The organism is Sediminibacillus halophilus, assembly GCF_900103695.1.
Lineage (GTDB): Bacteria > Bacillota > Bacilli > Bacillales > Amphibacillaceae > Sediminibacillus > Sediminibacillus halophilus.
On record NZ_FNHF01000002.1, the window covers coordinates 575711 to 691053 of the forward strand.

Annotated in this window: 100 protein-coding genes, 2 tRNA genes and 4 riboswitches (2 of these 106 running past the window's edge); of the genes, 35 read left to right on the plus strand and 67 right to left on the minus strand. The window is 44.0% G+C overall.

The features are described 5' to 3' along the window. Both BLR82_RS09750 and BLR82_RS09755 read right to left on the minus strand, forming a co-directional pair. A protein-coding gene (locus tag BLR82_RS09750; RefSeq protein WP_074598790.1) for a carbohydrate ABC transporter permease crosses the window boundary here: on the minus strand, positions 1 to 298 show its beginning. The gene continues 581 nt to the left of window position 1, outside the view; only the first 298 of its 879 coding nucleotides appear in the window; the start codon lies at positions 296 to 298; the stop codon falls past the left edge of the window. A gap of 84 nt (positions 299 to 382) precedes the next feature. Further along, a complete protein-coding gene (locus tag BLR82_RS09755) occupies positions 383 to 1615 on the minus strand; it encodes a sugar ABC transporter substrate-binding protein (protein ID WP_074598791.1) in 1233 nt (410 codons plus the stop codon). Positions 1616 to 1910: 295 nt separating this feature from the next. On the opposite strand from BLR82_RS09755, the gene BLR82_RS09760 reads away from it, so the two are divergent. The 3 genes from BLR82_RS09760 to BLR82_RS09770 all read left to right on the plus strand — a co-directional run bounded on the left by BLR82_RS09760 (position 1911) and on the right by BLR82_RS09770 (position 7731). After that, entirely contained in the window at positions 1911 to 4076 is a 2166-nt protein-coding gene (locus BLR82_RS09760; RefSeq protein WP_074598792.1) for a glycoside hydrolase family 3 N-terminal domain-containing protein, read from the plus strand. An 18-nt stretch (positions 4077 to 4094) separates the two neighbouring features. After that, a complete protein-coding gene (locus BLR82_RS09765) occupies positions 4095 to 7430 on the plus strand; it encodes a GH36-type glycosyl hydrolase domain-containing protein (protein ID WP_074598793.1) in 3336 nt (1111 codons plus the stop codon). Between the two features lie 115 nt (positions 7431 to 7545). Beyond that, positions 7546 to 7731 carry a hypothetical protein gene (locus BLR82_RS09770; RefSeq protein WP_074598794.1) on the plus strand — a complete coding sequence of 62 codons (186 nt, stop codon included), beginning with the start codon at positions 7546 to 7548 and terminating at the stop codon, positions 7729 to 7731. An 802-nt stretch (positions 7732 to 8533) separates the two neighbouring features. Here BLR82_RS09770 and BLR82_RS09780 read toward each other — a convergent pair. The 5 genes from BLR82_RS09780 to BLR82_RS09800 all read right to left on the minus strand — a co-directional run bounded on the left by BLR82_RS09780 (position 8534) and on the right by BLR82_RS09800 (position 14134). Next, positions 8534 to 10258 (minus strand): methyl-accepting chemotaxis protein, encoded by a 1725-nt coding sequence (locus BLR82_RS09780; RefSeq protein ID WP_074598795.1) that lies wholly within the window; start codon positions 10256 to 10258, stop codon positions 8534 to 8536. A 78-nt stretch (positions 10259 to 10336) separates the two neighbouring features. Next, positions 10337 to 10972: a response regulator transcription factor gene (locus BLR82_RS09785; protein WP_074599111.1), complete on the minus strand. Its 636-nt coding sequence runs from the start codon at positions 10970 to 10972 to the stop codon at positions 10337 to 10339. 187 nt (positions 10973 to 11159) lie between these two features. Beyond that, a riboswitch (cyclic di-GMP riboswitch) is annotated at positions 11160 to 11267 on the minus strand. Positions 11268 to 11443: 176 nt separating this feature from the next. Then, positions 11444 to 12283: a DUF1206 domain-containing protein gene (locus tag BLR82_RS09790; RefSeq protein WP_074598796.1), complete on the minus strand. Its 840-nt coding sequence runs from the start codon at positions 12281 to 12283 to the stop codon at positions 11444 to 11446. Positions 12284 to 12366: 83 nt separating this feature from the next. Further along, entirely contained in the window at positions 12367 to 13527 is a 1161-nt protein-coding gene (locus tag BLR82_RS09795) for a GNAT family N-acetyltransferase (RefSeq protein ID WP_083334793.1), read from the minus strand. 22 nt (positions 13528 to 13549) lie between these two features. Beyond that, the gene (locus BLR82_RS09800) at positions 13550 to 14134 is read right to left on the minus strand and encodes a TetR/AcrR family transcriptional regulator (protein WP_074598798.1); all 585 of its coding nucleotides are present in this window, start codon (positions 14132 to 14134) and stop codon (positions 13550 to 13552) included. A 150-nt stretch (positions 14135 to 14284) separates the two neighbouring features. On the opposite strand from BLR82_RS09800, the gene BLR82_RS09805 reads away from it, so the two are divergent. Continuing rightward, entirely contained in the window at positions 14285 to 14824 is a 540-nt protein-coding gene (locus BLR82_RS09805; RefSeq protein WP_074598799.1) for a hypothetical protein, read from the plus strand. Between the two features lie 222 nt (positions 14825 to 15046). On the opposite strand, the gene BLR82_RS09810 is transcribed toward BLR82_RS09805, so the two are convergent. Beyond that, a complete protein-coding gene (locus tag BLR82_RS09810) occupies positions 15047 to 15313 on the minus strand; it encodes a hypothetical protein (protein ID WP_074598800.1) in 267 nt (88 codons plus the stop codon). Between the two features lie 224 nt (positions 15314 to 15537). Here BLR82_RS09810 and BLR82_RS09815 point away from each other — a divergent pair, with 224 nt between their 5' ends. The 6 genes from BLR82_RS09815 (at position 15538) to BLR82_RS09840 (ending at position 22418) form a co-directional block, all read left to right on the plus strand. Further along, entirely contained in the window at positions 15538 to 16662 is a 1125-nt protein-coding gene (locus BLR82_RS09815) for a CdaR family transcriptional regulator (RefSeq protein WP_074598801.1), read from the plus strand. A 99-nt stretch (positions 16663 to 16761) separates the two neighbouring features. Further along, complete coding sequence (gene glcD, locus BLR82_RS09820) at positions 16762 to 18174, plus strand: glycolate oxidase subunit GlcD (RefSeq protein WP_074598802.1); 1413 nt, start codon at positions 16762 to 16764, stop codon at positions 18172 to 18174. A 44-nt stretch (positions 18175 to 18218) separates the two neighbouring features. Continuing rightward, positions 18219 to 19532, plus strand: a complete 1314-nt coding sequence (locus BLR82_RS09825; RefSeq protein ID WP_074599113.1) for a (Fe-S)-binding protein — start codon at positions 18219 to 18221, stop codon at positions 19530 to 19532. Positions 19533 to 19661: 129 nt separating this feature from the next. Continuing rightward, positions 19662 to 20384, plus strand: a complete 723-nt coding sequence (locus tag BLR82_RS09830) for a metallophosphoesterase family protein (RefSeq protein WP_074598803.1) — start codon at positions 19662 to 19664, stop codon at positions 20382 to 20384. A gap of 349 nt (positions 20385 to 20733) precedes the next feature. Further along, positions 20734 to 21213, plus strand: coding sequence for an NUDIX domain-containing protein (locus tag BLR82_RS09835; protein ID WP_074598804.1), 480 nt, complete (start codon positions 20734 to 20736; stop codon positions 21211 to 21213). Positions 21214 to 21491: 278 nt separating this feature from the next. Continuing rightward, positions 21492 to 22418: a ribose-phosphate diphosphokinase gene (locus BLR82_RS09840; RefSeq protein WP_139186947.1), complete on the plus strand. Its 927-nt coding sequence runs from the start codon at positions 21492 to 21494 to the stop codon at positions 22416 to 22418. Between the two features lie 205 nt (positions 22419 to 22623). Here BLR82_RS09840 and BLR82_RS09845 read toward each other — a convergent pair whose 3' ends face one another. The 7 genes from BLR82_RS09845 to BLR82_RS09875 form a co-directional block, all read right to left on the minus strand. Further along, entirely contained in the window at positions 22624 to 23382 is a 759-nt protein-coding gene (locus tag BLR82_RS09845) for a DUF2087 domain-containing protein (protein WP_074598806.1), read from the minus strand. A 164-nt stretch (positions 23383 to 23546) separates the two neighbouring features. Further along, on the minus strand, positions 23547 to 23903 hold the full coding sequence (locus BLR82_RS09850; protein WP_281242179.1) for a response regulator: 357 nt from the start codon (positions 23901 to 23903) through the stop codon (positions 23547 to 23549). A gap of 22 nt (positions 23904 to 23925) precedes the next feature. Further along, on the minus strand, positions 23926 to 24387 hold the full coding sequence (locus BLR82_RS09855) for a chemotaxis protein CheW (protein ID WP_074598808.1): 462 nt from the start codon (positions 24385 to 24387) through the stop codon (positions 23926 to 23928). Positions 24388 to 24591: 204 nt separating this feature from the next. Beyond that, a complete protein-coding gene (locus BLR82_RS09860) occupies positions 24592 to 25665 on the minus strand; it encodes an acyltransferase (protein ID WP_074598809.1) in 1074 nt (357 codons plus the stop codon). Positions 25666 to 25783: 118 nt separating this feature from the next. Next, entirely contained in the window at positions 25784 to 26659 is an 876-nt protein-coding gene (locus BLR82_RS09865) for a 6-phosphofructokinase (protein ID WP_074598810.1), read from the minus strand. A 163-nt stretch (positions 26660 to 26822) separates the two neighbouring features. Next, positions 26823 to 26915 (minus strand) — tRNA-Ser (locus tag BLR82_RS09870). Between the two features lie 9 nt (positions 26916 to 26924). Next, positions 26925 to 26997 (minus strand) — tRNA-Thr (locus BLR82_RS09875). Between the two features lie 296 nt (positions 26998 to 27293). Between BLR82_RS09875 and BLR82_RS09880 the strand changes: the two genes are divergently transcribed. The 4 genes from BLR82_RS09880 to BLR82_RS09895 all read left to right on the plus strand — a co-directional run bounded on the left by BLR82_RS09880 (position 27294) and on the right by BLR82_RS09895 (position 30661). Then, on the plus strand, positions 27294 to 28064 hold the full coding sequence (locus BLR82_RS09880) for a transporter substrate-binding domain-containing protein (protein ID WP_074598811.1): 771 nt from the start codon (positions 27294 to 27296) through the stop codon (positions 28062 to 28064). 282 nt (positions 28065 to 28346) lie between these two features. Further along, a complete protein-coding gene (locus tag BLR82_RS09885) occupies positions 28347 to 29006 on the plus strand; it encodes an amino acid ABC transporter permease (protein WP_245693764.1) in 660 nt (219 codons plus the stop codon). Then, a complete protein-coding gene (locus BLR82_RS09890; protein WP_074598813.1) occupies positions 29007 to 29729 on the plus strand; it encodes an amino acid ABC transporter ATP-binding protein in 723 nt (240 codons plus the stop codon). Positions 29730 to 30067: 338 nt separating this feature from the next. Beyond that, positions 30068 to 30661, plus strand: a complete 594-nt coding sequence (locus BLR82_RS09895; RefSeq protein ID WP_074598814.1) for a nitroreductase family protein — start codon at positions 30068 to 30070, stop codon at positions 30659 to 30661. A 60-nt stretch (positions 30662 to 30721) separates the two neighbouring features. Here the strand turns inward: BLR82_RS09895 and BLR82_RS09900 are convergent, their stop codons facing one another. Beyond that, a complete protein-coding gene (locus BLR82_RS09900; protein ID WP_074598815.1) occupies positions 30722 to 31174 on the minus strand; it encodes a hypothetical protein in 453 nt (150 codons plus the stop codon). A gap of 562 nt (positions 31175 to 31736) precedes the next feature. Beyond that, positions 31737 to 31991 carry a hypothetical protein gene (locus tag BLR82_RS09905; protein WP_245693751.1) on the minus strand — a complete coding sequence of 85 codons (255 nt, stop codon included), beginning with the start codon at positions 31989 to 31991 and terminating at the stop codon, positions 31737 to 31739. 511 nt (positions 31992 to 32502) lie between these two features. On the opposite strand from BLR82_RS09905, the gene BLR82_RS09910 reads away from it, so the two are divergent. After that, on the plus strand, positions 32503 to 33846 hold the full coding sequence (locus tag BLR82_RS09910) for an NTTRR-F1 domain (RefSeq protein ID WP_074598817.1): 1344 nt from the start codon (positions 32503 to 32505) through the stop codon (positions 33844 to 33846). A 199-nt stretch (positions 33847 to 34045) separates the two neighbouring features. On the opposite strand, the gene BLR82_RS09915 is transcribed toward BLR82_RS09910, so the two are convergent. The 10 genes from BLR82_RS09915 to BLR82_RS09960 all read right to left on the minus strand — a co-directional run bounded on the left by BLR82_RS09915 (position 34046) and on the right by BLR82_RS09960 (position 43014). Beyond that, complete coding sequence (locus BLR82_RS09915; protein WP_074598818.1) at positions 34046 to 34312, minus strand: hypothetical protein; 267 nt, start codon at positions 34310 to 34312, stop codon at positions 34046 to 34048. A gap of 186 nt (positions 34313 to 34498) precedes the next feature. Beyond that, a complete protein-coding gene (locus tag BLR82_RS09920; RefSeq protein WP_074598819.1) occupies positions 34499 to 34867 on the minus strand; it encodes a DUF3899 domain-containing protein in 369 nt (122 codons plus the stop codon). A gap of 68 nt (positions 34868 to 34935) precedes the next feature. Then, positions 34936 to 36552 (minus strand): peptide ABC transporter substrate-binding protein, encoded by a 1617-nt coding sequence (locus BLR82_RS09925; RefSeq protein WP_074598820.1) that lies wholly within the window; start codon positions 36550 to 36552, stop codon positions 34936 to 34938. Between the two features lie 13 nt (positions 36553 to 36565). Further along, entirely contained in the window at positions 36566 to 37522 is a 957-nt protein-coding gene (locus BLR82_RS09930; protein ID WP_074598821.1) for an ABC transporter ATP-binding protein, read from the minus strand. Next, on the minus strand, positions 37519 to 38538 hold the full coding sequence (locus BLR82_RS09935; RefSeq protein ID WP_074598822.1) for an ABC transporter ATP-binding protein: 1020 nt from the start codon (positions 38536 to 38538) through the stop codon (positions 37519 to 37521). The genes BLR82_RS09930 and BLR82_RS09935 overlap by 4 nt, the downstream gene beginning before the upstream one ends. Positions 38539 to 38549: 11 nt before the next feature. Then, entirely contained in the window at positions 38550 to 39494 is a 945-nt protein-coding gene (locus tag BLR82_RS09940) for an ABC transporter permease (protein WP_074598823.1), read from the minus strand. A 1-nt stretch (position 39495) separates the two neighbouring features. Continuing rightward, positions 39496 to 40422 carry an ABC transporter permease gene (locus tag BLR82_RS09945; protein WP_074598824.1) on the minus strand — a complete coding sequence of 309 codons (927 nt, stop codon included), beginning with the start codon at positions 40420 to 40422 and terminating at the stop codon, positions 39496 to 39498. Between the two features lie 43 nt (positions 40423 to 40465). Further along, entirely contained in the window at positions 40466 to 41314 is an 849-nt protein-coding gene (locus BLR82_RS09950) for a M55 family metallopeptidase (RefSeq protein ID WP_074598825.1), read from the minus strand. A gap of 180 nt (positions 41315 to 41494) precedes the next feature. Further along, positions 41495 to 42559 (minus strand): M42 family metallopeptidase, encoded by a 1065-nt coding sequence (locus tag BLR82_RS09955; protein ID WP_083334796.1) that lies wholly within the window; start codon positions 42557 to 42559, stop codon positions 41495 to 41497. A gap of 8 nt (positions 42560 to 42567) precedes the next feature. After that, entirely contained in the window at positions 42568 to 43014 is a 447-nt protein-coding gene (locus BLR82_RS09960) for an Lrp/AsnC family transcriptional regulator (RefSeq protein ID WP_074599116.1), read from the minus strand. Between the two features lie 187 nt (positions 43015 to 43201). Here BLR82_RS09960 and BLR82_RS09965 point away from each other — a divergent pair, with 187 nt between their 5' ends. From BLR82_RS09965 to BLR82_RS09985, 5 genes are all read left to right on the plus strand, one after another. Then, on the plus strand, positions 43202 to 44332 hold the full coding sequence (locus tag BLR82_RS09965; RefSeq protein WP_074598826.1) for an amidohydrolase: 1131 nt from the start codon (positions 43202 to 43204) through the stop codon (positions 44330 to 44332). 173 nt (positions 44333 to 44505) lie between these two features. Next, positions 44506 to 46482 carry a S9 family peptidase gene (locus BLR82_RS09970; protein ID WP_074598827.1) on the plus strand — a complete coding sequence of 659 codons (1977 nt, stop codon included), beginning with the start codon at positions 44506 to 44508 and terminating at the stop codon, positions 46480 to 46482. Between the two features lie 20 nt (positions 46483 to 46502). Then, positions 46503 to 47126 (plus strand): pyroglutamyl-peptidase I, encoded by a 624-nt coding sequence (locus BLR82_RS09975; protein ID WP_074598828.1) that lies wholly within the window; start codon positions 46503 to 46505, stop codon positions 47124 to 47126. Positions 47127 to 47378: 252 nt separating this feature from the next. Further along, positions 47379 to 47531, plus strand: a riboswitch (SAM riboswitch). A 187-nt stretch (positions 47532 to 47718) separates the two neighbouring features. Next, complete coding sequence (locus BLR82_RS09980) at positions 47719 to 49218, plus strand: sodium:solute symporter family protein (RefSeq protein WP_074598829.1); 1500 nt, start codon at positions 47719 to 47721, stop codon at positions 49216 to 49218. Between the two features lie 39 nt (positions 49219 to 49257). After that, positions 49258 to 50643: an LLM class flavin-dependent oxidoreductase gene (locus BLR82_RS09985; RefSeq protein ID WP_074598830.1), complete on the plus strand. Its 1386-nt coding sequence runs from the start codon at positions 49258 to 49260 to the stop codon at positions 50641 to 50643. Between the two features lie 35 nt (positions 50644 to 50678). Here the strand turns inward: BLR82_RS09985 and BLR82_RS09990 are convergent, their stop codons facing one another. Continuing rightward, positions 50679 to 51080, minus strand: a complete 402-nt coding sequence (locus BLR82_RS09990) for a hypothetical protein (RefSeq protein WP_074598831.1) — start codon at positions 51078 to 51080, stop codon at positions 50679 to 50681. Positions 51081 to 51411: 331 nt separating this feature from the next. On the opposite strand from BLR82_RS09990, the gene BLR82_RS09995 reads away from it, so the two are divergent. From BLR82_RS09995 to lacZ, 3 genes are all read left to right on the plus strand, one after another. Beyond that, positions 51412 to 53286 (plus strand): glycoside hydrolase family 3 protein, encoded by a 1875-nt coding sequence (locus BLR82_RS09995; RefSeq protein WP_139186932.1) that lies wholly within the window; start codon positions 51412 to 51414, stop codon positions 53284 to 53286. Between the two features lie 142 nt (positions 53287 to 53428). Then, positions 53429 to 53980 (plus strand): DJ-1/PfpI family protein, encoded by a 552-nt coding sequence (locus BLR82_RS10000; RefSeq protein WP_074598832.1) that lies wholly within the window; start codon positions 53429 to 53431, stop codon positions 53978 to 53980. Positions 53981 to 54278: 298 nt separating this feature from the next. Next, positions 54279 to 58469: a beta-galactosidase, LacZ type gene (gene lacZ, locus BLR82_RS10005; RefSeq protein ID WP_074598833.1), complete on the plus strand. Its 4191-nt coding sequence runs from the start codon at positions 54279 to 54281 to the stop codon at positions 58467 to 58469. A 49-nt stretch (positions 58470 to 58518) separates the two neighbouring features. Here the strand turns inward: lacZ and BLR82_RS10010 are convergent, their stop codons facing one another. The 3 genes from BLR82_RS10010 to BLR82_RS10020 form a co-directional block, all read right to left on the minus strand. Then, positions 58519 to 60144: a catalase gene (locus BLR82_RS10010; protein ID WP_074598834.1), complete on the minus strand. Its 1626-nt coding sequence runs from the start codon at positions 60142 to 60144 to the stop codon at positions 58519 to 58521. Positions 60145 to 60315: 171 nt separating this feature from the next. Then, entirely contained in the window at positions 60316 to 61629 is a 1314-nt protein-coding gene (locus BLR82_RS10015; RefSeq protein WP_074598835.1) for a nucleobase:cation symporter-2 family protein, read from the minus strand. Positions 61630 to 61650: 21 nt separating this feature from the next. Next, entirely contained in the window at positions 61651 to 62244 is a 594-nt protein-coding gene (locus BLR82_RS10020; RefSeq protein WP_074598836.1) for a xanthine phosphoribosyltransferase, read from the minus strand. A 122-nt stretch (positions 62245 to 62366) separates the two neighbouring features. Further along, a riboswitch (purine riboswitch) is annotated at positions 62367 to 62468 on the minus strand. A 113-nt stretch (positions 62469 to 62581) separates the two neighbouring features. Between BLR82_RS10020 and BLR82_RS10025 the strand changes: the two genes are divergently transcribed. Further along, positions 62582 to 62764 (plus strand): hypothetical protein, encoded by a 183-nt coding sequence (locus tag BLR82_RS10025; protein ID WP_139186933.1) that lies wholly within the window; start codon positions 62582 to 62584, stop codon positions 62762 to 62764. Positions 62765 to 62828: 64 nt separating this feature from the next. Here the strand turns inward: BLR82_RS10025 and BLR82_RS10030 are convergent, their stop codons facing one another. Next, on the minus strand, positions 62829 to 63878 hold the full coding sequence (locus BLR82_RS10030; RefSeq protein WP_217629886.1) for a zinc-dependent alcohol dehydrogenase family protein: 1050 nt from the start codon (positions 63876 to 63878) through the stop codon (positions 62829 to 62831). A gap of 166 nt (positions 63879 to 64044) precedes the next feature. Then, positions 64045 to 70089 carry a lamin tail domain-containing protein gene (locus tag BLR82_RS10035; protein WP_074598837.1) on the minus strand — a complete coding sequence of 2015 codons (6045 nt, stop codon included), beginning with the start codon at positions 70087 to 70089 and terminating at the stop codon, positions 64045 to 64047. Positions 70090 to 70400: 311 nt separating this feature from the next. On the opposite strand from BLR82_RS10035, the gene BLR82_RS10040 reads away from it, so the two are divergent. The 5 genes from BLR82_RS10040 (at position 70401) to lipA (ending at position 74244) form a co-directional block, all read left to right on the plus strand. After that, entirely contained in the window at positions 70401 to 71189 is a 789-nt protein-coding gene (locus tag BLR82_RS10040; protein ID WP_074598838.1) for a hypothetical protein, read from the plus strand. A gap of 4 nt (positions 71190 to 71193) precedes the next feature. Beyond that, positions 71194 to 71574 carry a GntR family transcriptional regulator gene (locus BLR82_RS10045; RefSeq protein ID WP_074598839.1) on the plus strand — a complete coding sequence of 127 codons (381 nt, stop codon included), beginning with the start codon at positions 71194 to 71196 and terminating at the stop codon, positions 71572 to 71574. After that, positions 71571 to 72272, plus strand: a complete 702-nt coding sequence (locus BLR82_RS10050) for an ABC transporter ATP-binding protein (protein ID WP_074598840.1) — start codon at positions 71571 to 71573, stop codon at positions 72270 to 72272. The genes BLR82_RS10045 and BLR82_RS10050 overlap by 4 nt, the downstream gene beginning before the upstream one ends. Positions 72273 to 72522: 250 nt before the next feature. After that, entirely contained in the window at positions 72523 to 73284 is a 762-nt protein-coding gene (locus tag BLR82_RS10055) for a lipoate--protein ligase family protein (RefSeq protein WP_074599121.1), read from the plus strand. Between the two features lie 15 nt (positions 73285 to 73299). Next, positions 73300 to 74244 (plus strand): lipoyl synthase, encoded by a 945-nt coding sequence (lipA, locus tag BLR82_RS10060; protein ID WP_074598841.1) that lies wholly within the window; start codon positions 73300 to 73302, stop codon positions 74242 to 74244. 69 nt (positions 74245 to 74313) lie between these two features. Here lipA and BLR82_RS10065 read toward each other — a convergent pair whose 3' ends face one another. From BLR82_RS10065 to BLR82_RS10075, 3 genes are all read right to left on the minus strand, one after another. Beyond that, on the minus strand, positions 74314 to 74547 hold the full coding sequence (locus BLR82_RS10065; RefSeq protein ID WP_074598842.1) for a VOC family protein: 234 nt from the start codon (positions 74545 to 74547) through the stop codon (positions 74314 to 74316). Positions 74548 to 74654: 107 nt separating this feature from the next. Then, on the minus strand, positions 74655 to 74957 hold the full coding sequence (locus tag BLR82_RS10070) for a putative quinol monooxygenase (RefSeq protein WP_074598843.1): 303 nt from the start codon (positions 74955 to 74957) through the stop codon (positions 74655 to 74657). A 603-nt stretch (positions 74958 to 75560) separates the two neighbouring features. Further along, the gene (locus BLR82_RS10075) at positions 75561 to 76145 is read right to left on the minus strand and encodes a cupin domain-containing protein (RefSeq protein ID WP_074598844.1); all 585 of its coding nucleotides are present in this window, start codon (positions 76143 to 76145) and stop codon (positions 75561 to 75563) included. 342 nt (positions 76146 to 76487) lie between these two features. On the opposite strand from BLR82_RS10075, the gene BLR82_RS10080 reads away from it, so the two are divergent. Next, entirely contained in the window at positions 76488 to 77339 is an 852-nt protein-coding gene (locus BLR82_RS10080; RefSeq protein WP_083334798.1) for an endonuclease/exonuclease/phosphatase family protein, read from the plus strand. 21 nt (positions 77340 to 77360) lie between these two features. After that, positions 77361 to 79145, plus strand: a complete 1785-nt coding sequence (locus BLR82_RS10085; RefSeq protein ID WP_074598845.1) for a glycoside hydrolase family 3 protein — start codon at positions 77361 to 77363, stop codon at positions 79143 to 79145. Between the two features lie 160 nt (positions 79146 to 79305). Here the strand turns inward: BLR82_RS10085 and BLR82_RS10090 are convergent, their stop codons facing one another. From BLR82_RS10090 to BLR82_RS10120, 7 genes are all read right to left on the minus strand, one after another. Beyond that, positions 79306 to 80691, minus strand: coding sequence for an SLC13 family permease (locus tag BLR82_RS10090; protein WP_074598846.1), 1386 nt, complete (start codon positions 80689 to 80691; stop codon positions 79306 to 79308). A gap of 227 nt (positions 80692 to 80918) precedes the next feature. Beyond that, complete coding sequence (gene tcuA / locus BLR82_RS10095) at positions 80919 to 82409, minus strand: FAD-dependent tricarballylate dehydrogenase TcuA (RefSeq protein WP_074598847.1); 1491 nt, start codon at positions 82407 to 82409, stop codon at positions 80919 to 80921. Between the two features lie 32 nt (positions 82410 to 82441). Continuing rightward, positions 82442 to 83941 (minus strand): tripartite tricarboxylate transporter permease, encoded by a 1500-nt coding sequence (locus BLR82_RS10100; RefSeq protein ID WP_074599126.1) that lies wholly within the window; start codon positions 83939 to 83941, stop codon positions 82442 to 82444. 32 nt (positions 83942 to 83973) lie between these two features. Then, positions 83974 to 84426 (minus strand): tripartite tricarboxylate transporter TctB family protein, encoded by a 453-nt coding sequence (locus tag BLR82_RS10105; protein WP_245693754.1) that lies wholly within the window; start codon positions 84424 to 84426, stop codon positions 83974 to 83976. A gap of 81 nt (positions 84427 to 84507) precedes the next feature. Beyond that, positions 84508 to 85491 carry a tripartite tricarboxylate transporter substrate binding protein gene (locus tag BLR82_RS10110; protein ID WP_074598848.1) on the minus strand — a complete coding sequence of 328 codons (984 nt, stop codon included), beginning with the start codon at positions 85489 to 85491 and terminating at the stop codon, positions 84508 to 84510. Between the two features lie 155 nt (positions 85492 to 85646). Further along, on the minus strand, positions 85647 to 86321 hold the full coding sequence (locus tag BLR82_RS10115) for a response regulator (RefSeq protein WP_074598849.1): 675 nt from the start codon (positions 86319 to 86321) through the stop codon (positions 85647 to 85649). Between the two features lie 3 nt (positions 86322 to 86324). Beyond that, on the minus strand, positions 86325 to 87959 hold the full coding sequence (locus BLR82_RS10120; protein ID WP_074598850.1) for a sensor histidine kinase: 1635 nt from the start codon (positions 87957 to 87959) through the stop codon (positions 86325 to 86327). A gap of 228 nt (positions 87960 to 88187) precedes the next feature. Here BLR82_RS10120 and BLR82_RS10125 point away from each other — a divergent pair, with 228 nt between their 5' ends. From BLR82_RS10125 to BLR82_RS10135, 3 genes are all read left to right on the plus strand, one after another. Continuing rightward, on the plus strand, positions 88188 to 89471 hold the full coding sequence (locus BLR82_RS10125) for an ABC transporter substrate-binding protein (protein ID WP_074598851.1): 1284 nt from the start codon (positions 88188 to 88190) through the stop codon (positions 89469 to 89471). Positions 89472 to 89697: 226 nt separating this feature from the next. Beyond that, positions 89698 to 90600 carry a carbohydrate ABC transporter permease gene (locus BLR82_RS10130; protein WP_139186948.1) on the plus strand — a complete coding sequence of 301 codons (903 nt, stop codon included), beginning with the start codon at positions 89698 to 89700 and terminating at the stop codon, positions 90598 to 90600. After that, positions 90597 to 91451, plus strand: a complete 855-nt coding sequence (locus BLR82_RS10135; protein WP_245693756.1) for a carbohydrate ABC transporter permease — start codon at positions 90597 to 90599, stop codon at positions 91449 to 91451. The genes BLR82_RS10130 and BLR82_RS10135 overlap by 4 nt, the downstream gene beginning before the upstream one ends. Positions 91452 to 91932: 481 nt before the next feature. On the opposite strand, the gene BLR82_RS10140 is transcribed toward BLR82_RS10135, so the two are convergent. The 12 genes from BLR82_RS10140 to BLR82_RS10195 all read right to left on the minus strand — a co-directional run bounded on the left by BLR82_RS10140 (position 91933) and on the right by BLR82_RS10195 (position 103039). Further along, complete coding sequence (locus BLR82_RS10140; protein WP_074598852.1) at positions 91933 to 92733, minus strand: energy-coupling factor transporter transmembrane component T family protein; 801 nt, start codon at positions 92731 to 92733, stop codon at positions 91933 to 91935. 13 nt (positions 92734 to 92746) lie between these two features. Beyond that, a complete protein-coding gene (locus tag BLR82_RS10145) occupies positions 92747 to 94213 on the minus strand; it encodes an ABC transporter ATP-binding protein (RefSeq protein WP_074598853.1) in 1467 nt (488 codons plus the stop codon). A gap of 14 nt (positions 94214 to 94227) precedes the next feature. After that, positions 94228 to 94806 (minus strand): ECF transporter S component, encoded by a 579-nt coding sequence (locus BLR82_RS10150; protein ID WP_074598854.1) that lies wholly within the window; start codon positions 94804 to 94806, stop codon positions 94228 to 94230. A 112-nt stretch (positions 94807 to 94918) separates the two neighbouring features. Continuing rightward, positions 94919 to 95049: riboswitch (TPP riboswitch) on the minus strand. 83 nt (positions 95050 to 95132) lie between these two features. Then, positions 95133 to 95315: a hypothetical protein gene (locus tag BLR82_RS10155; RefSeq protein WP_074598855.1), complete on the minus strand. Its 183-nt coding sequence runs from the start codon at positions 95313 to 95315 to the stop codon at positions 95133 to 95135. A gap of 97 nt (positions 95316 to 95412) precedes the next feature. Next, positions 95413 to 96141, minus strand: a complete 729-nt coding sequence (locus BLR82_RS10160) for an SIS domain-containing protein (RefSeq protein WP_074598856.1) — start codon at positions 96139 to 96141, stop codon at positions 95413 to 95415. Between the two features lie 13 nt (positions 96142 to 96154). Continuing rightward, positions 96155 to 96892 carry a creatininase family protein gene (locus BLR82_RS10165; protein ID WP_074598857.1) on the minus strand — a complete coding sequence of 246 codons (738 nt, stop codon included), beginning with the start codon at positions 96890 to 96892 and terminating at the stop codon, positions 96155 to 96157. A gap of 15 nt (positions 96893 to 96907) precedes the next feature. Next, positions 96908 to 97900, minus strand: coding sequence for a phosphotriesterase family protein (locus BLR82_RS10170; protein ID WP_074598858.1), 993 nt, complete (start codon positions 97898 to 97900; stop codon positions 96908 to 96910). A gap of 66 nt (positions 97901 to 97966) precedes the next feature. Continuing rightward, positions 97967 to 99262 (minus strand): PTS ascorbate transporter subunit IIC, encoded by a 1296-nt coding sequence (locus tag BLR82_RS10175; protein WP_074598859.1) that lies wholly within the window; start codon positions 99260 to 99262, stop codon positions 97967 to 97969. A 46-nt stretch (positions 99263 to 99308) separates the two neighbouring features. Next, on the minus strand, positions 99309 to 99581 hold the full coding sequence (locus BLR82_RS10180; RefSeq protein ID WP_074599133.1) for a PTS sugar transporter subunit IIB: 273 nt from the start codon (positions 99579 to 99581) through the stop codon (positions 99309 to 99311). Further along, complete coding sequence (locus tag BLR82_RS10185) at positions 99581 to 100027, minus strand: PTS sugar transporter subunit IIA (protein WP_074598860.1); 447 nt, start codon at positions 100025 to 100027, stop codon at positions 99581 to 99583. The genes BLR82_RS10180 and BLR82_RS10185 overlap by 1 nt, the downstream gene beginning before the upstream one ends. Positions 100028 to 100038: 11 nt before the next feature. Further along, positions 100039 to 102141, minus strand: coding sequence for a BglG family transcription antiterminator (locus tag BLR82_RS10190; RefSeq protein WP_074598861.1), 2103 nt, complete (start codon positions 102139 to 102141; stop codon positions 100039 to 100041). Positions 102142 to 102562: 421 nt separating this feature from the next. Further along, complete coding sequence (locus BLR82_RS10195) at positions 102563 to 103039, minus strand: CarD family transcriptional regulator (protein ID WP_074598862.1); 477 nt, start codon at positions 103037 to 103039, stop codon at positions 102563 to 102565. Between the two features lie 310 nt (positions 103040 to 103349). Between BLR82_RS10195 and BLR82_RS10200 the strand changes: the two genes are divergently transcribed. Then, on the plus strand, positions 103350 to 103616 hold the full coding sequence (locus BLR82_RS10200; RefSeq protein ID WP_074599135.1) for a DUF1292 domain-containing protein: 267 nt from the start codon (positions 103350 to 103352) through the stop codon (positions 103614 to 103616). A 115-nt stretch (positions 103617 to 103731) separates the two neighbouring features. On the opposite strand, the gene BLR82_RS10205 is transcribed toward BLR82_RS10200, so the two are convergent. The 12 genes from BLR82_RS10205 to BLR82_RS10260 form a co-directional block, all read right to left on the minus strand. Continuing rightward, positions 103732 to 104163 carry a GNAT family N-acetyltransferase gene (locus BLR82_RS10205; protein WP_074598863.1) on the minus strand — a complete coding sequence of 144 codons (432 nt, stop codon included), beginning with the start codon at positions 104161 to 104163 and terminating at the stop codon, positions 103732 to 103734. A 158-nt stretch (positions 104164 to 104321) separates the two neighbouring features. Continuing rightward, positions 104322 to 105965, minus strand: coding sequence for a hypothetical protein (locus BLR82_RS10210; protein WP_074598864.1), 1644 nt, complete (start codon positions 105963 to 105965; stop codon positions 104322 to 104324). Continuing rightward, complete coding sequence (locus BLR82_RS10215) at positions 105965 to 106714, minus strand: ABC transporter ATP-binding protein (protein WP_074599137.1); 750 nt, start codon at positions 106712 to 106714, stop codon at positions 105965 to 105967. The genes BLR82_RS10210 and BLR82_RS10215 overlap by 1 nt, the downstream gene beginning before the upstream one ends. Positions 106715 to 107104: 390 nt before the next feature. Further along, entirely contained in the window at positions 107105 to 107926 is an 822-nt protein-coding gene (locus BLR82_RS10220; RefSeq protein ID WP_074598865.1) for a sugar phosphate isomerase/epimerase family protein, read from the minus strand. After that, complete coding sequence (locus BLR82_RS10225; RefSeq protein WP_074598866.1) at positions 107923 to 109104, minus strand: dihydrodipicolinate synthase family protein; 1182 nt, start codon at positions 109102 to 109104, stop codon at positions 107923 to 107925. Before BLR82_RS10225 ends, BLR82_RS10220 begins: the two co-directional genes overlap by 4 nt. Positions 109105 to 109116: 12 nt before the next feature. After that, the gene (locus BLR82_RS10230; protein ID WP_074598868.1) at positions 109117 to 110265 is read right to left on the minus strand and encodes a Gfo/Idh/MocA family protein; all 1149 of its coding nucleotides are present in this window, start codon (positions 110263 to 110265) and stop codon (positions 109117 to 109119) included. A gap of 112 nt (positions 110266 to 110377) precedes the next feature. Then, the gene (locus BLR82_RS10235; RefSeq protein WP_245693757.1) at positions 110378 to 111211 is read right to left on the minus strand and encodes an AraC family transcriptional regulator; all 834 of its coding nucleotides are present in this window, start codon (positions 111209 to 111211) and stop codon (positions 110378 to 110380) included. Between the two features lie 75 nt (positions 111212 to 111286). Then, positions 111287 to 111880: a hypothetical protein gene (locus tag BLR82_RS10240; protein WP_139186935.1), complete on the minus strand. Its 594-nt coding sequence runs from the start codon at positions 111878 to 111880 to the stop codon at positions 111287 to 111289. Positions 111881 to 112013: 133 nt separating this feature from the next. Further along, on the minus strand, positions 112014 to 112346 hold the full coding sequence (locus tag BLR82_RS10245) for a hypothetical protein (protein ID WP_074598874.1): 333 nt from the start codon (positions 112344 to 112346) through the stop codon (positions 112014 to 112016). Positions 112347 to 112443: 97 nt separating this feature from the next. Further along, positions 112444 to 112722, minus strand: a complete 279-nt coding sequence (locus BLR82_RS10250; protein WP_074598876.1) for a hypothetical protein — start codon at positions 112720 to 112722, stop codon at positions 112444 to 112446. 70 nt (positions 112723 to 112792) lie between these two features. Then, a complete protein-coding gene (locus BLR82_RS10255; protein ID WP_074598878.1) occupies positions 112793 to 113002 on the minus strand; it encodes a hypothetical protein in 210 nt (69 codons plus the stop codon). 340 nt (positions 113003 to 113342) lie between these two features. Next, positions 113343 to 115343: the end of a GH92 family glycosyl hydrolase gene (locus BLR82_RS10260; protein ID WP_074598880.1), read on the minus strand. It continues 3123 nt past the right edge of the window; 2001 of the gene's 5124 nt are visible here — the last part of the coding sequence; its start codon lies beyond the right edge, outside the window; its stop codon occupies positions 113343 to 113345.

Here is a 115343-nt window from a genome sequence, read left to right on the forward strand (position 1 = left end):
AGAAATTCAGCAAAACGGCAATCAACAGGGAGCTGGCGACCGCCAACGGCACCCCGATAATCACATAAAAAAAGGTATTGCCCATGGCTTGGAGAAATTTCTCATCCTGGAACAATTGGATAAAGTTATCCAAACCGACAAAGTTTATTTGCGACCAGTTCGCCAGGCCGCTTAAGTTCATGTCCGTAAAACTGATACCAAGCGAGACTAAAATCGGCGCAAAAGAAAACACAAATAATAATAAGACAGCGGGCCCAATAAAAAGAAACGGCGTTATATTGAATTTACTTTTGTTCATCCTGGTCCTCCCTTCAAGCATTCGCATGGAAGCAAGGTGCAAGCATTGATGAGGCTCGCACCTTGCATACAATATGTTCCTACATTATTTAGATAGAATGCTTGAGACTTGATTACGGTACTCTTCCAGAGCTTCATCAATATCGGCATCATTCCGATTTATTTGCTCCAGCGTATCGATCAGTTCCTGTGCCATTGTCTCGAACTCGGGAATTACCGGAACCGCCTGTGTCGATTCTAGCTGCTCACCAAACGTGCTGATTTTCTCATCCTCAGCAAGCTTAGGATCCTCCCATGCTTCCATGTTTGCAGGCAGTTCTGTAACCGTGTCATACCAGGCAACCTGTGTTTCCGGATCGGCCATCCAGTTGATGAAATCAAGGGCTTGGTCAACTTTATCCGTATTGTTAAATACAGTCCAGTGCGCCCCTCCGATCATGGAATTGTTGTTCTCCGCTTCCGGCATTACATGTACATCCCACTGTCCTTCCAGCTCCGGAATTTGTTCATTGATGGAGTTGATTTCCCAAGGACCACTGAAGAACATTGGTTTCGAGCCATCACTGAAGGCCTGGTAAAGCTGTTTCCCTTCAGTCAGCTGAGCCATCCCTTCTTCAAAGAACGTATGGTGTAGTTCGACTCCTTCTTTAAAGCCTGGCTTTTCAAAGTTGGCTGCCCCTTCTCCTTCTTCATATTGCCAGCCTTGCTCCCATGCCAGCATGAACGGGAAGTTTTGGTCCACTTGTGGAATCTCGATTCCATATTGATCGTCTCCGCGTGCAGCCAATTGCGTTGCCGCGTCTTTTACATCATCCCATGTTTCAGGTCCTTCCGGATAACCGACTTCTTCTAATAGGTCCGTGCGATAATACAAGACACGCGTATCTACATACCAGGGAATCCCGATGGTTTGGCCATCGTATTTTGTTGTTTCCACAGCGCTCTCATAAAAATTATCCGGATTAAAGTTTGGATATTCATCGATGTAGTCGGACAAATCCAAAAACGTTCCTGCCTCTGCAAACTCAGCTACCCAAGTAGTCCCGATTTGCAGAACATCCGGACCTTTTCCAGATGCCACAGCAGTCAGCAGTTTATCATGCGCATTGTCCCAAGGAATTGCCTGCACTTCCACTTTAACTCCGCTTTCATCCTCATATTCTTTTACAAAGTCCTCTAATTCGGGTGTCATGGTCCACACCGTAATCGTATCTTCATCAGCCGATCCTCCTGATGACCCGCCGGAAGAACAAGCTCCCAACACCAGCATGGCCCCAAGCATCACGACGAGCAAAAACCCAAGTCTCTTTTGTTTCATAGCCTCTCCACTCCTTTTATTTTGAATCATTGAAACGTTTCGATAACCGTATTATAAATCTATCTGAAATCGGTTTCAACTATTATTTTATATTTTTTATATTTTTCATAAATAGTCCTCTTTAAATAAGATATTTAATAATTGATAAGATTATTCTCCTTGTATATTATTTTTTGTTTTTCTATTGAAACGTTTCTATAAATAGCATATAGTAGTCAGTGAAATCGATTCCAACTTACGCAATGGAATAGAACGTACTAGTACGAGATTACGTATTGATACAGGAGGTAACCATATGTCAGAACAATCACTCGATCATCTATTAAATGAAATGACGATTGATGAGAAAATCGCTCAACTCATGCAATTGGCCACCCCATTTTTCAAAGGAAGTTCAGATAATGGAGAAATCACCGGTCCAATGGAGGAAATGGGGATTGATGAATCTATCATAAAAAATACCGGTTCTGTTTTAGGTGCTTCAGGCGCTAAAGAAATCAAAGTAATCCAGAAGCAGCATTTGCAGACCAATCGCCTGGGTATACCGTTGTTGTTCATGTCTGATATTATTCACGGCTATAAGACAATTTTTCCTGTACCTTTGGCAATTGGCTGTTCATGGGATTTGCACCTTGCGGAAAAAAGTGCGGAAATTGCTGCCAAAGAAGCAGCTGTCTCCGGCGTTCACGTTACCTTTGCACCAATGGTCGATTTGGTACGCGATCCCAGATGGGGACGGGTAATGGAATCAACAGGAGAAGACCCTTATTTGAATAGCGAATTCGCAAAAGCTCAAGTCCGTGGTTTTCAAGGGGAAGATCTCACCCAGGACATGAACCGGGTCGCCGCATGTGTAAAACATTTCGCAGCCTATGGCGCACCGGAAGGCGGCCGTGATTACAATACGGTAAATATGTCGGAACGGGAACTGCGGGAAACTTACTTACCAGCTTACAAGGCAGCCCTAGAGGCGGGCAGCGAAATGGTAATGACGGCTTTTAATACCGTCGACGGCATTCCTGCTACCGGCAATAAAAGATTAATGCGCGATCTGTTGCGCGACGAATGGAATTTCGATGGCGTTCTGATTTCCGACTGGGGAGCAGTCAAAGAGATGGTACCACACGGAGTTGCCGAAGACGGCAAGGAAGCAGCATTAAAAGCTATCAAAGCTGGTTTGGATATCGAAATGATGACCACCTGTTATGTTGACCATCTACGCGATTTAATTGAAGCTGGTACGGTTGATGAAGCGTTGCTTGATGAAGCAGTCATGCGTATCCTGCAGTTAAAGCAAAAGCTTGGTTTGTTTGAAAATCCTTATCGCGGGGCAGATGAAGCCAAAGAACAAAGCCTCATTATGTCGGACGAACATCGGCAAATTGCCCGGGAACTCGCCGCTAAATCGGCGGTGCTGCTAAAAAATGATCAAGTCCTTCCACTACAAAAACAGCAAGAAATCGCTCTGATTGGCCCAATGGCCGAAAGTGGGGATATTCTTGGTCAATGGTCTTGGAGAGGCTCCCGTGAAGAAGCCGTTAGCTTAAGGGAAGGAATAAAAACGAAAATTGGAGCAACCAATTTGCGAACGGCCCAGGGATGTGACATCGAGTCGTCTACAGAGGCTCAGCTGGCAGAAGCCATTGAAACGGCCAAGACGGCAGATATCATTGTTCTGGCATTGGGAGAGCGTTCGGAAATGAGTGGAGAAGCTGGATCACGGTCCAATATAAAACTGCCTCAGGCCCAACTTGATCTGATCAAGGCTGTTAAACAGCTGAACAAGCCGACAGTGGCTATCTTGTTCAATGGGCGCCCGCTGGACTTGCACGGGGTTGCAGACCAGGCCGACGCAGTCCTCGAAGCATGGCAGCCAGGAACAGAGGGCGGGAATGCCATTGCCGATCTGTTGTACGGCGACGTGAATCCATCAGGAAAGTTGACCATGTCTTTCCCGCATTCAGTAGGACAGGTGCCAGTTTACTACAATCATTTTAATACTGGACGCCCGAAGGATGCACCGGACGCACAGGAACGCTATGTATCCCAATACCTTGACAGTCCGAATGATCCAATGTATCCGTTCGGCTTCGGCTTAAGCTATACCAGCTTCACCTATAATGATTTGACACTTAGCACGGACTCACTAACACTTGGACAGCCGCTGACCGTTACGGTGACTGTCACCAATTCCGGCCAAACATCCGGGGAAGAAATTGTTCAATTTTACACACGAGATCATGTCGGCGAGGTAGTAAGGCCTTTAAAAGAGTTGAAAGGATTTAGGCGTATTAAACTGGAGCCAGGAGAGACCCGTGAGGTGCACTTCACTTTAACAGAGGAACAGCTTCGCTACCACCATGCCGACCTGGAATTCACGAGTGACCCTGGTACATTCACAGTTTATGTCGGGCCGAACAGCAAAGAATGCCTTGCAAAGTCATTCCATTTATCTCATTAATGCAGGAGGAGAAATTTCATGCCTAACACACCCTACCATTTCCAAGCAGGAGAAGTTAGCTTCTCCTTTATGGAGAGTGGAGATATTTTTCAAGTCACGCACAACCAGACCCTGATCAATCAGTGGCTGGCCAATCCGATTGATGGAGCATTGAATAACATCTATTTACGGGTTCATCAAGCAGACGGTAAGATTGTTTCCGTTCCCATGATCGGGGTGCAATCCAATAGTAAAATGGAAGTTGGAGAAAAGGAGGTCGTCTGGATAGGCTCTTTTCAGGATATCGACTATCAGGTCCGTTTTCTTCCGGCCAAGAGTGGCAGTTGGTTTTGGGATATTACCATTCATGGTAATGACAAAAAGGCAGATGTTATCTACGGTCAGGATCTTGGACTTGCCGACAAAGGCGCAGTCCGGGCAAATGAAGCGTATATGTCCCAGTATATGGATCACACTGTGTTTGAGGACGCAAAGCATGGTTACGTGGTATGCACCAGACAAAACCAGCCGCAAAGCGACGGATTTCCTTACCTGCAGCAAGGTTGTCTGCAAGGGGCATCTGGTTATTCTACAGACGGTTTCCAGTTCTTCGGCCTTTCTTACAAGACAACCAATCAACCGGAGGCATTGAAGAAGCCGCAGTTGCAAAACGACAATTATCAATACGAATTCGCCTATACTGCCTTGCAATCCAAGCAAATAACGTTAAACGGTAGTCACCGCTTCGTTTTTTACGGATTATTCAAACCGGACCATCCGGAAGCCATTACAACCCTGGAATTCCAGGAAGAGATTGAGCAAGCTTGGAAAGAAGCAGAAGAGCGAAACGGATTGGAAAGAAAATCTGTCGACCGGATTACTCGGTCCACTTCATTGGGAGAGCCACTACAAACGCAGGAGATGACAGAACAGGAAATCAAACGATATTTTCCCGAGCGCCAGTTGGAAGAGAAAGACCAAGACGGCTTGCTTTCTTTTTTCACCAAAACCTATGAGCACGTTGTCCTCAAGCGGAAGGAAATCATGGTCGAACGACCGCATGGCCACATCTTAATGAGTGGTGAGAACCATATCGTGCGAGACGATAATTTGTCGACCACTTCCTATATGTATGGCATATTTAATTCGCAATTGGCAATCGGAAATGTCAACATGAACAAGATGATGACCAATGCCCGGAATCCATTAAATGTGGCGAAAATCCCGGGACAGCGCATTTATATAGAGCTTGAAGGCAGTTATCGTCTCCTGGCGATGCCTTCCTTATTCGAAGTCGGGTTCAACTACGCCCGCTGGTATTACAAATTGCAAAACGACGTTATTATCATTACGAATTTTACCACGGTAGACAGTAAGCAGGTTCAACTCGATGTTGCATCGCAAAGCGGGAAATCCTATCGTTACTTGGTAACCAATCAATTGACCATGCAAAACAACGAATACGAAGTTCCGTTCCATTATGAGGTGGACAATCAAACCGTGACGTTTAAGGCGGACAAAGCAGCTGATAGTTCCTCAGTCTACCCAGAATTATATTACCAGTTACACGTTACTGGGACAGAAGCAGAATTCAGTGGTGAGCAAAAATTAGCTGATTCGATCAAAGCCAGCGACGCTTCTCTTGTTGTCCTGACACTTTCTCCGGCATCCGAATGGACAATCATGATAACTGCAGGACTCCGCACAGAAAGGCCCTTGGCGGTAAAACGTTCTGTAACACATGAATCGGAACGCTATCGGAAATATTTCCATGGATTGCTTAATGGTTTTCACTTAAGCACTGGTTCCGGTTCTAATGAAGCGTTAGATAAAGTCAACGCACTTGCCTGGTGGTACACTCATAATATGCTTGTCCATTTTTCCACACCGCACGGACTTGAGCAATACGGTGGCGCAGCCTGGGGTACCCGCGATGTCTGTCAGGGACCGACGGAGTATTTCATGGCTACACAAAACGAGCAAACAGTAAAAGAAATAATCAAGATGGTCTATTCTCATCAGTATCAAGAGACCGGCAACTGGCCCCAGTGGTTCATGTTTGATCTGTACAACACCGTTCAACAGGCAGATAGTCATGGTGATATTGTCGTCTGGCCGCTTAAAGTGATCAGCGATTATGTGGAAGCTACAAACGACTACACCATCCTTCAAACGAAGGTTCCCTATACGGACGGTACTACCTTTGCCTTTACCGAAGAAACAGCGACCATTTTGGAGCACGTAAAAAAACAAATTGCTTATATACAGGAGCACTTTTTACATGACACCCACTTGTCCGCTTATGATGACGGGGATTGGGATGACACCCTGCAGCCTGCCAACCAGCAGTTGAAGCAATATATGGTCAGCAGCTGGACAGTTGCCCTGACCTACCAGGCACTACGGAAAATGACCAATGTACTAAAAACGGCTGGAGATCCGCAGGTTGATAAGATGGAAAACCTTTTGGCAGGTATCAAAAAAGATTTTCAAACGTATGTCCTGCAGTCGGATGTGATACCAGGTTTTTTATACATGGAGGACCCGGAGCATCCAGAAATGATGCTGCATCCTTCTGATACCGAAACAGGTATCGATTATCGCCTGCTCCCCATGCAGCGGGGGATTATCAGTGAACTGCTGACTTCTGACCAAGCTGAACGGCATTATCAGTTAATTAAACAACAGTTGTCTTTCCCGGATGGCGTCCGGTTGATGAATCGACCGGCTAATTATGCAGGCGGTGTCAGCACCCACTTTAAACGGGCAGAACAGGCAGTCAACTTTGGCAGAGAAATAGGTTTACAGTATGTCCATGCCCACATTCGTTTTGTCGAGGCAATGGCCAAATTAGGAAAAGCGGACGAGGCATGGAGTGGCTTGGATATTATTAATCCGATCCAAATCCAGCAAGCCGTGCCGAATGCTGAATTGCGTCAGAGCAATGCTTACTTCAGCAGCTCTGACGGCAAGTTCAAAACTCGATATGAGGCACAGGATAACTTTGGAAAACTCCGTGAAGGGGAAGTTAAAGTGAAGGGCGGCTGGCGGATATATTCCAGCGGGCCAGGAATCTATATGAATCAATTAATTACCAATGTACTAGGTGTACGGCAGCAGGCAGGTGATCTCATCATTGATCCGGTTCTCCCGGATTCCATGAACAATCTCGTATTTGACTTCCGTATCCTGAACAAGCCGGTCACCTTTGTTTACCGCCTTGGCCAAAAAGACAGACAAGTGCTTGTCAATGGTGTAAAAATAATTATAGAAGAAGCGTCCAATCCTTACCGGCAAGGTGGGATTATTGTGAAGAAGGCAGAATTGGAGAGAAGATTGCAGACAGCTAATAATAACGTGGAAATCTATTTATAAAAGAAAATCTCCGGCAAGTGACTATCTCTTTTAGTTATGTTGCCGGTATTTTATTCTCTTTGTTAGTTAATTTCTGGTAAAATAGAAATAGAACCTATACTAGGGGGATTATTTTATGGAAAATTTACTGTGGGGAGATGTGCTCGTACAGTTTGTTTATTTACTCATCTTGGTTTTGATTGTGATGTTGTTCGTCTCGGTGTTCCGTTCTCAGGCGAAACGACAAAAACAATTAGACCGAATCGAGAAAAAAATAGACCAGCTAAACAGCAGACAAAATAATGATGGCGGACTCTACTGACTAAAATAAAAATAATATAGGAGGAACACTATTTTTGTGCACCGTGGGTTCTAGTATGTCTCGAACCCATTTAAAAGGGAATTCCTCACTAAGATGAAAATGTCTGACCATAAGGAGGAAAGGCAAGCAATTCCCACAGAGCGAAGTACCTTGCGGAGTAACGTATTTATAGGGTTTAGAATGCTTTATTTCCCAAGTTAATTGGTCATTCTGTCAATGTGATGGGGTGATTTTTCACTCCACCCTCTCTTTATCGAAAGGCTCATTCCAAAGAATAGCTTTTTTCCTGAGGCCGCAGAGGAACTAAACTCGCTTTCCGCGGACGAACGGCTTCGTTGGACAAAATCGGACCTTGGATGGCTTGATTTCTATACCCATGTACCCGTTTTGTTTTCTCCTTACAAAACGGACACTTTTATTGTCTTTGTCTTGTGTAAAGCTCTACTCTTAAACCACTACCTTCTTCCTCCACCTTTCATACATCTACTTGCTTATCTTTAATCCCTAGCAGTTCAATGATAAAATGACGTTGCACTCATATCCCTCTCTTTTTTCCTTTGGTGTCAGCAACTTTAGGGTAATAAGGAGAGGGAATGAGTGTATTTTTTGCACCCCGTACGAACCAGGATCACGACAGGGGACACCACCACCTTCAGTATAGAGCCAGTTAATTAAAGGCTAAACAAAATTCTTAAAAGAAAAAACGAACGAGTTCGAATGTATTTCGAATCATCGTTCGTTTTTCATTTAGTCACTATGCTGTTTTTACCCAGGCATTTTGTTCGCGTTTCAAGCTACAGCTTTATAATCGAAACTGTCTTACTAACCCATTCAACTCTTCTGCCAAACTGGAAAGTTGTTCGGAACTGTTGGCGACTTCCTCCATAGAGCTGCTGGTCTGCTGGGAAGACGCAGAGGTTTGCTCTACCCCTGCCGCCGCCTCTTCAGAGATGGAAGCTATTTCTTCAATCGAAGCATTCATCTCCTGGCTCTTCGCGGCGATGGCTGCCAGGTTGCCCGAAACCATTTGAACACTGTCCACCATTTCAGAAACAGAATGATTGATACTAGCAAAAGTTTTTCCTGTTTTTTCAATTTGACTAGTCCCTTGTTCAACCTCTTTATAGCCACCTTGTAGCGACTCTGTTACATTACTGGACTCGGTCTGGATATTGCTAACAATATTTGTAATATCCGTTACAGAGACCCCAACCTGCTCAGCAAGTTTTCTTACTTCATCGGCTACAACTGCAAACCCTTTTCCATGTTCACCGGCACGAGCTGCTTCAATCGCAGCGTTCAACGCAAGCAAGTTGGTTTGTTCAGCGATATCTTTTATCACCGATACAAGCTTGGAGATTTCCTGTGACTGGGAATCCAATCCTTGCACCTTTTTCACTGCATCTTGCACAATTGCATCGATCTTTTGCATTTGTTCAATCGATGACTCCATCAAGCCACTTCCATCTTTCGTCATCCCAAGCACACGGCCGGATGTTTCGTCGATATGGGCGCCCCTTTCATTTGCCTCCTGTACTTTTTGGGAGAAGTCTCCCATAACAGAGGCTAATTCAGAAGCGCTGTTCGCCTGCGACTCTGAACCTGAAGCCAATTCCTGCATGGTGGTGGCCACCTGTTGGGAACCTGCCTTTACTTCGTTGGCCGACTGCGTCAATTCTTCACTTTGACCACTTACTGTTTCGGAAATTCCGGCGATTTTCTCCACCATCTCCTTCAGACTGTAGCCCATCGCGTTAATCGAAGCAGCTAGACGGCCGATTTCATCCTTGCCATTATAATCAACTGAATCAACCGCCAGATTTCCATCGGCAATCTGATCACTGACATAAATGACCTTATTCAAATTACGGATAACAGACCGGCTGATCAGAAAGACGAGCAAACCTCCAAGAACCACCGACGCCGCCATTGCGATAAGTAATACATTTCTGGCTACAGCGGAACTATTTGATGCATCATTAATAGCTGCTCGGCGGTCAGCTGTTACCGTTTCACGCAAACTATCCAACAACTGTACAGTCTCCGAACGAAGCTGGTCGGATTCCACTTTCAAGTTGGCAAGCAAAGAGGCTTCATCCTGCTCCACGGCTGGGACGATTACCTCTAAAAACAAATCGTTCATCCGCTTATCGTTCTCCTGTATTTTGGAAAATAGCTCCTTTTGTTCAGCGGTATCCATTTTTTTCTTCAATTCATTTTCTAATGCATTGAATTGATCCATACGCTCGTTATATTCATCTATGTAACGAGAATCATCATTATTCAGATAGCTGGCGATTCGTACCGATTTGGATCTAGTCAGGGAACCCATTTCCGTCACCTTTATCGCACGGTCCCCTCTCCGGTCCACTTCATCAATATTATTGCCGATACCGTTAATTAGTGTGGTAACAATACCTGCCGAAATACCGAACAAAATAAAAACAACTGCTAGACTAATCCCATACTTCCAGCCAATGCTCACATTTGAAAACTTCAGGCTGGGTAACTTTAACTTTCTCCCCATATTTCTCTACCCCTTGTTGCAGCATGCAGCAGTATCCTCTGGCAGCTGTATTTTATGTGACTTCCCTGTTGAATTTCTTTATAGATAAAACCAGCGTTGCCGTAGTGCATACAAAACAGCATTCGTCCGGTCTGGAACGTTTAGTTTTCTAAAGATAGAACTTACGTGATTTTTCACTGTTTTTTCTGTGATAAATAAGAATTTGGCAATTTTGTCATTACTAAAGCCTTTGGTAAGCAACTCGAGTACATTCCATTCCCGCTCTGTCAAAATTCCGACCGGTTGCTCTACCACCTTGTTAGAAATCTTCAGGTAATCCTTGAACAAAACCGTTGAGAGCTTAGGATGCACATACACATGACCTTCTAAGACACAATCAATCCCATTCGACAATTCCTCTGGCTGCATGCCATTGAAAAAATAGCCGTCCAATCCTTGTTGAAACCAGTCGTTCAGCCTGGAAATGTCAGGATTCGCGGTCCATACAATTACCTTTTCTTCTTTTTGCTTCTGCCATTCAATCAATTCCATAATCGAACGACTATCTGTGTCAATATCGACAATCAATAGATCTATAGATTCCCCAACCTGCATAAGCGTCTGACACTCACTATAAGAAACCGCTTTGACTGAATGAGACGGGTACTTATTCATCAACGCATTGATGATTCCATCTCTTAATAGGCAGCGATCTTTCACTACAATTATGTTCAATTCCAACTCACACCAATCTTTCCTTCGTATTCCCCAGAAATTTCTGTCTTCATCCCCCAATAAACCAAAACCATCATAGTTATCCAGACAGTAACACATCACCTCGTTTTTTTACTAAAAATTCCAAAAAAATAGCTCTTCCTATTCAGGAACAGCCAGACATAGCTTGATTTCTATTAAATCAAGTGTTGGCAGCCAGGCGATCATAATTATGAATGAGCAATAAGTCTCACAGCATAACCTTAGACCCTGGGCTTTGCGTCCTAACCTTTCGATTAGTTTGCCTTTATCAGAAGTTATTCACATGCGTTTGTAGTTCTTTAGTAAGTATACTGTGTCATTTTTCACTTTTCAACATAAATTTACAAATAATGCAGATATTTTTTTATTTCTAAAAGTTTATCGCTTGCATATTTCAGAAAATTATGTCTTAATGATTTAAATAAAAACAACCAGAATACCTGGTTGTTTTTAACTTCCAAAATCCATTCTTTGATAGCGTCCCCGGAAAACTTGGTATAAGCCGAATAATATAAATCCAAGTGATACAATACCGAGCAACCATCTTCCATACGGCTGCTGAGCGAGTTCCGATAATGATTCATCCAACCCTTTTGCCTTATCAGGATCAGTCGTGACAGCTGTTTGCACAAAGAAATAGCCGACAAGCCCGAATACTATTCCCCGGGAAATCATCCCGATTTTTCCGGTGATTCTTGCAACCTTTTCTTCCTTTTCTTCCATTTCACCTTGCTTGAATTTTTTCATATAACTGCCTTTTATGCCGATTCCAGCTTCATATACGGCAAAACAAAAAACGACAAATCCAAATAGACCAAGCAACCACGGACCAAACGGCTGGGATAAAAGCTTTGCTGACATTGTTTGTTCGGAATTTCCACCACTGCGGCCGGCATGTACAGCGATTTTCAACGCCTTAACTGAGATTCCGCCATAAATCAGTGCGCTAATGAAGAAGCCGGTACGTATCGTCAATCCTCGAATTCCCTTACCATAGCCATCCGGGTCTTTAAATGCTCTGATCAACTGCCAGACAATATAACCGAACAGGCCAAATCCAATGATCCAAATCAATATTTCACCGAGCGGAAGGGCGGCAAGAGACTGAAACATACCACTCGTACCAGCGGTCTTCCCGCCAAATCCTGCAGCAGCCAGCAAAGCAAGAAATCCGATTAAGGCAAATACAATTCCTTGTGCCATGTATCCTATTCTGCCAAAACGACGGATCCAAAGTTTTGCATGTGTTTGCTGTCGTTGTATTTCTGCCTTCGTAGATGGAATATCCATATTTCCCCCTTCTTTCGCAAGGATTGAAGTATCAATAATGTATTCCCTCACGGAAAAAAGCGAAACTGGCAGCTTACAACCGACTAGAAAAAATCTGTAAGATATGTCTGCCGGACAGGCAGGATTTCCTCCAGCCGCTCCACAGCCCTGCGACTGCCGTTGATCAGACCAGCGGCATACAATGCTAATGGACGCCTTGTACCTAAAAACATCACCGTAAGCTGCTGGATCGTGCAAAAAATGCTTTCTTCGTCAGGATTTGGCTTTTCAGTGCGAACAATCTCTCCGCCATCAATACGATACCCCCCTGCATTGTCAGGAAAAAAATCATCCTCCACATGGAGATAAACAGGCAGCTTACCTTTTTCGAACCGAAAAGGATAAGCCTTCAGAAATTCCGGCACATCGACTATCCGTGCCATAAAATAAGGCTTGACTTCCTGTGGGAACCTTGGTTCATCGATCGTCAAAGGCAACAAGTCATTTTCCGGGACTACCATTTCCACCTTTTCCACCATGGAATCATGATTGGCGATGAATTGCATGAATAAACGCCAGGCATTCAACGATAAATAAACAAACTCTTCCACTATAAGGACGTCATTCTTAACGTGATAAATAAGATATCCTCCGGCTTCCCCCTGCTCATTATAGGAAACAGCGATTTGATCATTTCCAGTCAACACCCTCTGCTGCCACCATCGTTCATCCCTTACCAGCATGCCATTGTAGTTCTTTGCGAAACGGCTATAAAGGGAGTCCAGCAAAGCGATATCTTTTTTTGACCTGCGGACGTATCCGTTTCCATTCCAGCTTTTCTTCAACTGGTTGATCGGCAATGAATAGTGTTTATTCGTAAAGGTAAGCTCCCACCCATACTTCCGGTAAAAAGGAAAGGAGAAAGGGTGCAGGAAAGACAACGTCTGTCCATTTTCTTTCATGTCCAGTAGCGCATGGTGCAGCAGTTGCTTTACGATACCCCGGCGTCGGTACTCCGGCCAGGTTGCTACGTTGCCAATACCGCCCATTGCAAACTTTTCGCCATTCAGAAAACATGATAACGAATGGAGGTGCAGTTTACCGGCAAGCGTCCCCTGTTCCATCCAGCCCCAAATTTTGTGATGCTTTGTTTCCTCTATTTTTTTCTGCCTATCCTCCGCAGACAATTCATATTGAAAGGCAAATTGAGACAAAGCAAAAACCTCCGGAAAATCCTTTTCGGTTAAACGTTGTATTTCAGCCATCATTTTCTCCCCCTTCAAGTTGTTACTCAAAAATAACATCCAATTGACTGGCAATGACCTTTTCTACCTGATTTTCAGTTAAGCGTTCCGGTTCCAGCATGACATGAAGCGCCAAACCATCTACCATGGCATACAGTTTCTCGATCTCAAGCTGTCTATCGATACCTGGCCGCAGCAACCCATTCGACTCCATATACTCAAACATTAGTTGAAGGGCTGCTAAAATGCCATCTCCTTCCTCCTTCAATAAGTGAGGATGATGACGTGCATAGCTGACAAATGTAAACCACACCTCCATTTCTGCTCTCGTCTGCCTATTCGTTGGCACGATTTCCAGTAAAACTTCGAGCATCTTCTGTTTGGGCGGGACGTCGCGGTGGATGATTTGCTCGATTCTTTCTGCTGCTCTGTCTTTGACTAATCGCATTGCATAAAGAATCAACTCTTCCTGGTTGGAAAAATAATAACGCAGGGCGCCAAGTGATAACCCTGCCTTTTCTGCTATCTTACGGACTGACGCCCCTTCCATTCCATTTTCCAAAATGACACGCCAGGCTGCTTCCGCTATTTTATTTCTACGTTGTTCATGATTCACTTTTTTTGGCATACGCTTACGATAGCAATTTTAAGAGGAATATTCAATTTTTTAATACAATTGTATTAAAAAAATAGGTGTGCTATGCTGTTTTTATCTAATACATCTGTATTAAAAAACTGAATGCGCCGATAAAAAACTCGGACTTAAGGGGGAAAAGTGTTGAATGGTATTACCTGGATGATCATCGCCTGCGAGATAGGATTTTGGATTGCCATCGTTGCGGGATTGGTCACCCGTTACCTGTTTAAAAAAGAAAAAGTCGGGCTTTTTTTACTTGCGATGACACCGGTTATTGATCTGATTTTATTGCTTCTAACAGGATTGGATTTATATCGGGGAGCAGAGGCCACAACTGCCCACGGTGTAGCTGCTATTTATATCGGAAGCTCAATTGCTTTCGGAAAAAGTATGATAGAATGGGCCGACCACCGCTTCCAATATTACATCCTGAAGCAAGGGGCAAAACCACCAAAACGGTATAGCTATGAATATGCCAGACATTATGCCAAAGGATGGCTGCGGCACATACTGGCTTTTGTCATCGGCACCGGACTGCTTGCTGCCACGATATTCGTCATTGACGACGCTGAGCGAACGGCAGCTTTAACAGGGATAATCAAAGTGTGGGCTCTAGCCTTGGGAATTGATACGCTTGTCGCCATCAGTTACTTCATTTGGCCCAGGCCGGAAAAAACGTAGAAAGTGCGTAAGGGCATTTAGCCAATCGTGATCAGAAAAAACATCAAGTGTGATTGGCTGGAAAGATCGAATTGTAAAGGCAAGTTGATTTGCTTTTATCTTTCGAATGATGATCTTTTACCGTTTCCCGACCTTCATCTTGTTTCAGTGACCGGATGAAGGTCTTTTTACTGATTGCCTTTCGAACTACGGCGTCGTTGTTACGCCCTGCTTATTCTCTGATTAGCCAATCTGCTTCCGGGATTCTTTCAAGCTTTTTTCCTGTCTTTCAAGCAGCACTAGCATCTTTTCAAAGGTCGTACCTCGTTTTTCCTGGACATCCTCCTGAAGTCTGGCTTTCAATACAGCTTTGGTTTGGTCATCCATCTTTACAATAAGCGCCTTCCACATATCGATAAAGGTCATTCCAGGCTCCATATGGATTTCATAGGCAAAACACGTCTTCAGCACTTGATAATACAATTCCTTCAGTGCGATTTCATCCCTCATCTACTACAGACCTCCGTTCCGGTTTAGTAGTTTCTAACAGTAGTATGGACAGCAGGTATCTGAAATAAACGAACTTACCGAAAAAAAGCTCGTAAATACAACGTTGTATACGATTGCAGGTTTGTTTGCTAAAATCTTACCAAGGAGTGTACTCACCCAACGAAACAAAATACTGCTGGACTTTATCTAGCATTCTTTCAAACTAAACAAAGGGGATGCCACCCATGTATTTGACCCCTGCATTAGGCAGAAAAATCGTATCAGAAGTAAAGCCGCTACTCGATGAACACCTGATCATTGTCGACCCTGAAGGAACTATCATTGCCAGCACTGATAAAGACCGGATCGACAATTATCATGAAGGTGCCGTAATAGCTTGCCAAAGAAAAACTGATTTGATTCTTTCGGAAGCGGATGAAGCAAACATGATCGGGGTAAAAGCTGGAATCAACTTGCCCATCTATTTCGAAGGAGTGCCTATCGGTGTTATTGGAATTACTGGCAGCCCGGAAACGGTTGCGCCTTTTGGATCGCTGGTAAAAAAGATGACAGAGCTGCTGATTCGGGAAAATATCTACTTCCAGCAGGCAGAGTGGAAAACACGGCGGCTGGAGGCATATCTGTTCGATTGGGTGCAGCAGGAAGAACCAGATGAAGTATTCCTTAACAACGGACGGCTATTAGGGATTGATATGTCCTCATGGAAGCGCTGTACCCTTATCCACTTTTCTGCCTCAAACAACAAAAACGCCTCCGAACTTTATCGAAACACCCGGGATTGGCTGGGAAAAAGAACAAATGACCTAGTACTTAGCTGGGGAAATGATTGCTGCCTGCTTATACATGATGAAAGGAGATCACTGGAAACTAAGGTATCTGACGATTATTCCTGTTTACTGAACCGGTTTCAGCGGGACTTCAAAAAACGATTTGGCTTTTTGCCGGAAATAGCAGTAGGGCCGCCCGGTCCTCCTGAGAGAATGAGCCACCTGTTTCAGAAGACGGAAAAAACCCTAGCCATCGCAATAAAAAGGGCTTCCCTTGTTCTATATGAAGATTTGCTGTTGGAACTGTGCATCGAAGACCTGACACCAGCAACCAAAACCGCCTTTATCGAACGCTGCTTAGGGGAGCTTCCGAAGTATTCAAACCTATTGGCCACCTTGAATGTATTTTTGGCAAATAACTTGCAAATAGCAGAAACTGCCCGCCAGCTAAACGTTCATATCAATACGATCCATTACCGCTTGAGTAAGATTGAAACGATTACCGGCCATGACCCTAAACAGCTTCCTTCTCAGGTTTCTTTTTATTTGGCTTTGTTGCTATTGGAGGATCCTACAAAATAATAAATAAATTAGGTGGATTTTTTGTTTGTTTCTCCATACAATTGCTCGCTAATTGCGATTAAACTAAAGAAAATAAGATAGCAGATAAGGAGAATGTCGATGCTTGCAAAAAATGAATTGGAAGTACTGGCCGCTATTGTCGGGAAAGAAAATGTAGAAACCTCCCAGGCCAGTAAGCTGGTTTATTCCTTTGACGCCACTCCCCAGTTTCAGGCAATGCCCGATGCAATTGTGTCTCCCCGGACACCTGCCGAAGTATCGCAAGTTGTAAAATGGTGTAATGAACAGGAGATTCCTATTGTCCCGAGAGGATCCGGTACCAACTTAAGCGCCGGAACGACACCGCTTCAAGGCGGCGTAGTCCTACTGATGAAACATTTGGACAAAATCTTGGAAATTGATGAAGAAAACTTAACTGTAACCACACAACCAGGCGTAAATACGCTGGAATTGATGGAGGCTGTCGAGGCAAAAGGATTGTTTTACCCTCCTGACCCAAGCTCGATGAAGATCTCGCAAATCGGCGGGAACATTAACGAAAACTCCGGCGGTCTGCGCGGACTGAAATATGGGGTGACCCGTGATTATGTAATGGGGCTGGAGATCGTCCTTCCAAATGGAGAAACCATCCGCACCGGCGGTAAGTTGGCAAAAGACGTAGCTGGATATGATCTGACAAGACTGTTTGTCGGCTCTGAAGGAACCCTGGGGATTATCACAGAAGCTACGTTGAAACTAATTCCCATGCCGGAAACAAAAAAGACGGTCCTTGCTCTTTATGAAGACATGGATGCCGCTGCCCGCACCGTTTCGAAAATCATTGCCAGCAAAATCATCCCGGCTACACTTGAGTTTCTTGATCAGCCTACCATCAAGGTGGTCGAAGACTTTTCCAATATCGGTCTGCCGACCCACGCAAAAGCCGTCTTGTTGATCGAACAGGATGGCGACGCCGCAGTTGTCGAAAAAGACATCGCCAAAATTGTCTCGATTTGCGAAGACAACCAGGCCATCGAGGTTAGCATGGCCGCTTCCGAAATAGAAGCAGAAGCACTGCGCTCGGCGAGGAGATCCGCTTTATCGGCACTGGCACGGTTAAAGCCGACCACTATACTCGAGGACGCAACAGTCCCCCGTTCGGAGATTGCCAACATGGTTGAAGCTATCAATCGGATTGCTGAAAAACATCAAGTGGAAATTTGCACATTCGGACATGCTGGTGACGGCAATCTGCACCCTACCTGTTTGACAGACGCCCGGGACAAAGAGGAAATGGAGCGAGTCGAACAGGCCTTTGAAGAAATTTTCACGACCGCCGTAGCACTTGGCGGAACAATAACCGGCGAGCATGGTGTCGGTGCCATGAAGGCTCCTTATTTGCATCTAAAGCTTGGAGATGCCGGAGTAGGAGCAATGCAGTCCATCAAGCAAGCATTCGATCCGAAAAATATCATGAATCCGGGAAAGATGTTTGCTAATGAAAATCGTAAACGGGTGGTGGTGAAACAGTGAAAACAGCAGAGAAGCAACGGATCCAACAACAATTCCAGGAAAAAATGGATTATGATGAATTACTGAACTGCATGCGCTGCGGCTTTTGCCTGCCCAGCTGTCCAACCTATATGGAATCCGGTAAGGATGAAGCCCACTCCCCGCGTGGGAGAATCGCACTCATGAAAGCGGTCGTAGACGGGGATATAGAACCAGATGAAGATGTCAAGCGCTCACTGGATATGTGCCTCGGCTGCCGGGCGTGCGAACCAGTCTGTCCATCGGGCGTCAATTATGGACATTTGCTGGAACAAGCTCGGGATATCATCTATCAAAATCAACAACAGTCGATACCAGTCAAAGTCGTCCGTAAGGCGGCATTTCAGGGTTTATTCCCCCACCAACAGCGCATGATCGGACTCACCGGCCTGATCGGCTTTTATCAACGTTCGGGCCTGCGGACTGTGGCCAGAAAATCCGGAGCGATGAAACTACTCCCGGAATCAATGCAGTTGATGGAAAAAGTATTGCCGGATGTTCCGACTAGCAAATCCATGAAACAAAGGCAACGGCATTTCCAACCGACAGTTCCTTTAAAAAAACGTGTCGCATTTTTTGCTGGCTGTTTAATGGACACTGTCTTTCTCCCGACCAATGATGCAACGACGAAGCTTCTCCAGTATGCAGGCTGTGAAATTGTCGTTCCAGAAGCCCAGGCATGCTGTGGTGCTCTGCATGGTCATAGCGGGGAAAAACAGCAGGCAAAGAAGATGGCAAAACGAAATATCGAGGCATTTGAAGAAGCCGAAATTGATTACATTATTACCAATGCTGGCGGCTGTGGCGCCTTTTTAGTCGATTACGGTCATCTATTGAAGGATGAGCCGGAGTGGAAGGCCCGTGCTGAAGCTTTTTCCAGCAAGATAAAAGATATATCCAGCGTTTTAGTCGAGCTGGGGTTTGAAAAACTCCCTTTGTCACTTCAAGATGAAATCATCACTTACCAGGATTCCTGCCATTTGAAGAATGTGCAAAAAACATTCATGGAGCCAAGGAAACTGTTATCTTCCATCGATGGAGCACAATATGTAGAAATGAAAGATGCTGGCCGCTGCTGTGGTTCGGCAGGCATCTATAACCTTGTCGAAACAGAGATGTCCATGCAGATTCTTGACTACAAAATGGAACAGACAAAAGCGACCAAGGCGAAAACAATCGTTACGGCCAACCCAGGCTGCCTGCTGCAAATGAAATTGGGCATTGAAAAAGAAGGGCTGTCCGATCAGATAAGGGCTGTCCATATCGTTGACTTGCTTCTAGAAGCTTATGAAAACGCCAATTCAACATACTCCAATCAATCGAATTCATCTTCAATATGAAACCACCCATGCGGTGGTTTTCCTTTTGAACACACCCGGGAACAAGATGGATGGCAGCACTATTTTTTTATGGGCAAAGAAAATCTGCTACGATAAACGAAGCACTTATTGCAAAGGAGAGAGATGAGCATGAAGGTTGCATATATCTCAGATATCCACGGTAATGCCGATGCACTCGATGCAGTACTTCAGGATATCGAAACGCAGCAGGCAGATAAAATCATCGTTCTGGGCGACATTGCTTTTCGCGGACCTGAGCCAAAACGTTCAGTCGGACTTATCCGCAATCTGGATACCGATGTAATTAAAGGAAATGCAGACGAATGGGTCGTCCGGGGAATCAAGGAAGGAGAAGTGCCGGATAAAGCACTGGAACTTATGAAAAAGGAGCGGGACTGGACGGTTTCACAGCTTGAGAAGGATGATGTTGACTATTTAGCCGGACTTCCACACCATAAGAAATTGGAGATAGACGGCATATTCATCCATGCCTTTCACGCCACACCTGACAGTTTATTCAAGGTAGTTTCGTCAGAAGCTGATGACACCACAATCGGAACCAATTTGCTGAAAGAACCGGCAGACCTCTATTTGTATGGCCATATTCATAAATCCTACGTTCGGACAATCAAAGGAAAAACGATTGTCAATCTTGGAAGTGTCGGACTTCCATTCGATGGAATTGCTAAAGCGTCATACGCCATTGTCGATATCAAGGACGGATCGGTTAGCACTACGATCAGAAAAGTTGATTATGATGTGGAGAAGACCATAGAAAAATATCGCCGGAACAATTATCCCAATACTGACATGATGGAAAAAGTCATCCGCCAGGCTGTCGTCCAATCATAAGAACGGAATTCTGAAACAGTCTATCAGAATGTTTTTTGATAGGCTGTTTTTTTGTGGTCCCCTCTTCCCGCTTGGTAAATAATGCTAATATAGTAGATAGAGAGAATGTTTCTCCCTTTTAACAAGTCGAAATGGATACACTGCAACAGCCCCATTTAATAAGGTCAAAAGCCTAGGGGAACATTTTACGTATTTTTGCCGAGTCTGCTGCCTGCACTAGTAAAGCTGCAAAGAAGGCCTTCTTTTTCCACAGTCTAGATAGTAGAAATATGGTTTAAAGTTCAAGCCTGAAAAAACAAAAGCCTAGAAAGCCACCATTTTTAAATAAATAGCAAAAGGAGATTACCTAATGTCACAAACTATTTTTGAAGTTCCAATCAGTTGCCGAGGAATTGCGGCCGTTCTGTTAAAAGAAATCGACGGCCAATACCATGTACTATTGGTTAAACGGGCAAGCAACATCCTGGATGGTGCCTGGTGTTACATTGGGGGCGGCATCGAACAGGGAGAAAAAGCATGGGAAGCTGCCCGCCGGGAGATTGAAGAAGAAACTGGCATAAATGACGTTAGCTTGTATTCTTCCAACAAATTCGATCAATTTTACTCACCGCATGAGGAATACATCTATATGGCACCCGTTTTTGTCGGTTATGTCGGCAGTTGGCAACATGTACGGCTCAATCATGAGCATAGTGAGTACAAATGGCTGCCGGTTGAAGAGGCAATTGAAACTGTAACCCTTCCAGGAAACGATGAAGTCCTCGCCTTTATCGATAAACACTTTGTTCAGAGAACGCCTTCTCCTTTCCTTCGTGTAGGAAAAGCTTAACATGTAAATCTATTTTTCTATCACAGATGATGATTGGAATTCGGGTAACTTTAAGCCGAATGGATGGGGAGCCATCTATTTGCAAACAAGACTTCCTTTCTAGGTAGACGTCTAGTAATCGACACACTGCTTACAGCTTGTTTCCCCCAGTTGTTTTTGAGATAATAAAACCCATACATGAACAAGATGTTAACTGACAAATCAATGGTACATAAAAGCAGCATAGCTCTGTAAACAAGGAGGAATCAAGTGTGTCAAGAGACTTCCAGGAATCGAAAATGAAGGTTTTTTCATTGAGCTCCAACTTGCCGCTGGCTGAAGAAATAGCCGACAATATGGGAGTAGAGCTTGGAAAAAGTACGGTGACAACCTTTAGTGACGGTGAAGTAAGAATTAGTATTGAAGAAAGTGTCCGTGGATACGACGTTTTTGTCATCCAATCTACTAGTGAACCCGTAAACCAACATATTTTAGAATTATTGATCATGATTGATACATTAAAACGAGCTTCGGCTAAAACGATCAATATTTTCATCCCATATTATGGATATGCCAGACAAGACCGCAAAGCTCGGCCGAGGGAACCGATCACTGCAAAGCTGGTCGCAGACTTGATTCAGGAAGCCGGTGCTTCACGGGTCATATCGTTGGACCTGCACGCGCCACAAATTCAAGGATTTTTCAACATTCCGGTCGATCAATTAGCCGGCATTCCGATTTTGGCAAGTTATTTGCAGGAAAAACAGCTTGAGGACGTTGTCGTCGTATCGCCGGACCATGGGAGTGTATCACGTGCACGGCAGCTTGCTGATCATTTGAAAGCACCTATAGCGATTATTGATAAACGTGGTCCCCGTGAAACAGAAGTCGGGGAATCGAACATCGTCGGAAATATCGCGGGGAAAACAGCTGTCCTGGTCGATGACATCGTTGATACCGGGACACGCATGACCAGTGGAACGAAAGCATTGATGGCAAAAGGCGCCAAAGAAGTTTACGCCTGTTGCACGCATCCAGTCCTATCCGGTATCGCCATTGATAAAATCAACAATTCCGATTTGAAAGAATTAATTGTCACCAACAGTATCCCGATTCCGGAAGAAAAACACCTCGAACGGATTACCCAGTTGTCAGTTGCTCCATTAATGAGTGATGCAATTACCAGAGTGTTTGAGGACCGTTCAGTTAGCCCGTTGTTTGACTGATTTGATAAACCAGAGCTTTCAGGCTCTGGTTTTTACATTAATTTCCTCCCTATTTCATATCTCAACCTTGATTATACTTCTCAGACTATATTGACTTCTGGCACCTATTCCGAGAAAGAAATTCGAAATAGTTTATCGTTCTAGAAAAAGCCTGTTCGTTAATCACCTCTTAAAAATGCAAAAATGATGGCATGCCATCTTTACCTTAATTCTTTATCCAATACTCCGTACAATCTTTACTGCGCCCCATGAACCCATACTCGATAAGATATCTTCTAATGGTCGCAAAATCACTGTAAATTGTTTTTAATATCTCATTGATTTCTTTTTCTGTGTAAATTTTATTACGCTCGAAATGATTTACTATATTTTGTAATACAATCAGCTTTCTTTTTTCCTTGCTTGGAAACGTATCTAATTTTCCGTCAATCCCTTGTTTAAAATAAGTAGATAAAACCTTTTGTTTCTCTTTTTCTGTGGTTGCATAGCGTTCGTCCACCATCTTCGCCTCCTTATGAAAATGAACAAAATGATCCTTCGTTTGACCTGCCTCTTTATTCAATAATTTCATGATCGCCAGAAAAACCTTAGCCTGTTTTTCTTTCTCTTTTAGTTTAAATCGATGATTTCTAATCGTCGACGGACTACCTCCATCTAGCTCCTTAACGATTTCTTTGTCACTTAATCCCTTACTAAAAAAATGTAGTAACTCTTTTTGATGGTCTGATAACCCAGTGTATTTTTTGTCCATTTTAAGTAAATAATCGAACACGGACGAATGGTCTTCCTTTATATGCTCAGCAACTGCCTTTTTCGCTTCGTACAATATCCCACCCATTGGATAAATAATCCCATCTACAAACCTTTCGCCACATAAGAGACATACATAGTCATCATCTGATTGGATGTACCCATTTGAAAGTTCATCGACCGTAGCATCCCAAAAGCTATTTTCACTAACCAAATATAAACACAACCTAACTTTGTTTGTTTTTATATAAACATTGTATATTTTTGTTTATTATTAATCAAGTGAGAAAGGAATAAAGTGTCACAAAGTAAATAAAAAAGCAGACCTTATGGAATAAGGTCTGCTTTTGCATGCTATTCTATATGTATAGGTCATTTTCATAGAAATTTTTGCAAGGCCGCTTCAATTCTTTCCGCCGTAAACGGTTTGACAATAAAATCCTTGGCGCCAGCTTTGATTGCTTCCACTACCATTGCCTGTTGGCCCATGGCCGAGCACATGACGACGTTCGCGTCCTCATCCAACTGTTTGATCGCCTGTAATGCCTCCACCCCGTTCATTTCCGGCATGGTTATGTCCATAGTCACCAAATCCGGCTGCAGTTCTTTATATTTTTCAACTGCCTCCTGGCCGTTTGTTGCTTCTCCAATTACTTCCAGCCCAATTTTACCTAAAATATCTTTGAGCTGCAATCGCATAAAGGCTGCGTCATCGGTTACGAGTACGCTCTTCATAATATCCCCCGCTCTGTTGTAATTAGTCCTCGTTTATCTCTTTTACTTCCTCCATCTCTCTTGTATCAAAGATGCTTGCAAAATCAAGCATGATCAGCAATCGATCCTCCAATTTTGCCACACCTCTTAAAAATTCGGAATGAACTCCTCCAGCCATACTTGGCGTTGGGTCGATAATTTCCGGATCAATGTCAATCACGTCTTTTGCCTCATCTACTATCAATCCTGCCGTAACCCCTTCAATCTCGATAATCAGGACTCTCGTTTCCTCACTATAATCCTGATTTCCCAAATTCAAACGCTCTTTCAAATCGATAATCGGAATCACTTGGCCACGCAAATTGATAATACCTTTGATAAAATCAGAAGTGTTCGGTACCTCCGTCACATCATCTAATCGCTCAATGGAGCGCACTTGCTGAATATCTACACCATACTGCTGCTGCTTCAGTTGAAAGATGATCGTTTTGATTGCTGTCTGCATAGCGATTCCCCCTGTTTTCTATCCATCTGTCATCCCTATCCCCGATACCAAGTTCAATTTCCGGATGCGAATGTTAACAATGGACAGACGTTATTATCTAGTAATATTAGACTATTAAACCTGATTTTTCAATAAGATTTTCCCAATCCCCGTAATTTTTCATCTATCTAAAATCCTAGTTCTTACATTAATATCGGCCAATAATCAACTTTTCTTTAGAGACTGTTTTTCTTCCCAATGAATCGTTTTTCCCGATTGCAACCATTGATATAAAAAGTAAGAGCTGAAGTAAACAAAAGGAACAAATAATATTCCATAAAGGAGATGCTGCTTCCACCATTGGAGTCCGAGTGCCTTCAAAGCGAGATGCGACAAACTGATGACTAGCGGATGGATGACAAAAATCCCGATTGTATTCTTGCCAATTTTGTTGTAAAAGGTCCCTTTCCCTAAATTCCGGTACTTAAGCAAAGCGGCAAATATGGTTAAGCTTAGCGGAATCGTAAAAAAAAAGTACTCCTCATTGCTTCCGTCCAATTGTTCCATCGTCCAGTTTCGCTCCACTAACTGCATGAAAAACAGGGCCGGGATTACCACTGCGTAAATAGGACCGCTGATTCGTGAGGCCAATTCCTCAGATTTCTGATAGTTCATACCAATAAAACTTCCGAGAGACACATAATACAAGCCGAAAAAGAAAGGGTCTCTTGTATTGAAGTGAATTTCATACAGTTGGGAGTACCCCTGACCGGTCAAGCCGAGTAAATGCAGAAAAAAACTGGCTGTCAGCAGCACCCCGGCCGCCTGCAAACGTTGGAAACAGAAGACGATGGCCGTTGCCCAAATTAACGCCGGTAAAAACCAGAGATGATACTGAGTATGACTGACACCGTAAACAAAGACCTCACTGGTTAGCAGACTGCTGATGTATTCATGGGTTTGTTGATTTATCAATCCCCCGCTCTGCCAGACAATCTTCCCATAATCGTATAATGCGTAAATCAAAAACCAGGAAATATACAAGAGGACGATTTTTTTTATGTAGGAAAGAAAATAGTGATACGGGCGCTTCCCACTATTTGTTTTCATTGAAAACAGAAAACCGGAAGCCATAAAGAACAAAGGCACACTGAACCTGGCGAACACTTTTAGGACAGTATCCAGTTGGCTGCCGTCCACCTCACCGACCTGGACTGCTTCAAATGCCCGGGCATGAATAAACACTATTCCCAGCATGGCAAAAAATTTGCCTAAATCAATAGAATGAAATCTTTTCAAAAGGGTACCTCCTTCCCCGAACACCTTACTAGGAGGATACCCGATTCCAATACCATTTAGGCTCTGAAAATAATATAAAAATCGGCAGCGCTTCTCGATACGCTGCCGATTGATGGTCCTAATACAATTCAACTTTTGCTTTTCTTGATTTAACAAGCAACTTTCCACTGGACTGGCTGTTGCGTAACCAGTCCACGATCCCTCCAGCCATTTTCATTGCCAGAATGCGGTCCGCAGCAGTCGGTTCTGGTCCCATGCATAGGGATTCATCGATTTTATGTGTTTTCCAATCGATTGCGATATCTGTCAATAACTCGCCGGGAATGCGTTTAGCGTCAATACGTTCGTCAAACAGCAAAAAAGCATATGTCTGTCCAGAAGCAAACTCTTTTCGCAATGCTTTCTTCAGTCCATCGACTTCTTGCTCATCAAAGTCATGGTTCAGGACATGTCCACCGATCGCAACCGCCATTTCATCCAGCGCCTGGTGAGGCACATTGCCTTCCATCTGTACTCCCAACAAACGCGGATTGGGATATTTCAGTGAATCAATCGTATCCCTTATCCTTAGGATACTGTCAATCACATAATTAATCGCCGTGTCATAACCCAAAGACTGATCCGTTTCCACTACATTACGGTAAATAGATACAGGGATAAATAAGCAGTTTGTTCGATCCAGCCTCTCGTTTAACGCTCTAACAAAGGCTTCTGCCTGCTGTGGGCCAATCACCAGGATAGCGTCAAAATCTGCCAACGTATCGAATACAGTGATATCTTCTGTCAGAGGGGAAAGCTGCAGTAAGTTCCTAAAGTCTACAAACGTACCAGCGACATTTTCCTCCTCATAATCTTTATAAGTAAGCAAACCTGTTTGGGCATCAAGACGAATCCCAGTGACTGTATGGGCTTGCAAAAGTTCAGAAATCACTTTATGTAATAGTTGATTTACACCTGCTGGTGCCATTTCAAAATTGATGATCCCTATGTTCATTTGTAACGCCTCGCTTCTGATGTAGTCTACAGCTTATTAAAAAATCCCACCTGAAGGACAGACTGGAATTATTACGGATTAATTAGAAAATTCGACTAAAAGTAAATGGATTCGAATGAATGAGGAAGGCAGCAATAAAATGCGAAGAATAGATGAAATAAAGTGGCGGAGAAGGTGGGATTCGAACCCACGCGGCGGTAACCCGCCCTAATGCATTTCGAGTGCATCCCCTTCAGCCGGACTTGGGTACTTCTCCATATACGAGTGCTGGTGAGAGGACTCGAACCTCCGACCCCTTCATTACGAGTGAAGTGCACTACCAGCTGTGCTACACCAGCAAGTCTTTTAAAAGCACATAGAAAATAATAATACATTTTCGGTTTTTCTTCAACCAACTTGCTGCATTTACAGCAAAATTTTTCACACGGCTCTTAGAACATTGCCCGTGAACCATTGTAAACGATTTAAAGAAAAACAAACGAATACATAGCTATTCTGCCTTTTTTCCATTCTATATCGGCCTAACGCTCAAAAATCATATTTAAATCGCTCATATAGATTATTTTAAAAATTTATCATTTTCTAAATTTTTGGGATAATGAAAGAGTGTTAAAAATAGGGGGGATAGAAAAGCATGAAAAAAACGTATTTAGGGATTTTTGCACTGATTCTATTTTTATTATTGTTGACAGCATGCGGATCAGGCGAAACTTCTGGAGAAACGACAGACGGAGAAACATACACGGTTGCCACAGATGCCAATTTCCAGCCTTTTGAATACAAAAATCCAGAGACCGGGGAAATGGAAGGCTTCGATATTGATTTAATCAAGGCCATTGCCGATGAGGCAGGTTTTAATGTGGAATTTGAAACAATGGAATTCGATGGTCTGATTGCCTCTATGCAATCAGGGAAATTTCCGATTGGCATCGCCGGAATATCCATTACCGACGAACGGAAGGAAACCATTTCCTTCTCCGACTCTTACTATGACTCGGGCTTGATTCTTGCCGTTCCGGAGGAATCAACTATCGAATCCATCGATGATGTCGACGGGTTGAAAGTCGGAGCCCGACAAGGATCGACAAGCGAATCTTATTTGAATGCTAATACAGATGCGGAAGTTGTCGCGTATCCCGAAATCGTAACTGCTTATATGAATCTGGAAAAAGATCGGCTAGATGCTGTGCTTTACGACTTACCGAACGTCCAATATTACATTAAAGAGAATGCAGAAGGAAAGCTGAAAACAGTTGGCGACGTATTAGAGGGACAGCCTTATGGAATTGCTTTTCCCAAAGACTCCGAGCTAGTTGACTCGGTGAATGATGCGCTTGCTACCTTAAAAGAAGATGGTACTTACAATGAAATCTATAAAAAGTGGTTCGGCACAGAACCTGAATAAGCCATGCCGACCCTCCAAGAGGAACGTTTAGATACTTATCAGGCGTAACAAGCAAAAGCTTGTTGCGCTATTTTTTAGAAAGTTTCTATTTTAAAAAGCTCTTGTTTTATATCAACATTCAAATTACACCATACGTATGCTAGAGATTAATCAACCTAATATGGTATCGCAATTTATATCTATTGCTCAAACAAGTAACTTTCATTCCAAAATAAAGCGCGTCTGGCGGATCGACACTTTGGTTTCCGGATGCCTAGTCAATCAAGGGGAGATTCACACGTGATCGAAGCTATATTGGAGTCACCTTATATAAACTCATTGCCAACCCTTTTCGAAGGGCTGAAAATGACACTTTTAATTACAATTGCCGGTCTATTCCTGGGCTTTATACTTGGAGGACTTGTCGGGCTTGGCAAGCTTTCTAAAAACAAATTGATCCAGGGAATTTGTACCGTTTATGTAGAAGTCGTACGGGGCACGCCGATTTTGGCTCAAGTACTATTCATTTATTATGGCCTTACCGAGGATTTAATCGGGCTAAGCATTAATGCACTGACAGCGGCGATTATCGCCATTACGATCAATGCAGCTGCTTACATAGCTGAAATCGTACGGGGTGCTGTCTATTCAATAGAAAAAGGACAGCGTGAGGCAGGCCGTTCGCTGGGCCTTACTGAAAAACAGACAATGCGCTACATTATTTGGCCCCAGGCTTTTAAACGAATGATTCCGCCACTCGGAAATCAATTTGTCATCAGCCTGAAGGATACTTCTTTGTTTTCGGTCATTGCAGTCCATGAAGTTCTATACATGGGAAAACAATATTACAATGTGACCTATGAGATTTTTGAAACACTCGTTATGGTGTGTATTCTTTACTTAATAATTACGATTCCGACCTCCATCATTTTAAGACGTTTAGAAAGGAAGCTGGATGTATAAATGATAGAAATCAAAAACTTGCATAAATCGTTCGGTGACGTTGAAGTACTTTCTGGAATCAACGCCACTATTAAACAAAAAGAAGTAGTGTGTGTGATTGGCCCCTCAGGATCTGGAAAGAGTACGCTGCTACGTTGCTTAAACCTTCTGGAAGAGATCACATCCGGCCAGGTACTCATCGACGGTACAGATTTGACTGACCCGGCAACCGATATTAACAAACTGCGGACCGATGTCGGCATGGTATTTCAGCATTTTAATCTTTTCCCACATAAAACCGTGTTGGAAAATATTACGCTTGCCCCAATTAAAGTAAAAAGAATGTCCGACAGGGAAGCAAAGGATGTGGCTATTCCTTTGCTTGAAAAAGTTGGTTTGTCCGATAAAGCCGATGCGTATCCAGACAGTCTATCCGGCGGACAAAAACAAAGAGTGGCCATCGCACGTGCCCTCGCAATGAACCCGAAATATATGTTGTTCGATGAGCCTACTTCGGCACTTGACCCCGAATTGGTCGGAGAAGTTCTACAGGTAATGAAAGACCTTGCTGATGAGGGCATGACTATGGTGGTCGTTACCCATGAAATGGGGTTTGCACGAGAAGTGGGAGACCGTGTTATTTTCATGGATGAAGGGATTATTCAAGAAGAAGGCAACCCAGAGCAGGTTTTTGTCGATCCTCAAAATGAACGAACACAAGGCTTTTTAAGTAAAATTTTATAAGCATGGTATCTATTATGAAAACCGTCCGGTATGGGCGGTTTTCCCTACATTTATTATTTTCAAAAAACCTGCCCCAACCACCAACTGCGATGCACGCGCTTCATGATTTTGTTTTTCGGCATATCCTCTTTCTGTCAATCTTATTGAGTTATATGCAGTTTAGGAAACATTAGGCTAATTTCGGTACACTTCCGTCCGTCAGATGAATAATATACCCTCTTAAAGGCTCTGGCATTATTTTATTCCGAGTGAATTGGTAAGCAATTATCTTGATGTCAAATGGTATTTTTTCTATACTGATTCTTACATCAGAAATTAGTTAAAGGAGGATATAAAGAATGAGCTCCACAAAAGTTCTTCCCGAAATTGAAAAATACCGGAAAGCCGGTTATGATATTGACCCGCTCTTCGTCAACCGATGGTCTCCTCGATCTTTCACAGATAAAGAGGTACCGGAGGATGTCTTATTCAGCGTTTTTGAAGCTGCACGGTGGGCCCCTTCATCGCTAAACATCCAACCTTGGCGGTTTATCCTGGCAAGAACAAATGAAGATTTGGAGAAATTCCGTTCGTTCATTCTTCCAGGCAATCGGACATGGGCTGATAAGGCTCCCGTCTTAACACTGATCATCTCGAAAAAAACGGATGATAAAGTCGGAGAAAATGCTCCACATGCTTTTGATACAGGGGCAGCGTGGGGATTCTTGGCTCTGCAGGCTTCTTTAAAAGGATTGGCAACCCATCCAATGGGTGGTTTTGACAAAGAAAAAGCTCGTGAAGTACTAAACATTCCAGAAGACTATGCAATCCATGCAGTCGTAGCCATTGGCTATCAAGGCGAAAAGACTGATCTGCCCGAAAACCTTCAAGAACGGGAGCAGCCTTCTCCCCGCCGTCCTCTCAAGGAAACAATTTATGAAGGATCTTTCTAACTAATTAACTGGAAAAAGCATCGCTGAAGAGGCGGTGCTTTTTTCATGTGATACACTTATTCAAGCTTCATTTGCTTGAATGACATTTTCAATATACTTAAAGGCCGCCTCTTTGCTAAGCCCCTTCCCTTCCTGTTCCAAAGGAATTACTAGCTTATAAACGATATCCTCAAACAATATCGTCACCCAAAACTGACGCGTCGCCATCTCTATTTCCGTTATGGCCAGCTTGTGTCCCTTTACTTCCGTCAGTTCTATTCGATCATTAGCCATGTTGGCAGCATATTCCTCTAAGTCAAAGTCTTCTTTTCTAGGTTCAATCGTGGCCCGGAACCCTTTCCTTCCTTTATATGGACCAAAAATAAAGTTCACTTGTTCCTTTTTGTCTTTTCCCTCTTCGTCTTTTTCTTTTTTTCCTTTTTCACTGCCATATCCCAAGCTTATCTTATAATATTGTTTATCATCGTCGTAAATAAGTTTTGCTTCTAATAATGAGTAACCGTCAGGCTCCACGATGTGTACTTCCGCTCCTAGTTTTTCACTTGCTGTTTGTTCTATTTCTCGATATTCTCCCTGACCAGTGGCAGAACAACTCGAAATAGAACTGAGTAGCCCAATCCCTATTGCAGCGAAAATCCATCTAATGACAACCCCTCCTGTCCGAAAATTGATTCTCTAATTCTAGTTTACCATTTTATAGGCTGTTTTTTAACATAAAATGACAATTAACTAGGAGGAAGAAGTCATTTCTTGCTATCAAAACTGAACAGATTTAATAGATTAAGATGGGCATTTTCTTGAACTGACTGTCAAAATTATGTGGAATAAAACTATTGGATTGGATTACCGAAGAGGATTTATCCATGAATTCATGGTTTTGACTATTTGATTATCTATTTTACAGCGGTTGGTGATATAAGTGGAGAAGGAATGAACCGTCTTGAAGAGCTATTCATCCCTATCCGCCTGGTGAGCCAAAAATTGGATGCTGCGGAATCAAATCAAAATATCCCAAGTATCAGTTAGACACTGATACTTGGGATGATTTCCCGCTTGTGTTAAGTATAGTAATATGTCAACTGTTTGTTTGGGACTTAAACCATTTTGCAAAAAGCAGTAAAATAGTTAATGTAACTATAGGGAAGAAAACATTCCAAGTGGATAAACCACCCTCAAATAATACCAATTCCAACAACATGTTTGCTGCCAAAGTACTTATGACTCCTATTGTAATTTTTTTAGTAATAAAAGCCGCCAGAAGACCTAACCCTATAACAATAAAAGGAATTATTACTAATTGTAAAATAAACGGATCAATTCCAGCTATCAAAAATATTCTCCCTTTCTAATAATACTTATCTTTCATTGCATAAGAGTAATATTTACTTCATTCTCATCAGCTTACCAATTATACAACAAGACAGTTTTAATTTGGAAACAGGGAATAGAAAAGGTTGTGAGTTTTTTCAAAAATGATATTGATTAAGGATACAATCTCAGGAAAACGGTACACTGAACTCCTAAGAGACTCTATTAAGTAATAGTTACCATTTGTTATCTATAATTTAACGACCCTATCGGCCTATTTGACTCATGGTTCCCAACAACCGGAACAGTGAATATCTTCCGCTTTTCCTTCTCTAAAAAACCTCCCTTTTCTGATTCTTTATCCTACTCCCCTTCCTAAATCCGGGTAAAAGGCAATACGCACATTTTCCTTCTTTAAAGTTCAGTAAGGGGATTAGCCTGAACAAGCTTATCTACTTTACATACTATAATGGTGAGTTGACGTTATGAGCATACTCCATGCGTCAATATATAGTTGTAAAGGAGGATATCATTTGTCAGTCAATAATCTTATAGTAAACGGTGGCTTTGAAACCGGCGATTTTACAGGTTGGCAAGTTGTCAACACAGATATTGTGCTAGAACCTGTCCATACCGGAGATTATGCCGCAAGGTTTGCTAACAGTACTGTGACTGCCTCCCTGGTTCAAAACGTTCCCGCTGAGGAAGGAGAAAGCTATGAGCTTCTTGTATCCTTGTCTAAAAGTACGCTCCAACCAAGTCCTATCATCAATCTTCAAGTGTTGTTTTTGAATGCAGCAGATACCGTGATTGGAACAGGACTGGATACTGAAGTTTCCTATGATAATATACCTTATGGGGGCAATGATACATGGCTTGAAGTTTATCAAACAACAGATGAAGCTCCAGCTGGGACTACGCAAGCACAGGTGATTATCAGTAAGCCGCTCAGTGCTTTAAACGCCCCATTCGTTTTCGTTGATGACATTAGTTTATTAGAGGCTGATGGAACCGACCCTGATGGACCAACAGGGCCTACTGGACCTACCGGCGCTACCGGGCCTACTGGACCTACCGGCGCTACTGGACCTACCGGTGCTACCGGACCTACTGGGCCTACTGGGCCTACCGGCGCCACCGGACCTACCGGGCCTACTGGACCTACCGGCGCTACCGGGCCTACTGGCGCTACTGGGCCTACCGGCGCCACCGGACCTACTGGGGCCACTGGACCTACCGGTGCTACCGGCGCTACCGGACCTACTGGACCTACCGGCGCTACCGGACCTACCGGGCCTACCGGCGCCACCGGACCTACTGGGGCCACTGGACCTACCGGCGCTACCGGACCTACTGGGGCCACTGGGCCTACCGGCGCCATCGGACCTACTGGGGCTACTGGACCTACCGGCGCTACCGGACCTACTGGGCCTAGTGGGCCGATTGGACCAACAGCTGCATCCGTAACGGAAACCTCCGCTTTTGCAGCAAATACAGGTGGAGACACCGTTGCCGTAGTAATAGCAGGAACGCCTGTACCTTTACCTGATGCTCAAACATTAGACGGAGTAACAACCAATGCTGCCAATACAGTATTTACAGTACCTGAAGCAGGACGTTACTATTTATCCTATAACGTTAATTTGACAGCCGGATTGTTATTAGGTTCCCGATTAGTCATCAACGGTACACCTGTAGAAGCAACCACTATTAATCCTGTTTTGACACTTTCTAATTTCAATGGCGATGCAATCGTACCACTAGCAGCAGGCAGTACTATTAGCCTCGAATTGTTCGGACTTCTGGGAGCAGCAGTCCTGCAAGACGGTGCGGGCGCCACCCTTACGATTATCAGGGTGGATGACGACTTGGTATAACTCAAAAAGCATGAATGCAATTGCATTCATGCTTTCTTATTTAACAGATATATAATAATAGTGTAACATCCAATCTACCGTTCTAACCGGTGGGAACTCTCGACACAGTTTTGACAAATACTGCTACGGTTTCATTCTTTCTGTTTATAAATTCCATCCACGGACCAAAAAATTACTACCTGCGTTTAACGTTTAGCTTTTACCCAATACACTGCCTCTTCTTTGAAAATGAATTTTTTTCTTGTTGCATTATATCAAGCATGTGTTGAAAAACAATTCCTCTGTTTTCCGCAATATCTTCCTGCAAACGAATTTGGAGTAGCTGTTTTGTCCCTGAATCCATTTTTTCTATTAACTCCGCCCACAATTGCATAAAGTCCTTGGACGGAGTTGCTGCAATCCCGTAACTAGCACACGTTTTTTTTAACTGATCTTCAAGCTCGTCCAAAACATTTTTCCTTTTCACGCCACTTCCTCCTTCTTTTTCATTTATTCTATTATTATGCTGGAGTAAAAAAGATAGAAGAAAAAAGAGTGACGCGCCTATCATAAACTGGAAAAAAAGAAGGCTGCTATTAAGTAGTATGATAGTAGAATGCAAAGGGTGAACAAAGAAAAGGGAATAACGAATCACCTTGATTTACACTTATTTTTATAGAAAAAACAGCCCAACGATAGAGACAAGCAAAGAGCCAGCCCCTGTCGCTAAAGAGCTTTGACCAATTAGTTGGATGGTCCTTTGTTTAAAATTTTGTAATTCGCAGTCGTCTGCCAAGTAAGTATCTACCCGCTCCATCGCCTGTGACTTCCTGACTAACGATGAGGCTATCAGACGAAAACCTTTAAAAAAGGGGGTCAAAAAGCCTGTTTGTAAGACGACAGTAACTGCAGCAAGAATCAATAGTAAAAGTCCAATGCAAAACGTAAGATTCACCCATTCAAGCAAACGGAAAGACAACAAGTATTTCGCACCAATCCATGCAGCAATGGAAACGAAAAAAAGCAGTGATCTTCCTTTCATGCCCTACCTTCCTTTCGAGAGAAGCAGGAAAGGGATCGACAATCGACCCCTTCTGCGCCTCCGGCTTGTTATTCAGAAACCTTTTGTGCCCACTTCAAATATGGATACCGGTTGACCGGGTAAACGATATCTTTGAAGTTTTGAGAGGTTAGATACGTATTGGTGTAATGATAAATCGGATTGAACGGCAAGTCTTCCATCAATACTTCTTCTGCCTGGTGCAGCAGATCATATCGTTTTTGTTCATCTTGCTCTACTTTAGCCTGCGCAATTAACTCGTCATATTCCTCATTAACCCAATTAGTCCGATTATTCGGGCTGTCTCCCAAATAGTAATCAAGAATGACAACGGGATCTACCAGAACTCCAATCCATCCCATTCTAGCCATTTGGAAGTTGCCTTGTTCCGTTGTATCCAAATATGTTTTCCACTCTTGGTTAGACAATTTAATATCTACCCCTAAGTTTTTGCTGTACATTTCCTGTACAGCTTCCGCTATCTTCTTATGGTTTTCAGATGTGTTATACAGCAACGTTACTTCTGGCAGTTCGTCCCATCCTTCTTCTTCCATTCCTTCTTGAAGCAATTGCTTCGCTTTCTCGGCATCCTCTTCAAAATAAGCACCGCCGATTTCCCGGAAATCTCCCTCAGGTGTTTCTACTCCTTCGGGTACAAAAGCATACGCAGGCGTTTCACCAGCCTTAGATACATTTTCAGTAAGTGATGTGCGATCTACCGCCAGGGTAAAGGCTCGTCTGATTTTGGCATTGGTGAATGGCTCCTTGTCTACATTGAACATATACATGTAAGTTCCGAAGTAAGGTGTCTCTTTATATTCTTCCGAATCCTTTTCCTGATCAATGACATCAGTCGGCAACGTTTGAATTAAATCCAATTCATTGGTCTTGAACATTTGATAATAAGTCGTGGCGTCATTGACCATTTCATAAGTTACTTTATCGAGTTTGACTACACCTTTATCCCAGTATTCTTCATTTTTCTCGATTACCACTTGGCTGTCGTGCTCCCAAGACGTCAGCTTGAAAGGCCCGTTACTTACATACGTATCTTCAGAGGCAGACCAATTGGCATCTGATTCGACAACGTCCTGTTTGACAGGATAGAAAGTCCACATGGTAAGCAATTCGTCAAAGTAGCCGAGGGGTGCTTCCAAGTCTACCACCAATGTCTTTTCATCCTTTGCGGTTACTCCGACATCATCAACGGAGGCTTCACCTTTATTATAAGCTTCCGCCCCTTTAATATAGTACATGTAGAAGGCAAATGAACTACCCGTGTCCGGATTCAACACGCGTTTCCACCCATATTCGAAATCCTGAGCGGTCACTGGAGACCCATCAGACCATGTGGCATCATCCCGGATGGTGAACGTGTAGGTCTTCCCATCTTCCGATACTTGTACATCGCTTGCTGTTCCGAGAACCGGGTTTCCCTCTTTGTCTTTGGTGTACAGTCCTTCAAACACATGATCCAGCACCCAGCCAGATGTCGTATCTGTGGCAAGAGCCGGGTCTAAATCCGGCGGCTCGCTCATCGCATTTACCACGATTTCCTGATCGATATCCTCCGTGGAACCTTGATCTGCTGCCCCTTCACTTTTGCATCCAGCAAGTACCAAGCCGACTGCCAATACCAATAAAAATCCCGACAACCATTTTTTCATAAAAATTCCTCCCTTATTGTTGATAAAGATGGCATGATGCCCAATGATTCTGCTTAACTTCTGTCCATTTCGGAGTCACTTCAGCACAAATATCCATTGCAAATGGACAACGGGTCCGGAACCGGCACCCACTTGGTGGATCTACAGGGCTCGGCGGATCACCATGAATGACAATTCTTTCCCTTCTCTTCACCTGCGGGTCAGCTACTGGAATGGCTGTAAGCAATGCCTGTGTATAGGGGTGGAGCGGATCAGCGAACAATGCATCACTATCAGCCAGTTCCATCATCCTTCCCAAGTACATCACGCCGATCCGATCGCTGATGTGCTTGACCATCCCCAAGTCATGAGCAATAAACAAATAAGTGAGATCTTCCTGTTCTTTTAAATCCTCAAGCAGATTGACCACCTGGGCCTGAATGGATACATCCAAAGCAGAAATCGGTTCATCAGCGACGATAAAACTAGGCTCAACGGCCAAGGCACGGGCAATCCCTATACGTTGGCGCTGTCCGCCGCTAAATTCGTGGGGATACCGCTTGGCGTGATCTGGCCTTAAACCGACACGTTCCAGCAATTGGTAAACACGTTCTTCACGCCGCTTTCCTTTGGCCAGCCCATGGGCATCCATTCCTTCGGCAACAATGTCGCCGATTCTCATCCTTGGATTAAGGGAGGCCTGTGGATCCTGGAAAATAATTTGAATTTCCCTATTAGCATCCTTTTTTTCTTGTTTCGTTAAGCTGCTGACATCCTTACCGTTGTAAAGTATTTTTCCAGCAGTGGGGGCCTGCAGACCGACAATAGTTTTCCCCAATGTCGACTTTCCGCTGCCACTTTCGCCAACCAATCCGAATGTTTCACCCTTCCGGATTGAAATGGATATATCATCGACTGACTTAACTGTTTGTTCTTTATTCAGCCGGAAATGCTTCTTGATTTCTTCTACTTGTATGATGGTTTCAGTCAATGTTCTTCCCTCCCGGCTGCTATCAACTCTTCCACATTCGGTGTACGCGGATCATTCAGCCAACATTTCGCCTGGTGCCCTTCCTCAGATTCAAAGCCAGGCGGCATCGCTTCAACACAGACATCCATTGCATATTTGCATCTTGGGGCAAACGGGCAACCCTTGGGCGGTGAAAATAAATCGGGAGGCGACCCTTCGATGGGGACCAGCCGCTCTTTCGTTTCACTGTTGACATCCGGTATCGATTCAAGTAATCCCCATGTATAAGGATGGCGCGGATTGCTAAATATCTCTTCAACAGTGCCAGATTCAACAATAACACCGGCGTACATGACAGCAACCCGTTCCGCTGTTTCAGCTACCACACCCAAATCATGGGTGATCAAAATAATCGAAGTATTCATTTTTTCTTTCAAATCTTTCATCAAGTCCAGTACTTGCGCCTGAATCGTTACATCAAGTGCCGTAGTCGGCTCATCGGCAATCAATAGTTCCGGCCTGCAGGCAAGTGCGATGGCAATCATGATTCGCTGCCGCATTCCACCGCTGAATTCATGCGGGTACTGATTGTATCTTTCTTCCGGATTGGGAATCCCGACGAGACGGATCATTTCCATTGCCCGTTTTTTGACTTCTGCTTTTCCTAGTTTTTGATGAGTCGTAATGCTTTCTTCGATCTGCTTGCCGACTTTCATGGTTGGATTGAGTGATGTCATCGGATCCTGGAACACCATGCTCATTTTCGATCCCTTCAACTTTTGCATCTGTTTTTTCGAAAGCTTGAGCAAATCCTGACCATGCAGCAATGCTTCTCCGTTGTTGATTTTTCCAGGCGGCATCGGAATCAGACCCATAATCGATTGAACGGTGACGCTCTTACCACTCCCACTTTCCCCGACGATTGCCATAATTTCACCCTTGTTGACGTGGAAAGAAACGTCGCGGACCGCCTTGACTTCACCACCGTAAGTTTTAAAATTCACTTCTAGATTGTTCACTTCTAATAAATGGTTCACATGGTCACCTCCTATTTTCGTGCTCGTGGATCCAAAGCGTCCTGCAGCCCATCGCCGAATGCGTTAAAAGCAAACATTGTCAGGGAAATCATGAAACCCGGGAAGAACAGCCGCCACCATTGCCCACTAAGAATAACGCCCAATGAATCATTGGCCATCGTGCCCCAGCTGGCAAACGGAGCTTGTACTCCCAACCCGAGAAAGCTTAAAAACGATTCAGCAAAAATTGCCTGCGGTATGGTAAAGGTCAGATTGACGATGATAATTCCTGCAGTATTCGGGATTAAATGGCGCCAAATAATTTTTGGATGAGAGGTTCCCAGTTTTTCTGCAGCCAGTACATATTCCTGCGACTTCAGCTGTAAAACCTGGCCGCGGATAATACGGGCCATTCCCACCCATCCTGTCACAGACAGTGCGATGATAATCGAGGTAACACCAGGCTCCATAATGACCATCAGCAAAATAACAATCAAAAGATAAGGAATCCCGTATAAAATCTCTACAATCCGCATCAGCACACTGTCGACACGATCTCCTGTCTTGCCCCTTCCTGCCATATAACCGGAAATTCCACCGATCGTTACGCCCAGCAATATGTCTATCGCGGCAGCAACCAAACCGATTGTCAGCGATACCCTCGCTCCGTACCAGGTTCGCGACCAAACGTCACGGCCCAGATCATCCGTGCCAAACCAGTGCTCGCTCGACGGAGCTAGATTTGTATCGGTGAGACTCTGAGCGGAGGGCGAAAAGGCCACCATTTTCGGTCCGAAAATTGCAAAAATGATAATAAAAAGTAGTAAGGAAAAACCGAGCACAGCCATTTTATTTTTTAAAACATTGAGGATGGTTTCCTTCCAGACACTCATACTTGGACGCTGAATTGGATCCATTTGCTTCCGCTCAGCTGACAAGGGGCGAAACAAAGAGTCATCCACTTGGTTAGGTTCCATGTTAATCCCCTCCACTCGTTAGTTTTATTCTCGGGTCAATAAACCGATAGGATATATCAATCAAGAATAGAGTCAACACAAGGATGGAGCTGAAGAAAATCGTCGTCCCCATTATCACCGGATAATCCCGGTTGAAAATGCTGTCGACGAAATAACGGCCGATCCCCGGTATAGCAAAAATCTTTTCAATGACGAATGTGCCCGTGATTAGTGCCACGAATAATGGTCCAATAAAGGAGACAACCGGCAGGATGGCATTTCGGATACCATGTCTAATGACCAGTTTGGTCGTCGGAAGTCCTTTCGCATCGGCAGTTTTAATATAATTTTGGTTCATTACTTCCAGCATGCTCGACCGCATAAAGCGGGCGATTACTGCCAGTGGGGTCGCCGCCAGGGCGACAGAGGGCAGAATGGAATGCTGCCATGTTCCCCACGAAGCAACCGGAAGCATTTGCCAATCGACAGCAAAATAGTTGATCAACAAAGGAGCTAAAATAAAGCTTGGTACCGAAATTCCTACTATTGCGATAAACATGGAAAAATAATCGAGCATTTTGTTATGGTTCAGAGCGGCCACAATCCCCAACAGCAAACCGAAGATAAGCGCAATCACCATTGCCTGGGTCCCTAACAGTGCAGAAGCGGGAGCCCCATCCCAAATGATACCGTTGACCGTCCGAGACTCCGACTCAATCGATATACCTAAATCAAATGTGGCTAAATCCTTCATATAAAGAACGTATTGCACCGGTATCGGTTCATCGAGATTGTATTTTGCGCGAATATTTTGCAAAACCTCTTCCGGCAGCACGTCCGCATCGGAAGCAAATGGATCACCCGGTATAATTTTCATGATGAAAAAAGTTAAGCTGGCGATCACCCAAATGGTTACAAGCATCGTTATCAACCGTTTTAAAATATACATCCTTTCACCTCCGGATCAGTTGGTTGTTATTTTGAATTATCAATCAGGCATTCACCTGTCCCAGTACACCATTCGTGGCGGTCATCGCAATAATCACACAACCCCACATATGCTTGTATGCAGTGACGATATCATTACAAGTGAATTGGATCCGCTTTGGAGAGATCAATTCCACCGTCGGCAAAGTGGTCGTCATCTGTGCCTGCTGCGGTCCCTTCAGCTCGATTTCAAATGTAGTGGGCCCTGTGATAGTTTCCGGCTCAAGACTTGCCGCCTTGCTGACTGCAGCTGCCGCTTTTTTCCGAATCTCATCACGAGCTTCCTCCGGATGAATCAACTCGGCGGCAAACCTGTCGACTGCCCGTTTTGTAATGGCGGCTTCCACATCGGGAAAAGAAGCTCGTACTTCCTGGACGTAAGCATCATCCCCGCTAATGAAAATGGCTGGAACACCAAACCTCCCCGCTACGAGACTGTTCATTTCCGTCTCTCCGACGACTCTGCCATTGATTTTCATCTCGTTGACACAGACACCGGCCAACGTATGGCTGATTACCGTTCGTTCAGAACCGCCCTCACGGCCATGATGGCCGACGAACATGATGCCATCGAAGCTATCGTCAAGACCTTCTAACTGGCACATAACGCGATTACTCCCAGAGACAAGCCTGGCACGTCGATCAAGCTCCTCGATTAGGATGTTAGACATATTTCCGTGGCCATCTGCGACGACGACTTCTTTTGCCCCTCCCTGGAAAGCCCCTTCAATTGCTGCATTGACATCTGCAGTCATTAACCGTCGGAAGCGTTGATATTCGGCGTTAGTTTTTAACTGCTGGTTGGTTGCCACCCCGGAGATTCCCTCCATATCGGCAGAAATAAAGATTTTCATCGAATCCCTCCTGAATAGTCTTTCTATTTTAAATTTTCTAACTTTTATAAGTAAAAAAAGGTTGTGCTACGAAGTACCATAGAGTGCGCCTCTTAATTCTTAGTAAGTTGATTGCTAATGCCAATTTACGAAAACACTGTGCCGAAAAATGCAACCATTAGGTGAAAAGCTTGTAAACTATCAAAAAGCAAAGGACTGTTGTTCGTCCATGTGCAAAATGAAGGTCTTCACTATATCCTTCACAGCCATTACGTCCCGCAAATCGACCAGTTCCACTGCGGAATGGGTGTACCGTGACGGAATCGACAGAACACCTGTCGGGATCCCGTTGTTTGCATAAGTGACAGCTCCCCCGTCTGTCCCGATACCGGTGAAAATTTCCAGTTGATAGGGTATATGCTCCTTTTGGGCAAAATCGATCAGCAGCTGTTTAATGGTGCTGTGAACAATCAAGCTTGCATCCATCACCTTGATGCCTGCTCCCCGGCCTAAACCGTGGCTGTCATCCATCGGACTCTCTGGTGTGTCGCTGACCGCTGTCGTATCGATAGCTAAAGCAACATCCGCGGTGATATGTTGAGCCGCCGTTTTAGCACCACGCAATCCGACTTCTTCCTGGACGGTAAAAAGAAAGACCAACTCACCGGAAAAAGCTGTCCCCTCCAGTTCCTCCAATACTTGCAGCAATACAGCACAACCCGAACGGTCATCGAGCGATTTAGTACAGATTTGCTGTTTACCTGGTGGTCCCAGCAACTTCCACTCTGTTCCCCAGGTAACGGGTGTTCCGATTTCCACTCCCATTTCCTGAACTTCTTGTTCAGAAGCTGCCCCGATATCAATGTACAACTCCCGATGATTTCTCACCGAAGCAGCATCAAATTTTGCAAAATGGGCAGACAACGTTCCAATCACGCCGTCAACGACGGAGTCCCTGCCCAGCAGCTTGACCGGCTGTGCCGGGAGATTACGGTCATCGTTTCCTCCCAGCTTTTCGAAACGAAGCAGTCCATTTGGTTCCACTTTTTTGATTAAAAATCCCACTTCATCCATGTGAGCTGTCAATAACAAAACTGGACCCGGTCGATTTCCTTTCTTTCTGGCTGTCACATTTCCGAGTGCGTCTACCGAAACCCTGTCTGTTCTTTCTTTTAAGTAGTCGGCTAAGTAATGACTGACTTGATGTTCATAGCCGCTCGGTCCAAGTAAACTAGTCAGCTTCTTTATATGTTGTAGCACAGCCATTCTCCCCCCTAAATATACTCGAACGTATTTTTGTAGTTCTCCAGTTGGATAATCGTGTTAATTTCAACGATCCCTTCAATCTTGTCCAACTGCAAAATACTTTCCCTGATATCCTCCTGGCTTTGCACATTGATTTGAATCAACAATGGATAAGGACCGGAAGTCATAGTAATAAACCGGACTTCCTTCATGGTTTTCAATTCTTCCATCACCTGTTCGCACCGGCCCTGAGCCGTTTTGATTTGGATAATAGCTCCCGCCTTCAAGCCTAGCGCTATCGGGTTGACGACGCCTACTACTTCAATAATGTCGTTTTGCACTAGGTTCTTATATCGCAGACGGACGGTCTTTTCTGTCACGTTCAATTTATTGGCAATTTCCGAAAAAGGGATTCTGCCATCCTTGGATAATAACCGGATTATTCCTCGGTCTAATTCATCAATTTGATATTCCACTAAATCACCGACTTTCGTCCTATTTTCCTGTATTACTACCCTTTTATGATACCATATTTGAAAATTATGATTATTTACAATATTATATTTTTGATTTAATATCGTAACAAGGAATTGTATAAAGGCCATTATATAAAGAAAGATTTCAGAAATCAATGATTATTTTGAATTTTTAGGAGGAAAAATCATGAAAGCCATTACAAATGTGACAGGGTTCAACGGCAGTGGAGAAAATTTGGAAAATGTCACGATTCTAATTGAAAATGGGAAGTTCTTTAAAATTGGAAGACAGTTGGTTATCCCAGAAGGAACCGAAACGTTTGACGCCCAAGGTAAATTTTTCACCCCTGGACTGATCGATGTACATACCCACTTAGGGGTGCATGAAGAAGGAATCGGAAAAGAGGGCCAGGATTTCAATGAAACAAGCCATGCGGCCACCCCTGAAGTGCGATCCATTGATGGCATCAACCCATTCGACAAAGGGTTTTCCGATGCCCGGAAATCAGGGGTTACCACGGTGCAAGTCATGCCCGGAAGTGCCAACGTCATCGGCGGCGAAATGTGTGTACTAAAAACGGCTGGAACAATTGTCGATCAAATGGTCATCCGCAACCCCTCCGGATTGAAAGCTGCTACAGGAGAAAATCCGAAACGATTCCATGGGGAAAAAGGAAGAATGCCTGTAACCAGAATGGGAGTCGCCGCCATCCTGCGCAAAAAACTAGTCGAAACAGAGAACTACATAGCCCAACGGAAAGCTGGCACTGCAGACCGGGACTTGGCCTTCGAACAGCTTGCAAAAGTGCTGAATAAGGAAGTTCCATTACGGGTCCATGCCCATCGGGCTGACGATATAGTCACCGTACTGCGGATCAAACGGGAATTTTCCATCGATGTAACAATCGAACATTGTACAGAGGGACATTTGCTTGCACCTTTCTTAGCTGAACATGGGGTTCGTGTCTCCTCTGGTCCAACCATGACCCCTCGCTCGAAGGTAGAGTTGTCCGACAAAGGCTGGTACACGCTTCCTGCATTAGCAGAAGCTGGAGTACCATTTTCCATTACAACCGATCATCCAGTGATCGCCATCGAGCATTTGATGACCAGCGCCATCATGGCTGTCAAGAACGGGCTGAGCGAAACTCAAGCAATGCGTGCTATTACCAGTGATGCTGCTAGGCATTTAGGTATAGAAAAGCGCGTCGGCTCGGTAGAAGCAGGCAAAGATGCTGACTTTGTTTTATGGAGCGGGAATCCATTTGATTTACACAGCAAGGCAGAGAAAACATTTATAGAGGGACAGCAAGTATAGTAGGAAATTTCATGAATAAACCGACAAAATATATCATAGAAAAACGTATGCAAGGTATCACAGATGAAGCCAAACGGTTGCGCTCTTTATCATATGAGTGGGATGGCCTCAAGAACAGGTAGTAGTAGTACGACAGACACGCAGAAATTTTTAAAAAAAGAGGTTGATAAGCAATGTTGAAAAAAGCAATCACTGCGGATGATTTATTGAGATTTTCCTTTCTTTCTGATCCCCAGCTTTCTCCTGACGGAAACTGGGTTGTATATGCTGTCCGAACGATCAACGAAAAGAAAAAATACCAATCAAATTTATATGTCGTCAACTTAACGACAAACGAAACCATTCCATTTACCCATGGGGAGAGCATGGACTACCAACCACGCTGGTCCCCAGACGGACAAACAATTGTATTCACATCGAACCGATCCGGCAAACAACAGGTTTGGAAAATATCATTTCGGGGTGGAGAAGCTGTGCAGCTCACTAATTTCAAACACGGGGCATCCCAGCCTGTTTTTTCACCAGATGGACATAAACTGCTGCTCAAGGTTCCCCTTTCCAATCAGGACAGCGTAAGGGACGAAGCCACAGATAAAGACGATGAAGGAAACGATAAAGAAGCCTATGCCACTACCCGGATCAAGTATAAGTCGGATAATAGCGGACTACTGCCTGACACTTATCAACAGCTTGTCATGTGGGATTTGCAAGACGAAACAGCTGTACAGCTTACCAGCGGGGAATTCGGACATGAATATGGATGTTTTTCCCCCGATGGAAGCCGGATCGCTTTCAGTGCCAATCGTACAAACGATCCTGATCGTTCCTTTGTTTCTGACATTTTCGAATACGATATAAAGAATGGAAACTTAACCAAACTTACGAATGGTACCGGTATGTTTATGCAGCCCAATTACGCCCCCGATGGGCGCAGGCTGTCACTTTTGGGACATGACTTAACTTACGCAGGGGCTACCCTTACCCGGGTTTGGGTATTGGACATAGACAGTAAACAACTCACCTGCCTGACAGATGATTGGGATGTTCAGGCATCCGATGTCGCCATTAATGATATGGGAACGAGTACTGCAGGGAATGGGGCTTTATGGGACAAGCAGCAGGATCGACTATATTTTTTAGCGAGCCAAAATGGGAACACATCTGTCTATCAAGTAAGCATGGAAAAACAAGTATCCACAGTTACCGGCGGTAGTAGGCAAATATATGCTTTTCAATTGGACTATAAAGGAAATGCCGTCATCGCAGTCAGCGACCAAATGACACCAGGCGACCTTTATTATATTCCAAAATCAGGTGGCGATGAAAAGCGGTTGACAAACGTTAACAAGTGGCTTGCCGGTCAAACATTATCTCCTGCAGAAGAGATTCACTTTCCTGCCTCAGACGGACAAGCGCTGCATGGTTGGATCATGAAGCCTGCTGGATTTACAAAAGGGGGAAAACATCCGCTTATCGTGGAAGTACACGGTGGTCCGCATGCCATGTATAGCAATGCTTTTATGCATGAGTTCCAAGTACTTGCCGCTGCTGGATACGGCGTTTTGTTCATCAATCCCCGTGGCAGCCACGGGTATGGTCAGACTTTTGTCGATGCTGTACGCGGTGATTATGGTGGGAAAGACTACCAGGACATTCTCGATGCAGTCAACTATGCTACGTCCCACTTTGACTGGATCGATGAAAACCGTATAGGAATCACTGGGGGGAGCTATGGTGGATTCATGACGAATTGGGCCGTCGGACATACAAATCGTTTTAAAGCTGCCGTCACACAGCGATCCATCAGTAATTGGATCAGCTTCTACGGGGTCAGCGATATCGGTTACTTTTTCACCGATTGGGAGCTAAAAACCAATTTACTCGATGATCCGGACCGTATGTGGAAGCATTCTCCCCTTCGCTATGTAAAGGAGATCGAGACGCCGTTGCTAATATTGCACAGCGAAGAAGATTATCGCTGTCCGATCGAACAAGGCGAACAGCTATACGTCGCCCTTAAACATCAAAACAAAACGACGAAATTCGTGCGTTTTCCGGGTTCTAATCATGAATTGTCCCGCAGTGGAGATCCTTCCCTGCGTATTCGCCGTTTGAACGAAATTAAGGATTGGTTTGACCAATATCTATAATCAGGAGATGAGGTTTATTCATGAAGGTATTACTAACTGGTTTTGAACCGTTTTTGGGGATGAGTGAAAATCCAACCGAGCTTGTAACCAAAAAGCTTGCAGGGAAAACACTCTTGGACATGGAGATAACCGGTCATATACTGCCCGTTGATTTTCAAGAAGCTTCGAAACGACTGATCACACAAGTAGACAAGTTGCAGCCGGATATGATTATTTCCCTCGGTGTGGCTGCCGGCCGCAACCGGATTACACCGGAACGGATCGCCATTAACTGTATGGATGGAGAACCTGATAATGCCGGAAACATCCATCAGGATAAAAAGATAGCCGACAACGGCCCTGATGGCTATTTTTCGACTCTGCCAATCAGGAACCTGGTGGACACACTTCAGCAAAAGGGCATCCCCGCCGGCATTTCTAATTCAGCAGGTACGTATCTTTGCAATCAAATCATGTACATAGCCCGCCACCATATCGAGACCAGTGACATCGATTGCCTGACAGGCTTTATCCATATGCCGGCCCACCACGCACTGGCAGTGGAGAACCCGAAGCTTCCTTCCTGGTCGTTGAACGATTTGACCACAGCGGTGGAAGTGATTTTACAAGAGTTGGCTATTACATCTAAAAGGGCAATGATCTAAACGGTTGCGCTGGCCGACATGGCAAGAACAAGCAAAGTTTTCCATCACAAGCGGACCAAATGGTTCTGGTTCTTTTCTTTGATATGGAATAAACTCATTTTTTTATCAAAACAGAGAAAATCCAATCCGCTTGATGTCAAAGTCACTTCCCCAACCAGTTAAAAAAAGAAAAAATATTCCGAAATATCTGTTGACAGTTATCAGGACCGTTGGTAATATAATTCCTAATTAAAACAAAATAATTGCAATTGTCTCTTATCAAGAGCAGGTGGAGGGAAATGGCCCGATGAAGCCCGGCAACCGACTGTAATACCATTGCGAAATGGGGCGTACAAATTACGCCGCGGTTATAACCGCTTAAAGCACGGTGCTAATTCCTGCAGTAGCAATACTGCAAGATAAGAGAAAGAGCGTCGTAACTTTGTGGCAAAAACCTCTTTCTCTTTGAAAGAGGTTTTTTTGATTGCATTTATCTTTAAAAAAAGGAGGACTACAATATGTTTCTAATGTATGGTTTATCTGCGATTGGTTTTGCTTTAATCGGCAGTTTCGTTTGCTCGATTATGTACCCGAAGGGCAAGGAGGCTGCAAAATGAGTACATTGCCGACTTGGACAATTATTCTGATTGTATTGATGCTCGCGAGTTATTTTGTTGGTGTATCCTATATCGGAAAACGGGGTGCACCATACAGCAAAACGATGGCCGGATTCGCAACGGCTCGTGGCAAAGTAAGCCCCTGGCTTGTCGGTGCCAGCTTTGCCGCTACCTTTGCCAGCGCCAATTTATACTTAGGGCTTCCGGGACTCGCCTATCAATACGGCATTTCAGTATTGTGGTACACCTTAGGTAGCTTTGGTACCGCCTGGCTAGGACTGCTGCTTTTCGCAAAAACATTTTGGAAGTACCAAAAAGAAAAGGGCGGCGTTTCTACCTTGCCAGAGTGGCTGGGAAAACGGTATAACAGCAAAACGCTGCAAATACTGGTATCTATTTTACTGTTGTTCAATATCTACTATATCGTCGGACAAAATGTAGGCCTGGCAACCATTTTTGAAACGATCATTGGTATCCCATATGAATGGGGAGTCGTCGCCGGCGTAATGATCACCATCATTTACATCGGGCTGGGCGGTGCCTTTGCTCAAATCATCACCGACGCTTTTCAAGGAATATTGATGTCTGTCACCTCTGTTTTGATCATTGTTTCTTTGTTCTGGACAATCGGTGGTGGCTTCCAGGTATTTGACCGGATGTTCGACCAACTAGCGGCCATCCATCCTGCCCTTGTCTCCACCTTTTCAGCGGAGGGTCCTTATGACAGCGTCCCAACAGTCCTTGCCATACAATTTTTGATGATCAGTTTTGTATTGATGCCTCATTTACTAAACAAGATTTTGGCGATTGAAACGGAAAAGGAGCTACGTCCATTTGTAATTTCCAGCGGCGTGCATTTATTCTTCATTTCTTATCTGCCAGTGTTTGGCGGATTTGCAGCCCGTATTCTCGTGCCAGGACTGACAGAGGCAGATCAGGCATTGCCTGCTTATTTAATTGAAGCTTTTCCGCCATTCATCGTAGCTTTGATGATTGTCGGCGTCATATCAGCAGTGCTTTCAAGCACAGACAGTCTCTATCTGTCGATCACTTCCAGTATAGGTAACGACATCTACCTGCCGCTGGTACAAAAAACACGAACAAAAGCCTCCACTATCAACCATGACCATCGCGCTGTTACAATCGCTAAGTTTTCTTTGCTCCTTATAGGCGCTACATCGCTTTACTTGTCGATCAATCGCCCGGAATCCTTGGCCATGCTCATTCAGTTTAGCTTTTCAGCGATCATAAGCGGTGTATTCGGTCCGGTGCTGCTAGGTTATTTTTGGAGAAAAGGAAATCAAACAGGAGCTATTGTTTCCGTTTTAACTGGTTCGTTATCCTATTTGGCCTTCACCCAGTTCAACCTGCTCCCTAATTTGTACATAGCCCTGTTTGTCAGTTCTGCTCTTGGATTTGTCAGCATGATTGGCGCAAGCTACCTGTCCACAGCAGCCGGAACGAAAGTGAAAGTGTTTGGAAAGCATAGCGCCTGAACGGAAAAAAACGATACTATTTATGCAGGAGGAATTCCAGTGACAAAACAGATCATTTTACACGCTTTTGAAATGAACAGCGCCATGCATAACTCTCATGGTCTTTGGAAACATCCGGAAAACAAACGTCAGCATGGTTATAAGGATCTACACTATTGGGTGAACTTGGCCCGCTTATTAGAAAAGGGGAAATTTGACGCTGTTTTCTTTGCCGATGTGCTGGGCGTGTACGATGTTTACCGGAACAGCAAAGCGCCATCGATTCGCGACGGTTTACAAATACCTGTAAATGACCCTGCCCTGCTTGTTTCGGCAATGGCCCAAGCAACTGAACACCTTGCATTTGCAATTACCGTAAGTACTACCTATGAGCCGCCCTTTGGAAATGCACGCCGTTTTTCGACACTTGATCACCTTACCAATGGCAGGATAGCCTGGAATATCGTCACTTCTTACCTGCCGAACGCTGCCAGAAACTTTGGTCTCGAAAAGATGATTAAACACGATGAACGATATGATATTGCCGACGAGTACCTGAATGTATCCTATCAACTTTGGGAAGGCAGCTGGGAAAAAGATGCTTTCGTCGAGGATAAACAAAAAGGTGTCCTAGTAAATCCGGATAAAGTACACGAAATCAATCACCAAGGCAGGTATTTCCGGGTAGAGGGACCTCATCTGAGTGAGCCGTCCCCACAAAAAACCCCTGTTCTTTACCAGGCTGGAACATCAGAACGCGGCCGTGCTTTCGCGGCAAAACATGCGGAATGTATTTTTGTCGGCGGTCCGACACCAGATCGGATTCGTTACTATATTGAGGACATCAAAGAACGTGCTGAAAAGCATGGACGAGATGCCTCCAAAATCAAGTTTTTATGCTTCCTGAATGTAATTGTCGGAGAAACAACCGAGGAAGCGGAGCGGAAATATAAAGAATACGCCAAACATTGGAGTCCTGATGCTGCCAAAGCACAGTACGGTGCCAGCGGCTATGACATTTCAGAGTATGAGGAACTTGACCGCTCCTTGCCGTTTGAATATACCAAAAAGACAGAGGGCGGACATTACAAAGCGGCAACCCTGACAAAAGATGCTCCGAAAAAGCTTACGGTAGGGGAAGTGCTCGACCGTTTTGAAACATTGGATCGTTCTTCTATCATTGTCGGTAATCCAGAAGAAGTCGCGGATGCTATCCAGTTTCAATTCGAGGAGTCCGGAGTGGATGGCTTTAACTTAAACCATTTGGTCACCCCAGGAGATTTAGAAGCTTTTGTGGAATTAGTCGTCCCCGAACTGCAAAAACGGGGCATTTACAAAAAGTCCTACAGACAGGGAACCCTTAGAGAAAAGCTTTTCTCCGAAGAGCCTGTCCTTCCTGCGGACCATCCTGGCAGCAAGTACAGGAATGAAATGGTGAGGAATTAAGCGAAGACAGCCCTATAGGGCTGTCTATCTTCCTTTTACGGTGCAAAAGGAAAATAAAGCACTCCCAGCACAAACACTAGGAAATACCCGGCAATTATGTAAAACAGACTAAACACGATTTCAACAAAAATGAGCGTCCATTTTACTGCAGGTGCCTGACCCCAGGCAAAACGAATCCACCGGTAATTAATCAACAGTAACAAGTAGATACCAAGAATAATGAATCCGGGTATAATCCAATTGCCGACAGCTTCACTGCCTTCCCCGCTAGAACTGTTGAAAAATCCGGATTGCCATTTCACGATTTGACTGCCGATGAGATAAATGATCCCTAATAACGCCCCGAACCCGCCGAGCCATTGTTTTTCTCGTTTAGAAGCTTTAAACAGCAGTCCAAATGTAATAAAGCTAAATAGAATAACAATAATGTAATCCATACCTCTCTCCCTCCATGTTTTTAGATTGTTTATTTCATTGTCTCTTCCTTTTATGCTTATGGTCCGCAAAAGAGAATCTTGTTCTATGAATCTATTCCCATTCCCCAAAAGAAAGATTGTATCGGCTTGAGTATATCTCACCATCTTTCATTTGTCATCGTTGTTTTTTAGCATCTGACCTACTCTATTTCAGTAAAAATCTCCTATTATCATTGCATCATTACAATTTTTACCGTTTATGCTATCGTTTTCTTGATACCGCTATCAATTTTAAAAGGAGGGTCGGCTGTCTGCCTTTTGAAGAGTAAACTACAGAACTGGAGGAATTGATTTGGCTAGTAAAACTAATCTTCGCAAGAAACTATTGGCTAGTGTAATGCTCGTTTCATTAGGATTTGGTACTACGCTAGGGAACACCCCCTCTGATGCTTCAGCCCAGAAGACCCCTTCCTACCAAAATCCCGGCCTCGATGTAGAGGTTCGTGTAGCGGATTTACTCTCAAGAATGACACTAGAAGAAAAGATAGGGCAAATGGTACAACCAGAAAGGTTTTCCGTTACGCCAGAGGACATTCAACACTATGGAATCGGCTCTGTGTTGAGCGGTGGCGGTTCTGTTCCAGATGAGAATACACCGGAAAGCTGGGCGGATATGGTTGATGACTTTCAGCAGGGTGCCCTCCGAACACGCCTCGGTATTCCGATCATTTATGGTGTGGATGCAGTTCATGGCCATAACAATGTACAGGGCGCAACGATTTTTCCGCATAATATAGGGCTTGGCGCAGCAAATGACCGAGATTTGATGAAAAGGATCGGGGAGGCTACTGCCGAGGAAGTTCGCGCCACTGGAATCAGTTATACCTTTGCCCCTACCCTTGCAGCACCACAAAATATCCGTTGGGGCAGAACATATGAAGGATATAGTGAAAAACCGCAAATTGTTAGCAAACTTGGTCCCGCTATTGTGGAAGGCTTGCAAGGAGACCCTAAGAAACGTGATTTTCTTAAAGGAAACCATATTACCTCCACCATTAAACACTTTGTCGGCGACGGTCTGACTGAGGGCGGAAAAGACCAGGGAAACGTCACCGAGTACACGGAAGAAGAACTGAAAAAACATATCAAACCATATAAAGATGCTATCAAAGCTGGCGCTAGATCTGTGATGATCACCTACAGTTCCATCAATGGATTGAAAACACATGGAGATTATCACATGATTACCGAGGTACTGAAGGGAGAACTAGGCTTCACCGGTTTTGTGATTTCCGACTATAATGGACCACAGCAAATTGTCCCTGGAGATTTCCGAGAATCGATAAAACGCAGTATTAATGCCGGTGTCGACTTATTTATGATTCCGAATGACTGGAAGCGATTCCTGTCGACTACTAAGGAGTTAGTGGAAAACGGGGAGGTTTCAACAAATCGAATCGACGATGCAGTTACCAGAATCCTTCGAGTCAAATTTGAAAATGGGTTATTTGAGGAGCCGTTTGCCGACAGGGATTTAGTAGCGGAAGGCGTCGGGAATGCCGACCACCGCGATATAGCACGGGAAGCCGTTCGCAAATCACAGGTTCTTTTAAAGAATAACAATAATATATTACCACTGGATAAAAATAGCTCCGATTTAGTCGTAGTGGGGAAAAAGGCAGATAACATCGGTTACCAAAGTGGCGGTTGGACAATCAGCTGGCAAGGATCCCCACAAAAAGATTTAACAGAAGGAACAACGATATTAGAAGGGATCCAGGAAGTTGCAGGCACTGGTTCAGAAATAACCTATAGCGAAGATGGTTCGAATATTTCCGGCCATGATGCTGCAATTGTTGTGGTCGGAGAAGAACCTTATGCAGAGGGACAAGGTGACCGTGAAGACTTACATCTTAGCCAGGAGGATATCGACCTGTTAAACGAAGTAAAAGCTTCCGGCACCCCAATGATCGTATTGCTGCTGTCTGGACGCCCAATGCTTGTTACCGATGAGATTGCTGACTGGGATGCTTTCGTTGCCTCATGGCTGCCAGGTACAGAGGGCGCAGGTATCGCCGACGTATTATTCGGTGATTACGAATTCCAGGGGAAACTGTCCTACACCTGGCCAAAGAATATGGAACAAGTAAATAACCATGTTAAAAATGATCCGCTTTTCCGTCTAGGTTATGGATTAAAAACGAAGGTTGGAAATGGAAATCAATAACCTCAAAATCTAGATTTTTGCCCCCTGCATGGACTAAATATCCTGTCAGGGGGTTTCCCTTTTGAAAAATAGTATAAACAAAAAGGATTATCAAGCTGAAACTGGAATAAAGTAGTTAAGAAATAAAACAGGAGGGATACAAATGACAAAGAAAATTTTGATTCTTGCAGGAGATGCTGTAGAGGCGTTGGAAATTTACTATCCATATTTCCGCTGTTTGGAGGAAGGCTTTGACACGACAATTGCCGCAACGAGCTCGAAACCACTGCATACGGTCGTCCACGATTTTGTGGGTTGGGAAACATATACCGAGAAGGCTGGGTATTTAATCGAGGCAAATGAAGCCTTTGCTGATATCGAACCTCAACAATATGACGGTCTCATCATTCCTGGCGGCCGGGCACCCGAACACATTCGTTTGAATGAACATGTGCCGAAAATCGTGAGCCATTTCTTTGAAGCAAACAAACCTATTGCAGCGGTCTGCCATGCCAGCCTCGTCCTGACAACCGTCCGGGAGCACATAAAAAATCGCAAAATGACGGCATATGTTGCCTGCAAGCCAGAAGTAGAAGCAGCAGGATCCACTTACATCGAAGAGCATCTTCATACAGACGGTAACCTGATTTCCGGTCATGCCTGGCCAGACCTGCCTGGTTTAATGAAGGAGTTCATCAAGCAAATCAATGGCTAAGCCTTCCTTGATTAATCGGTCTCATACGAAAATGTGTATATGGTGATTCGTTTACCATATAGAAAGAACATTTCGATACAGAGGCCGATTTTTTTACTTGTTCATTTAGTAAAATCCTACTAATCTGTAATCCTATTTGCTTGAAAGTTTAGTAGATTAACCCTATTGAGTGCCCGCTCTCCCCATGGTTTAATAAAGTTAACTGACTATTTGAAAATTTTCTTTCTATCTAACTCAGTACCTCCACTTCTATTTTTTTCAGTAGTTAGTTAATTAATTTAATAAAGGAGGAACTAATTTGCAGGTTTACCGACTCATCAAGTATCTTTATTTTTCTTTACTTTCTTTAATCTTCTGCACCTTTCTGTTCTCCGTTCCTGTTTCCGCTGAGGAAGAGAATAATAACTGGAACGGAACCCCCGAGTTATTTCAGGAAAACAGGCTTCCGAGTACCGTGACAACCATTCCGAACAATAATGAAAAGGCTTCCATTAAAGGTGATATCAATAATTCCCGCTATTTCAAATCACTTAACGGCAATTGGAAGTTTCATTGGTCGGAAAATCCAAATGAGCGCCCCGATGATTTCTATAAGGAGAATTTTGAAGACAGTGGTTGGGATACCATTCCCGTTCCAAGCAATTGGCAACTGCAAGGTTATGGAGATATCATCTATCTTAACCAGGAGCACCCTTGGCAAGGATACGGAAGAATCTCTCCTCCGGATGTGCCCATCGAACATAACGAATTGGGTTCTTACCGGCACCAATTCCAAGTGCCCGGAAACTGGAAAAAAGGAGAAATCATTCTTTCCTTTCAGGGTGTGAAATCAGCTTTCAATGTTTGGGTGAATGGCGAAAAGGTTGGATATAGTGAAGATAGCTTCACCCCAGCAGAGTTTAACATTACCGACTATGTAAAAAATGGAAAAAACACACTTGCGGTGGAAGTTTTCCGCTGGTCTGATGGAGCCTGGTTGGAAAATCAGGACATGGTGGACCTTAGTGGCATATTTCGCGATGTTTACCTATACGCTACACCTGAAGTCCATATTGAAGATTACAAACTGGAAACCGATTTAGATCAAAAGTATCAGGATGCTGTGTTGAGCATAAAAGGGAACTTAACGAATCAGGAATCAGTTAATCAGAGCGATTACTCGATTGAAGCAAAGTTGTTCGATCAGGAAAGCAAGCAGCTGAAGTTAATTGATAACGTATTGGCCATCAATTCTAAGGGAAATTTTCAAACGGATATAAAAGTGAAAAAACCGTTGAAATGGTCAGCAGAACAGCCCAATTTATATACCCTAGTACTAAATGTAAGGGATAAAAAAGGAAAAATAGTAGAAACGGTAAGCTCTAAAGTAGGATTTCGGGAGATAGAAATCCAGAACAAACAAGTGAGAATAAACGGTAAGCCGATCACAATCAAAGGTGTCAATCGCCATGAGGTAGACCCGGACACTGGTTATGTAATGTCAGAAGAACGTATGCGCGAGGACATTGAAATAATGAAACGAAACAACATAAATGCCGTCCGAACCGCGCATTATCCGTTCCATCCACGTTTTTATGAATTAGCCGATGAATATGGCATTTATATCCTGGATGAGGCCAACAATGAATCACACAATATGCGCCCCTTCCCTGGAAATAGCCCGGAATGGACTTCTGCCGTACAGGATCGAATCAAAACGATGGTCGAACGGGACAAAAACCATCCTTCTGTTATTTTCTGGTCGATGGGAAATGAGGTAGGCTCTGGTGACATGTTCCGCGAAGCTTCCGAATGGATCAGGGAATACGATCCTACACGTCTGCTCCATTTCCAGCAGGATAATAGCCTTGCAGACTTTGACAGCTTCATGTATCCAAGCCTCTCGATTTTAGAAAACAATGGAAAAAGGAACGAAAGGCCATTAATAATGTGTGAATATGCACACGCGATGGGAAATAGTCTCGGCAATATCAAAGAGTATTGGGAGATTATCGATAAGTACGATAACCTACAAGGCGGATTTGTCTGGGATTTTGTCGACCAATCAGTACGCCTGCCGGTTGAAGGCGGTGTAGATGGATTACCAATAAAAGAAGATTACCAGGGCGAAACGTATTTTTCCTATGGAGGCGATTGGGGGAATTACGCGAACGACGGTATTTTCTTGATGAATGGTTTGCTTAATCCAGATCGGACACCCCAGCCGGAAATGTTCGCTTTAAAAGCAGCATATCAAAATATCGATGTGAAAGCTGTAGACTTGGCTGAAAATAAAATTAGAATAAAAAACGAAAATCTGTTCACGCCTCTAAGTGATTTTGAAGGGAAATGGCAGTTGAAAGAAGATGGTCGGGTGATTCAGGAAGGCAGCATCGAAGAAGAGGTAACAGGGAATGCAAGTAAAGAGATCATCCTTCCACTCGAACAGCCTGAAAAGCTGAAACCGGGAGCGGAATACTGGCTGAATATCCATTTTACACTTGCCGAAGATACAGCATGGGCAGATAAAGGATATGAGATTGCCAATGCTCAGTTTCAACTTCCTTATGATGCTCCTGCTTCTCCTGAATTTACTACTGAAAACATGCCGGACCTTCAAGTTGAAGATGAAGAAGAACGAATTGACGTTGTCGGTGAACAATTCGATTTAACCTTTGATAAAACCAAAGGAACGATTACTTCTTTTAAGCAAAATGGACAAGAATTGATTCAGTCGGGTCCAATGCCGAACTTCTGGCGGGCTCGTAACGACAATGACTTGATGAATGGAATGATGAACCGGAATGAATCCTGGCAGCATGCCGGAGAAAACATGGAAATTACCGACGTGCAGCTAAGAGAAATCAATGATAAAGTGATTCACATTCAAGTAACGGCTTCTTTGCCAACAACAGGAGAGTCTTTCTACCGGGTAGGCTATTTTGTTTATGGTAGTGGAGAAGTTGTGGTAAGAAGTACTGTCAAACCAAGTACAGCCCTGTCGGAAATACCCGCTGTTGGGATGGAACTGACGTTGCCTGGTCAATATGAGCATATCAAGTATTACGGCCGAGGACCTTTCGAAAACTACTGGGATCGTAAAGACGGAGCTAACATCGGCGTCTACGAAAGCACTGTCGATGAACAATTCTTTGACTATCCGCGCCCGCAGGAAACCGGGAACAAAACCGACGTCCGCTGGGTTACCTTGACGGGAGAGGACGGTAACGGATTACTTGTCGGCGGATTGCCGCAATTCGAATTCTCTGCGCTTCATTACACAAAAGATGATTTGGAACAAGCAGAGCATTCCTATGAGTTAACCAAACTGGATGATATCGTGTTGACCATCAATCACAAACAAATGGGTGTATGGAATAGTTGGTCCGGAACCGCCTTGCCCGAATATATGCTTTACACGGACCAATCCTACTCCTATACCTATATGCTAAGACCATTTACAAATAGCCAATCTCCAATGGAGTTAAGCAAACGGCAAATCGACCTGGAATTACTGGACGATATAAAGGTCAACGGGGAATCGATCGAAGGCTTCCACACCGATGTTACCAACTATACCTACACCTTTTCGAGCGCCATAGACCAAACCATTCCATCAATAGAAGCATTACCAGCCAGAGAAGATGTGATCATTGAGGTGGAGGAAGCGGAAGAACTAACCGGCACGACCACCATCCACGCTAGGACTGAGGACGGATTCCTGGAGGAAACTTATACGATTGATTTTAATCCCGTTTCCGATTTGTTTATCAGTGACATGCAATGGGAATCTGCCACTACAGGCTGGGGAACGATTCAAAAAGATCAATCAGTAGCAGGTCCTCCTATCACACTGCTAGGAGAGGACGGCCCGGTTCTCTATGAAAAAGGGATTGGAATTCATGCCAACTCGGAAATTGTCTATGACCTGACCAATTGGGAATTTGATCGTTTTGAAACCTTCGCAGGGGTAGAACAGCATGCAGACCGGGATGGGAACCAGTTCATTTTCGAGGTTTGGGTCGATGGCGAACTGGCTTATCAAACCGACCCGATGCGAAAAAGCACACCTCAGGAATTTATCAGCGTAGATATCAAAAACAAGGAAAAATTGAAACTTGTCATGCGAACCATTGAGGGAGGCAGCAATGGCCATGGTCATGGGGCATGGGCCGATGCCAAATTAATCGTACAGAATGACAGCGAAGACGTTTTGGAAAGTGCAACACTCGCAGTCGATCCGCAAACCGTTCAACCAGGCGGACTGACACACTTGCATGTAAATGCCTCCACAGCCAACGGGGAAGCAGTCAGCTTGGATAACAGTCAAATAGAATTTCACACTAGCGAACCAGACATCATCGACTTTGACACCCAGTATGAAGATTTATTGATGTACGTGGCAAGTAATACGGGTGACGTTGAAAATTTTGAAGTTTGGGCAACCGTCACTGTCAGAGATACAAAGGTTGATACCAATAAAGTAGAAGTAAATGTGGTTCAATCATAATGCAAACTTAAAACCGCCAGTTTTCATAAGCTGGCGGTTTCTTTCACAATCAATATGGATCAGAAGGGATGCTGTCTTCCATGGCTTGCTCTACACCTTCTTTTGTCTGGGTTGCTCCGGCTGGTCCACCGTGTGTTGAATCCATATCGGCGGCGTCCATTTTATCATTTTCCAATCCTTCTTTTACCCTGCGGCCATATTCCTCGTCACATTTCGTGAAGTGCTCGATCATTTTTTCCTGTATTTCTTTCCGGCATGGTTTAAGGTTGGCAACAAGGTTTTTAATCAATTCATCGCGTTCCCAATCTTTGAATTTACGATACGTTTCGCCAGCTTGTTTGTACGGGTTTTGCCTGTCTATTGCTTCTTTTTTCACCTCTCCCGACACGTGTGGGGAATAAGTCTTGCTGCTAGGATTCGCTTCCTCGAGGTTATTCATCAAGGAAGGCTCATAGTTGACATGCGGATTTTGGTTTTCATCATTGTCAACTTGGTAAGACATTTGACCGCCCCGTTGATTGGTGGCCACCTTTTTCTTCGGACGATTGATTGGCAGCTGCAAATAGTTTGCACCTACGCGGTAACGTTGCGTATCCGAATAGGAGAAAGTCCGTCCCTGGAGCATTTTGTCATCCGAAAAGTCCATGCCGTCTACCAGGACCCCTGTCCCGAAAGCGGCCTGTTCTACTTCATTGAAGTAATCTTCCGGATTGCGATTCAACACCATTTTCCCAACAGGGATCCAAGGGAATTGGTCTTTCGGCCAAATTTTCGTATCATCAAGCGGGTCGAAATCCAGCTCCGGATGATCATCATCACTCATCACTTGCACATAGAGCTCCCATTCCGGATAATCCCCTCGCTCGATCGCCTCATATAAATCCTGGGTTGCGTGATTGAAATTTTTCTTTTGAATTTCTTCTGCCTGTTCCTGGGTTAAATTGCGGATTCCTTGTACCGGTTCAAAATGATACTTAACAAGTACCGCTTCCCCATCTTCATTCACCCACTTATACGTATTCACTCCAGAGCCTTGCATTTGGCGATAATTGGCCGGAATACCCCATGGAGAAAATAAAAATGTCAGCATATGCATTGCTTCAGGAGTTTGCGACATGAAGTCGAAGATCCGTTCACTATCCTGGATATTGGTTACCGGATCAGGTTTCAATGCGTGAATCACATCAGGAAACTTAATGGCATCACGGATAAAAAATACTTTTAAATTGTTCCCGACTAAATCCCAGTTGCCATCTTCTGTATAAAATTTCACCGCGAAACCTCTAGGATCACGTAACGTTTCCGGAGAAGTTCCACTATGAATTACCGTTGAAAAACGAATAAAAACGGGGGTCCGCTTCCCTTTTTCCTGGAATAATTTTGCCCTGGTATATTTGGAAATCGGCTCATCCCCTGCAGAACCATATGCTTCAAAATAGCCATGAGCACCTGCTCCCCGTGCGTGGACAACGCGTTCCGGGATTCTTTCCCTGTCAAAATGACTGATTTTTTCTATGAATTCGTAGTTTTCCAGCGTTGCAGGTCCACGGTTTCCTACAGTCTTTGTGTTCTGATTGTCTCTTACAGGGTGCCCCTGCCTAGTCGTCAAGGTTCCCTTTTCCTTGTTGTCCTCATCTTTGTTGCTATGTAGATTGTCTTTAGAGTTCTTATCCATTATCGTCCCTCCTTTAGAAATTCCTTACTCTATTCCCAAAACGAGCAGACAACAAACGGAGTTTTCAAAAAATAATAATGATTATTTATAAAAATAAATTATTAGGTGAGCATAAGACTCTTGCTCCCTAAAAAAACAAAGAGGACTACAGTAAAAAAACAAGCGTCCCGATCAGGACGCTTGCTCTTCTCTTATCTGCCTTTGAATCGATCTCTCAGAACGTACAGGAATCACGTTAAACAAGACATTTAAAACAATGGCTGTCAGACTGCCGGCAACGATGCCGCTGTCAGTCAAAATCCGGATGCTTTCCGGAAGGTTGGCGAAGATTTCCGGAACTGCCGTTACCCCCAGCCCCATTCCGACGGAACACGCAACCGTTAACAGATTACCCTGGCTTTCGAAGTCCACTTGGCTGAGCATCTTAATGCCATAAGCAATAACCATTCCGAACATTGCCAAGGAGGCTCCGCCAAGCACAGCAGTCGGAATCAAGGTGGTGATAGCGGCGATTTTCGGCAGGAAGCCCAATACAACTAAAATGGAGCCGGCAGCAAAAATAGCCTGTTTCGTTTTGACCCCTGTTAGCTGGACCAGACCAACGTTTTGCGAATAGGCGGTATAAGGAAAAGCGTTGAAGATACCGCCTAGCACAATCGCAAGTCCTTCCGCCCGATACCCTTTTTCCAGATCCTTTCCACTGACCTCGCGATTGGTTATATCGCCTAGGGCCAGGTAAACGCCAGTCGATTCGATCAAACTGACAATCGCAACCAATGTCATCGTCAGAATGGCAGAAATGTTAAAAGTAGGGGCGCCAAAGTAAAATGGATGGATAGAATGAAACCAAGAAGCATCTCCTACTTCTGAAATATCGACCATTCCCATCAAAGCTGCCGCAACCGTACCGGCCACCAAACCAATGAGAATCGAAATCGTCCGCAGAAATCCTTTCGCAAATTTATTCAGTAATAAAATGAATACAAGAACACCGAATGCTAACAACAGATTGGCAGGATTTCCGAAATCCGCGCTGCCTTCACCACCTGCCATGTCATTGAATGCTACCGGGACGAGAGTCAACCCGATTATCATCACAACAGAGCCGGTGACAACCGGTGGGAAAAACCGGACTAATTTACTGAAGTACTTCGAAATCAACACGACGAACAGCCCGGAAACAAGGATGGCTCCATAAATAGCGGATATTCCATGCTGACTCCCTATTGCGATCATCGGCCCGACGGCAGTGAATGTACAACCAAGCATGACAGGCAGTCCAATGCCGAAAAACTTATTTCTCCATACTTGCAGAAGGGTTGCAACCCCACATGCAAGCAAATCAATCGAAATCAAATAGGTGAGCTGTTCGAAGGTTAACGCTAATGCTCCTCCGACAATCAATGGAACGACAACAGCCCCTGCGTACATCGCCAATACATGCTGGAAGCCAATCGATAGTGTTTGAAGCCTCTTTTTGTTCATCTGTTTTCTCCTCCTATCGTCTTAGTGATAAACCGTTTCTTTTGTATCGACAAACTGAACTTTTCTGCCAGCAAGCGATTTGATCCGGGCAAGAGATTCCAAACGGTAGCCTTGCTTACGAATTTCTTCCGCACCTGGCTGAAAGGACTTTTCGATCAAAATACCGATACCGGAGACATTCGCACCCGCTTGTTCAACCAGCTTCGCCAAACCAATTGCAGCTTGGCCATTGGCGAGAAAATCATCAATGATCAGGACATTGTCCCCTTTTTCGATATACTTATGGGATACGGTGATTTCATTGTTTTCCTGCTTCGTGAAAGAGTACACCTTCGCTGTGTAAACATCCTTGGTCAACGTCAGTGATTTTCTTTTCCTGGCGAAAATCACTGGGACTTCAAACTCCAAACCCGTCATGATTGCCGGCGCAATTCCTGATGATTCGATGGTCAATACTTTGGTGATTTCCTCTTCTTTGAAAAGACGGGCAAATTCCCTCCCAATTTCCTTCATCAGCTTAGGATCCATTTGATGATTGATAAAAGAATCCACTTTGAGGACATTATCATTCAATACAATGCCTTCTGTTTTAATCTTGTCTTTTAATAGTCTCATGGCTGTTTCCGCCCCCTTCACCTTTATAAAAATGCCAATAAAAATAGCAGCTTACTAGAGTAAGCTGCTTTCAAGATAAAAAAACACATAAACGCCCATACTGACAGGACGCTATACGTTGATCTAACTGTTCGCTTACTCGTAGTCGGGCAATTTACGGTTACCCGGTAGAAACTTGCAGGCCATATTCCTGCTATTATACGAGCTTCATCAGTACGTATATAATTTTCGATACATTGAATTATAACGAATTTTGTCAGATATGCAAATGTTTTTTAATGGCAGACTGAAAAAGGTTTTCAAACATTACTAATACTGCACTGCGGAAAAGTCCTACGTGAGGAGTGGCAAGACTCCAGTAGAAATGGAACTGCTCCCGCGTTGGAGCAATTACAAAATAGGGTATAAAATTTTCGAAAAATACGCGAAAGAAAATCCGGACGTTCTCATCGAAGAATGGACACAACTGCCAGCCTGCGAAATTGGAGAACAAAGCCATTATCAGGACAAATTCAACTAATTAAAGCCATGTTTAAAAAATAGCGGCCTTGAACAAGTTGATTCAAGGCCGTTTATTTCTTTTTTTAATTGTGTCGAATCACGATTTTCCCGAAAAACTTCTGGCTGGCTAAATACTCGAATGCTTCTCTTACTTGATCAAACGAAAACATGCTGTCGATGATTGGAGTCATCTTTTTATCTGCAATCAGCTTGTTCATATTTTCAAAATCTTCCCGGCTGCCTACTCCGATGGTTCTGGTAGACGCCCTGCCAAAAATGTCGAAGTAATCTAGTTTGTCGCCTTCCTTCGTCAGAACGCCGATCATGGCCACTTCCTCTCCGTTTGCCACAGCCTGCAGGGATTGTTTTATCGTAGCCGGACCGCCTACCTCGACGACGCGTTGGACACCTCCGGTCCGTTCCTTGACCACTTCTCCCCAATTAGGAGTAGATTGATAGTTAATCACGTCCTCCGCTCCGAGTTCTTTCAATTTTTCTGCCTTTTTATCGCTGGAAGTGGTGGCGATAACACGTAAGCCGAGCAGCTTAGCCAATTGAATGGCAAAAACGGACACCCCTCCGCTTCCCAGTGTAAGAACCGTGTCACCGGCAGCTAATGGGCTTGGACCGTGAAGCGCCGACCAGGCTGTCACGGCAGCACATGGAAGTGTTGACGCCTGTTCATAAGAAAGATGGTCCGGGATCGCTACGAGCAATTCAGGATTCAGCACCTTGTATTCCGTGAGCCAGCCGTCGCTATGTGAGCCATAAGGCTCCGTGTACACGGGCCGTTTTCCGCCAAACCATTCTTTAGTGAAATTTCCCGCAACCCTGTCTCCTACCTGAAAGCGTCGGACACCTTCTCCGACTGCGACGATTTCTCCAGCACCATCCGAAAGCGGAATCAGGTTGTCTGCGACCCCACCTGGGTAATCATTATGGACCATCGCTAAATCACGATAATTCAAAGAGGTCGCTTTCACTTTCACCAGCACTTCTCCCCTTTGTACTTGAGGGATCTCCTCCTTTACGGTTTCAAGTTCATCAAGAGTACCTGCTCGTTTTAACCGATAGGACTGCATGTAACCGCTTATTTGTCGATTTGTCATTGAAATTTCTCCTCCTTTTTCCATATCTTCCCTCCTTCTTTTTACCAAGAATGGAGCTGTCTGAAAAGCGATATGTTTGGCAGGGAAAAAGGAGATAGAAACATGAGTTAAAGTGCACGAGCAAAAACCGAACGATTCTGTTTAACATCGTTCGGTCTTTGCCCTGGCTAATGTCCTATTTTCCCAGCCATCAAATCAATCGTTTTTTTCTGTAGAAATAGATAAACAAGCTCGTCCCAGTGATGAACAACAGGAAGCCAATCACCAGGAGGTTGTACATATTGGTTGCTGTATCGGCAAGCTTTCCGCCCAATAACGTAGGTAAATCATTGCCAGGCACTTCCTCCTTTCCCCCATCTTCGTCTTTATCTTTTTCTTGTCCTTCCTTCCTGCCATCCTCCTTATCTCCCGATTGGTTCTTTGGCGGTGTTTCCTCATCTTTTCCAGGGTCTACCGGATCCTCTGGCTTATCGTTGTCGTCTTTATCTCCCTCATTGTCTGAAGGAGGCACTGGGTTTTCATCTTTACTAGGAGGTACCGGGTCACCTGCCGGATCCTCTTCATCTTGAGGAGGTTCTGGCTGATCCTGCTCCTTTCCCTCATTTCCTTTAACAAAAGACCATATGTCCGATCTTGTTTCACCGGTGAACTGATCGGTGATCAGCGCATACCAGGAGTAGGTCTCCCCTTCTTCCAGCCCGGTCCAGGTTACCTCCGCTGTTTCACCACTTGGTACATCTTCCACTGTTCCGATTTCATTATTAGTGTAGACATTGACGGCAAACGAATCCGTTGCCACACGTTTTTGTTTCGCTTCCAAATCCAATTCCAGCGTAAATTCATCCTTATCCGGATAGGCATCGGAATCGTAATAATTATAATCATCCAAATACGGAGAATACGTATTGACGAAAATTCGATTGTTGGCAGTATCGAAATGCAGGAGACGCATGTAACCTTGGCCGCCTTCAGGTCCTGCCTGGTAATCAGCCAGCATTTGATACACCGTACGGTCAGTTGCCCCATCTCCGTCGTCATCGAGCTCATCCACAAGCAATTGTGCTTCGTGGTAATGCCCGGATAGAACGGCAATGACATTTTCGTTCGGAACGACTACTTCGTTATACAACTTTTCTCCCAATGGATGCCTTGTTCCTGTTGCCTGCAAATATTCATGGAAGTTGAGAATTGCCTGTCGATCAGGGTAAGCAGCCAGTACTTCATTCATCCAGGCGATGCCTTCCTCTTCGACTCCCCAGCCAAGGTACACCATGATATAATCATTTCCATTAGCGGAAATCAGGTCATAGTGGCCGCGGTTGTTCAAATAAGACCCGCCGTAATACGGCTTGTCCTGGAACCTGTCTGCTCCGAAGTACTTGTAATACTCGGTATAGTCATTGGTTTTTTGGGCGACATCATGGTTTCCGGCTAGGACGCCATATGGTACACCCGCTTCATCCAGTGTCTTCATATAATCATCGGCGTGAAGCCATTGGTACTCCTTGTCCGATTCATCGACCAGGTCGCCAGTATGCATAACGTACTGGATATTCATCGCTTCTCTGTTTTCTACAATCCATTTTGTCTGCTTATCATAAATATATGGGTAGCTTTCCGAGTAATATTGCGTATCGGACATCCAGACAAACGTATAATCGTACGCCTCCGGACCGCTAGGAATTTCATCCTGTACAATAACATTGACTTTACTGTCCTTGACAAAATCTCTTACAGATACAGTTCCGGTCAATTCAAAATCTTCTTCCCCTGCTATCCGGTAGTCGACCATTTCCCACTTTGCTTCCGGATGGTTCCAGGCATACATGGTCACTTTTCTTCCTGGCAACGAGTTGCCGTTCCAAACAAGCTCGATCCGATCATCCTCATCCACCTGATCATCCACCGTGACATCAAACCGATGATAAGGGAACTGTCCAGTGGAGTCCGTCACCATATACTTTCCATCCTTTTCAGAAGCAAGACTGATATCTCCTGTTTTGAAAACTGCCTCTCCATCGGGAGCCGGGGTTGCTGGCGGTTCAACATCCGCTTTGTTGCTAAAAGAAACGACATGGTCAAGATCAGCTGGTGTATATTGATAGGCTTGATAAAAACCCACATCCATGGAATCACCCATCGGATCATTTACTTTGACACGTAAGGTGGGATCACCGTTGATTGGTTGGTTCAAATCCGCCTGTGGAGTTTGATTGACCGGCTTGGATGGATGTTCGTCGACCACGGAAAATTCCACCATTTTTTCTGATTGATTGCCAACGTTATCGATTGCTTCCATTCGTAATTCATGAGTTCCTGCTGTCAACGTACCAGAAGAAGCAGCATAAGGAACATCGATTACTTCTCCGTCAAGCCAGACAGTCTGCTCCTCGACTCCGGCAATTTCGTCGGAAATCGATACGTCAATAGCAAATTCTCCTTTGTATTCGTAGCTTTCCTCTATATTTGTCTCGATTACCGGGGCTGTATTGTCGACATAGACTTCCGTGTCCAATCGTTCATCCTGATCCTCGGCTGTAATGATATGCCGTCCATCCTGTACCTGCTCTGTCTCCCATAGATACGCTTTTGATGGTGCAAGTTCTTCTTCGATCGTAAAAGTGAAATCTTCCGAAATGCGCATTGTCCCATCATCACCCATATCCATTACCGTGCCGGCATCAGCATGAGCCGGGTCAATCAACACCGTTCCATCTGATAATACCAACCGGACATTTCGGAGATTGTAATCATCCCGATTTTCACCCGGGTCGCCTTCCCATGGAGTTGCTTTATTTCCCGCCCGTATGGTTATCGTGTTGGCGCCAACCTTTAGTTTTTCCGGGTCAATTGGAACTGTAATTGTCTGCCATTGCGCAATCCAGTCATCAAAGATATGCACAATTTCATCCCCGATGGTTACTCCGTTCTGGAAGTAGGTATTGACGCCGCTAACTTCAAAAGCAAAATAGGCGGGATGCTCGACCGCTCGTGTCGTTTCCTCCCCTGCCTCCTTATCGTCAATCAACAGCCTTAGGGCTTCTGGATCATCCTCGCGTGATGTTGCTTTAATTACTTTCTCACCGTTTAAGACATCTCCATCCTGCACATTTAAACGCAGACTAGAATTGTCCAACGTGCTGGTCACTTGAATGCGGTGCGTGTCGCTAGTCGTTTGATTCGTTCCATCGGATGCCGTGAAATAATATTCGACGTATTCTTTTGCAATAATCTCCGGTGAATAAATCCGGAAATGGTACAGCATATCATCGTAATCTTCTTGCAGAAGTGCAGATTGATAAGCTTCCTGTCCATTTGTACGGTAATGCACTTGGACGGTTTTCACGGCGATATCGTCTGTAACATCAGCGGCCAAATCAATATCTTCCGTCTGGTTCACTTCGGTTACTTCTGTCAAGTTGTCGATGATCGGAGATGTTTCATCCCCCGGTACCGTAACCCGGCTGCCAGGAATTTGATAATCCTCTACCGAACCAGGGGTCGCTTGGATCATACCTGCACTCACTTTTTTCATTAAATTCGAGCCGTCCCTTGGGTACGTATAGACAATCCCTTTATTTGGCTTGGTATCGTCCACCCCTTCCTCGTCATTATAATAAGCAATCGATAATTCTTCTCCCGCATTGGTCGCAACAATCAGCCCTCTCATACTTCCATTAGCCATTCCTGCCGTATGAATCCGGACGATGTTCTGATTTTCCACTAGGTCGGTGCCATAGTTGGCATTGAAATCAGCAACAGACTGGCTGCCATTTTCCCCGTTAATAACCCAAAATACAAGGGTTTCGCCGGATGGTATGACGACGTCATCTGGAACCGACGGCCAAAGAACATCACTTTCCGGATCGGTTCCATAGCGATATTGAAGCTTGTAATCTTGAAAATTGATGGCTTGATTGGTATTATTGTAGACTTCGATGAACTCATACCCATCGGCAGAGCCGGTATTGGTTGAATCAGGAACCACCTCTGTCACTAGCAGAGATGGTAGTTTTTCCGGATTTGTCTCCTGTATCTCCACTTTCACGAAGGTCTCTTTCGTGTGAACAGTATGAATGCCATCACTAGCCTCGATATAGTAGCGAAAGTCATCCCTGACATAGACACTTGGTATCTCGGCTGTGTAAGTGGTTGGATCGGCTCCGGCTGCTGACATCGCCAGCGCTGTATATTCCTCCTCACCTTCCGCTTTTACATAGAGCGTAGCAGTAGGCACGGCCCGATCGTCTGTGATAGTCGCTTCGACGGTTAATGAGGAGAAGGCGGTCGCTTCCAAAACGGGCTTATGGTTAATGACCGGGTCTGTGACATCTTCATCTGTTTCCGGTACAGGGACGGGCTGTGCCGGTACTTGTTCTAGGTCAATCGCACCTGGTGTAGGTTCTGCCATGGTCCGGTATTTTTTCATGACCGTCCCTTCCGTTGGATATTGGTAATGAATGTCTGCCCCTGTATTATCATTCTCTTCCCCTAGATAATCAGCATAGATTACTTGTTCTCCAAGGTTGTCCTGCAAAATAAGCGCACGGTTTCCTCCATTGGAAAACCCAGGAAACCTGGAGTCCGTAACCTCGACAATCTGCTCTTCCGTTAGCTCCGTGTCATAGTTCGCATTGAATGCGTCGATCGTCTTCCCGCCATTGTTATACCAGAAAACGCGTGTTTCCTGTGGCTCCAGGATGGTTTCCGGAATCTGGAAAGCTACCTCACTATCAGAATCCAAGTAGTTATAAAGAAATCGATAGTTTGTCAACGATAGGGGCTGATCCGTATTATTATACAGTTCAAAATACTCAAAGTAATCCGTTCCGGTTCCCTCCGAATTAGGAGACAATTCCGTAATAAGCAAATGGGGGTATGAAGAAAAATCTTCGCTTTCTGCTTGTTGACCCACTATCGTTGCAGCCTGTATTTCCTCTTCCTTTTCCGGCTGGGTTATCTTCACTTCGACCGGCGCTTCCGCAGGATAAGTAACTTGATTATGGGCAGTTGTCACGGTCATATAATAAGTAAAGGTTTTTCCCTGCAATTGATCCGCAGTTAATTCCGCGGAAAAGCTATTCTTTTCCGTCGGTGTCATTTCGATGGTATCGTAGTCTGATTGATCACTAGTTTGGTAGAAAAGTGTTGCCATCACATCTTGTCCACCCGCTTCGATTTCGGCTTCGACTTTTACTGTCTTTCCGCTTTCCACTTCTGTTATCACATCGTGATGAATCACAGGTTGCGACGTATCGTCCAGCGTGATCTTCTGCTCTGGAAGTTGACCATCTTCCGTCAGAGTCGGAGTGTTACCGGAATCTGTTTGAAAAAGTCTCATTTCTTTTCCGCTTTCCGGGTATTGAAAATGTACCGCTTTACCTAACTGCCCATCCTCCGTCGTATAGCTCGCCGAAACGATTTCCTTCTTATCTGGCATTGTAACGGAAAGCTTTTGCCCATCAGTAACCATGGGGCCGGTAAACGCGACGATCGCTTCTAGAGGTATATCTGCTTGGTAGTGGTCGATAAAGTCTTGTGGATTTCGTTGTTTTTCATTATTCCAGAAAATAAGGCTCTGATCTGGTTCGATGGTTTTTGGGCCCGCTTCTATGCTTATGTGATCTTCAGAAGATGAAAAAGAAAAGTTAAGGAAATCAAGGACGAACGGCAAATTAGAATGGTTATGTAGTTCAAAATAGCTGTAGCCGTCCTCACTCGAATTGATTTCGGTAATCATTAAAGGGGGTAAAGCGTCGATATCGATATTTTCCGCTTGTGGCTCAAGAGGTTTTTCGTCTTCAAGCTGTTCCTTTGTCTCTTGCTGTTGAGCAGTATCTTCTTGCTGGTCAGATGTATTCTTCCGTTCTGTCTTAGGGGGATTTGCTTCCCCTCCCGTTGGATTTCCTTCATCCGTTTGGGCTGTTTCGGTTTCATTCTCAGTCACTTTTTTCTGACTTTCCTCCGCTTGCTCTTTTGATTCTGTGGAAGAGGCATCCGTTTCACCAGTTCGGTTTTCCCCTTCCATTTCTGTTTGTTCTTCAATTGTATCTTCTTGTGGTATGGCTGACTCTTCCATAGGTTTCTCTTGCTTTGATTGGAGTGCTTCGTCCGTGGCAGCAGAAACCATTAAACTGCCAGGGAGGATTGCAGCCGCATCCATCAGTAAAACAGTAAAAATGATGCTCAGCGACAAAAGTTGACGTATTCGTTTTTGCACTATTCTCCTTTTCATGGCTACCTCCTTATGATTTTGGTATCACTATAAGTGTATGGCGGCAGTATGAAGCAGGCATGAACGTTCTGTAAATCTATGTAAATTACTAGGCAATATGCTTGTTAATTACTGCATGGCTAGTTACCTTCAAGTTTTCTATCCGAAGTATCCATTAATGCTTTCCTCATAAAAACCGTCTATTAATGATGCATTCTATTTTCATTAACCACATCGACTAGTAATTAATTAAAAAAACCCTTGACCTGTACGTTAGTATTAGTGTACTATTTAACTAATACAATAATACAACGAACACAGGAGGAATCTGTATGAATGCATTTGCAAGTCTTACAAAGAAGGAATTGCGGATGGGAATGCCTGTCTTTCTCGTTCCAATTATCATTTTCATCGTAGCAGTCGCAGCAGCGGCCTTTTTCGGCGGAAGGTCAGGCGTAGCGGCAGAAGCAATAGCTGCTGTGTCGGTAGCCGCGGTCACCATGCAAATTTTTTACCTTATTTACTATTTGAACTTCAGCCTAAAAGCAGAAAAGAAAAAACTGCACCTCTGGCTGCACAACCCCCTGCCAGGTTACTCGATGCTTCTGGCTAAACTGAGTGCAGGGCTGATTTCGATGCTGGCCACTTTGCTTATTACCGGTGTCACCCTAATCATTTCTGCACAGTCAGCTGGTTTTATCACCCATTTGCAGAACGATTTCAACTTGACAAACATTGGCTTTTTCAGCGGCCTGCATGTCGTTCTGATTGCAATCGACCTTTCGATTTACTTTGTGTTTTTCTATATGATCTACCTGTTGTTCAACCGCTACTTTGGTGGCTTTCTCAGCTTTTGTTCCACCTTTGTCCTTTTCGGGGTTTCTACCTACCTTTGGGGGAAATTCTCCGAAACAGCAATTCACCGAAGTTTGACCTCTTGGGGAGAAATAGAACTGAACGGCTTTGTTTTCAACCGTAAGTTCGAGAACAACGGCTTCGAGTTTTTCACGGAATTCGATACCGTCCATGTATTTCTCGGGTCTTACTTGTTTGAAACAATTATTGTTTTCATCTTGTTTTTTGCCGCAAGCTGGATGCTCGATAGAAAAGTCGAGGTGTAAATAAATGACCGATACCTTTCATTCATCAACGCCTATATACAGCCAACTGACCGAACGCATCAACAAACAAATTTTACGAGGCGAATTAAAGCCTGGTGACAAGCTCCCCTCTGTCCGTGAGATGGGGCTGAAGGTTAACGTAAACCCGAACACAGTACAAAGGACATATCGTGAACTGGAAGGAATGATGATCGTGGAATCCAGACGAGGGCAAGGAACGTTCGTGACCGAAAATCAAAGCATTCTTCAGGAAATGAGAGAGCGCCTGAAGCAGGAAGAGATATCGCAATTCGTTGCCAGCATGCATGAAATGGGTTATGACAACGAGGAAATCGAAACGGGACTACAAAGCTATTTGACAAAGGATAAGGAGGATACGGAATGATTGAACTGGAGAATGTCAACAAACGATTTATGAAAAAAAGTGCTTTACAAGATGTCTCCTTGGAACTGACCAAAGGGAAAATAATCGGTCTCGTAGGGGAAAACGGGAGCGGAAAATCAACCACATTGAAGCTGATCGCCGGACTCGTCCATCCATCGAAAGGGTCCGTAAAAGTAAACGGAAATCCTGTCGATCGCAGAATCGCCAGCCAGGTTTCCTATCTATCGGAACTTGATGATTACTACGGCTTTTATAACGTAGGCCAGACGATCGATTTTTTTGCAGAGCAATTTGCCGACTTCAACAAGGAAAAGGCGGAAGAAATTCGCGCTTTCATGAAATTAGACCCAGATGCCAAATTGAAACAGCTTTCCAAAGGTAACCGGGGGCGTCTAAAAATTGTCCTGACACTGGCCAGAGAGGTTCCCGTCATTTTGATGGATGAACCGCTTTCCGGACTGGACCCGATGGTACGTGACTCCATCGTTAAAGGGCTCATTTCGTTTATTGATTTAGAACACCAAATCGTCCTCATTACCACCCATGAAATCAAGGAGATTGAAACAATACTCGATGAAGTAATCGCCATACGTGATGGCCGTATTATTGGCCATCATAATGTAGAACAACTTCGCATCGAGGAAAACCAGGGCATTGTTGAATGGATGACTTCCATTTATGACCGTGAGATCCATTAAAAATGCCAGGAGTTTCCGCCCAGTCCGGAAACTCCTGGCATTTTTTTCTTCCTTCTATCTAAGCCATTATTCCCCTTCCCTTCGCTTAAATAAGCCAATATACCTAACCTTGCCAATAGAATCAATTTTTTGACATCTTGCATTCACTTGTTAAAATTGCATTGTATAAAAATACAGTGTAAAGAAGGGAAGCAAGTTGAAGGAAACATGGTACTTCGTCGATTCGGGCTATTGCACACCCTCCTTTAACATGGCATTGGATGAGGCGCTCCTGAATTGGCATAGCCAGGGGATAATACCACCAATCCTCCGTTTTTATGGATGGAAACCAGCCGGAATTTCTGTTGGCTATTTTCAGAAGGTCAAGGGCAAAATCGATGTGGATGGAGCCCGTCAGCATGGTATCGAGCTCGTCCGCAGACAGACCGGCGGGAGAGCGGTACTCCACGATCAGGAACTTACATACAGTGTCCTTGTCTCAGAGGATCATGAAGCCATGCCGGCTTCGGTAAAAGAGGCTTATTTAGTGATTTCCCGCGGTCTGCTGGAAGGGTTTAAAGAACTTGGAATCGAAGCAGAATTCGCTGTGCCGGAGGAAAAGCTGCAAACGACCGATTCAGCAGTTTGCTTTGAAGAACCCTCATGGTATGAATTGATTGTCGCCGGTAAAAAGGCGGCCGGAAGCGCACAAACAAGGAAAAAGGGCGTGATTTTGCAGCATGGCTCCATTCCCTTGAATGTGGATAAAGGGAAGCTGTTTGATCTATTCGTCTACCCGAACGAACGGGTAAAGGAACGGGCAAAAAGGACATTTGGCGATAAAGCAGTCGCCATTAATGACGTCTCAAAGCATCCCATCCGTTTTGAAGAGGCCAAACAAGCTTTTAAAACCGGGTTTGAACGCGGCCTTCAGATCCAACTTGAACCGTTCACGCTTACGGAAGAACAACTATCTGAAGTACACGCACTGGAGTCCAAGTATAAAAGCGAAGCATGGAATTTTTCCAGATGAAGGAGTGGAGTAAAAATGCCGAAGCAATATGAGCATATACGGAAACCGGAATGGCTCAAAGTGAAAATCAACACGAACAAGTCTTATAACAGGCTGAAACGATTGATGCGCGAAAAGAACCTGCACACAGTATGCGAGGAAGCGAAGTGTCCGAATATTCACGAGTGCTGGAGCGAACGGGCAACTGCCACTTTCATGATTTTAGGTGACACCTGTACACGCGGCTGCCGTTTTTGTGCAGTGAAAACCGGTCTGCCGAATGAACTGGATTGGGGAGAACCAGAACGCGTCGCTGAATCGGTGGAGATCATGGGGCTCAAGCATGCCGTAGTTACGGCAGTCGCAAGAGATGATTTAAATGATGGAGGCGCTGCGGTATTTGCGGAAACAGTCCGTGCTATTAGAAGAAGAGTCCCTGGCTGCACAGTCGAAGTGCTCCCTTCCGACATGAAAGGTGATTACGAAAGCCTCCACACCTTGATGGACAGCGAACCGGACATTTTCAATCATAATATTGAAACAGTCCGCCGGCTCACGAAACGTGTCAGGGCAATCGCGATGTACGACCGCTCCTTACAGCTTTTGGAACGCGTCAAGGAAATAGCCCCTGACACACCGACAAAATCGAGCATCATGGTCGGCTTGGGAGAGACAAAAGAAGAAATCATGGAGGCGATGGACGACCTGCTAGCCCATAATGTCGATATCATGACGATCGGCCAGTACCTCCAACCGACAAAAAAGCATTTGAACGTCGAGCGGTATTACCATCCGGATGAATTTGAAGAGCTGAAACAAATCGCATTGGAAAAAGGATTCAAACATTGTGAGGCAGGCCCGATGGTACGCTCCTCTTATCACGCTGACGAGCAAGTCAATGAAACTTCCGCCCAACGTCGGATTAAATACATGAAGGGCTACGAATCACAGGGTGAGACGCTTGATCATGTGAAGTTTTAGTAAAAAACAACCGCTCAGATTTCCCTCTGAGCGGTTGTTTTTTACTGATGTTATGAAACCAAGTTAAAACTAGCCATTGCAAATCATGATAATATTCCCATCCGGATCGCTTATGGTAAAAAAAGCAAAGTCCTCAAATTCCACTATTTCCGACTCTATTTTGTATCCCAAGGTTTTCAAGTGTTGATAGGATTGCTCGATCTCATCTGTATGAAAATTGAATAACGGATACGGCGAAGGAACGATATTCTTTGTTTCTCCTGCAGGACCTGCGTCCAGAGTGAGACCGATGTCTTGATCCATGATAAGATTGTGGACAGGTTGAGAGACATTTGATATCTCTGCTTTCTGGTTTAGCAATTTGCTGCAAAAATGGTGTTGATACGGTTTTTAATGAAGCTGTTCACCACTTAGTGTTTCCCTCCTCTTGGTCTTAAGCTACTTATTCTTTCCATGTCTGTTATGATCGGTTTGGCCCTTTTGATTAATGTTTGTGTAGCTTCCAAGGACAGCGACGCGCGATGTGCGCTTTCCTTGCTCCATACTTCATATACGAACACAGCATTGGGTTCCTCATCGGATGTGTTCACTAGATAAATTTCGCACTCTTCAAGCTCTTCCATTTCTTTTGCAGCGTCTAACAAAATTTCTACTAAATTGTCACGCTCTCCTTCATTTACAGTGAATTTACCATAAAGGCCAAATTTGCTCATTTCCTTCCTCCTCCATTTTCTTTTTATCCAAACTCCTCTCCGTTTTGCTGCTTTGAAAAGCCCCCTCCATTATGTACCTCGATGATAAATTCCACTCTATGCACGATATTCCTTCTTCATTCTGGCACTATCCATTTTTATGTAAGGTAGATTGTCTACTATGAATCACTTAAAACCTCCTGATTATTACAAAAGGAAGAGATTGGGATATAGCGTAAATCTGTGTGCTGAAGTTGTTACCATTTACACCTTGAAATGCCAAAGGGGGAAACAAGATAATCTTCTCCTGTAGTCATTCTTCTTTTCTAATAGAGGAATTGTTCATATTGCTTCCAACTTTATAAAGCTTTACAAAAACAATTATCCAATCTTCGAAAGCTGTGATATACTGTTTTATTACAATTACTTCCATTCTAAAGTAAGAACACCATAGCGATTTGAAGCACTCATTTAACAACAGAATCAATGAAAGGATGCGTGAGGAACATCTTAGATTTTAAAAAGAAAACCGAACGAGTTCGGATCATTAGGATTTCGAATCATCGCTCGGTTTTTGCTTTTGCCTCCATGGGTTTAATCCACCCACAATAATTAACACTTATTCTAATGACGCTGCTGCCTAGTGTCTTCTGCTGCTATGGCCTCTGCTTTTGTCCGATGAACCGTACCAAATGGATGATTTGGCGGAGCATAGATAGAATAAAGCTTTAATGGAGAATTTCCCGTGTTCGTTAAATTATGCCATGTGCCTGCAGGTATCATGATTGCTGAATCATTGTAGACATTTCTTACAAAATTCAGATCTCCCTTCCTTCGTCCCATTTGGACGACTCCCTGACCTTGTTCAATGCGTAAAAATTGATCTACTTCCGGGTGAATCTCCAACCCGATATCCTCGCCAGGGAGGAGACTCATCAAGGTGACTTGCAAGTGCTTCCCAGTCCACAAAGCGGTGCGGAATGTGTTGTTTGACTTGGATACTTCATTAATGTTCACTGTATACGGATTTCGCCCCTGATCTTTAAATGAACTATTCCCTTGATGAGAAGCACGGAAAGAAGGACTTTGGTTGTTTTGTTCCCTTTCCTGGTACACCCCGTTATCTCCTCCTTCCCCGTAATAGAAAGGTGCCTGGGTATAGTAAGGATAGTAATAATAATATGGGTATCTGTAAGAATCATTGTGCATGTAGTTCCACTCCCTCCCAATTATAGGATTATTCTATTCATTTATGATTAGAAAGTACTTCGAACAAGGAGGATATCCCAGAAACGGATTGAGACGAAAAACATAGAACAGGTATATAGTCACATACCGAACGGAATTATTGTCGGAATATTGGTTCTATTTTGGTATAGACAACTATAAAGGAAGCGTTTACGCTTAAGTTGCAAGGATTTTAACGAAAAGGAGGTCGGAATTTATCATAAAATCTTAGATTGTCCCTTCCATCCCAGAACTGCTTTCCATGAGATCAGCTTAGCTAAGTGTACATGCTATCAAGCTATCAAAACGTCTGGAGGCGGTTGAATGAAAAAACTGGTGTTTTTCTGGCTGACAGCAACTTTATTCCTATTGTTATCCACCCCTGGAATTGCTGTCGAAGCCAACGCAAGTGATGAAGCAAGACAAGTTCCAGTCCGCGTCATGACCTATAACATGCATACCGGCATCGGCAGTGATGGCAGCTATGACCTTGACCGCATCGCCAATACAATCCAAGCTTCAGATGCCGATGTGATCGGCCTGCAGGAAGTCGATGTGCACTGGGCTGCCCGTAGTAATTTTGATGATCAGTTAACAGAGCTTGCTGAAACATTGAACATGCATTCCTTTTTTGCCCCTATTTACGACCAAGATCCCCTCACCAAAGATGAACCCAGGCGGCAGTTTGGTGTCGCCGTCTTAAGTAAGTTTCCTATTACGTCCGCCACAAATCGCGAAATTACCAGGCTTTCGACACAGGATGCCAATCCCGAGCCTGCTTTGGCTCCCGGGTTCGCAGATGTCCGAATCAATGCAAAAGGAGCGCACTTTTCGTTTTTTGTTACCCATCTGGACTATCGCGCGGACCCATTTGTCAGGGAATTGCAGGTCGACGATATGCTGCGCATCATTCCGGAAACAGGCAGCTCTGTCTTAGTCGGGGATATGAATGCCGGTCCAAGTGATCCCGAACTGCAGCCGTTGTTGAACAGATTCCAGGATGCCTGGAATGGAGCAGGTGATGGAAACACATATCCTGCCGCTTCCCCGCAAAAACGAATTGATTTTATCCTTGCTTCGCAAAATGTGAAGTTGCTCCATACGGAAGTCATCCAAACAGACGCATCCGACCATTTACCAGTGGTCAGCGATTTGCTGTTGACCAGAGGAAACTAATTTAGATAAGGAGTGAACCCATTGCAAAAACAACGTTTGATTGCTGCTTTGTCGTTGATACTTACTTTGCTATTGACATTCCCTGCCGCAGGTTTCGCTAACGGTTGGGACGACCCTTCTAAACCCGGATGGGGAGATGGTGATAAAGCCAAACACGGCTGGATCGTCAGCAAGATGAAGCATATGACTTTGGAAGAAAAAATCGGTCAGCTTTTCATCATCCATATGTATGGACAAACTCCGACAGACCCGGATTATGAGCAAACAAATCTCAACAACAACCGTGGAGCAAAGAACTTTGAAGAAGCCATCGAAAAGTACCATGTCGGCGGAGTGATTTATTTTAACTGGACCGATAATATCGGTACCCCGGCTGATTTGGAACAGGTAAACGCCTTGTCTAATGGCCTGCAGGAAATTGCTATGGATCAGCGCATGCCAATTCCGTTGTTTATTTCGACCGATCAGGAAGGTGGCATCGTTCAGCGCCTGACCAGTCCCGGGACCGTGTTCCCTGGCAATATGGCTTTGGGAGCCACCCGTTCCGCTGACCTGGCAGCAGACTCTGCCTCGATCATCGGCACAGAACTAAAAAGTCTTGGGGTCAATATGAACTTCGCTCCAGTGTTTGATGTCAATGTCAACCCAGCAAACCCGGTAATCGGTGTCAGGTCCTTTGCAGAAAATCCTGATCTAGTGTCCGAATTGGGTGTAGCACAATCGCAAGCCTATGAAGCGGAAAACGTCATTCCGACCGCCAAGCACTTCCCGGGCCATGGCGACACGGATGTCGATTCCCATTATGGACTTCCAATCATCAATCATGACCTGGAAACCTTACAAGAGGTGGACTTAAAACCGTTCCAGGCCGGAATCGATGCTGGGATTGATGCCATAATGACAGCTCACATCGTTGTCCCTGCGCTGGATGATTCCGGGTTGCCTGCTACGCTATCGAAGCCGATACTGACCGATCTTTTGCGGGAACAAATGGGATTTGACGGTCTGATTGTCACCGACAGCCTTGGTATGTCGGGTGCTAATGTATTAGAACCGGAAGAAGTCCCGGTAGAAGCATTTAAAGCAGGGAACGATATCCTGTTGAATCCGCCTGATGTAGAACTGGCATACAATGCCATGCTGGAAGCAGTTAAAAACGGTGAAATCAGCGAACAACGTGTCGATGAATCGGTTTATCGCATTTTAAAAGCGAAGATGGAAAAAGGCTTATTCGGTGACCCATTCACGGACGACGATGCCATTGCCAACATCGGTACCGAGACAAACTTGGCAAAAGCTGATGAAATAGCCGATAAGAGTATCACACTAGTAAAAAATGATGAGAATGTACTACCGCTTTCCCAAGATCAAAGCGTCTTCATCACGGGCCCATCAGCAGCAGAGCCGGAATATTTGGCAGAACAGCTTCGGGAAAAAGGTTATAACGTAACGGCTTATGCAACAAACACCAGCCCGACTGCGTCTCAAATCGCAGCAGCGAGCGAACAGGCAGCTGGTGCTGACACGGTCGTTGCAACTACTTATACTGCGAATACAAATGCGGCCCAACAGCGACTGGTAGAAGCACTGATTGACACAGGAAAACCAGTGGTTGCTTCTGCCATCCGCAATCCATACGACCTGATGGCCTTCCCAGAGGTGGATGGCTATCTTGCCACCTATGGAAATCGGGACGTTTCGGTTGAAGCTCTTGCCCGTGTAATTAGCGGAGAAGTCAATCCGCAGGGAAAACTTCCGGTCACAATTCCGGATTTGTATGAGTTTGGCCACTTTTTGAGCTACTAAAATTAAATTAGGGACTGCCCCGTTAGTCGGAAAATGGCTAACGGGCGATCCCTTGTTTTACGTCGCACGTCGCTAACATACACACATCCGCCCTACTTTGGAATGTTTCTGCCTGTGAGCGTTAGAACTTTCAAAAACATCCCCCTTCCCTAAGCCCATGTTAATGACTCACAACATATGGCCAATAAAGCAATACAGCCCCTACAATAGTCAACACCCATAGACTAAAAGACGGCAGTCCTATTCTCAAAAGATCCCTATCCGAAAAGTAACCGAACGAATAACTGATTAAGTGAACTGGTGATTGAGTGATTAGGAAAAAACCAGGTATCCCCACCAAAAACACAACCATGGCAGTTATAAACGGAGAATAACCTTCAAGGGTCTCCCCTATCTCTATTGCAAATGGAATCATAATCGTTAAGAATCCTAAGATATTCACAAACATGATTCTCAGTAAAGCTGTACTTATAATCAGCAATAAGATAACCAAAAACGGGGATTGAAAGGATATCAACGAAATGAAGGAATCAGCAATCGAAGCAATCGTTTCCGTTTTGATCAGCATGCCAGAGACCATAAGCGTACTAGCAAAGAACAGCATCATATCCCAATCAACCGAGGCTTTTGCTTGCTCCCATTTCCAGACGCCGATCCAAGGTGTCACTGTAAGAACGGCTCCCAACAATCCAACTAGCGGAATCGAGAATCCGTGTAAGGGTTGGGTTGCCCATAACAGCAAGGTTAGTCCCATGATAAATACTACTTTCTTTTCAGCCGGGCTTAACAAGCCTAACTCGTCAAGCTCCTCCCCAATCAAATCCTTCATCTTTTTGCGATCGATTTTTTCCGGCGGAAGCTTAAAGATAAAAAGCAGCCATAAGAGAGTAGTAAAGAGTAGTACAGGCGGAACAAAATACAAAATCCAGGTTATGTAATTCAGGTCCGAATGAATGGACGTGAACAATTCAAACGTGTAAATCGTGGAGCTTGCTCCTGTGGCTACCAAGGCGCCCGAAATAGCTGTTAGGTAGCTGATACCAATGAATAACGCCTTCCCGAGGTTCTCCACCCTATTGACATTCCTTACGTTTTTTAACAGCCGATCCAGTACAGAGGCTATCAGATTACCTTTGCCGACATTCGAAGGAATAAGGATCGCTAGCACCATGATTAACAAAAAAGAAATCAGGAGCAAAGCCCTTCCTGAACCACCCGATATTTTTAGGACAGTAAGAGAAATCCGACTGGCAAGCCCGGTTTCGATAAAAGCATGGGAAATGATGAAGGTGGCAAATAGCAGCCAGACTACCTCCGAACTGAAATAAGCGAGCGTCTCTTCATAAGTGAAAAAGTGAAATGATAGTAGTAACATAAATAACAAGGAGCTGTGTGCTAACGGAAATACTCTGCCAATCCACATCATTTGGATAATGATTAAAGCTGCAATTGCCTGGGTTTTGATATTCCAGTCGTTGACTGGAAGGAAAAATATCAGATAGAGAATCAATGATAAAAATAAAGGAATCTTCTTATTTTTGTTCATTCCACCCGCCCCTAATGAAAGGTCATGTGATAATAGAAAGAGCAAGAGTCTCAACCACTCCCCGGTCAACTTAAGATTAGTCGAATCGGAGCTAAGCAGATGAAGACCATTTTTAGTGCTATCACACTTTTTTGGATTTTCATCCGCCTCAGAAGGATCAAAAAGCCTTCCTAGTTATAAACCAAAAGCAAAAGCCACCGCGATGGTGGCTTTCCTGCATGAATGGACTATTGAACCGTCCCCGCGGCTTGAATATAACTCACTGCTGTGTTGCCGGATATTCTGCCGAAGACCGCTCCCGACATAAGCCCCGAGCCGCCAGGATAATTGCCATAAAAAATACCGCCAACCATTTCGCCTGCAGCAAACAAACCAGGAATCGGCTGTTCGTTTTCATCTAATACTTCAGCGTGCGGACTGACCTTGATTCCTCCAAATGAAAAGGTGATACCACAGGTTACCGGGAAAGCATAGAACGGTCCTTTTTCAATCGGTAAAGCCCAATTAGACTTCGGTGGAGTGACGCCCTGTGTCCTCTTATTATCCTTGATAGTCGGATCATACTTGCCTTCCATAATGGAACGGTTATATTCCTCAATTGTTTGTAAAAACTGCTGATCATTCACCGGAAGCAGCTCTACCAATTCTTCAAGTGTATCCGCCTGATAGTAAGTGGCCTCTTCTAAATTATATTCTTTACGCAGCATTGGTCTCACTTGCTGGTCATAAATCTGATAAGCAACATGACCAGGCTGCTTGAGAATTTCCTTTCCGTACTTGGCGTACGTATAATTACGGAAATCTGCCCCCTCATCAACAAAACGGTATCCATTTTGATTCACCATGATACTGAGGGGATAGGAATGCTTTTTAAAGATGTCCCCCGGTTTAGAAAAATCCCCTACTTTAGGAGCCTGGTAATCGGTACCGATGGCATGGCAGCCGGACCATTCGCCGAACCGCTGCGCTCCTGCAGACAACGCCATCGACAAACCATCCCCTGTGTTGTATTCAGTTCCCCTGACAATCGCCGCTTCCCATTCGTCCCCGATATATTTTTTACGCATTTCCTTATTCGCCTCAAAGCTGCCGCAAGCCAAAATCACAGCAGCCGCTTCGATTTCGAGGGTTTGTTCCTGTTTCTCTACCATGATCGAGGAAACACGCCTACCCTCCATCTTCAATTCGATGGCACGTGAGTCATAGAAAATATCTATCCCTATCTGTTCTGCCCGGGAAAACAAAGCAATAAGACCCATCCCGATATTTTTCGTTTTGACAGGAAGGCCGCCCCAAAATTGATACTTTCCATCTTTTTCGAATGACTGGTTACTGTAATTCAATTCAAAACCGACTCCTTGTTGCTTCGCCCAACGGATTGTTGGATAGGAGTGTTTAACCAGCTGTTCTGCCAACTCAGGACTGCTTTTGCCCCCTGTCACTCTCATTAAGTCCTGAAAGTAATCCTCTTTCCCATACTTAGGCATCACAATTTTTTCAGCTTGTTCATCGGTTAATTCAGGTACAATTTCTCGAATGTCATTCAAATCATTGTAGGCAAAGCGAATTGCACCGTCTGTAAAATACGAATTCCCTCCACGTTTGTGTTTAGGTGCGCGTTCCAGCACCAGCACCTCTGCTCCAGATTCTCTGGCAGAGATAGCAGCACAAAGAGCAGCATTTCCTGCGCCTACGACTACAACATCATAATTTTTCATCTCGTTCCTCCTTCGATAACTAAATATTGCGGCTAAGATGACCTATACATCTGATCTTCTGGCCTGTTTTGTACTTTTCTTTTCATCCAGTGGACAATCAATGGATATAGCAGAGAAAGCAGAGTCAAGGCAATCAACCCAATGCTGACGCCAGAAGAAAAAAAGATACCAAAACTTCCATTAGATGATGAGAGAGCCATCCGGAAATTTTGCTCCATATCAGAGCCGACGATCAACGCCAGTACCAATGGAGCAATCGGAAAATCAAGCACCTTCATGAACAGCCCTATCACGCCGAATAATAGCAAAAAGAAAAAATCAAACGTGGTATAGCTTAAAGTGTATGTTCCGATAAAGGCAAGAACGACTATCATCGGATAAAGTACTTTTGGCGGGGTATCGAGAACTTTTACAAGCACACCGACAAGCAAAATGTTAATGATGACAAGCGCAATGTTTCCGATAAACATACTGTTGATTAACGCCCAGGCTGTTTCCGGCTGCTGATCAAATAACAATGGACCAGGCCTTAATCCTAGCATGATCAAGGCACCGAGCATGACAGCGGTCGTTCCTGAACCCGGAATCCCCATCGTAAGAAGGGGAATCATTGCGCCTACAGAGGCCGAATTATTTGCTGATTCAGGAGCTGCCAGTCCTTCAACTGCTCCATCACCAAATTCGGATGATTTTTTCGAAAGCTGCCTTTCCGTGGTATAACTGATCATCGAGGCAATCGAACCTCCAGCACCAGGCAGGACACCGATGATGAAGCCCAGTGGACCGCTCCGCAAGATTGGCCATTTCGATCGACGCCATTGTTCCTTTGAGAACCAAACCTTTCCTACCTTTTTCTTTTCGTTCCGTTGCTCGTCTATCGATAAAAGATTATAAAGAACTTCACCTATCGCATAGACACCGATAATCACGATGAGAAAATCGATTCCTTCACTTAAATGCGAAGAACCAAGTGTAAATCGGTATACCCCCGTCTGTGTATCGATTCCCACCGTACTCAGGGCCAGTCCGATTGTCATCGCCAAAAAACCTTTCACCATTTTCCCGATTGATAACGAAACAATAGCCGAGAGGGTAAGCAGCATCAATAAAAAATACTCAGCCGGACCAAATTCCAATGCAAAAGTGGCCAATGGCTCGGCGAGAAAAACGAACCCTACTACTGCGATCAGACCACCAATAAAGGATGCAACCGCGGAAATCGCCAGAGCCTGGCCAGCCATTCCTTTCCTGGCCATTGGATAGCCGTCAAATGTAGCGGCAATAGCCGAACCATCACCAGGCGTATTTAAGAGAATCGAACTACGCGATCCACCATACATCGCTCCGTAATAAATGGCTGCCATTAAAATGATGGCACTGACAGGATTCATGCCAAACGTCATCGGGATCAACACTGCCACGGCTGTTGCAGGGCCGAGACCGGGAAGCATCCCTACAATGGTACCAAGGAAACCACCTATGATGATCCAAACAATATTAACCGGTTGGACCGCTATCGAAAGACCTTCCATAAAGCTGTTTACATCCACGATGGATCACCTCCTCAAGGTAAGCTCACACCCAACAGCTGACTAAATGCATACCACGTTAAAAAGGAAAAACTGACAGCAACAATGCAGTTAATCAACCACTTTTTCCAACCATTTATAAAGAATAATAAACCGCCTAAGAACAAAATAGTCGACAGTAGAAATCCAATCTGATCAAAAACCAACGCATAGATGACACCTGATCCGAGTGTGGTAACAAGCAACTTCGGTGTTCTGCCGGAAAACAACTGACGGAGTTCTTTATTTTCTTCTGCTACATGCTTTAATTCCTGGAATAAATACACGAAGCTCAACAGGAGCATTAAAATACTGAGACCAGCGGGAAAATATAAGGGCGCATTCGGATTTCCCATATTTGCTTTTGGCAGCTGGAGCGAGCTGATTAAGAACAAACCGCTGAACACAATCAGAAATATGGGCACCCCCAGTTTGATTCCTTTCATCATTGCTATCGCGCCTCCCTTCTTCCATAAGAAGCCTGTCCTTGAAATAACAGGCTTCCTTTTCTTTTCATTATCTTCAGCCCATTAGTTATCAAGCAAACCAGAATCATTTACTAAGCGCTGATACAAGTCATGTTGTTCCTGTAAAAATGCTTTTGTTTCTTTACTATTTTTGTAAAAATCCTCCCAATCATTGTTTTCAAGGACCTGCTGCCATTGGTCTGTTTGGATCATTTCTTCTAATTTGGAATCCCAATAAGCAATTTCGTCTTCTGTCATATCCGGGGGACCCATGACACCTCTCCAATGCGGAAAGACCATATCCACCCCTTCATCCTGCCAAGTTGGTACATCCTCGATATCTTCAACCGGCTCATCCGAAGAAACGGCCAATATCTTAAGCTTTCCAGCTATGTGTTGGTCCTTAACCTCAGACAGAGAGGTTGTGACCGCATCAACATGACCTCCCAGCAACGCGGTTACAACATCTCCTCCGCCCTCATAGACAAGAAAATTAAGGTCTGCCGGATTGATGCCGAATTCACTCGCTGCTTGCACAAGGGATAAGTGGTCATCATTGCCCAAACCAGGGCCTACCCCTATTTTCACGGAATTCGGATCCTCTTTCGTAGCCTCCAAAAATTCGGAGGCCGTTTTATAAGGAGAGTCCGCCGGTACAGCAAGCGCCTGCCATTCGGTTGCAAGCGTGGCAATCGGTGTAAATTCTTCATACGATAATTCACTTTGTTCCAGCAAATTATTAGTAAGTACAAGACTGGAATTAACGGCGAGTGAGTGGGAGTCCTTCGACTTTAAATACTTCCAGCCAACCTCTCCCCCACCGCCCGGCTTGTTGACAACATTGATATTTTCATCGACCAATTCCTGTTCAGTCAGCACCTTTTCCAGCGAACGGGCGGTCAAATCCCACCCTCCTCCCGGCGAAGCGGGAGCAACCATTTCTATGTTTTTATTCGGATAACCATCATTTCCGGAAGCATTTCCCGAACATGCTGCTGTTATAAAAATCACGGACATAGTAAGAAGAACCTTGATAAATTTTTTCATGTAACTCCCTCCTAATACTTGATTTATCTGTATCCTACTAATACACCCTCTGTATGTAAACGTTTTCAAAATATTGTTTTTTAACGAATTAAAAAACATTTTGTGCATTAAATGCACAAAATGCCAAAAAAAGTGCCTTACTGCAAACTCTTTTTTTACCTTATGATAGAATACCGTCGCTCGGGACGTCCGACAATTCCATACATTTGTTCCACCACTGCTTCATTTATACCCACTAAATACTCGAGATACCTTCGCGCAGTTGTCCGTGAAGCACCAATCTTTTCAGCTGCCTGCTCGGAAGTGACCCCGTTTTGTTCAATGGAAAGTATTTCTTTTACCTTTTCCAGCGTCCGATAATCGATACCAGTTGGAAGGGTTGCCGTGCTTTTTTGCTCGTTTTTGGAACCAAACACTTCCCGTAGAAGTTCTTCATCGACTTCCTTTGTCGATTGGATTATGTCTCTTTTCTTTTTATATTTTTGCATCGATTGTTGAAATTGTTCTATTGTAACCGGTTTGATCAAATAATCCTGTACACCATAGCTTAACGATTTTTCCAAATATGCTTTGTCCGTTGCAGCCGTAATCATAATGATATCCATCATCGGATAGCTTTCCCGTATACGTTGAAGCAAGTCTGTTCCTAATTGATCCGGCATGTAAACATCCAATAAAATCAGATCGACAGCATGCTTACTGAGTAGTTGCAACGTTTCCTTAGCATTAACAGCTTTACCGACCAGCTTCATTCCCGGTACTTTTTCCAGAAATGCTTCATGGATTTGTGCTACCCGAAAGTCATCCTCCGCTATGATTACCTGTAACATCCTTTATCCCCCTGCCCTCTTGTTATTTTCCTGGATTTGCTTCGGAATAATCACCGTAAACACTGTACCCTTACCTGGACTGCTATTTACTTCAATCGCTCCATTTTGCGAATATACCTCCTCCTTCACATTCGCCAGACCATACCCCCTGTTATTGCCCTTTCTTGAGTAACCCCGATGAAATATTTGGTATTCAGCCCCTTTGTCCAATCCATTTCCATTGTCGGCTATTTCAAATATAATATCATTGCCTAAATCAGTGACAAAGAAGGAAACCTCAGGAGAATCACAATCCTTCACTGCATCAAACGCATTGTTGATGAGATTGCCCAATATTACAATTAACGGTGATAATGGAATATGGTCTGGCAGAGGAGCTAGCGAACTTCCCTCTTCCACCTTAAAGCTAATCTTTTTTTCTGATGCTTTTGCAAATTTCCCCAATAATATAGCCTGTACTTTTTCATCATGAATCTGTGAAAAAAACATTTCGGACACCTGTTTTTGCAAATTAGCCTCTTTCTGAATCAATTCAATTGCTTCCTGCCTTTTCCCCAGTTGGATAAATCCTAGAATAGCATATAGCTTACCTGTAAATTCATGCGCTTGGGCACGGAGATCCTCGGAATACTGCCTGACCTCTGAAAGAGCGTCCACCATCTTTTTTATTTCTGTTTTATCCCGGAAGCTTGCAACGGTTCCAGTCTTTCTTCCATTCTCGATTAACGGTCTTGTATTTACGATGATGATTTTATCTTTGTATTCCAGTTCCTTATTGATAGTTTTATTCGGTGACTGAATCCTATTGATTAATTCCCGGGAAGGGAGAACGTCAATGATGTTCTTTTCAATTACCTCCTCTCTTCGAATATCCAGTAAGTCTTTTGCAGCCACATTCATCGTTGTGATTACTCCTTGATGATCAATCGCAACAATGCCTTCTTTGACAGACTGCAGGACGGCTTCCCGCTCTCTATATAAAGCCGAAATCTCAAACGGTTCCAATCCCAATGTATCTTTACGAATGCTTTTAGCCAGCAGAAAACTTCCGGCAATACCCAGCAGAAAAACCAATCCAGCAGCAAGGATAATTTTAGAAATATCGGAAAGAATCTCGTTGTGAATCACTTTCATAGGAAAATCCACCGTGACAACGCCCTCGACCTTTTTATAGTCGCCATAATCGATTGTAACGGGCGCAACCCCCTTTAAGACCTCGCCCCCTTCGCTTCCTGTTTCAAAAACGTAACTGCTCCCGAAAACCATCGCCTGATATAATTCTTTTTCGGAAGCGGTTACAGTTTCTTCGATAGCAACTGTTTCATCCTTTGCCGTTCCTATAACTCCTCCCGAACGATCAACTATCGTAATAAACGATGCACCGGCTTCTTCTCTGATTTGTTCTGTCAACTGCTTCAATTCCTCCAAAGTAGCTCCAGAGCGGAAGGCATCTTGGACGCCAGGCATGTACGAAATCGTCTTAGCCGTTTGCAAGGCCAAGTTCTCCGCATTGGCAACATCTTCCCGGGATTCCATGTAGCCTACCATAACGGTTATTAGACTAATGACAAGTAAAAGAAGGGTTCCTACCAAACCCAGAATTTTGATATGGAGTGAGACTTGCAATCGGTTTTTCATGGATGCCCCCTGTTTATAACTTTAAGTAGGATAACTGTGTTTCTCCTATTAAATCATAATTCTCCCCTATTCTCACCAAGACTTCGGCACTATTTTACATAAACTGCGCTTTTTCTTAGAAGAAGTAGTTTGACGAAGGAGAAGAAGGGGAAATTCTTAGTAACTTCGAGAGGCGTTCTTTATAAGAAACGCTTCTACTATATCGCAACAAAAGGGAGAGGACAACAGATGAAAAAGTGGTTGTTGATTGTTTGCGCCGGCTTGCTGGCTTTGCTATCTGCCTGCAGCTCCGGAAGCGCTGACAATACAAACGCAGAAGGAAAAGTGGAGCTTGACTTTTGGACATTTTGGGGCTCCGAGACAAGGCGCCCGATGATTGAAAAACTGATTGAGGACTTCAACAATTCCCAGGACGAAATTGTGGTCAAACATACATATGTACCTTGGGGCGATATTTGGACGAAAAACCTGGCGGCGATTGCTGCAGGGGACCCGCCCGATGTCATTGTCAATGATATCAGAACGGTGAAAATCAGAGCCTCTAACAACCAGGTGGAAGATATAAGTAAATGGGTGGATGACGATTTAAAGAATAGTTTCTATCCGCACTTATGGGATGCCGTGACATACAAGGATAAAGCGTATGCGCTGCCTTTCACCACCGACACCAGAATGCTTTTTTATAACAAGGATGCTTTCCGGGAGGCAGGACTTGACCCGGAAAAACCGCCCCGTACTTGGAAGGAGCTCAAAGAGTACTCCGATAAACTCACCGTCAAAAATGAAGATGGCGGATACAAACAAGTCGGTTATTACCCGAACTGGGGGAACTTCACCACCCACGATTGGATGATTAATGCCGATGATGGAAAAGGCCTGATGGAAGGCGGAGAGCCTACCATCAACACCCCTGCCAAAAAAGAAGCCATCCAATGGATGTACGATTGGAAACAGGAACTTGGTTCAGAAGCGGTCCAAAATATGAAGGCTGAATTCGGTAATGAACAGCAGGATCCATTTATTTCTGGAAAGGTTGCGATGTGGGCAGAAATCGGTACGTTCTATAAGCAACTGGAAGAGTTCGGCGGCGACCTGGACTACGGCGTAGCGACAATGCCTGCTTATAACGAAGATACAAAACCATGGAGTACTGGCGGCGGATTTGTCATGGAAATACCAAAAGGTGCCAAAAACCCGGAAGCCTCCATGAAGTTTATTAAATATCTGACAGATGTCGAAGCGCAAACATACTGGGGCGAAAATAACTTCGACAACATTGCCAATAAGGAAGCCACAAAACAAATCACGGAGAACCTGGACGGCAAAGGGGCAGAAATTTTCCAAAAATCGATGGAAAGCCTTGAATACACGTACTTGTCGATAACTCCACCAGAGTATCCGGAATACGAAAACTTGGTCAATCCGCTTATCGATGATGCACTCAATGGAAAAATTTCGGTCGAAGAAGCACTTGATCAAGCACAAAAAGATGTAGAAAATTCCAAGCAATAGCTTGAAACATTAGGAAAAGCGGCAGCGGCACCGCTTTTCCGTTCATCTTTCTGTAACAGCACCTTCCCGGAGACTTCATCAAGAATAGCCTATGATTCATCACTTCAAAGGTATGGAGGCGAGAAAGTTGAGTGGTATAAAAGAGCATAATGTTGCAATTAGTACAACCCAGCGAAAATCGGTACATAAAAGCAAGAGCAGTGATTGGACAGTAAGAAAACCGAAGATGAGCAAATTGTCGCTCAAAGAAAACATCTGGGGCTATATCTTCATTGCTCCCTGGATTATCGGTTTTCTCGGACTTACCCTTGGCCCGCTGCTGTTCTCATTGGTAACCAGTTTCACTGATTATAATGTTACCTCCCAAATGAATTTTACCGGCTTCGACAATTACAAACGGATGTTCACGGTTGACCCGTTATTTTGGACTTCCCTGTACAATACAGTCTACTTTGTCGTTTTCTCTGTTCCATTGACCACGGCCGGAGCTGTCATTGTGGCCATGCTGCTTAATCAAAAAATGAAAGGCATTAAAGTTTTTCGTACGATTTATTATTTGCCCGCTGTTTTATCTGGGGTCGCCGTCTACTTTTTATGGATGCAGCTGCTCAGTCCTTCCACAGGCCTGGTCAATACGGTCCTTGCCTGGTTTGGCATTGATGGACCCGCCTGGTTGTTCGAACCGGAATGGACCAAACCAGCGCTCGTCATGATGAAAATGTGGAGCGTCGGTGGCGGCATGTTGCTTTATCTGGCGGTCATGCAAGGTGTCCCCAAAGCTATGTATGAAGCTGCAGAATTGGATGGAGCCGGATCGATCCGCAAGTTTTTCCATATTACGCTTCCGATGATTACACCGATTATTTTCTTCGATATGGTGACATCAACAATCGGCGCCTTTCAAATTTTCCAAGAGGCTTATGTCATGACCGACAGCGGCGAAGGCGGACCTTCCAATTCCTTGTTATTCTACAATCTTCATATGTGGAACAACGCATTTGAGATATTCAACATGGGATATGCGTCAGCAATGGCCTGGGTACTATTTATAATTGTCATGATTCTGACCTTCCTTCATTTCAAGTTTAGTAAGAAGTGGGTTTACTATGAAAGTGGGGATCATAAGTGAGCAATTCCGTGATTGGCAGCAAGAAAAAAAGGATGACCAAGAAAACGCTGATCTACCTGATTTTAATCGGCGGCAGCCTGATTATCCTGTCTCCAGTATGGTGGATGATTGCGACTTCCTTGAAAACACCACAGGAAATCGCCCAGTACCCGCCGAGTTTCTGGCCGGACAGCTTCCGGTTCAGCAACTATCTGGAAACATGGCAGACGGCCCCTTTTACCCGTTGGACATTGAATACCCTGCTTATTTCGGCTCTTTCAACGATAGGCAGTGTACTTGCCAACGCATTTATCGCCTATGGCTTTGCAGTCATCAAGTTCAAGGGGAGGAATTTGTTGTTTGGTATCGTCATGGCCACGATGCTGATCCCTGGCTTTGTCACATTGGTTCCCCAGTATATTATTTTCGCTAAAATCGGCTGGGTAAACACATACCTTCCGCTGATCGTGCCGTCTTTTCTAGGCAGTGCATTCTTTATTTTCCTGATCAGACAATTCATGCGAACGATTCCGAAGGATATGGTGGAAGCAGCAAAAATGGATGGCGCCAACCATTTTCAAATTTGGTGGCAAATCATTCTGCCGCAAATAAAACCAGCGTTAATTACCGTAGCCATTTTTTCCTTCAATGGCTCCTGGAATGATTTGCTTGGTCCGCTGCTCTACCTGAATGATGAAAATCTGTACACCTTACAAATTGGGCTGCAGACATTTAAAGGAACGGTTTCCACCCAGTGGAACTACTTAATGGCGATGTCGACCACCGTTCTTCTGCCGATCATTCTATTGTTCTTCTATTTTCAACGCTACTTTATCGAAGGCTCGAACCTTACCGGCGGGCAGAAGTTCTAATACAACGAAAGGACTCTGCTTCTAGCATTTTGAATGAGTGCAGAATAATAGAGAGGTAGAAAAACACAGCTTGATTTATGGGTCAGACTTCGTTCGGTTTATTTGTATGTACTCTTTTTATCATGTTGTTTCATGCATGCTTCGTATCGCTACGGCAAGATACTACGCGTTCTCCATCCAACGGAGGCAAGGTGCGCAGACTCCAGCGGGATGAGCCCGAGCTAAAGATCCACTTGGCAAATCGGTATTCTTTGTCAAGTTAGCTGTGGCCGTGCCTGCGGAAAGCGAAGCGCCTTGCCGGAGTGGAGAGTCACGCAATGCATACGAGAAGGGTATAACGGTTTACTTTTTCTAACATAAAAACCAAATGAAGGTAGTTACCCCCAAAAGTTAGTTTTTTTCACTCTAACTTTTGGGGGTCGATACCGAACCGTTCGGTTTTTATTTGGTTACGATGCTTTTGTCCCAGTCTCTTTGACGTTCAACCAAAACGAACATCTGTAGCAGGAAAATACGGAAAGTATATCGCCAAAAAATAAGATGCAGAGATGGATATGATGAAGTATAACAGTAAGACGATATCTAACCAGGAGAATCCCATTTTGTAGTAAAATGTCCGGTTTGCTGCTCCCTGAAAACTTTTCGCCTCCATAGCCACCGCAAGACGATGGGCCCTTCGAATACTTTGAGAAAGCAGCGGTATCGAATAAAGACGGAATTTATCAATAAAACCAGAAAACCCCTTCCGGTATTGTACCCCCCGTACTTTCAATGCACTACGCCGATTTTGCATCTCTTCAACCATGATAGGGATCAACTGAACTGCTGCCAGAAAACTGTATGCATACTTTGGCCTTAACTTCAGTTGCTGCATCAAGGAATAAAACAAATAGACCGGTCTTGTTGTCAACGCAAAAACAACCCCCAACACGGCAAAAATAAGTCCGCGTACACCGATATGGATTCCTCTAAAAAAGCTTTCTTCTGTAACATGAATCAACCCCCATTCAAACCACGTTTCCTCCCCTTTTCCGAAAAAAATCATCGAGGTGGAAGAAGTCAAAAACAAGATGATAAATGGTACAGAAATAAGTAGCAGCCGCATAGATGGATGTCCTGTGAAAAATAGATAAAGTATCAGTACAGCCAACATATAATTAATGATGAAATTCAGATTATGAATAAAGAGTACCTGGATACATAGCAGGAAAACTATCGCGAGTTTAAAACTTGGATTGATTTTATGAAGCCAGGTTTTTTTATAGGAAAATTCCCATAGCATTTATTTTCTCTCCTTATTGCAAGATATGAGAAGGATATATATTGGTACATTCTATCGCTGCATCCTCTTTCGTCAGCCTGCCATTTTCTATATGCCAGCATCTACTGGCAAAATTCCTTACAATTTGCCAGTCATGGGTGGCCATAACAATAGTAGTACCTTCTTTTCGTAATCGCTCTAACTCTTCCAATATAGCAAACGTGTTGACAGCATCTTGACCAAACGTAGGCTCATCCAACAGCAAAATCGGCTGGTTTTGGGCTAGTGCTACTGCGACACTCAATCTTCGCTTTTGCCCCATGGAAAGTTGATAAGGATGTTGGGCTTTATAAGTATCTAAATTAAATAATTGAAGCAAATGGCCAACCCGGTGATCAATCGTCCCTGCATCCCATTCCAATATACGTAATGTATAAGCTAACTCTTCGTAGACAGAATTTGTTACAAATTGCAATTCTGGATTTTGGAAAACAAATGACACAAAATCAGAAAGACGTTTTATTTTCTTTTTATTCTTTCCAAAAACGTAGTATGCGCCACTGGTTTTTATTAAATCCATCAATGAATGAAGCAAAGTTGTTTTCCCTGCACCATTTTCACCCAATACAGCAATCCATTCACCGGAATAAATTTTCGTGTCGTCTACGAAGACTTTTTTGTTCTTGCCTCTGTACCCGGAAAAATTTTCCAATGAAAGGACTGGTGTTTCCCTGGGATTAGAGATAACCGGCTTACTTGGGTGACTGTCTTGCAAATAATCGTCCCATATTCCCGGGTACCAAACCCCTTGTTTATAAAGAGTCTGTTTATACTGTTGAAAAATAACATCTTTAGGACCATCTCCTAGTAATTCGCCTTGCGCATTAAAAAGAACGATACGATCCACATAATCAATCACTTCATCTATTTTATGCTCTACAATGATCACCGTTTTTTCTTTTCCTATATCCTTAATTGTGTTCCAAACCTGACTTGTACCCTCCGGGTCAAGTAAGGCAGTTGGTTCATCTAAAAACAGCACTTCCGGCTGTAGGGCCAGTATCGAAGCAATCGCTAATCGCTGCTTCATACCACCAGAAAGTGTTTGAATCCTAGTATGAATGGAATCGAGTTCCAAGCCGACTTGATGTAAATAATAAACGATTATATCGTTCATGTGGCCTGGAGGGATTTTTACGTTCTCTAGAACAAAGGCTATTTCCTCATCTACATAAGGCATACAAAACTGCGTATCTGGATCTTGGAATAAAAAACCCCAGCTTTCCGGTATCGTCAATTGATCTGCTTTTAACGGTACATCAATGGATTGGGGAATCAATCCTGCGAGTACTTGCAAAAGCGTAGATTTTCCTGAACCAGAAGGTCCTAACAACAGTACTTTTTCTCCCTGTTGAAAAGAAATCGAAAAATCCTTAAACAGCAGAGAATCATTCCCCGGAAACTTCAACCGCAAGTTTTTTACGCTGGAAACAGTAGACATGGCCTTCCTCCTTTCTATTCTAGGGCTTTATAATCTTCCATGGAAGCAGGGCGAACCAAGCTTGTAGCCCCTGTTTTTTCCAATGCCCGGACAATTGTATAACCGACCATACCAGCAATCATTACGGAGCTAAGTAACCGAAAAATGACCATCAACAAAAAGTTCCATAGAACCAAATCATTAATATAACCGTAAAAATAATCGATACCTAGTGAGGCAACACCTGAGGCAATCCCTGCCAGACATACAACGAACAAGTCGAAACGCTTGTAGCGAAAGACAGCAAAGATTAGTTCGGCAGCTAATCCCTGGCCAATGCCGAATAATAAGGTGGATATTCCCCATTCCCCGCCAAAAATAAATTCACCGTGAGCAGCAGCCACTTCTGCCAGCAAGGCCACACCCGGTTTTCGAATAATCAAAAACGCAACAGTGGCTGCAATAAACCACATACCATAAATCAACTGTTCGACTTGAAGCCCAAAGGTGGAGAGCACACCATATAATGGCCCCCATATTTTATAAATAATCCCAAAAATAATTGCGACAATAACGGTTACCAACAGATCAGTCAATTTCAAGCCTTTGCTCATCGTTAAATCCTTCCTCCTATTAATAAATATTTTCGCACAAAAAAACCACTTTCCTTACCAGCGCAAAGAAAGTGGTTGTATTGGATTTATCATTAAGCACACGCGTCAATATGTATCCGCTACTCCACTTCCCTCCGCTGGTATCAACCAGATCAGGTTCCAAGGGTCTTAAAGTTTCACTTTAATCTCAACCTTTCTTCCATAGATGTTATCATCTATTTCAAGGTACCCCTAGTGGACAATCAACTTATTCTATTTTGTATCGTCATCTTAACATATCCTGAACAGGTATTGTCAACGAAATAATGAATCCTTGCTTCCCTTTTTCAATCCTTATCCAAATCCGTGTCAAAAAAAGATTTCTTTGTGTCCTCTGGTTCTTCTGGCCGATCCATATCGAAATGGCGGCCCACATTTGATTTATTGATTCCGTTTTTCACCGCTGTTTCGATAACAATGTAAAGAATAAACAAAGATATTACATAGGTGATAATAGCAACGAGTCCCACACATGTTCCCTCCTGATCGTTCTGATTTCAGTCCTACTATAAAACAAAATCAGGATGAAGAAAAGGTAACCGCAGCGTCTCGGTTACCTTTTCTCATCTACAACCTTACCCGATCAGAGTACTTTTCAATCAATTGCTGGTTATGCGCATCTGCGCCCTCTATGTTACCGCTTAAAAAAACGGGCGGCTGAAAGCCTTCTTCTGCCATCAATCTAATGGCCTCCGCAAAGATTCCATTAATAATGGCGGCACCGATAACGGTCGAACTCGGAGCAAAGCTTACCTGAACTTCCGGATGGCTCAGCAGGGCATCCCCGACCGGGGCATGATTATCAATCACAAGATCCACCGCATCAAACAAATGCATGCCACTTGTATGGCGTGATGGCTGACTTTGTGAATATTGTACCGATGTGATTCCGATGACAAAGGCGCCTTTCTCTTTTGCAATCTGTGCAACATCAACTGGTACCGGATTGCGTCCGGAGGTAGACAACACCACCATTATATCTCCTTGGCGAATATCCTGCTCCGCCATAAACTGTGCTGCATAGTCATTCTTTCTTTCCAGGGTAGAGGAACGGACCGCTCCTTCGTGAAGCATCAACGGTTCATGAAGAATCGGATGCACGGGGACTAGTCCGCCCGCACGATAATAAACCTCTTCCGTCAAAATATGCGAATGGCCACAGCCAAATAAGTGGATCACTCCATCGTCCTGCAACGAGGCAGAAATTTTTTCAGCAGCCACACGCAAGGCCGTAAACTCTTTATCTTCGATTACTTGTAACAGCGAATGAACCTTTTCAAAGTAGTTGGTTAACATCCAAGCCCTCCTGTTAATTTAATTCTGTCTGCTGTTTAGCTGTTTCTATTAATTGAACCATGTTTTTTAAGGCGATATCAATTATATAGATACCTTTATCCTCTGTCGCCAGGGTGGCATCCCCTAATACAGCGGTTTTCGTGAATTCCTCCCAAGGTGTGGGCGTGACATCCGCACTCAGCGGAATTTCAGGAATATCATTGATCGCTTTCTCCATTTCTACCAGCTCCGGTGCCAGATATAACATATACGACGTCTCTATTTCACAAGCATGAAAATAGGTACCATGGGTAGATGGCGTTTCCCTCACTTCTTCTGCCGCCTTGTTCATGCCAGGGTAAAATAAATACAGTACTTTCATGCTTGGGCATGTTTCATACAACTCACGGGCAGCTTCCTTTAAAGCCGTTCCATTGCCTAAATGCCCGTTCACCATGGCAAAGACCTCAATACCCTGTCGATAAAGGCTTTCGCCGATATCGACAATATAGCTGATCAGGGATCGATTGCTGACGGTGATGCTTCCGGGAAAATGACGCAGGCTCCATACTTGTCCATACGGCAACGTGGGCAAAACTAAACCATTAACCACTTCAGCAAGTTTGTCCGACAGTCGTTCAGCCAGGAAGTTATCGGTCCCGAGCGGCAAATGTGGACCATGCGCTTCCACTGCTCCTACTGGTAGAATCGCAACTTTGGAACGTTGGATTTCTTCTTTAATATTATAGGAGTTTTGATATTGAAACTTCACAACAGCACCCCTTCTCTATTTTTTGAATGTGAAACACCGGGCGGGATTCTCCACGAAAAATTTGGTTATCAGTTTCTCTCCGTCAAATCCTAGACTGTCTGCTTCTGCTTTGAAGCGGGGAACCCACTTAGCAATAATATTTTCCAAACCAAGTCCGTAATCATAGTGCTTATAATAAGACTTTCTGGCAGTATCTCCGCTGACTAAAATTTGGTCTTCATAGCCTTTGCGGACCAATTCCAGTATACAATGGATCCGGGTGCTTTCTGGTGCGTATTTAATTTTCGAAATCCCATCAAACGAAAGAAACGCGCCAGTTTTCGCCACTTGTTCATGATAAAAAGGGTCAGGATTGCGGTCCATATGCCCAAAGCTGACATATTCCAGGTTAATTCCTTCTTCTTTAAGCAGTTCGATTTGTTCGAGTACCATGGTGCCTGCTTCCGTGTGCGTGTGAATCGGAGCCTTTGTTTCATGATGTGCCCTCGCAACCGCACGCAATGTCTTTTCCTCCAATGGAGTAATCCGGTTATAACCCGTTCCAAACTTCACCTGCCCGCCTCTCCATTTTGTGCCTTCCAATCCTTGTTCCACTTCCTGTATGACGAAATCTGCAAGCTGATTAACCGTTTTATCTTCAATCCAATGATGATAAGTTTCGTAATTACCGACAAGTTGTTTCAAGTTGTCCCGCATCGGTGCATCCCATAAAAAGCTTTTGTTAAAACCGGCTGTTCCGATGATAGTAATACCGGTCTCGTTGGATATTTGCTGGACGGCTGCTACATCCCTGCCATAATCCACTGCGGTGGCATCGACAATCGTTCGGCCGCCGTGCCTTTTAAAGTCCAACACATCTAATTGCGATTTTTCCTTGTCGTCCAACAAAAGATCATCCGCGCCCTTTTCCACCCAGTAAGGCGGACGGCAGACAATATGCTCATGTGAATAGGTAAAACCTAATTGATTAGGAGAAACATCCCCCGCAAAGGTACGTACAAAACTCATTTTATCCCCTCCAGATTGCATGGAAAAAGGGCAATACTGCTGCCCCTTCTCCCCTGTGTATTTTCATTAGAACAGTAATTGTGCAAGAAACCGGATGATCGGACCAAGGATGAACATATCAGAATCGGCTGCCCACATGGCTGTATCCGGTATTGTATCTGCCAAAAGCATTTTTACTGTGATATATTGTCCCCATGCTACGACAGTGGAGGTGATAAATCCGGCAATCAAAGCACCTCGGACACCACCAGTAACATTACCAAACACACCTGCAGTCGCTGAATGGAAGAACAAGACGATCATGGTCGGGACAAAAATGTATCCCACTGTGTTTCCAAGTACAAACAGCCAAAGCAAGGCTCCGACGAATGATCCTAAGAATCCGAGAATCACGGCGTTCGGTGCATAAGGGAAGACAACCGGGCTGTCCAGTGCTGGTTTTGCCCCCGGCACTATTTTTGTTGCGATTCCTTTAAAGGCTGGAACCATCTCGCCGATAAACATACGAACCCCCATTAAAACAACTGCGATACCGGCAGTAAACGTAAATGATTGTACAATGGCATAGATAACGAAGTTTTGACTGCCTGCGCTCGCCACAAGCTCTTCCGCGCCAGGTGTGTCCTTAAAGGAAATAATGACTGCACCGACGAGGAATAACAACCCCATGGTCAGAGCTGTGATAACGTTCGAATCCCGGAGAAATTCCAACCCTTTGGGAAGTTTTATTTTTTCCGAATCATTGTCTTTGTTACCGAGCACCTTACCTGCCAGTGCCCCAAGCAAAGCAACGGAGGCTGACGTATGACCCAAAGCGATATTGTCATTTCCCGTGATTTTTCTCATAAATGGCTGTGTCAAAGCTGGCTGTACTGTCCAATAAATCCCCATGATGACAGCAAGGAAAATAACCAGTTTACCAAAGGAAACATCTCCGACCGTATGCACGACAATCCCGGCAAAAATGGTCGTTGTCCAAAACATCATATGACCGGTTAAGTAAATGTATTTTAATTTTGTAAACCTTGCCAGCAAAACGTTAATCAGAAAACCAATCGTCATGGCCAGCGTGACTGCGCTTCCATATTCGGCATTAAAGGCATTCTGGCCCATAAATTCGCCAAGTGGCTGTTCCGATAAATTAAAAACCTCTTTCCATAGCGGTTCAAATACCGTCAGGGCGCTGACGATGATGTCGGAACCTGCACTGATGATCAAAAATCCAATAATTGCTTTGAACGTTCCGCTTACCCGTTGACTTGCTGTCTTATCCTGTAACAGTAAACCGACCAGCACGATAAACCCTAATAAAATGGCAGGTGTTCCAAAGACGTTGTCGGCTATCCAATAAATGACTTCCACCTTGTTTCCCCCTTCGTCTACTATCTATTTTGTTTTTTACAAGCTTTTATGCCTTGGCTATATGCTCATCAATCGCCTGGTTGATCTCCTCCATATCAAAATAATTATTAACGATGATCACCTTGGCGCTATGTCCTTCCAATCCTTCTGCAAGTTCATTGCTTGTAATAATATAATCGGCACTCATGCTTGATGCAGAAGATACATCCATATGTTCGACATCAGCCCGGATTCCTTTCTCACTTAGTGCCTGCTCCACATTCATCTTCAAAATCAAACTTGTTCCCTGTCCTAGTCCGCAAACCGATAGCACTTTAATCATTTGCTTACCCCCGTTTCAATGATTGTTTGTATATCCCGGTAAGTTGCTGCCGCTCTTAACTCGTTAACGTTTTCTTCCTTGTTGAGAAGCATCGTCAGTTTTTTTAATAAATCAACATGTTCTTCGCTTGACGAGGCCCCCAGGCCGAATATCAATTGGACAGGGTCATTGGATGAATGTCCAAATGTGATGGGATCCTTTAACTGTAACAGTGAGACAGATGCTTCCTTTACCCCGTCTTCCGGCCTGGCATGGGGGATGGCTATATGTGGCGCAAGGACGAAATAAGGTCCATTTTCTTGAAAAGACTGCACCATCGCATCGATATACACATCCTCCACTGTCTCAGCATCTGCCAGTAAAACGCCCGCCTGTTTAATGGCATCTTCAGCATCTACAGCTGTTGCCCCGACTTTGACTAAACCCTCTTCTAAAAATTTCATGATCAAACTCCTTATCTTGATGAATAGGTTGTAATGATTTTGCAGATTTGCTCCTTGTTTTTTGCATCCAGTACTGCACGTTTGTCATGGGAGAACATATTGGTTAGCTGAGCCAAAGCTTTAAGATGCTTTTCGTTGTTTTCCGGAGCCAAAACCATGAAGATTCTGACTTTTTTGCCCAGCATCTCTACTGGTTCCTGCAAATGCAATAAACTGATTCCCAACTGATTCACACCGTCTTCCGCACGACCATGCGGCATCGCGATCAAAGGAGAAATCACAACATACGGACCTTGCTTCTCAATATTGGCTACCATCGACTCAACATAACCTTCTGTGATGTACCCCTTTTCCAAAAGTGGGCTGGCTGCCAATTCAACTGCTTGTTGCCAGCTCTCCACGTTTGCTGCAAACAGTATATGGTCCCCGTTGACTAACTCCGTCAAAGCAGGTTTCAACTTGGCCTCGGATGTCACTGAGGGATGGTAAAGATACTTCCTCAATTCCTGCTGTAGCTGCCCTACTTCCCTTACTTCTGCATAACGTTTCACAATGTCCATAAGGGTATCTACCGAGTATGGCTGATAACCATTATTATCTGTGAACAACGCATTTACCTGTTTCAGAAGGTTTTCCTTATCATGGTTATCAAGTAGCGGATTGACTAGGCAGACAGGAACTCCTCGATCCGGCAAGGGTACCGTCGAGACGATAAAATCAACTGCTAATTCCATCTCTCGATATTCACGGAGCGAAGCAATACCGGTAATATCCACTTCAGAAAACAACCCTTCGAGCTGACTTTGCAGTAAACGAGAAGTACCGAGACCGTTGGTACAAACAATCAGCATTTTTCTGCGTGTCTGGATTGACAGACCTTCTTTATGCAGCCATCCGCTAAAATGGATTGCAATATAAGCAATTTCGCTTTGATTGATTTTTTTCCCGACAAAACGCTCGAAATGATGGATGACTTTTTTGGTTAATTGATAGATTTCCGGGAAGTTGTCTTCTACTGAGTCAAAAGCCAATTCTCCCATGTCTATACCATACTTGATTCGGTAATATGCAGGCTTTAAGTGTAAAAGTAAATTGGTCTCCATCCCTGCCCGGTCTGTAAAAGACACCACTGCAACCAGCTGAAAATCCTCGATCATCTCTTTGACTACTTCACGCAATCCGATAATTTCTTCATTTTCATCCTCAAGGCTTGGATTATAGTTTACTTTCGAACCCAATAGATGCTTGGCAAAGTAATATGCTTCTGTTGTGGGTATCTCTGCATCCCATTTGTTTTCCGCTTCAATGATAAAGTCTTTTGCCGCGTTAAATTCTCCAGTTTGTTCGATGACAGACTGTTCCACCGGATCGATATCCACGTACTGCTTTTGCTTGATCCGCTTTAGAAACAAGTAAAAACGAATGACAAGAATGTTGAGGACATCATCTGTGAACTGAATGCCCAAACGCTGTTCACACCGGCTCAATTCGCGATAAATTCGTTTTAACTCCGTCTGGTCAAAAATCATATAGTTGCTGTCTTTTTCTTTATCCGCTTCAAATGCCTGGTCATGAATCATAGAATACCAGCCGTGCTGCGGTTTGATCTTGGCAATATAGTTGATTAGCGCTCTTCTGATGTCGGTTTCCTTGCCGACAACCTGATACCCAAGCTTCTTCCTGGAAGTAAGCTCCAGGCGATAGCTGCCGAGTTCTTCCCGCAAACATTTCAAATCTTCCAAGACTGTGTTCCTGCTAACCCTGGTAATCGCAATCAAATCTTTTAAAAACAGAGCTTTGGCACTGGCCAGAAAGTAAGTGACCAACCACGCCTTTCTTTCTTCAGGCGACAGCTCATAATAATAAACCGGGAACACGAGCAGTTTGCTCATGATTTCCTGTTTCGCCCGCTTTTCCAAGTACAAACCAGCAGCTCTTATTTGCTGTATTTCACTTATTTTGTTTTCCTTCAACCAAAAATTGATCTTATCCAGGTCGTTATAGACCGTCCTTCTCGAAACATTGAATTGCTCGGCAAGTTTTTCGACAGGTATATATAGCTCACTATGAACAATATGAGTTAACATGGCAGTACTGCGCTTATCCAAACTCATTGTTTTCCCCCCTTGGGCAAAACTTTATTTATCGGCCTTAGTTTAACTATATGCCAAGCTTCCTATAATCAAAAGACCAAATCATTCACAGACTTTTGTGCAAAAACAAATGGTTGGAATTACCAGCACAAAAAAACTCACCGAATGGTGAGCCAGAGGTAGTTACACTATTGTCTTAGCGGTCTTCTTTTTTACCAAAAACAAAAATGCGTGACTTTGTTATCGGGTGGTAATTTGAACAAACATCAAACATTCTAAAAAGAAAATGAAGTAATAAAAGAGGAAATACCAAAAGAGGTCAACACTCTAAAAGTGAGTTGAAGAAGTTGAATGTCTTTGAAAGGATTGATTTAATCATAATCCTGCTCCCAAAAAATTCAGGATGTTTTCGGAAGTAGCAACAGATTACGTATCATCACTCTTAACAAAAACTCTTTATTTGGTTTTCCGTGATCCCTTTAATTAATCTCAGTTCACTAATTAAAAATTCATGTGCGTTATCCAACATTTTTTTCTCGCTTGTATTAAGTTCCTTCTCTTTCTTCATACGCATTAAATCACGTACAACCTCTGCACCTTCTTGTATTTTACCCGTTTTTATTTTGTCCGTATTCACTTTAAACCTCTGTTTCCACGGTAGCAACCCATCTGATTCTCCATGCTGAAAAATGTATAGGAGATGTTTTAATGCAATTATGTCCGTAACCGGCCGGATATTTGAGCTCACTATTTTACCCGTAGGAATCATGACCTGCATATTACTGGTTAACATTTTTATGACGTAATACTGTTGTTTTTTCCCTGCGATTTCCCTTTCTTCTATGGCCTTAATTGTACCTGCTCCATGCATTGGATAAACAATGCTATCGCCAACTTGAAACAAATCATCCACCTCCATATTTGGTAACCCTCTTTAGTTTAACATATATATAAATTTAATCAAATTTTCTATAATATCATAATTCAATTTTCATAGTCAACTACTTTTTTCGCTCACATTGATCAAACTATTGCCTTAAAATAAATTATCTAAAAAATATCTAAAAAAACTGGACTTCCGCATAGAAATACATCATAGAAAATTGCTACTTGAACGTTCAAGAACATATGCAAACCCGCTTACTTTTTCAGCAAATCACACATAGAACGAGACCTTTTAGGAAGGATAATACAGAAACTAAACATACAAGAAAGGGAGCGTGATAATGATGGAAGAAATCAAAGTGGGGGAAACATTCACCATAAGTGATGAAGCAAATAAGGATCAAACCGTTGAAGTTCTGGCAAAAGTCACCTTAGAAAACACGGACTATGTAGCCGTCGGCTTTGCAGAAGATCTACAGGATGAAAGCGAAGACGATATAGATATCTTTTTCTTAAAGATAGACGATGAGGGTGATTTATCAGCTATTGAGTCTGATGAAGAATTTGACAACGTATCTGAAGCATTCGATGCAATTATAGAAGAAGACTAAAGCAGGGACCGCTGTACAGGAGTGACAATAGGGGGGGCGCTATCTTAAAGGATAGCGCCCTATTGATGGAGGACGTTTTGTATTTTCAAGTAATAACTCCAACTTTCACCTACGCTTAACTCTTTTCCCATTCCATTAAAAATTCTTCCTCAGAAGTCTGTTCATCTAATGTTTCTTCCTTTATTACAAAGCCATTCTTCAAATAGAAATCCACGGCTTTTTTATTTTTCTTGTACACCTTCAATTGTATACTTTCTCTTTGTCTTTTGATAAAATTCAACAATCCCTTCCCATACCCCCCACCTTGATGCCTGACATCAATAAATAATGCAGCCATATAATTATCCATCATCGATAGGAAGCCGACAATGCCTTTCTCGTTACTTACAACATAGGTTTCAGACATTGGGATATACTTTTCTGCCATCGCCGTTTGTTGTGATTTCCAATAATTTTTATCAATAAAGTCGTGTGCTATTAAAGAAACTTCATACCATATTTCTACTAATTTATCGACTTCTGTCTTCTTGTTTGATCTAATATTCACCTTATCACTCCTATTAATATCTTAATGCTTATGGTTAAATGGCCCAATTGCTGATGTTTTCTTACTATAAGTTACAATTGAGTAATCACCATTTAATTGTTTTAATACCGATGTATCCAGGATACACAACCCAGTTTTCAAGGCTTATCTAATGTTCTTCAAGTCTGGCCAGCCGGTGACCTTTTTTCTTTTGCAGAGAACACAAGTTTCCAGCTGATCAAAGCGGCAATAAGCACTAACACCAGATAACCAAGCACTCCGTATGGCAAAAGGGTTGCCAGGTAATGCACCCCGCCAAATAGACCGACGATGATCATCAAAATGATATTTTTGGCGGTGTCCATGTCAGACGCAAATTCGAAGGAACGGGAAAAAGGATAGGTCTGATTGGTTAATAGTTTAAAAGATAACAGAGCGTGCAGTACTCCGGTCATTAATATCACGAGCAGATCCGGTACAATACGGAACGTAAACATAGACAAAAAGAAAATACTTAGTACAATCATGAGCGGTAAATAAAGCTTGGTCAAAAAAGCTTTTAAAGCTGCCCGGTAAAAAATCGATTCGTCATGAATCGGAGTTGCCCGAAAAATCCATGCACCCTTATAATTGCTGGAAAACTTGAGCATATGAACGACAGCAGGAATCATGATATTTCCTAAATAAATGGTAAGGAAATACTTGCTTCCAGGCAATCCGCCGAATCCATTCATGCTTATTTCATTGAACAGGAAAATAAACGGAAACACAAAAGCAAATCCAAGCGAAGGATAAACTTTTAACTTAAACTCTCGCTCCTGTTTCATCATAAGCGTTGAAAAGCGAAAGAATGTGCGTTCTTCCTTGCTCTTACAAACGATCTTAGCAAACAAGTTATCTAGACGATGTGCCTTTCGCTTATTGTCTCCGCTATATTGCAGTAACTTTTGCAAATTTTGTTCAAATGACGGGACGAGTTTGCTGTATATAATAATGGCCACAATCGGTACCACAACCGACAGGATGGAATAGCCAATAATATAGCCCGCCGAATTGCCATTCAATATCCACTCAAATGGGGCGCTATACCAAATTGGCGGAAGCAGTAAATGCCACCATTGAAAGGTAAAATCGATGTTTAAGTCGGAAAAATCGAATATTCGCACCAACACCTGATAACCCGCTACGATTCCGACAGAAAGCAGAATCTGCACATAATTGATGACATCTTTTAAACGTTCCCCATCAAAAAACTGCAAAATAAATATGTAAATAAGTGCTGTCAACACAACAATCAGCATGCCGATCAACAAAATCTCTATAAGAAATATAACGGTAAACAGAGCTCCGTTGACAAACAAACCGACAAGGAGCGGAACCACTGCAAAGGCACCAGTCACCTGTGTCATATAGATACAGACGTGTACAACCTTTGCCATACTGACTGTCCGCTGGTCGACAGGTTTTGTGTTGAGGATGTTCTTATCTCTCACATCCAGCAGGACAGCAGAGAAGTCGGCAATCATCGTCGTCATGAGAATAAACATCATCATGGCGAAGACGAGACTCATCTGAAACAGATAGTAATCGCCAAACATTATGAACGGAATGAGAATCAATCCATAGAATGCGTAAAGGCCGAGCGATTTGATAAATTGATTGCCTTCTTTGGATTTCGACTGTTCAAAAATGGTCGGGACCCGCCGCTGATCCATCGTCAGTTTCACCTGCAAAATTCGCCGCATTACCGGATAATCAATCCCCAGCATGATAAACAAGCGGCTGCAAAGGTCCAGCATTCGCAAGGATAAGAAATTCTTCATCAGCTTCCACCTTCCCGGACGATCGACACAAATGATTTGGCGATCTCGCGGTGTTCATTGAAACCGGTCAGTTGATTAAAGATTTCTTCCAATGTCCCTTCCTCATTTTTGGCCTGCAGTTCAGCAAATGTCCCATCGGCAACGATTTTTCCGTCTGCCAGCAAGACAATCCTGCTGCTGATTTTTTCGACCACTTCCATGATATGAGAGGAATAAAAAATCGTTTTTCCTTCAGCAGCAAGCTGTGCAAGTATTTCTTTAATAATCATCACGCTGTTTGCATCCAGCCCGCTTAGCGGTTCATCGAGGAATAGCAAATCAGGATCATGCAGTAAACTGGAGATGATCAGTACTTTTTGTTTCATTCCTTTAGAAAAGGAGGAAATTTTCGTATGGAATACACCACGCATTTCAAACTTGTCTAATAGAAGCAGGGCCTTCCTCTCGGCTGTCTCGGGATCCATCCCGTACATTTCGCCAGTGAACGTCAAGTATTCGCATGCAGTCAAGTTATCATAAATCTCGGCATTTTCCGGAACATAGCCGATTTTCTGCTTATACGAGGGATCTCCATCGGCTATGTCCTGGCCAAAAATCTCCACCTTGCCGTTATACCCTCCTACCAACCCGAGCATAATTTTTACGGTTGTACTTTTTCCGGCCCCGTTAGGTCCTATGTATCCGATGATTTGGCCTGGGTACACATCCAAATCAATCCACTTAAGTACCGGATCCCCGCCATAACTCATTGATAAGTTGCTCAGGGAGAGGATTTTTTCGTCCTGATTTACCACCTTTTCATCACCTTCTTATCTAATATGTACTTTTACCTTAACATAATTTTCCTTTCTATGAGAAAGCGATTTTAAAAAGAAAAAGCGGCTGGATATAACGACAGTTATTAAAGGCCAAACGATAGAGTGTGGAAGTATGTAAGGAGCATCTCAATGTGCATGAAGTTGATTACGCATGAAAGAACTAACACACTTCCTTACACTTTGTTGTGTGATGAGTGCTTCTCATCGCTCCGGCAAGATACTCCGCCTTCCACTTGAAAGCAAAGCACCTTGCGGGAGTGTATGCCACCTCTTTCTAACGAGGGATCACTTCCGTTATCTCCCTAATTAAAGTCCTCCTAATCAAACATGCTTCACAAAGCTCGCTTTTATTTCTTCGAGCACCTCTTCACCTGGGCGATCCCAAATAGCCTGGTTGATGATTTCGACTTCAATCGGACCATGGTAGCCGGCCGCTTCCACTGCATTGCGGATTCGATTAATTTCAATTACCCCATCTCCCATCATCCCTCTGCCTTTAAACATATCAGGCACGGGGACGACCCAGTCAGAAACGTGAAAACCGAGAACACGACCAGACGCGCGGGCAATCTGTTGATAAAGTTCGGGATCCCACCAGACATGAAAGACATCGACAATCACGCCTACCTCTTCAGGTAAGAACTGTTCGGCAATTGTATTGGCCTGATTTAACGTTGAAATGACTGATCGATCTGCCGCATACATTGGGTGCAATGGTTCAATACCAAGCTTGATCCCATAGGAGCGGGCAAACGGAACCAGCTTGGCGATCCCTTCCTCCACATGTTTTCTGGCCATATCTATATCACGGTCTGGTCCCGGTCCACAGACAAGCACAAGGGTATCTGTGCCGAGCTCGGCGGCTTCCTCTACTGCCCGTCGGTTATCATCGAGACGCCGCTCTCTTTCCGCTGCGGTCGGTGCCGGAAACATCCCGCCACGGCAGAGACTCGACACATGCAAACCAGAATCACGAATTATGTTCCTACTCACCTGTAAGCCTGTTTTTTCCACTTTGTGCCGCCACAAAGCAATCCGCCCGACTTCTGCCTCTTCACAGCCACGGACTGCCTCTTCCAGACTCCATTGTTCTATTGTAATTTGATTCAAACTTAATCTGTTTACCAGTGCAGTTTTTGTCATCCTCTTCCCCCTTGGTCGACTCCTGCCTGTTCCAGCAAAAGTTTCATCCTGATTGCGGCAAGCTCCGGTTTTTCCAATAAACCCGCCTGGTCTGCAAGGACAAATAAATCGGCCAGATGCGTTATCGAGCGCGCGCTTTCCTTACCGCCGAGCATACGGAAATGCGTCTGATGCCCATTCAAATAAGCCATGAATACCACACCGGTTTTATAGGAAAACGTCGGCTTTTGAAAGATATGCCGGGCAAGCGGCACCGTTTTTTCGAAAATCCCATCATAGGCAGCCTCGTTTCCTTCGTCCAGTGCATGAAAGGCTGCCGCCGCAGCAGGGGCGATGGCATCAAAGATGCCGAGCAGCGCATGGCTGTAACCGTGCTTGTCCCCTTTGATCAATGCCGGATAGTGAAAGTCATCACCGGTGTACATCTTCACGCTTTCTGGAAGGTGCCGGCGCATTTTGATCTCCTGCCCAGCATCCAACAAGGACACTTTTATGCCCTCAACTTTGCTTTCATTACCCCGGATGATCGCCAGACAGACATCCATCGCTTTACTAATTGATACGTGTCCCCAATATCCTTGCAAGGCAGGATCGAACATATCACCAAGCCAGTGTAAAATCACCGATCCAGAGACATTTTCCAAGACTCTGTTGTAAACATGCACATAATCATCGGGTCCTTTGGCACAAGCAGCTAAAGCCCTGCTGGCCATTAGGATGATCTGGCTTCCTTCCCCTTCGATAAATGCACACTGTTCCAGATAGGCATTTTTCACATCCTCCAAGGTAACATCCGGCGATGGCGCGAGTTGATCGGTTCCTGCCCCACTGGCGATTCTGCCGCCGACCGCTTTCGCTTCTTTCGCTGAACGGCGAATCAATTGTTTAGCATTTTCCCAATTCAACCCCATTCCCCGTTGTGCCGTGTCCATTGCCTCTGCTACCGACAATCCAAGTGACCATAAGTGATGTCGGTATGCCAGAGTCGCATTCCAATCGACACTAGGATCGAAAATTGGATCCCCCGCTGCCAATGGGTCGGCAACCACATGGGCGGCGGAAAAGGCCGTCCGGCTGGAAAACTTTTTTTTCGACGGTGTGGAAAATGGGGAAGAGTCTTTCATTTGATAAGTCTGGAGCGTTCGATCCTTTGCAGGTAAAATCAGTTCGATGCTCATTCTCTTCCCCTCCTATACAGTCAGTTCCGGGACTTCCACCCAGCATCTTTCTTTCCAGGACTTCAATGCTAAATCCGATAACTGGGTCCCTTTTGCTCCTTCAAGTAAATCCCAAGGAAACGGTTCGTCAGCAACGACGTGTTTCAGGAACAATTCCCATTGTACTTTGAAGGCATTGTCGAACGTTTGATTATCAGGCACCTCTTCCCATTGGGAGAGAAAATCATGCGGGTTTGGTATATCCGGATTCCAAACCGGCTTTGGAGTATTGACGCGATGCTGTGTTTTACAATCCCTAAGTCCTGCTACGGCACTGCCTTCCGTCCCGTCAACCTGGATAGTCAACAAGTCGTCCCGAATCACTCGGACTGCCCAGGATGAGTTAGCTTGAACAACGACGCCATTTTCCAATTCAAATGTGCCATAGGCCGCATCGTCTGCCGTACATGTGTACTTGTTCCCTTGTTCGTCCAATCGTTGTGGGATATGGATTGCACCTATACATGAAACCGAACGGATATTGCCAAACAAATTATCAATTACATAACGCCAGTGCGCAAACATATCGACAATGATTCCGCCGCCGTCTTCCTCCCGGTAATTCCAGGATGGACGTTGCCCCTCCTGCCAATCTCCTTCAAACACCCAATAACCAAATTCGATACGGACAGACAGCATCTTTCCGAAAAACCCTGCATCAATCAATCGTCGGAGCTTTAACAAGCCCGGCAGAAATAATTTGTCCTGTACGACACCGTTTTTCACCCCCGTCCGCTTGGCAAGCCTTGCCAATTCGAGCGATTCCTCCAGACTGGTGGCAGTCGGTTTCTCACAATAAATATGTTTGCCCGCTTTTATTGCCTTGCGGATACTATCAGCTCTTCTTACCGTTGTCTGGGAATCAAAGTAAATGTCATTCTGTTTATCAGCCAGCGTCTCTTCAAGATTTGTGCTCCAACGCTTGATGCTGTGCTGTTCAGCCAACTTTTCCAGCTTTTCCTGGTTTCTTCCTACTAAAACGGGGTCAGGCATCAAGGTGTCGCCATTGCTTAAAGCGACACCGCCCTGATTCCTGATAGCGGCAATAGAACGAATCAAATGCTGATTTGTGCCCATCCGACCCGTTACCCCGTTCATAATGATCCCGATTTTTTGCTGCATAAATGTAACCCCTTTCATCGTTATGTCTCTATCATAAGGGCATGAAAAAAATCCGTCTTACTAATCTAAGAACGGATTTCTAAGAATCGGAAACAGGTTAGGAATGGCTGCTTTATTTTTGAATTAATTCCTGATTGTAGGCGGTACGATATTTCTTCGGAGAAATTTCCACAATATTTTTAAAAGCCCGATAGAAGGTTGATAATGATTCGAAACCTACTTCAAAGCAAATCGAGACGATATCTTTGTGTGTACTTGCCAACAGTTTTTTGGCCAGATCTATACGTACCTCGGTCAAATACTGCATTGGGGTGACCTGGTAGCGTTCTTTGAAAATATTGTTCAGGTGACGGGTACTGATTCCCAATTTGTTCGCCAGGTCCGTCGAACTGAGAATTTCGAAGTAATGGGTATCAATATATTGTTGCAATCGCTCTGCGCGTAACACGTTGGCATCAAATACATCCGTGTCATTCTGCGACCTGGCAAACCTCAACAGCAGTTCAGAGAGAAAAATCCGCATTGCCACGTAATTAAGCTTTTCACCCTGGGACTGCTCATAAAGCATATTCCGAAGCAGCTGCCGGACGTTGCTTCCATCAAAGGGATTCAGTTCGACAAACTGTGTTTCAGCAAAACACTGCTCAAGCAGTTCATTTTTTACGGAGTTCTCCAATATCGATTGCTCAAACGCAAGAACAAGTACCGTCAATTTGGAGTCGGAAATGATGGAATGAGCTGAATAAGGGGAAATAACAGCCACATTGTCCTGTTTAAAGGCATAACTCTTTCCGTTCAGCACAATTCGCCCGTCTCCTTCCAGAGCATATAAAATTTCATATACCAGATGATGATGCTCGCTGACTAAATCTCCTGCCAAATGTTTGCTTTCATAAAGCCGAATCCCTTCCTCAGATAAGTGCAAATCCACACGGTTGATTTTCACCAGCTCCCCCATTCTATTAATTCGTTTCTATTAGTTATATATTAGCATAGGAACGGTTTCATGACTCCAAGCTGGTCATGTTTTACGCGTGAAGTTACCACTATCTTTAATAAATGCATTCCCATTGTCATTGTTGATTTTATAGCCTGCAGGTCCCTCAACAGAGGTTTGGATTCTGTCGTATTGGAGACGCTTTTCCAGGCTATTCCCCCTGCTAATCTCCTTATTTTCGGCCTTATCTATGGCACTCTCTTTTCCTGAGAGATTGCTTAGTAATATTGATTTTCCGACAGGGTTGCCGACTATGTCGGCTGTTTGTACAAGCTTACCTTGGACATCCTTTCTGCTAGTATATTGGCAGGTCTTCTCACCTTTCTCAATTGCCTGATAAGACACTGATTGTCTTTTCTCCTCCTCGGATATTTCAAAAGTATCCTTTTGATTTTCGGAGAGAAGTATGCGATTTGGCTGTCTCCTAACATTTTTTTGTGCCAAGAGGGGTTTATTGATTGTTATTTCTTCAGAGTCACTCTTCAAACAAGTATGCCCGTTCTGATCAGCGGAATTGCACCTCTCCTTTTCTTCAGGAAAGTCAGGAAACAGAGAGTAGCCCATGATTTGTTGGATGTTTACATAGGTCCTGCATTTAAACCTATCCTCTCCGAACAAAAAATGGGCGGAACACTGTTTTAAATTTCTCAAAAAAACGGAATTTCCTTGAGTGAAAATAAGCTGATACACCTGGGAAGGATGGCCTCTATGCAAAAGGGAGAGCAGTCTTCTCATTCTCCGTCCCTCCTTATCACCCTTCATTATCAGAAATGGACTGAATCACTTCTTCAAACATCTTACGATTTTCGCTAGTATGCTCATTCAGTTTACTTAAAATATCCTCCAAGTTAATATCGGTTTTATACTGATCTGCCATAAAATGATAGAAAAACAGAGCCAGTGCATATGCTATGCCTGTATTGTCTACATACACGATTCCATTACCACTTTGTTTCACACTGGAATTCCCATTTTCATTGCTCAATTCCGTCGAATAATTTTTCGCAATATCGGCCAAATGATTTTTCATGTATGATTCTACTTCTTCTTGAATGATAGAACGCAGTTTTGCATCGTTCCCCATTTTCCTTCCTCCAATCCATGATAGACATAACGGGGAGGAGAGTCCCCGCTAAGGAGCCTCCAATCCCCATTTCTTTCGCCTTCCGCCCGATTAATTTCTAGGCAAAACCTCCGAACAGAAGTAAGAAAATCAAAACAAACAATTCGGCTTCAGATTCGCTCTTACTATTTCCGCTATTTTTGATAAATGAGTTGCCATTATAAACCTTGAATTTTGCTTCCTGTTCCTGATCCGTTTCTTGTTCGAAGTCCTGCTCGTTTTCGTTTTCATTTTCCAAATGTTGGTCTTGCAATACTGCTGCCAGAGCCCTGGCTTTTGCCACGGCATCCGGGCTAAGAATATCCAGCAATGCATCGGTATTGTTTCCATTGCTCATTTTCATTCCTCCTTTCTTTGCGAATGCTAATAAGATATTAAAATAGTTTTTTCTTGTATGTACTCTTTCATTAATAGATGAAAGATTGTGCTGAAAAACTACAAAACAAGCCAAAAGTAGAATTCCAGGCTCCCCCTTTCTCCAGTCGCTCTAGGGGGAGAAACTTTGCTACTAAAGGAAGTTGTAAAGAGTAACCGAAAAGGACAGCACAAAAAAAGCCTGGATTAAACCAAGCCTTTTCATTTCTATTTAAACCATAATATTTTCCGTTCAATACCAACGGCTTCCCCCTTCCAGAGCATTCTTAATTACGTGCTTCGTGATAGGGTTCACTAACTAGCCCTGTTAGATGGTTGCTATGTATAAAGTTGTATCTCTTACACACTGATTTTCGAAGGTCTATTAATTAGAACAGGTTAATAGAGATTTTTTTCAGGAATTTGATAGAGAAGTATATAAGGAGTTTAAGTCAATTAATTCTGGGAGCGAAAATTCAGCATTCATTTACCTTTCTATCCTCCAGTATTGAAATGTACCAATCTATTGATTCCTTGTCCCTAAAAATAGACGAAACAAGGCTGCTCCATAAGTTTTATTAACTTATGGGGCAGCCCTTTTGATTAATTCACTGTATTGTTCTGGTACAGTTGTTTTACTTCCTCCTCGCTCAATACCTCCTTGAACATTTTCACCTCATCGATGCTGCCTTTCATTTGTAAAGAGCTAGGATTCCATGGTGCACCGCCGATAATCAGTTCCTTTTCATTATCAGTGATGGGACTGGAGCCTGCTGTCGATTCTGCCACTTTCTCTCCGTTCATATAGGCGGCCAATTCCTCGTCTTGTTCCCAAGTTAAGACAACATGGGTCCATTCCTGCGATGGAACTGAGCCTTCCTTCAGAGACAGTCTTCCTGTCTCCGTCCACAATTCCGGATAAATTCCTTCCTCGACGCCGACCACAAAACCATCGCCGATCGAAGTTTTCCCAATAATTTTCTGGTCGGTGCCAGCATCATCAAGCTTTACCCAGAAACTGATCGACAACCTGCCACCTCCATTCAGCAATGCAGAATGCGGGATTTCAGCCCTACCGCCATCCAGACGCAAGGCTTGGCCGAATTTCCCATCTGTAACAGTGGCATTTCCACTGACAGATACGTCATGGCCATAGGGAGATCCATCGGTAATGCTGTCTATATTGTCCTCATCGAATCCTAAATCCAGTACAGGCTGGCCAGTATAAAGGGCATGGAGATCAGCAGACAAGCCATTGACCTCAACTTTGTGGATACCTGCAGGCACACTAGGAATCGTAAAGGTAACCGTTTCGGTTTCATCTGGATCCAGATCCACCGTTTTGGATTCCAACAGTTCGCCATCAAAGGAAAGGTCGATTTGTTTTTCTCCTTCCATCAATCCAATATTTTTCACTTCGACGGAGACCTCTGCATCTTCTTCCGGTTCGACGGAATTCGTCTCAAGGTTGTCAAACTCGAAAATAGGCGTTTGTTCAACTTCCCCGCGATATTTCCATTTCCCCTTTCCAGAGGCGGGTTCATGGCCTACAAAGTTTGAGACCGTTTCTTTCAGTACATTAGCGTCCGCTTTTAGCTGCTGCCTTGCTTCCTTAGAAATATCGGAGGATTTTTTGTCCAACTTATCAATAAAATCATCCAGCTTCTTGAGGGATTGCTTCATGTGATATTTGTCAAACTGAATCAGTGATTGGTTTAGTTTCTTTTGCAGTTGTTTTTCCAGCGATTTAGCAATATCCCCCGCAGCGGCAAAGTCGCTTACTTCCTTGCCAGCATCAGTGAATTTGGCTCCTGTATCCCTGTAACCAAGCAGCTCAAGCTCACCAATCGCCGTTTCATCCCCTCCTGCATTATCTTCTATGATAAGGCGGTAGAATTGGTATTTCCCAGGGTTTTCAATTAAGAATGGTCGAGTAAAGTTGCGCCATTGAAAGCGCTCGTCTTCCCTACGGTCCAGCACGGTCCAATCTTCACCATCATTCGAACCGATCAGTGTCCACTTCTCTGGATCCTGCTGCTGCTCAGAACCGGAGGTAACCGTGTACATCAGCGCATGTTTGGTTTCGCCGGCAAAGTTGTATTGTACCCATGGTTCTCCGCTCTCAAGTTTCAGGGTCGTATTAGAAGTATTGTCGAACAACTTATCAGCCGTTCCCTGGTCCGAATGGTACGTGGTTCCTTCGTTGTCATCCGTTAAATCGTGAAGTGGATCAACAGATAATGCGGATCCATCGGTTTTCGTATCAGTGATCGAGTCAGGGAGAGCTTCCTCACCTGTACCCCAATCCGATGGAGAATCTCCCATCTCAAAATCGAGAACCGCCCCATCAGCTATTGTCTTATGGTCGATAGTGAGCTGTTCATACGATTTCCCGTTTATTTTCAAGCTTTGCACGTATTTGTTTTTGTCACTTACATCTGGAGCGTTGATGACAATATCCTTGCCGTTCTCTAAATGGATGGTCATCTTTTCAAAGTATGGTGCACCAATGGCATATTCTGGTGAGCCCATTTGCAATGGATAGAAACCGGCAGCACTGAATAAGTACCACGCAGACATTTCCCCATTATCCTCATCGCCTGG

What these genes read in the sequence shown, in the direction of transcription:
- BLR82_RS09755 (WP_074598791.1), bottom strand. Translation starts at nt 1,615, where the DNA reads ATGAAACAAAAGAGACTTGGGTTTTTGCTCGTCGTGATGCTTGGGGCC.
- BLR82_RS09760 (WP_074598792.1), top strand. Translation starts at nt 1,911, where the DNA reads ATGTCAGAACAATCACTCGATCATCTATTAAATGAAATGACGATTGAT.
- BLR82_RS09765 (WP_074598793.1), top strand. Translation starts at nt 4,095, where the DNA reads ATGCCTAACACACCCTACCATTTCCAAGCAGGAGAAGTTAGCTTCTCC.
- BLR82_RS09770 (WP_074598794.1), top strand. Translation starts at nt 7,546, where the DNA reads ATGGAAAATTTACTGTGGGGAGATGTGCTCGTACAGTTTGTTTATTTA.
- BLR82_RS09780 (WP_074598795.1), bottom strand. Translation starts at nt 10,258, where the DNA reads ATGGGGAGAAAGTTAAAGTTACCCAGCCTGAAGTTTTCAAATGTGAGC.
- BLR82_RS09790 (WP_074598796.1), bottom strand. Translation starts at nt 12,283, where the DNA reads ATGGATATTCCATCTACGAAGGCAGAAATACAACGACAGCAAACACAT.
- BLR82_RS09795 (WP_083334793.1), bottom strand. Translation starts at nt 13,527, where the DNA reads ATGGCTGAAATACAACGTTTAACCGAAAAGGATTTTCCGGAGGTTTTT.
- BLR82_RS09800 (WP_074598798.1), bottom strand. Translation starts at nt 14,134, where the DNA reads ATGCCAAAAAAAGTGAATCATGAACAACGTAGAAATAAAATAGCGGAA.
- BLR82_RS09810 (WP_074598800.1), bottom strand. Translation starts at nt 15,313, where the DNA reads ATGAGGGATGAAATCGCACTGAAGGAATTGTATTATCAAGTGCTGAAG.
- BLR82_RS09815 (WP_074598801.1), top strand. Translation starts at nt 15,538, where the DNA reads ATGTATTTGACCCCTGCATTAGGCAGAAAAATCGTATCAGAAGTAAAG.
- glcD (WP_074598802.1), top strand. Translation starts at nt 16,762, where the DNA reads ATGCTTGCAAAAAATGAATTGGAAGTACTGGCCGCTATTGTCGGGAAA.
- BLR82_RS09825 (WP_074599113.1), top strand. Translation starts at nt 18,219, where the DNA reads ATGGATTATGATGAATTACTGAACTGCATGCGCTGCGGCTTTTGCCTG.
- BLR82_RS09830 (WP_074598803.1), top strand. Translation starts at nt 19,662, where the DNA reads ATGAAGGTTGCATATATCTCAGATATCCACGGTAATGCCGATGCACTC.
- BLR82_RS09835 (WP_074598804.1), top strand. Translation starts at nt 20,734, where the DNA reads ATGTCACAAACTATTTTTGAAGTTCCAATCAGTTGCCGAGGAATTGCG.
- BLR82_RS09840 (WP_139186947.1), top strand. Translation starts at nt 21,492, where the DNA reads ATGAAGGTTTTTTCATTGAGCTCCAACTTGCCGCTGGCTGAAGAAATA.
- BLR82_RS09850 (WP_281242179.1), bottom strand. Translation starts at nt 23,903, where the DNA reads ATGAAGAGCGTACTCGTAACCGATGACGCAGCCTTTATGCGATTGCAG.
- BLR82_RS09855 (WP_074598808.1), bottom strand. Translation starts at nt 24,387, where the DNA reads ATGCAGACAGCAATCAAAACGATCATCTTTCAACTGAAGCAGCAGCAG.
- BLR82_RS09865 (WP_074598810.1), bottom strand. Translation starts at nt 26,659, where the DNA reads ATGAACATAGGGATCATCAATTTTGAAATGGCACCAGCAGGTGTAAAT.
- BLR82_RS09880 (WP_074598811.1), top strand. Translation starts at nt 27,294, where the DNA reads ATGAAAAAAACGTATTTAGGGATTTTTGCACTGATTCTATTTTTATTA.
- BLR82_RS09890 (WP_074598813.1), top strand. Translation starts at nt 29,007, where the DNA reads ATGATAGAAATCAAAAACTTGCATAAATCGTTCGGTGACGTTGAAGTA.
- BLR82_RS09895 (WP_074598814.1), top strand. Translation starts at nt 30,068, where the DNA reads ATGAGCTCCACAAAAGTTCTTCCCGAAATTGAAAAATACCGGAAAGCC.
- BLR82_RS09920 (WP_074598819.1), bottom strand. Translation starts at nt 34,867, where the DNA reads ATGAAAGGAAGATCACTGCTTTTTTTCGTTTCCATTGCTGCATGGATT.
- BLR82_RS09925 (WP_074598820.1), bottom strand. Translation starts at nt 36,552, where the DNA reads ATGAAAAAATGGTTGTCGGGATTTTTATTGGTATTGGCAGTCGGCTTG.
- BLR82_RS09940 (WP_074598823.1), bottom strand. Translation starts at nt 39,494, where the DNA reads ATGGAACCTAACCAAGTGGATGACTCTTTGTTTCGCCCCTTGTCAGCT.
- BLR82_RS09945 (WP_074598824.1), bottom strand. Translation starts at nt 40,422, where the DNA reads ATGTATATTTTAAAACGGTTGATAACGATGCTTGTAACCATTTGGGTG.
- BLR82_RS09950 (WP_074598825.1), bottom strand. Translation starts at nt 41,314, where the DNA reads ATGAAAATCTTTATTTCTGCCGATATGGAGGGAATCTCCGGGGTGGCA.
- BLR82_RS09955 (WP_083334796.1), bottom strand. Translation starts at nt 42,559, where the DNA reads ATGGCTGTGCTACAACATATAAAGAAGCTGACTAGTTTACTTGGACCG.
- BLR82_RS09965 (WP_074598826.1), top strand. Translation starts at nt 43,202, where the DNA reads ATGAAAGCCATTACAAATGTGACAGGGTTCAACGGCAGTGGAGAAAAT.
- BLR82_RS09970 (WP_074598827.1), top strand. Translation starts at nt 44,506, where the DNA reads ATGTTGAAAAAAGCAATCACTGCGGATGATTTATTGAGATTTTCCTTT.
- BLR82_RS09975 (WP_074598828.1), top strand. Translation starts at nt 46,503, where the DNA reads ATGAAGGTATTACTAACTGGTTTTGAACCGTTTTTGGGGATGAGTGAA.
- BLR82_RS09980 (WP_074598829.1), top strand. Translation starts at nt 47,719, where the DNA reads ATGAGTACATTGCCGACTTGGACAATTATTCTGATTGTATTGATGCTC.
- BLR82_RS09990 (WP_074598831.1), bottom strand. Translation starts at nt 51,080, where the DNA reads ATGGATTACATTATTGTTATTCTATTTAGCTTTATTACATTTGGACTG.
- BLR82_RS10000 (WP_074598832.1), top strand. Translation starts at nt 53,429, where the DNA reads ATGACAAAGAAAATTTTGATTCTTGCAGGAGATGCTGTAGAGGCGTTG.
- BLR82_RS10010 (WP_074598834.1), bottom strand. Translation starts at nt 60,144, where the DNA reads ATGGATAAGAACTCTAAAGACAATCTACATAGCAACAAAGATGAGGAC.
- BLR82_RS10015 (WP_074598835.1), bottom strand. Translation starts at nt 61,629, where the DNA reads ATGAACAAAAAGAGGCTTCAAACACTATCGATTGGCTTCCAGCATGTA.
- BLR82_RS10020 (WP_074598836.1), bottom strand. Translation starts at nt 62,244, where the DNA reads ATGAGACTATTAAAAGACAAGATTAAAACAGAAGGCATTGTATTGAAT.
- BLR82_RS10030 (WP_217629886.1), bottom strand. Translation starts at nt 63,878, where the DNA reads ATGGAAAAAGGAGGAGAAATTTCAATGACAAATCGACAAATAAGCGGT.
- BLR82_RS10035 (WP_074598837.1), bottom strand. Translation starts at nt 70,089, where the DNA reads ATGAAAAGGAGAATAGTGCAAAAACGAATACGTCAACTTTTGTCGCTG.
- BLR82_RS10040 (WP_074598838.1), top strand. Translation starts at nt 70,401, where the DNA reads ATGAATGCATTTGCAAGTCTTACAAAGAAGGAATTGCGGATGGGAATG.
- BLR82_RS10045 (WP_074598839.1), top strand. Translation starts at nt 71,194, where the DNA reads ATGACCGATACCTTTCATTCATCAACGCCTATATACAGCCAACTGACC.
- BLR82_RS10050 (WP_074598840.1), top strand. Translation starts at nt 71,571, where the DNA reads ATGATTGAACTGGAGAATGTCAACAAACGATTTATGAAAAAAAGTGCT.
- BLR82_RS10055 (WP_074599121.1), top strand. Translation starts at nt 72,523, where the DNA reads ATGGCATTGGATGAGGCGCTCCTGAATTGGCATAGCCAGGGGATAATA.
- lipA (WP_074598841.1), top strand. Translation starts at nt 73,300, where the DNA reads ATGCCGAAGCAATATGAGCATATACGGAAACCGGAATGGCTCAAAGTG.
- BLR82_RS10065 (WP_074598842.1), bottom strand. Translation starts at nt 74,547, where the DNA reads ATGGATCAAGACATCGGTCTCACTCTGGACGCAGGTCCTGCAGGAGAA.
- BLR82_RS10070 (WP_074598843.1), bottom strand. Translation starts at nt 74,957, where the DNA reads ATGAGCAAATTTGGCCTTTATGGTAAATTCACTGTAAATGAAGGAGAG.
- BLR82_RS10075 (WP_074598844.1), bottom strand. Translation starts at nt 76,145, where the DNA reads ATGCACAATGATTCTTACAGATACCCATATTATTATTACTATCCTTAC.
- BLR82_RS10080 (WP_083334798.1), top strand. Translation starts at nt 76,488, where the DNA reads ATGAAAAAACTGGTGTTTTTCTGGCTGACAGCAACTTTATTCCTATTG.
- BLR82_RS10090 (WP_074598846.1), bottom strand. Translation starts at nt 80,691, where the DNA reads ATGAACAAAAATAAGAAGATTCCTTTATTTTTATCATTGATTCTCTAT.
- tcuA (WP_074598847.1), bottom strand. Translation starts at nt 82,409, where the DNA reads ATGAAAAATTATGATGTTGTAGTCGTAGGCGCAGGAAATGCTGCTCTT.
- BLR82_RS10100 (WP_074599126.1), bottom strand. Translation starts at nt 83,941, where the DNA reads ATGGAAGGTCTTTCGATAGCGGTCCAACCGGTTAATATTGTTTGGATC.
- BLR82_RS10105 (WP_245693754.1), bottom strand. Translation starts at nt 84,426, where the DNA reads ATGATGAAAGGAATCAAACTGGGGGTGCCCATATTTCTGATTGTGTTC.
- BLR82_RS10110 (WP_074598848.1), bottom strand. Translation starts at nt 85,491, where the DNA reads ATGAAAAAATTTATCAAGGTTCTTCTTACTATGTCCGTGATTTTTATA.
- BLR82_RS10115 (WP_074598849.1), bottom strand. Translation starts at nt 86,321, where the DNA reads ATGTTACAGGTAATCATAGCGGAGGATGACTTTCGGGTAGCACAAATC.
- BLR82_RS10120 (WP_074598850.1), bottom strand. Translation starts at nt 87,959, where the DNA reads ATGAAAAACCGATTGCAAGTCTCACTCCATATCAAAATTCTGGGTTTG.
- BLR82_RS10125 (WP_074598851.1), top strand. Translation starts at nt 88,188, where the DNA reads ATGAAAAAGTGGTTGTTGATTGTTTGCGCCGGCTTGCTGGCTTTGCTA.
- BLR82_RS10130 (WP_139186948.1), top strand. Translation starts at nt 89,698, where the DNA reads ATGAGCAAATTGTCGCTCAAAGAAAACATCTGGGGCTATATCTTCATT.
- BLR82_RS10140 (WP_074598852.1), bottom strand. Translation starts at nt 92,733, where the DNA reads ATGCTATGGGAATTTTCCTATAAAAAAACCTGGCTTCATAAAATCAAT.
- BLR82_RS10145 (WP_074598853.1), bottom strand. Translation starts at nt 94,213, where the DNA reads ATGTCTACTGTTTCCAGCGTAAAAAACTTGCGGTTGAAGTTTCCGGGG.
- BLR82_RS10150 (WP_074598854.1), bottom strand. Translation starts at nt 94,806, where the DNA reads ATGAGCAAAGGCTTGAAATTGACTGATCTGTTGGTAACCGTTATTGTC.
- BLR82_RS10160 (WP_074598856.1), bottom strand. Translation starts at nt 96,141, where the DNA reads ATGTTAACCAACTACTTTGAAAAGGTTCATTCGCTGTTACAAGTAATC.
- BLR82_RS10170 (WP_074598858.1), bottom strand. Translation starts at nt 97,900, where the DNA reads ATGAGTTTTGTACGTACCTTTGCGGGGGATGTTTCTCCTAATCAATTA.
- BLR82_RS10185 (WP_074598860.1), bottom strand. Translation starts at nt 100,027, where the DNA reads ATGAAATTTTTAGAAGAGGGTTTAGTCAAAGTCGGGGCAACAGCTGTA.
- BLR82_RS10190 (WP_074598861.1), bottom strand. Translation starts at nt 102,141, where the DNA reads ATGAGTTTGGATAAGCGCAGTACTGCCATGTTAACTCATATTGTTCAT.
- BLR82_RS10195 (WP_074598862.1), bottom strand. Translation starts at nt 103,039, where the DNA reads ATGGAGGTGGATGATTTGTTTCAAGTTGGCGATAGCATTGTTTATCCA.
- BLR82_RS10200 (WP_074599135.1), top strand. Translation starts at nt 103,350, where the DNA reads ATGGAAGAAATCAAAGTGGGGGAAACATTCACCATAAGTGATGAAGCA.
- BLR82_RS10210 (WP_074598864.1), bottom strand. Translation starts at nt 105,965, where the DNA reads ATGAAGAATTTCTTATCCTTGCGAATGCTGGACCTTTGCAGCCGCTTG.
- BLR82_RS10215 (WP_074599137.1), bottom strand. Translation starts at nt 106,714, where the DNA reads ATGAGTTATGGCGGGGATCCGGTACTTAAGTGGATTGATTTGGATGTG.
- BLR82_RS10220 (WP_074598865.1), bottom strand. Translation starts at nt 107,926, where the DNA reads ATGACAAAAACTGCACTGGTAAACAGATTAAGTTTGAATCAAATTACA.
- BLR82_RS10225 (WP_074598866.1), bottom strand. Translation starts at nt 109,104, where the DNA reads ATGAGCATCGAACTGATTTTACCTGCAAAGGATCGAACGCTCCAGACT.
- BLR82_RS10230 (WP_074598868.1), bottom strand. Translation starts at nt 110,265, where the DNA reads ATGCAGCAAAAAATCGGGATCATTATGAACGGGGTAACGGGTCGGATG.
- BLR82_RS10245 (WP_074598874.1), bottom strand. Translation starts at nt 112,346, where the DNA reads ATGGGGAACGATGCAAAACTGCGTTCTATCATTCAAGAAGAAGTAGAA.
- BLR82_RS10250 (WP_074598876.1), bottom strand. Translation starts at nt 112,722, where the DNA reads ATGAGCAATGGAAACAATACCGATGCATTGCTGGATATTCTTAGCCCG.